At 70.5% G+C, this 112,447-nt stretch carries 106 protein-coding genes and 3 pseudogenes (1 of these 109 cut by a window edge); 59 read left to right on the forward strand and 50 right to left on the reverse strand.

Annotated elements, in window-relative coordinates:
* The first annotated feature begins 941 nt into the window (after positions 1-941).
* The 9 genes from ACIBK6_RS26040 (at position 942) to ACIBK6_RS26080 (ending at position 12,994) form a co-directional block, all read left to right on the forward strand.
* Positions 942-1,277, forward strand: coding sequence for a hypothetical protein (locus tag ACIBK6_RS26040; protein WP_399053763.1), 336 nt, complete (start codon positions 942-944; stop codon positions 1,275-1,277).
* Between the two features lie 21 nt (positions 1,278-1,298).
* Positions 1,299-1,610: a pore-forming ESAT-6 family protein gene (locus tag ACIBK6_RS26045; RefSeq protein ID WP_399053764.1), complete on the forward strand. Its 312-nt coding sequence runs from the start codon at positions 1,299-1,301 to the stop codon at positions 1,608-1,610.
* A gap of 113 nt (positions 1,611-1,723) precedes the next feature.
* Positions 1,724-3,340: a DUF6507 family protein gene (locus ACIBK6_RS26050; protein ID WP_399053765.1), complete on the forward strand. Its 1,617-nt coding sequence runs from the start codon at positions 1,724-1,726 to the stop codon at positions 3,338-3,340.
* The gene (locus tag ACIBK6_RS26055; protein ID WP_399053766.1) at positions 3,315-4,220 is read left to right on the forward strand and encodes a pentapeptide repeat-containing protein; all 906 of its coding nucleotides are present in this window, start codon (positions 3,315-3,317) and stop codon (positions 4,218-4,220) included. The genes ACIBK6_RS26050 and ACIBK6_RS26055 overlap by 26 nt, the downstream gene beginning before the upstream one ends.
* A 64-nt stretch (positions 4,221-4,284) precedes the next feature.
* The gene (locus ACIBK6_RS26060; RefSeq protein ID WP_399053767.1) at positions 4,285-4,593 is read left to right on the forward strand and encodes a hypothetical protein; all 309 of its coding nucleotides are present in this window, start codon (positions 4,285-4,287) and stop codon (positions 4,591-4,593) included.
* Between the two features lie 13 nt (positions 4,594-4,606).
* Positions 4,607-5,971, forward strand: coding sequence for a type VII secretion integral membrane protein EccD (gene eccD / locus ACIBK6_RS26065; protein WP_399053768.1), 1,365 nt, complete (start codon positions 4,607-4,609; stop codon positions 5,969-5,971).
* 20 nt (positions 5,972-5,991) lie between these two features.
* Positions 5,992-7,578: a hypothetical protein gene (locus ACIBK6_RS26070; protein WP_399053769.1), complete on the forward strand. Its 1,587-nt coding sequence runs from the start codon at positions 5,992-5,994 to the stop codon at positions 7,576-7,578.
* The gene (gene eccCa / locus ACIBK6_RS26075) at positions 7,575-11,579 is read left to right on the forward strand and encodes a type VII secretion protein EccCa (protein WP_399053770.1); all 4,005 of its coding nucleotides are present in this window, start codon (positions 7,575-7,577) and stop codon (positions 11,577-11,579) included. The genes ACIBK6_RS26070 and eccCa overlap by 4 nt, the downstream gene beginning before the upstream one ends.
* On the forward strand, positions 11,576-12,994 hold the full coding sequence (locus ACIBK6_RS26080; RefSeq protein WP_399053771.1) for a DUF6177 family protein: 1,419 nt from the start codon (positions 11,576-11,578) through the stop codon (positions 12,992-12,994). The genes eccCa and ACIBK6_RS26080 overlap by 4 nt, the downstream gene beginning before the upstream one ends.
* A gap of 156 nt (positions 12,995-13,150) precedes the next feature.
* Here ACIBK6_RS26080 and ACIBK6_RS26085 read toward each other — a convergent pair whose 3' ends face one another.
* Positions 13,151-14,152 (reverse strand): PP2C family protein-serine/threonine phosphatase, encoded by a 1,002-nt coding sequence (locus tag ACIBK6_RS26085; RefSeq protein WP_399053983.1) that lies wholly within the window; start codon positions 14,150-14,152, stop codon positions 13,151-13,153.
* 187 nt (positions 14,153-14,339) lie between these two features.
* Positions 14,340-15,434, reverse strand: coding sequence for a Ku protein (locus ACIBK6_RS26090; RefSeq protein ID WP_399053772.1), 1,095 nt, complete (start codon positions 15,432-15,434; stop codon positions 14,340-14,342).
* 59 nt (positions 15,435-15,493) lie between these two features.
* Here ACIBK6_RS26090 and ligD point away from each other — a divergent pair, with 59 nt between their 5' ends.
* The gene (ligD, locus tag ACIBK6_RS26095; RefSeq protein WP_399053773.1) at positions 15,494-16,378 is read left to right on the forward strand and encodes a non-homologous end-joining DNA ligase; all 885 of its coding nucleotides are present in this window, start codon (positions 15,494-15,496) and stop codon (positions 16,376-16,378) included.
* Positions 16,375-17,304 (forward strand): ATP-dependent DNA ligase, encoded by a 930-nt coding sequence (locus tag ACIBK6_RS26100; RefSeq protein ID WP_399053774.1) that lies wholly within the window; start codon positions 16,375-16,377, stop codon positions 17,302-17,304. Before ligD ends, ACIBK6_RS26100 begins: the two co-directional genes overlap by 4 nt.
* A gap of 101 nt (positions 17,305-17,405) precedes the next feature.
* On the opposite strand, the gene ACIBK6_RS26105 is transcribed toward ACIBK6_RS26100, so the two are convergent.
* Positions 17,406-18,209 carry a nuclease-related domain-containing protein gene (locus tag ACIBK6_RS26105; protein ID WP_399053775.1) on the reverse strand — a complete coding sequence of 268 codons (804 nt, stop codon included), beginning with the start codon at positions 18,207-18,209 and terminating at the stop codon, positions 17,406-17,408.
* Positions 18,210-18,362: 153 nt separating this feature from the next.
* Between ACIBK6_RS26105 and ACIBK6_RS26110 the strand changes: the two genes are divergently transcribed.
* From ACIBK6_RS26110 to ACIBK6_RS26130, 5 genes are all read left to right on the forward strand, one after another.
* A complete protein-coding gene (locus ACIBK6_RS26110) occupies positions 18,363-18,668 on the forward strand; it encodes a zinc-ribbon domain-containing protein (protein WP_399053776.1) in 306 nt (101 codons plus the stop codon).
* A 105-nt stretch (positions 18,669-18,773) separates the two neighbouring features.
* Complete coding sequence (locus ACIBK6_RS26115) at positions 18,774-19,400, forward strand: class F sortase (RefSeq protein ID WP_399053777.1); 627 nt, start codon at positions 18,774-18,776, stop codon at positions 19,398-19,400.
* 68 nt (positions 19,401-19,468) lie between these two features.
* A complete protein-coding gene (locus tag ACIBK6_RS26120) occupies positions 19,469-20,257 on the forward strand; it encodes a hypothetical protein (protein ID WP_399053778.1) in 789 nt (262 codons plus the stop codon).
* A complete protein-coding gene (locus ACIBK6_RS26125) occupies positions 20,254-21,591 on the forward strand; it encodes an ATP-binding protein (protein ID WP_399053779.1) in 1,338 nt (445 codons plus the stop codon). The genes ACIBK6_RS26120 and ACIBK6_RS26125 overlap by 4 nt, the downstream gene beginning before the upstream one ends.
* 91 nt (positions 21,592-21,682) lie before the next feature.
* On the forward strand, positions 21,683-22,024 hold the full coding sequence (locus ACIBK6_RS26130) for an SH3 domain-containing protein (RefSeq protein WP_399053780.1): 342 nt from the start codon (positions 21,683-21,685) through the stop codon (positions 22,022-22,024).
* A gap of 4 nt (positions 22,025-22,028) precedes the next feature.
* On the opposite strand, the gene ACIBK6_RS26135 is transcribed toward ACIBK6_RS26130, so the two are convergent.
* Positions 22,029-22,292, reverse strand: a complete 264-nt coding sequence (locus ACIBK6_RS26135) for a hypothetical protein (RefSeq protein ID WP_399053781.1) — start codon at positions 22,290-22,292, stop codon at positions 22,029-22,031.
* A 3-nt stretch (positions 22,293-22,295) separates the two neighbouring features.
* Complete coding sequence (locus tag ACIBK6_RS26140; protein ID WP_399053782.1) at positions 22,296-22,739, reverse strand: DUF6325 family protein; 444 nt, start codon at positions 22,737-22,739, stop codon at positions 22,296-22,298.
* A gap of 95 nt (positions 22,740-22,834) precedes the next feature.
* Between ACIBK6_RS26140 and ACIBK6_RS26145 the strand changes: the two genes are divergently transcribed.
* Positions 22,835-24,235 carry an FtsW/RodA/SpoVE family cell cycle protein gene (locus tag ACIBK6_RS26145; protein WP_399053783.1) on the forward strand — a complete coding sequence of 467 codons (1,401 nt, stop codon included), beginning with the start codon at positions 22,835-22,837 and terminating at the stop codon, positions 24,233-24,235.
* Positions 24,232-25,695 carry a penicillin-binding transpeptidase domain-containing protein gene (locus ACIBK6_RS26150; protein ID WP_399053784.1) on the forward strand — a complete coding sequence of 488 codons (1,464 nt, stop codon included), beginning with the start codon at positions 24,232-24,234 and terminating at the stop codon, positions 25,693-25,695. The genes ACIBK6_RS26145 and ACIBK6_RS26150 overlap by 4 nt, the downstream gene beginning before the upstream one ends.
* A 4-nt stretch (positions 25,696-25,699) precedes the next feature.
* Here the strand turns inward: ACIBK6_RS26150 and ACIBK6_RS26155 are convergent, their stop codons facing one another.
* Together ACIBK6_RS26155 and ACIBK6_RS26160 are read right to left on the reverse strand one after the other, a co-directional pair.
* Positions 25,700-26,350, reverse strand: coding sequence for a Uma2 family endonuclease (locus ACIBK6_RS26155; protein WP_399053785.1), 651 nt, complete (start codon positions 26,348-26,350; stop codon positions 25,700-25,702).
* Between the two features lie 131 nt (positions 26,351-26,481).
* Positions 26,482-27,582, reverse strand: coding sequence for a ferritin-like domain-containing protein (locus ACIBK6_RS26160; RefSeq protein WP_399053786.1), 1,101 nt, complete (start codon positions 27,580-27,582; stop codon positions 26,482-26,484).
* Between the two features lie 196 nt (positions 27,583-27,778).
* On the opposite strand from ACIBK6_RS26160, the gene ACIBK6_RS26165 reads away from it, so the two are divergent.
* The 4 genes from ACIBK6_RS26165 (at position 27,779) to ACIBK6_RS26180 (ending at position 31,046) form a co-directional block, all read left to right on the forward strand.
* Positions 27,779-28,708: a diiron oxygenase gene (locus ACIBK6_RS26165; protein ID WP_399053787.1), complete on the forward strand. Its 930-nt coding sequence runs from the start codon at positions 27,779-27,781 to the stop codon at positions 28,706-28,708.
* 29 nt (positions 28,709-28,737) lie between these two features.
* Positions 28,738-29,460, forward strand: coding sequence for a TetR/AcrR family transcriptional regulator (locus ACIBK6_RS26170; RefSeq protein WP_399053788.1), 723 nt, complete (start codon positions 28,738-28,740; stop codon positions 29,458-29,460).
* Positions 29,461-29,470: 10 nt separating this feature from the next.
* Complete coding sequence (locus tag ACIBK6_RS26175) at positions 29,471-29,770, forward strand: hypothetical protein (RefSeq protein ID WP_399053789.1); 300 nt, start codon at positions 29,471-29,473, stop codon at positions 29,768-29,770.
* Between the two features lie 100 nt (positions 29,771-29,870).
* Positions 29,871-31,046 (forward strand): NlpC/P60 family protein, encoded by a 1,176-nt coding sequence (locus tag ACIBK6_RS26180; RefSeq protein WP_399053790.1) that lies wholly within the window; start codon positions 29,871-29,873, stop codon positions 31,044-31,046.
* A 15-nt stretch (positions 31,047-31,061) separates the two neighbouring features.
* Here ACIBK6_RS26180 and ACIBK6_RS26185 read toward each other — a convergent pair whose 3' ends face one another.
* From ACIBK6_RS26185 to ACIBK6_RS26205, 5 genes are read right to left on the reverse strand one after another with little or no spacing between them, the layout of a single operon-like run.
* Positions 31,062-32,297, reverse strand: a complete 1,236-nt coding sequence (locus tag ACIBK6_RS26185; protein WP_399053791.1) for a styrene monooxygenase/indole monooxygenase family protein — start codon at positions 32,295-32,297, stop codon at positions 31,062-31,064.
* Between the two features lie 42 nt (positions 32,298-32,339).
* Positions 32,340-32,960 carry a GTP-binding protein gene (locus tag ACIBK6_RS26190; protein WP_399053792.1) on the reverse strand — a complete coding sequence of 207 codons (621 nt, stop codon included), beginning with the start codon at positions 32,958-32,960 and terminating at the stop codon, positions 32,340-32,342.
* Complete coding sequence (locus ACIBK6_RS26195) at positions 32,938-33,348, reverse strand: DUF742 domain-containing protein (RefSeq protein ID WP_399053793.1); 411 nt, start codon at positions 33,346-33,348, stop codon at positions 32,938-32,940. The genes ACIBK6_RS26190 and ACIBK6_RS26195 overlap by 23 nt, the downstream gene beginning before the upstream one ends.
* A complete protein-coding gene (locus tag ACIBK6_RS26200) occupies positions 33,345-33,860 on the reverse strand; it encodes a roadblock/LC7 domain-containing protein (RefSeq protein ID WP_399053794.1) in 516 nt (171 codons plus the stop codon). Before ACIBK6_RS26200 ends, ACIBK6_RS26195 begins: the two co-directional genes overlap by 4 nt.
* On the reverse strand, positions 33,857-36,394 hold the full coding sequence (locus ACIBK6_RS26205; RefSeq protein ID WP_399053795.1) for a nitrate- and nitrite sensing domain-containing protein: 2,538 nt from the start codon (positions 36,392-36,394) through the stop codon (positions 33,857-33,859). The genes ACIBK6_RS26200 and ACIBK6_RS26205 overlap by 4 nt, the downstream gene beginning before the upstream one ends.
* A 336-nt stretch (positions 36,395-36,730) precedes the next feature.
* On the opposite strand from ACIBK6_RS26205, the gene ACIBK6_RS26210 reads away from it, so the two are divergent.
* On the forward strand, positions 36,731-37,516 hold the full coding sequence (locus ACIBK6_RS26210) for a hypothetical protein (RefSeq protein ID WP_399053796.1): 786 nt from the start codon (positions 36,731-36,733) through the stop codon (positions 37,514-37,516).
* A 33-nt stretch (positions 37,517-37,549) separates the two neighbouring features.
* Here ACIBK6_RS26210 and ACIBK6_RS26215 read toward each other — a convergent pair whose 3' ends face one another.
* Positions 37,550-38,002, reverse strand: a complete 453-nt coding sequence (locus ACIBK6_RS26215; protein ID WP_399053797.1) for a MarR family winged helix-turn-helix transcriptional regulator — start codon at positions 38,000-38,002, stop codon at positions 37,550-37,552.
* 314 nt (positions 38,003-38,316) lie between these two features.
* Between ACIBK6_RS26215 and ACIBK6_RS26220 the strand changes: the two genes are divergently transcribed.
* Positions 38,317-39,171 (forward strand): lysozyme, encoded by an 855-nt coding sequence (locus ACIBK6_RS26220; RefSeq protein WP_399053798.1) that lies wholly within the window; start codon positions 38,317-38,319, stop codon positions 39,169-39,171.
* Between the two features lie 127 nt (positions 39,172-39,298).
* The gene (locus ACIBK6_RS26225; RefSeq protein WP_399053799.1) at positions 39,299-40,102 is read left to right on the forward strand and encodes a trypsin-like serine peptidase; all 804 of its coding nucleotides are present in this window, start codon (positions 39,299-39,301) and stop codon (positions 40,100-40,102) included.
* A 15-nt stretch (positions 40,103-40,117) separates the two neighbouring features.
* Here ACIBK6_RS26225 and lon read toward each other — a convergent pair whose 3' ends face one another.
* Positions 40,118-42,532 carry an endopeptidase La gene (lon, locus tag ACIBK6_RS26230; RefSeq protein WP_399053800.1) on the reverse strand — a complete coding sequence of 805 codons (2,415 nt, stop codon included), beginning with the start codon at positions 42,530-42,532 and terminating at the stop codon, positions 40,118-40,120.
* A gap of 159 nt (positions 42,533-42,691) precedes the next feature.
* Between lon and ACIBK6_RS26235 the strand changes: the two genes are divergently transcribed.
* A complete protein-coding gene (locus tag ACIBK6_RS26235; RefSeq protein WP_399053801.1) occupies positions 42,692-43,360 on the forward strand; it encodes a GNAT family N-acetyltransferase in 669 nt (222 codons plus the stop codon).
* A gap of 67 nt (positions 43,361-43,427) precedes the next feature.
* Here ACIBK6_RS26235 and ACIBK6_RS26240 read toward each other — a convergent pair whose 3' ends face one another.
* Complete coding sequence (locus ACIBK6_RS26240; RefSeq protein WP_399053802.1) at positions 43,428-44,186, reverse strand: rhomboid-like protein; 759 nt, start codon at positions 44,184-44,186, stop codon at positions 43,428-43,430.
* A gap of 296 nt (positions 44,187-44,482) precedes the next feature.
* On the opposite strand from ACIBK6_RS26240, the gene ACIBK6_RS26245 reads away from it, so the two are divergent.
* The 4 genes from ACIBK6_RS26245 to ACIBK6_RS26260 all read left to right on the forward strand — a co-directional run bounded on the left by ACIBK6_RS26245 (position 44,483) and on the right by ACIBK6_RS26260 (position 51,252).
* Positions 44,483-45,151: a spermidine synthase gene (locus ACIBK6_RS26245; protein ID WP_399053803.1), complete on the forward strand. Its 669-nt coding sequence runs from the start codon at positions 44,483-44,485 to the stop codon at positions 45,149-45,151.
* 91 nt (positions 45,152-45,242) lie between these two features.
* Entirely contained in the window at positions 45,243-45,980 is a 738-nt protein-coding gene (locus tag ACIBK6_RS26250) for a response regulator transcription factor (RefSeq protein WP_329463074.1), read from the forward strand.
* An 89-nt stretch (positions 45,981-46,069) separates the two neighbouring features.
* A complete protein-coding gene (locus tag ACIBK6_RS26255) occupies positions 46,070-47,167 on the forward strand; it encodes an ATP-binding protein (RefSeq protein WP_399053984.1) in 1,098 nt (365 codons plus the stop codon).
* A gap of 281 nt (positions 47,168-47,448) precedes the next feature.
* The gene (locus tag ACIBK6_RS26260; RefSeq protein WP_399053804.1) at positions 47,449-51,252 is read left to right on the forward strand and encodes a multifunctional oxoglutarate decarboxylase/oxoglutarate dehydrogenase thiamine pyrophosphate-binding subunit/dihydrolipoyllysine-residue succinyltransferase subunit; all 3,804 of its coding nucleotides are present in this window, start codon (positions 47,449-47,451) and stop codon (positions 51,250-51,252) included.
* A gap of 78 nt (positions 51,253-51,330) precedes the next feature.
* Here ACIBK6_RS26260 and ACIBK6_RS26265 read toward each other — a convergent pair whose 3' ends face one another.
* Entirely contained in the window at positions 51,331-51,510 is a 180-nt protein-coding gene (locus ACIBK6_RS26265; RefSeq protein ID WP_399053805.1) for a DUF6191 domain-containing protein, read from the reverse strand.
* Between the two features lie 101 nt (positions 51,511-51,611).
* Between ACIBK6_RS26265 and ACIBK6_RS26270 the strand changes: the two genes are divergently transcribed.
* Positions 51,612-51,800 (forward strand): DUF6104 family protein, encoded by a 189-nt coding sequence (locus ACIBK6_RS26270; protein ID WP_399053806.1) that lies wholly within the window; start codon positions 51,612-51,614, stop codon positions 51,798-51,800.
* Between the two features lie 29 nt (positions 51,801-51,829).
* Here ACIBK6_RS26270 and ACIBK6_RS26275 read toward each other — a convergent pair whose 3' ends face one another.
* Entirely contained in the window at positions 51,830-52,648 is an 819-nt protein-coding gene (locus ACIBK6_RS26275; protein WP_399053807.1) for a hypothetical protein, read from the reverse strand.
* Between the two features lie 260 nt (positions 52,649-52,908).
* Between ACIBK6_RS26275 and ACIBK6_RS26280 the strand changes: the two genes are divergently transcribed.
* Both ACIBK6_RS26280 and ACIBK6_RS26285 read left to right on the forward strand, forming a co-directional pair.
* Positions 52,909-53,958, forward strand: a complete 1,050-nt coding sequence (locus ACIBK6_RS26280; RefSeq protein ID WP_399053808.1) for a DUF4097 family beta strand repeat-containing protein — start codon at positions 52,909-52,911, stop codon at positions 53,956-53,958.
* Between the two features lies 1 nt (position 53,959).
* Complete coding sequence (locus ACIBK6_RS26285; RefSeq protein WP_399053809.1) at positions 53,960-54,988, forward strand: helix-turn-helix transcriptional regulator; 1,029 nt, start codon at positions 53,960-53,962, stop codon at positions 54,986-54,988.
* Between the two features lie 62 nt (positions 54,989-55,050).
* Here ACIBK6_RS26285 and ACIBK6_RS26290 read toward each other — a convergent pair whose 3' ends face one another.
* The 4 genes from ACIBK6_RS26290 to ACIBK6_RS26305 form a co-directional block, all read right to left on the reverse strand.
* Positions 55,051-55,602, reverse strand: a complete 552-nt coding sequence (locus ACIBK6_RS26290) for a Clp protease N-terminal domain-containing protein (protein ID WP_399053810.1) — start codon at positions 55,600-55,602, stop codon at positions 55,051-55,053.
* Complete coding sequence (locus ACIBK6_RS26295) at positions 55,602-55,811, reverse strand: helix-turn-helix domain-containing protein (RefSeq protein ID WP_399053811.1); 210 nt, start codon at positions 55,809-55,811, stop codon at positions 55,602-55,604. The genes ACIBK6_RS26290 and ACIBK6_RS26295 overlap by 1 nt, the downstream gene beginning before the upstream one ends.
* Before the next feature lie 85 nt (positions 55,812-55,896).
* The gene (locus ACIBK6_RS26300; RefSeq protein ID WP_399053812.1) at positions 55,897-56,859 is read right to left on the reverse strand and encodes a zinc-binding dehydrogenase; all 963 of its coding nucleotides are present in this window, start codon (positions 56,857-56,859) and stop codon (positions 55,897-55,899) included.
* Positions 56,860-56,991: 132 nt separating this feature from the next.
* Positions 56,992-58,209 carry an NADP-dependent malic enzyme gene (locus ACIBK6_RS26305; RefSeq protein ID WP_399053813.1) on the reverse strand — a complete coding sequence of 406 codons (1,218 nt, stop codon included), beginning with the start codon at positions 58,207-58,209 and terminating at the stop codon, positions 56,992-56,994.
* 614 nt (positions 58,210-58,823) lie between these two features.
* Here ACIBK6_RS26305 and ACIBK6_RS26310 point away from each other — a divergent pair.
* From ACIBK6_RS26310 to ACIBK6_RS26320, 3 genes are read left to right on the forward strand one after another with little or no spacing between them, the layout of a single operon-like run.
* Positions 58,824-59,786, forward strand: a complete 963-nt coding sequence (locus ACIBK6_RS26310) for an ABC transporter substrate-binding protein (RefSeq protein ID WP_399053814.1) — start codon at positions 58,824-58,826, stop codon at positions 59,784-59,786.
* A 27-nt stretch (positions 59,787-59,813) separates the two neighbouring features.
* Positions 59,814-60,746: an amino acid ABC transporter permease gene (locus tag ACIBK6_RS26315; protein WP_399053815.1), complete on the forward strand. Its 933-nt coding sequence runs from the start codon at positions 59,814-59,816 to the stop codon at positions 60,744-60,746.
* Between the two features lie 4 nt (positions 60,747-60,750).
* Positions 60,751-61,518, forward strand: coding sequence for an amino acid ABC transporter ATP-binding protein (locus ACIBK6_RS26320; RefSeq protein ID WP_399053816.1), 768 nt, complete (start codon positions 60,751-60,753; stop codon positions 61,516-61,518).
* 527 nt (positions 61,519-62,045) lie between these two features.
* Here ACIBK6_RS26320 and ACIBK6_RS26325 read toward each other — a convergent pair.
* Positions 62,046-62,303 (reverse strand): hypothetical protein, encoded by a 258-nt coding sequence (locus ACIBK6_RS26325; RefSeq protein WP_399053817.1) that lies wholly within the window; start codon positions 62,301-62,303, stop codon positions 62,046-62,048.
* Between the two features lie 233 nt (positions 62,304-62,536).
* Here ACIBK6_RS26325 and ACIBK6_RS26330 point away from each other — a divergent pair.
* Positions 62,537-62,745 (forward strand): annotated as a pseudogene (locus ACIBK6_RS26330) (transcriptional regulator); the annotation flags it as partial.
* A 20-nt stretch (positions 62,746-62,765) separates the two neighbouring features.
* On the opposite strand, the pseudogene ACIBK6_RS26335 reads toward ACIBK6_RS26330, so the two are convergent.
* Positions 62,766-62,981 (reverse strand): annotated as a pseudogene (locus ACIBK6_RS26335) (class I SAM-dependent methyltransferase); the annotation flags it as partial.
* 184 nt (positions 62,982-63,165) lie between these two features.
* On the opposite strand from ACIBK6_RS26335, the gene ACIBK6_RS26340 reads away from it, so the two are divergent.
* Positions 63,166-63,780 (forward strand): CGNR zinc finger domain-containing protein, encoded by a 615-nt coding sequence (locus tag ACIBK6_RS26340; protein ID WP_399053818.1) that lies wholly within the window; start codon positions 63,166-63,168, stop codon positions 63,778-63,780.
* Here ACIBK6_RS26340 and sodX read toward each other — a convergent pair.
* Positions 63,699-64,124 carry a nickel-type superoxide dismutase maturation protease gene (sodX, locus tag ACIBK6_RS26345; RefSeq protein ID WP_399053819.1) on the reverse strand — a complete coding sequence of 142 codons (426 nt, stop codon included), beginning with the start codon at positions 64,122-64,124 and terminating at the stop codon, positions 63,699-63,701. The genes ACIBK6_RS26340 and sodX overlap by 82 nt on opposite strands.
* Positions 64,125-64,299: 175 nt before the next feature.
* On the opposite strand from sodX, the gene sodN reads away from it, so the two are divergent.
* Complete coding sequence (gene sodN, locus ACIBK6_RS26350) at positions 64,300-64,695, forward strand: superoxide dismutase, Ni (protein ID WP_399053820.1); 396 nt, start codon at positions 64,300-64,302, stop codon at positions 64,693-64,695.
* A 7-nt stretch (positions 64,696-64,702) separates the two neighbouring features.
* Here sodN and ACIBK6_RS26355 read toward each other — a convergent pair whose 3' ends face one another.
* Positions 64,703-65,857: a tyrosine-type recombinase/integrase gene (locus ACIBK6_RS26355; RefSeq protein WP_399053821.1), complete on the reverse strand. Its 1,155-nt coding sequence runs from the start codon at positions 65,855-65,857 to the stop codon at positions 64,703-64,705.
* A gap of 24 nt (positions 65,858-65,881) precedes the next feature.
* The gene (locus ACIBK6_RS26360; protein WP_399053822.1) at positions 65,882-66,382 is read right to left on the reverse strand and encodes a helix-turn-helix transcriptional regulator; all 501 of its coding nucleotides are present in this window, start codon (positions 66,380-66,382) and stop codon (positions 65,882-65,884) included.
* A 122-nt stretch (positions 66,383-66,504) separates the two neighbouring features.
* Here ACIBK6_RS26360 and ACIBK6_RS26365 point away from each other — a divergent pair, with 122 nt between their 5' ends.
* From ACIBK6_RS26365 to ACIBK6_RS26385, 5 genes are all read left to right on the forward strand, one after another.
* A complete protein-coding gene (locus tag ACIBK6_RS26365; protein WP_399053823.1) occupies positions 66,505-66,702 on the forward strand; it encodes a helix-turn-helix transcriptional regulator in 198 nt (65 codons plus the stop codon).
* Between the two features lie 226 nt (positions 66,703-66,928).
* The gene (locus ACIBK6_RS26370; RefSeq protein WP_399053824.1) at positions 66,929-68,434 is read left to right on the forward strand and encodes a DUF3631 domain-containing protein; all 1,506 of its coding nucleotides are present in this window, start codon (positions 66,929-66,931) and stop codon (positions 68,432-68,434) included.
* 181 nt (positions 68,435-68,615) lie between these two features.
* Complete coding sequence (locus ACIBK6_RS26375; protein ID WP_399053825.1) at positions 68,616-69,353, forward strand: hypothetical protein; 738 nt, start codon at positions 68,616-68,618, stop codon at positions 69,351-69,353.
* Positions 69,343-71,016 (forward strand): relaxase/mobilization nuclease domain-containing protein, encoded by a 1,674-nt coding sequence (locus tag ACIBK6_RS26380; protein WP_399053826.1) that lies wholly within the window; start codon positions 69,343-69,345, stop codon positions 71,014-71,016. Before ACIBK6_RS26375 ends, ACIBK6_RS26380 begins: the two co-directional genes overlap by 11 nt.
* Positions 71,017-71,090: 74 nt before the next feature.
* A complete protein-coding gene (locus ACIBK6_RS26385) occupies positions 71,091-71,633 on the forward strand; it encodes an NUDIX hydrolase (protein ID WP_399053827.1) in 543 nt (180 codons plus the stop codon).
* A 732-nt stretch (positions 71,634-72,365) separates the two neighbouring features.
* Here ACIBK6_RS26385 and ACIBK6_RS26390 read toward each other — a convergent pair.
* The 3 genes from ACIBK6_RS26390 to ACIBK6_RS26400 form a co-directional block, all read right to left on the reverse strand.
* Positions 72,366-74,459, reverse strand: a complete 2,094-nt coding sequence (locus tag ACIBK6_RS26390) for a hypothetical protein (RefSeq protein ID WP_399053828.1) — start codon at positions 74,457-74,459, stop codon at positions 72,366-72,368.
* 305 nt (positions 74,460-74,764) lie between these two features.
* Positions 74,765-75,043 (reverse strand): hypothetical protein, encoded by a 279-nt coding sequence (locus ACIBK6_RS26395; RefSeq protein WP_399053829.1) that lies wholly within the window; start codon positions 75,041-75,043, stop codon positions 74,765-74,767.
* Entirely contained in the window at positions 75,012-75,656 is a 645-nt protein-coding gene (locus tag ACIBK6_RS26400; protein ID WP_399053985.1) for a class I SAM-dependent DNA methyltransferase, read from the reverse strand. The genes ACIBK6_RS26395 and ACIBK6_RS26400 overlap by 32 nt, the downstream gene beginning before the upstream one ends.
* 353 nt (positions 75,657-76,009) lie before the next feature.
* Between ACIBK6_RS26400 and ACIBK6_RS26405 the strand changes: the two genes are divergently transcribed.
* Positions 76,010-79,837, forward strand: coding sequence for a DUF4365 domain-containing protein (locus ACIBK6_RS26405; RefSeq protein WP_399053830.1), 3,828 nt, complete (start codon positions 76,010-76,012; stop codon positions 79,835-79,837).
* Positions 79,838-79,958: 121 nt separating this feature from the next.
* Here the strand turns inward: ACIBK6_RS26405 and ACIBK6_RS26410 are convergent, their stop codons facing one another.
* Positions 79,959-80,288: a deoxyxylulose-5-phosphate synthase gene (locus tag ACIBK6_RS26410; protein WP_399053831.1), complete on the reverse strand. Its 330-nt coding sequence runs from the start codon at positions 80,286-80,288 to the stop codon at positions 79,959-79,961.
* A 130-nt stretch (positions 80,289-80,418) separates the two neighbouring features.
* Positions 80,419-81,726: a helix-turn-helix domain-containing protein gene (locus ACIBK6_RS26415; protein ID WP_399053832.1), complete on the reverse strand. Its 1,308-nt coding sequence runs from the start codon at positions 81,724-81,726 to the stop codon at positions 80,419-80,421.
* Positions 81,727-81,883: 157 nt separating this feature from the next.
* Here ACIBK6_RS26415 and ACIBK6_RS26420 point away from each other — a divergent pair, with 157 nt between their 5' ends.
* The 4 genes from ACIBK6_RS26420 (at position 81,884) to ACIBK6_RS26435 (ending at position 84,485) form a co-directional block, all read left to right on the forward strand.
* Positions 81,884-82,321 (forward strand): ATP-binding protein, encoded by a 438-nt coding sequence (locus tag ACIBK6_RS26420; RefSeq protein ID WP_399053833.1) that lies wholly within the window; start codon positions 81,884-81,886, stop codon positions 82,319-82,321.
* On the forward strand, positions 82,314-83,429 hold the full coding sequence (locus ACIBK6_RS26425; RefSeq protein ID WP_399053834.1) for a radical SAM protein: 1,116 nt from the start codon (positions 82,314-82,316) through the stop codon (positions 83,427-83,429). Before ACIBK6_RS26420 ends, ACIBK6_RS26425 begins: the two co-directional genes overlap by 8 nt.
* A gap of 2 nt (positions 83,430-83,431) precedes the next feature.
* A complete protein-coding gene (locus ACIBK6_RS26430; RefSeq protein WP_399053835.1) occupies positions 83,432-83,575 on the forward strand; it encodes a hypothetical protein in 144 nt (47 codons plus the stop codon).
* Between the two features lie 79 nt (positions 83,576-83,654).
* Positions 83,655-84,485 (forward strand): aminoglycoside phosphotransferase, encoded by an 831-nt coding sequence (locus ACIBK6_RS26435; protein WP_399053836.1) that lies wholly within the window; start codon positions 83,655-83,657, stop codon positions 84,483-84,485.
* A 403-nt stretch (positions 84,486-84,888) separates the two neighbouring features.
* Here the strand turns inward: ACIBK6_RS26435 and ACIBK6_RS26440 are convergent, their stop codons facing one another.
* Together ACIBK6_RS26440 and ACIBK6_RS26445 are read right to left on the reverse strand one after the other, a co-directional pair.
* Positions 84,889-86,016, reverse strand: coding sequence for a caspase domain-containing protein (locus tag ACIBK6_RS26440; protein WP_399053837.1), 1,128 nt, complete (start codon positions 86,014-86,016; stop codon positions 84,889-84,891).
* Between the two features lie 35 nt (positions 86,017-86,051).
* Positions 86,052-86,408 carry a hypothetical protein gene (locus tag ACIBK6_RS26445; protein ID WP_399053838.1) on the reverse strand — a complete coding sequence of 119 codons (357 nt, stop codon included), beginning with the start codon at positions 86,406-86,408 and terminating at the stop codon, positions 86,052-86,054.
* A gap of 506 nt (positions 86,409-86,914) precedes the next feature.
* Here ACIBK6_RS26445 and ACIBK6_RS26450 point away from each other — a divergent pair.
* Positions 86,915-87,316, forward strand: a complete 402-nt coding sequence (locus tag ACIBK6_RS26450; RefSeq protein ID WP_399053839.1) for a VOC family protein — start codon at positions 86,915-86,917, stop codon at positions 87,314-87,316.
* 87 nt (positions 87,317-87,403) lie between these two features.
* Here ACIBK6_RS26450 and ACIBK6_RS26455 read toward each other — a convergent pair whose 3' ends face one another.
* From ACIBK6_RS26455 to ACIBK6_RS26485, 7 genes are all read right to left on the reverse strand, one after another.
* A complete protein-coding gene (locus tag ACIBK6_RS26455) occupies positions 87,404-87,760 on the reverse strand; it encodes a GntR family transcriptional regulator (RefSeq protein WP_399053840.1) in 357 nt (118 codons plus the stop codon).
* Positions 87,760-88,728 carry a DUF1648 domain-containing protein gene (locus tag ACIBK6_RS26460; protein WP_399053841.1) on the reverse strand — a complete coding sequence of 323 codons (969 nt, stop codon included), beginning with the start codon at positions 88,726-88,728 and terminating at the stop codon, positions 87,760-87,762. The genes ACIBK6_RS26455 and ACIBK6_RS26460 overlap by 1 nt, the downstream gene beginning before the upstream one ends.
* Before the next feature lie 204 nt (positions 88,729-88,932).
* Positions 88,933-89,379, reverse strand: coding sequence for a DUF6304 family protein (locus ACIBK6_RS26465; protein WP_399053842.1), 447 nt, complete (start codon positions 89,377-89,379; stop codon positions 88,933-88,935).
* Positions 89,380-89,572: 193 nt separating this feature from the next.
* Positions 89,573-90,166 carry a GNAT family N-acetyltransferase gene (locus ACIBK6_RS26470; protein WP_399053986.1) on the reverse strand — a complete coding sequence of 198 codons (594 nt, stop codon included), beginning with the start codon at positions 90,164-90,166 and terminating at the stop codon, positions 89,573-89,575.
* A gap of 45 nt (positions 90,167-90,211) precedes the next feature.
* A complete protein-coding gene (locus tag ACIBK6_RS26475) occupies positions 90,212-91,435 on the reverse strand; it encodes an MFS transporter (RefSeq protein ID WP_399053843.1) in 1,224 nt (407 codons plus the stop codon).
* Positions 91,436-91,525: 90 nt separating this feature from the next.
* Positions 91,526-92,557: a family 2 encapsulin nanocompartment cargo protein polyprenyl transferase gene (locus ACIBK6_RS26480; protein ID WP_399053844.1), complete on the reverse strand. Its 1,032-nt coding sequence runs from the start codon at positions 92,555-92,557 to the stop codon at positions 91,526-91,528.
* A 77-nt stretch (positions 92,558-92,634) separates the two neighbouring features.
* Positions 92,635-94,032, reverse strand: a complete 1,398-nt coding sequence (locus tag ACIBK6_RS26485) for a family 2B encapsulin nanocompartment shell protein (protein ID WP_399053845.1) — start codon at positions 94,030-94,032, stop codon at positions 92,635-92,637.
* Positions 94,033-94,372: 340 nt separating this feature from the next.
* On the opposite strand from ACIBK6_RS26485, the gene ACIBK6_RS26490 reads away from it, so the two are divergent.
* Entirely contained in the window at positions 94,373-94,963 is a 591-nt protein-coding gene (locus ACIBK6_RS26490) for an N-acetylmuramoyl-L-alanine amidase (RefSeq protein WP_399053846.1), read from the forward strand.
* A 22-nt stretch (positions 94,964-94,985) separates the two neighbouring features.
* A complete protein-coding gene (locus ACIBK6_RS26495; protein ID WP_399053847.1) occupies positions 94,986-95,867 on the forward strand; it encodes a 1-aminocyclopropane-1-carboxylate deaminase/D-cysteine desulfhydrase in 882 nt (293 codons plus the stop codon).
* A 123-nt stretch (positions 95,868-95,990) separates the two neighbouring features.
* Here ACIBK6_RS26495 and ACIBK6_RS26500 read toward each other — a convergent pair whose 3' ends face one another.
* Positions 95,991-97,589, reverse strand: coding sequence for a Na+/H+ antiporter (locus ACIBK6_RS26500; RefSeq protein WP_399053848.1), 1,599 nt, complete (start codon positions 97,587-97,589; stop codon positions 95,991-95,993).
* 56 nt (positions 97,590-97,645) lie between these two features.
* Between ACIBK6_RS26500 and ACIBK6_RS26505 the strand changes: the two genes are divergently transcribed.
* The 3 genes from ACIBK6_RS26505 (at position 97,646) to ACIBK6_RS26515 (ending at position 99,523) form a co-directional block, all read left to right on the forward strand.
* Positions 97,646-97,906: a UBP-type zinc finger domain-containing protein gene (locus ACIBK6_RS26505; protein ID WP_399053849.1), complete on the forward strand. Its 261-nt coding sequence runs from the start codon at positions 97,646-97,648 to the stop codon at positions 97,904-97,906.
* A gap of 256 nt (positions 97,907-98,162) precedes the next feature.
* Positions 98,163-98,576 carry an anti-sigma regulatory factor gene (locus tag ACIBK6_RS26510; RefSeq protein WP_329463120.1) on the forward strand — a complete coding sequence of 138 codons (414 nt, stop codon included), beginning with the start codon at positions 98,163-98,165 and terminating at the stop codon, positions 98,574-98,576.
* A 14-nt stretch (positions 98,577-98,590) separates the two neighbouring features.
* The gene (locus ACIBK6_RS26515; protein WP_399053850.1) at positions 98,591-99,523 is read left to right on the forward strand and encodes an RNA polymerase sigma factor SigF; all 933 of its coding nucleotides are present in this window, start codon (positions 98,591-98,593) and stop codon (positions 99,521-99,523) included.
* 110 nt (positions 99,524-99,633) lie between these two features.
* On the opposite strand, the gene ACIBK6_RS26520 is transcribed toward ACIBK6_RS26515, so the two are convergent.
* Complete coding sequence (locus ACIBK6_RS26520) at positions 99,634-100,068, reverse strand: hypothetical protein (RefSeq protein ID WP_399053851.1); 435 nt, start codon at positions 100,066-100,068, stop codon at positions 99,634-99,636.
* A gap of 111 nt (positions 100,069-100,179) precedes the next feature.
* On the opposite strand from ACIBK6_RS26520, the gene ACIBK6_RS26525 reads away from it, so the two are divergent.
* Together ACIBK6_RS26525 and ACIBK6_RS26530 are read left to right on the forward strand one after the other, a co-directional pair.
* Entirely contained in the window at positions 100,180-101,145 is a 966-nt protein-coding gene (locus tag ACIBK6_RS26525) for a diacylglycerol/lipid kinase family protein (protein ID WP_399053853.1), read from the forward strand.
* A 319-nt stretch (positions 101,146-101,464) separates the two neighbouring features.
* Complete coding sequence (locus ACIBK6_RS26530) at positions 101,465-101,722, forward strand: WhiB family transcriptional regulator (RefSeq protein ID WP_004937597.1); 258 nt, start codon at positions 101,465-101,467, stop codon at positions 101,720-101,722.
* Between the two features lie 164 nt (positions 101,723-101,886).
* On the opposite strand, the gene ACIBK6_RS26535 is transcribed toward ACIBK6_RS26530, so the two are convergent.
* Entirely contained in the window at positions 101,887-103,353 is a 1,467-nt protein-coding gene (locus ACIBK6_RS26535; protein ID WP_399053987.1) for a sensor histidine kinase, read from the reverse strand.
* A gap of 287 nt (positions 103,354-103,640) precedes the next feature.
* Here ACIBK6_RS26535 and ACIBK6_RS26540 point away from each other — a divergent pair.
* Together ACIBK6_RS26540 and nagB are read left to right on the forward strand one after the other, a co-directional pair.
* Positions 103,641-103,994 (forward strand): annotated as a pseudogene (locus ACIBK6_RS26540) (SDR family oxidoreductase); the annotation flags it as partial.
* Between the two features lie 253 nt (positions 103,995-104,247).
* Entirely contained in the window at positions 104,248-105,033 is a 786-nt protein-coding gene (gene nagB / locus ACIBK6_RS26545; protein ID WP_399053854.1) for a glucosamine-6-phosphate deaminase, read from the forward strand.
* 74 nt (positions 105,034-105,107) lie between these two features.
* Here nagB and ACIBK6_RS26550 read toward each other — a convergent pair whose 3' ends face one another.
* From ACIBK6_RS26550 to ACIBK6_RS26580, 7 genes are all read right to left on the reverse strand, one after another.
* A complete protein-coding gene (locus ACIBK6_RS26550) occupies positions 105,108-106,280 on the reverse strand; it encodes an MFS transporter (RefSeq protein ID WP_399053855.1) in 1,173 nt (390 codons plus the stop codon).
* A 6-nt stretch (positions 106,281-106,286) separates the two neighbouring features.
* Complete coding sequence (locus tag ACIBK6_RS26555; RefSeq protein WP_399053856.1) at positions 106,287-106,787, reverse strand: GNAT family N-acetyltransferase; 501 nt, start codon at positions 106,785-106,787, stop codon at positions 106,287-106,289.
* On the reverse strand, positions 106,788-107,960 hold the full coding sequence (locus ACIBK6_RS26560) for a type III PLP-dependent enzyme (protein WP_399053857.1): 1,173 nt from the start codon (positions 107,958-107,960) through the stop codon (positions 106,788-106,790). It abuts the gene before it with no gap.
* The gene (locus ACIBK6_RS26565) at positions 107,953-109,287 is read right to left on the reverse strand and encodes a DUF6271 family protein (protein WP_399053858.1); all 1,335 of its coding nucleotides are present in this window, start codon (positions 109,285-109,287) and stop codon (positions 107,953-107,955) included. The genes ACIBK6_RS26560 and ACIBK6_RS26565 overlap by 8 nt, the downstream gene beginning before the upstream one ends.
* On the reverse strand, positions 109,269-110,336 hold the full coding sequence (locus ACIBK6_RS26570) for a phytanoyl-CoA dioxygenase family protein (RefSeq protein WP_399053859.1): 1,068 nt from the start codon (positions 110,334-110,336) through the stop codon (positions 109,269-109,271). Before ACIBK6_RS26570 ends, ACIBK6_RS26565 begins: the two co-directional genes overlap by 19 nt.
* Positions 110,337-110,878: 542 nt before the next feature.
* On the reverse strand, positions 110,879-112,396 hold the full coding sequence (locus tag ACIBK6_RS26575; protein ID WP_399053861.1) for a glycoside hydrolase family 3 protein: 1,518 nt from the start codon (positions 112,394-112,396) through the stop codon (positions 110,879-110,881).
* Between the two features lie 9 nt (positions 112,397-112,405).
* A protein-coding gene (locus ACIBK6_RS26580) for a carbohydrate ABC transporter permease (RefSeq protein ID WP_399053862.1) crosses the window boundary here: on the reverse strand, positions 112,406-112,447 show its 3' portion. 828 nt of this gene lie beyond the right edge of the window; the window shows 42 of its 870 coding nt (coding positions 829-870); its start codon lies beyond the right edge, outside the window — the gene reads right to left on this strand; its stop codon occupies positions 112,406-112,408.

Here is a 112,447-nt window from a genome sequence, read left to right on the forward strand (position 1 = left end):
TTCGTACTCACCCTCTCGGGCTTTCCTCCGGGCGCTTCCCTTCGGTATTTCGTGTTCCCGACTCTATCAGACTCTTTCGTGTCCGACTTCCTCGGTGCCTTTCGGGTTCTCCCTCTCGGGTTTCCCTTTCCGGCGGCTCCGACTCTATCAGATCCTTTCGGGCCTGATTCCCGGTCGAAATCGGGGTGTCTTCCCGGCCGTTGGGCCTTTCCGACGTCCCAAACTCTAGCGGATCTTCCCGGCGATTCGTAATCGAGTCGTCCGGCCCGATCGGAATGGAATTCGGCATGCCGAATTCAGCCCCGGTCGAGGGATCGTGCTGAGTTGGGTTGCCGCAGAACCTGCGGCGGACGGCTGCCCCAGAACCGTTCCGGCTCCGCGACAACCCGGAGAACATTACACGAGTCCGGTCGTGCTCCACGCGCCCCCTCATCACCGCCCTTCAGGGCAGACGCCAAGCCCGACCAACAGCACCGGCACGACACTGTCGGCGTCCCCCCTTCCCCCTGACCACCTCCGTGACCACCTCCGTCACGTCGCCTCCGCCACGACGCGCCGTCCCCCACCTCTGCCCCATCCCTTCCCCCTCCCCCATGTCGTCCGATCCGTGCGACGCTCCCTGGCGATGACGGCAACGGCAAAAACGCCCACCGGCAGGCAACAGGTAGCCGACAGGTTCACCCATCAAGGCATTTGCCCGAATTGCCAGACATTGGAATCTATGCCGCGAATACCCTCCGCCCCGCTGTTCCAAGTTCGTAACCGTTCCCAAAGGGACACCGCTCGGACCTGGCCGAACACCTGGGAAATCAGGGATTCCAGCAGCTCCGGAGACCCCTGCGGTGCGTTGCGCGTGCAATCTGCATTGGATAGACATGGGCGGCGCGCCGGGTTGCGCGCATGTGGTTCGGGTTGACTGGGGCTGTTACGGGGGTGTGTGCGTGAAGTTCGACATGGGGTCCACGACTCTGTCCGATCTGGGGAAGAGCACCGAGGGGTCGAGTGGTGATCTCGGGGCGTTGATCCGGCAGTTGATCGCTGCGGCGGATCCGCTGGAGGGGAAGTTCAACGGGGCCGGGAAGGCCGCGTTCGACACGTTCAAGGCGCATGCCGATGAGATCACCAACGATCTGAACGGGTCGTTGCGGGACATTCTGGGTGGCCAGTCCGGGATGGACTCCGCGTTCGGGTCCGGTGACCACGAGCAGGAGTCCAACGCGCACCAGAACATGTCGTCGGCGAACTTCGACGCCGCCCGCTTCGGCGCACGCCACTAACCACACGGGGGACGGATCATCATGGGTCAGAATCAGGACCGGCGCAGTTACGACACCGGCGCCTCCACCGAGGTCCAGGGCGGGCTCGCCGGGATCATCGGACACCTGGAGCGCGTCCTGGGCGAACGCGACCGCGCCGTCAAGGCCGCCATGGCCGAGTTCACCGCCGACGGCGTCTCGGATGAGTACCACGGCAAAGAGCTCCGCTGGAACAAGGCCGCAGGCGAAGTCCGCGACATCATCCGGCTCGTACGCGGCACCCTGGAACTCAACGACGGCACCGCCCAGTCCACACTCTCCAAGGCGAAGTCCGCCGTCGACGCCATCGGCTGAACACGGCACAGCAGAGACACAAGCGGACGTGAGTGAGCGTAAGTGGACGTAAGTAGACGGACGTTCACGGCACAACAGCATGACAACGGGGATGCAGGAACGGGGGCTTCATCATGTCGGCTTGGGATATTTCGCCGGCCGGGGTGTCGGGTGTGCTGCAGAAGACCGGTACGGCGGCTGAGGGCATGTCGAAGGCCGGGACGGCGATGCAGGAGAGCCTGAAGTCGGCGGCGTCCTCGGCGGACACCATCTCCGGCCCCCCGCACGGCGCACCCGGCTCCGGCCCCTCCCATGGCGATCTCGGTACCGGCGGCCACGGCGGCGGTACGCACCCGGGCGAACCGGGGCCGTCCGGTAGCCCGGGTTCGGGTGGCGGCGGCGATGCCGGGGGTCCCTCGATCTCCGGTGGCTCGCACCTGGCAGACGGACCGGCAACCGGTGGCTCGCACCTGGCGGACGGACCGGTCACCGGCGGTTCGCACCTGCCGGACGGGCCCGCCGAGCCGCGCGGCAATCTGCCCGACGGGTCCTGGGAGGGGCCGCGGGGGCTGCATCTCGATCCGCACGCCAACGCGGCCGCCGACCAGTTCATGCACCGGGCCCAGTCGGCGGATCCGGGCATCACCGACGCTGTGAAGTCGGCTGCCGATCGGGTGGACCACGGGAAGCTCACCGGCCTGGAGTACCGGCTGAAGGGCGAGGACTCGCTCAAGCGCAAGATCGCGACGGCGCTGCACGACGATCCGATGCTCCGGCCCGAGGACGCGCTCGGGGGCGTCAAGGACTCGGTGCGGTACACGGTCGAGCTGCCCGCCAAGGGCTATGCGCACGGCGTGCAGCAGGCGGTCGACGACTTCCGTGGCCGGGGGTTCGAGAGCGTCACGTTCAAGAACACCTGGGACAGCGCGGGCTGCAAGGGCATCAACTCGACGTGGCGCGACCCGGTTTCGGGCCAGGTCTTCGAGGTGCACTTCCACACCCCGGAGAGCTTCACGGCCAAGACGGACGGCCATGTCCTCTACGAGAAGGAACGGCTGCCCGGGGTTTCCCGCGACGACCTCGCGGCCATCCGGGCCGAGCAGAGCGAATTGTTCGGCAAGGTGCCGGTTCCGCACGGGGCCGGGGATCTCCACATTGCTCTCGACCACGCGCCGCACGGTTCCGCACTCCCCGTGGCCCCGCAGGTCGGGCACGGTCAGCACGGCGATGCCTCAGTCCATGGAAATGGGTCCCCGCCGGAACTGACTCCCGCCGAGCGTGCGGTGCACGATTCGCATCTTCAGGCGCTGGAGAAGAAGTACGCCGACGATTTCGACGTCTTGAAGCAGGACCCCGATCATCAGGGGAAGGCCAAGCCGTCGGAGATGGACGAGGCGCGGGTCGCTCTCGACATGCGGGACAGCGGCAAGCTGCCCTCCGATATCCAGCGCCCGCCGGGTGCCAATCAGGGTGACTCCTACTCACCGAGCGCCGGGGAGTTCTACGACATCAAGGGCGTACACTCCGACTGGCCTCCCCTCAATATCGTTCGCGACAAGTCCCTGCCGTTCAAGGGTGCGTACGACCCCGCGAACCACGGGGGCTGGGTGCGAAAGCTTGAGGACCAGATCGTGAACAGGAAGCGCATGGTCATTCTCGATATGCGCAATGCCGATCAGGCCGCTGTTGACGATGTCCGGGCGATTGTCGAAGACCATGGGGGGGATGATCGGGTTGTCTGGTATTCGTGACGAGGGCGAACAGCGGATCGTCCGGGTCATGCCGAAGGACCCGGAGGCGGTGGCCGCGCTCCGCGAGTGGGTCGAGCAGCCGGGTTCGCTGCTCGGCGTCGCCGGGCTCGACCTGACCTCCGCCGATCTGTCCGGTGCCGACTTCGGCGGCGGCATGCTGGCCGAGACCGTGCTCAGGGACACCGTGCTCGTGGGCACCGACTTCTACCGGGCCCACCTGGAAGGCGCGGTGCTCGACGGCGCCGATCTGACCGGCGCCGCCCTGGTGAAGGCCGTCCTGGACGAGGCCTCCTTGCGGCGCGCGAAGCTGGACGGCGCGAACCTGGGCAGCGCCGAGCTGTACGAGACCGACGTCCGGGGCGCCTCGCTGCGCGGCGTACGGCTCGACTGCGCCTCGCTGCTCGGCGACACTCTGTTGCAGGGCGCGGACCTCACGGACGCCTCCCTCAAGGAGACGTCGTTCAGGGTCGTGGTCGACGAACACACCGTCGTCGAGGGCCTGTCGGGCACGGTGTACGGGCCGATGGTCGTTCAGAGCGGTGGGCAGCGCCGCGAAGTCGGCGGCCGGGCACTGGAGTTGTGGCTGAACGGCCGGGGCGCGGATGTGCGGGTGATCGACCCCGCGTCCCGGCACATCACGTACTACGCGAAGATCGGCGAGGGCTATCCGCGGAGCAGTCCGCGCGGTATCGTCCGGCGCCGCTTCCTTGACGGGGTGGCGTACGACGAGGCTTTCACCCGGAATCTCAGGTGGGAGCCGACCGAGTATCTCCGGCTCTATGAACTCGGCCACAACGAGGTCGACCACGTGGAGATCACCGAGGAGGCGGCGGACTCCTTCGTCGCAGCGGTGACCGCGAAGCTCCGCGAACGCCCGTAATTCCGGTCCGCACCGGCAGAATTGCCGTGCGGAATGCGCAGGATCCGAAGGAGATTGCCCGGGCATGACTGCCGCGCAGGACTACGACAGCCAATTGCTGGAGTCGGTTTCGGTACGACGCCGGCGGCTTCGCGATGCCCTTCTGTTCGGGGGCCAGCGGGGGCGCCGGTCGGTCGACGAGCGACTCGGCAAGGTATTTGCCGGAATTGTGATTGCGGCGGTGCTGTGCGCGGGGTGCGTCGGCTGGTCGTTCATTTCGCACAAGCTCATCGGCAAGACGCCGTACGGGACTTCGGTTCAGCCGTCTTCGGCACCCTCTTCGCCCGCTTCTCAGCCCGCTTCTTCACCCGCCGTGAAGTCTTCGGCCCGATGATAGGTTCGCACGCGTGATAGCTACGGGATCTCTGAGCCGTACGGCATTGAGCCGGGTCACTCTGGTCGGGGAACAGCGTCGGGTGGATCTCGTTCTGCCGTCCGAAGAGCCAATTGGGTTGCTGCTGCCCGAAATCATGCGGCTGCTCGGCGACGGTCCGGGCGGCCGGCCGATGCTGCGCCATCTGACGACGGCCGACGGTTCGGCCCTCGCCCAGGACTCCACGCTGGCCTCGGCGGGCGTGCCGGACGGGGCGGTGCTGCGTCTGGTGCGGGTCGAGGACGCGCCTTCGGCGCCGGTGGTGCACGACGTCACCGACGAGGCCGCCGACGATCTGGACGTACGGGCTTGGCGCTGGCGGCCCGCCGCGCGGCGGGCGGTCGCCGGGCTCGCGACGGTCGGCTGGGCGCTGGCGGCCGGGGTGCTGGCACGCGAGGAGTTCGCGCTGTCGGCCGTCGGCGGTGTGCTGCTCGCGGTCGCCGCGGTCGCGGCGGTCGTCGGGGCGGTGCTCGGCCGGACCGGTCGGCGCGGGCCCGCGACCACGCTGATCGTCACGGCCGGGGTGCTGGCCGTGCTCGGGGCGTGGACGCTGGCCGATGCGCACGGCTGGCCGGGCGGGGCCCGGCTCGGCGCGGTCGCGGGCGCGCTGGTGGTGACCCTTGCGCTGCTCGGGGTGTTCTCGCCGCTCGGGCGGGGCGGGCTGATCGGCGCCGGGGCGGTCGCCGGGGGCGGGCTCTGCTGGGAGACCGTGATCGCGGTGCAGTCCGGGGCCGGTACGGCGGTCGGGCAGGCGCGGGCCGGGGCGATCGTGGTCATCGTGTCGGCGGTGGTGCTCGGGGTGCTGCCGCGGGTGGCACTGATGGCGTCCGGGCTCTCGGGCCTGGACGACCGGCGCTCCGGCGGCGCTTCGGTGAGCCGCTACCAGGTGTCGACCGCGCTCGCGGCCACGCATCGCGGGCTCGCGCTCGCCACGGTCGTGGTGGCGGCCTGCGCGGCGGTCGCCGGGATCCTGGTGCTGCGTGCGCCGACGGTGTGGACGGTGCCGCTCGCCGCGGTCGTCGCGGTGGTCCTCGCCCTGCGCGCGCGGGCCTATCCGCTGGTCGCCGAGGTCGTGGGTCTGTTCGCGGCCGGGGCCGCGGTGGCCGGGCGGCTGGCCTGGGTCTGGTGGGAGCGCACCGGTGCGGTCGGCCCATTGGCGCTGCTCGTGGTCCTCGCGGTGGTGCCGGTCGCGGTCCTCGTCGTCCAGCCCGCCGACCATGTACGGGTCCGGCTGCGGCGGTTCGGCGACGCGCTGGAATCGATCGGCGTGATCGCGCTGTTCCCGCTGGTGCTCGGGGTGTTCGGGGTGTACGGGCGTCTGCTCGGCACGTTCGCGTAAGTATGCGTAAGGGTCGGGATGTGGCTGTGGGCGAGGACTGGCAGCGCGATGTGCTGCGCGAGCTGAACGCGGGGGGCCCGGCGGTGCCGGACGCGCAGCCGGATGCGCGGCTGGACGCGGGTGGCTCGGCGGGGCCGGCCGGACAGCCGTATGCGGGCCCGGCGGAGGGTACGTTCCGGATACCCCGGGCCGAGCCGCGCGGCGCCTCCGCGTCCCGCGAGCCGGGTACGGGGCTTCCCACGGCGGGCGTTGACGCCCCCGGCACGGCGAGTGCGGCCCCCCGCCAGATCCCGCCCTCCCAACAGCCCGGCAGCGCGGCGCCCGTGGGTGCCGTCGAGTCGGGGCCTGGCCGGGATACACCCGGCCCGACAAGCACGGACCCCCGCCAGGTCCCGCACCCCGGCACCGCGGCTCCCATGGACGCCGGGCCTCGCCACGACGCCCCCGGCACGGCAAGCACAGACTCCCGCCAAACCGCGCACCCCGGCACCGCGGCCCCCCTGGACGCCGGGCCTCGTCAGAGCGCGCCCGCTGAGTCCCACGGCGCCCTCCTCCCCTCCTCCCAGTTCGACGCCATCGCGGCCGCCCGTGCCGTCGCCGCGTACGGGTCCGGTGCCCCGGACGCCCGGCCCGCCACGCTGCCCGAGCTCCGCATGCCCGGTGGGCGGGAGGCGGCGGTGCCCATGGCCACTCCCGAGTCCGTGCCCACCGTCGATCCGCGGCTCGCCGTCGCGCTCGGGAAGCCCGTGCACGGGGATCCGTTGACGAAGCGGGCAGGGCGGTCGGTGCGCAAGCTCACCTCATCCGCCGCGCAGGACGTGGCCGAGGAGACAAGGATCGGGCGGGAGTTGCAGCAGCCCGTGACGACCGGGCGGGTCATCGCGGTCACCTCGATCCGCGGCGGGGTCGGCAAGACGACCGTGGCCGCGCTGCTCGCCCGGAGCTTCAACCACTACCGGCACGATCCGGTGCTCGCCCTGGAGGCGGACGGCGCGCTCGGTACGCTGCCGGTCCGGCTCGGCGCCGAATCGGTACGCTGGTCCTGCGCCGAGCTCGCCCAACTCCTCACCCCCGCGATGCAGTTGACCGACGTGACCGGCTATCTGGTGCCGGTCGCGGACGGCGGCTGGCTGCTGCCCGCGAGCCAGGGCCGCCTCGGCGCGCCGCTGAGCATGCAGACGTACCGCACCGTGACGCTCGCGCTGCGGCGGTACTTCGCGGTGACCGTGGTGGACTGCGAGACGCTGCCCGGCGAGGTGGCGCGTACCGCGATGGACACCGCGCACGCCCGGATCGTGGTCGCGCCGATGACCGCGGAGGGCGTCGGCGCCACCCGGGTCGTCCTGGACTGGCTCGGCCACCTCCCGCACTCGGCGCTGGCCACCACCGTGGTGGCGCTCACCGCCAACTCCCCCGACATGACACTGGACTTGAAGGCCGCCACCGCGCATCTGCGGGAGGCGGGCGTCACCGTGCTTCCGGTCCCCTACGACCGGCATCTGGCCCAGGGAGGCCCCATCCAGACCGCACTGCTCGGCCGGACGACCCGGCAGGCCGCCGTTTCGCTGGCCGCCGAGGCGATGGAGCGGGCGGTGAGGGTGCGATGACGCTGCATCAGGTCCACCGCCCGGCTCGCTCGACCCGGCCGGCCGCCGCCGCGGCGCCGCGCGCCATCGAGCCGCCGCCGAACCTTCCCGAGGGCAAGACGGGCGGGGCCGCCACCGCGCTGCTGCCGATGGCCGGCGTGATGAGCTCGGTCATCATGATGACGGTGATCCGCAACAGCCAGTTCGCGGGGCTCGGCGCCATCGTCCTGGTCGTGGCGCTGCTCGGCGCGGTCGCGCTGTTCCTGTCCCAGCGGGGCAAGGCGCAGCGCACCCGGCGCACCCAGCGCGAGCGCTATCTGGAATACCTGGAGGAGCAGCGCGAGGAACTGGGCGCCGTGGAGCGGGAGTCCAGGCTCCAGGCCCGGCTGCTCAACCCGCCGCCGCAGGCGCTGTACGACCTGCTGCGGGATCCGGCGCGGCTGTGGGAGCGCCGGCGCGGCGACGCCGACTTCCTGCGGGTGCGGGTGGGCACCGGCACCGTACCGACGCAGGATCTGTCGATCGGGCAGAACAGCACCGGGGGCGTGCTGACTCCGCCGGACCCGTTCATGCTGAACGAGGCGCGGGCGCTGGTGGCCCGGTACGCCACGGCCACCGAGTCGCCGCTGACGGTGCCGCTCGACCGGGCCGGGAACGTGAGCGTGGTCGGTGACCGCGAGGGGGTGCTGCGGGTCACGCGGGCACTGCTCGTCCAGGCGGCCGTCACGCACGCCCCGGACGATCTGGCGATCGCGCTCGGTGTGCCGGGCGAGCGGCTTGCGGACTGGGAGTGGGCCAAGTGGCTGCCCCATGTCCTGGACGCGCTGGAGAGCGACGGCCCGGTGGCCGCGCGGCGCATCGCGCCGAGCATGCCGCAGCTGGCCCGCCTGATGCGTACGGATCTGCGCCAGCGGGCGTCGTACGCGGCGGAGGTGCGCCGGGGTCTGTCCGACCGGAACGCGCTGGGGATGATCGACCGGCTGCTCGTGGTGAGCGACGAGTACGGCGCCACCGCCGATGAACTGCCCCGCCCGGACACGGCGGTCGGGCTCACGGACATGGGCGTGACGGTGCTGCACCTGCTTGAGCAGCAGGTGCACGAGCCGGACCACGTGAGCGTTCGGATCAGTGTGGAGGGCGACCGGATCACGGTCGAGGATCTGCGCGATCCCGCCAGTCCGAGGCCGCTGTCCTACGGGCTTTCCGACGAGGTGAGCCAGGCCGGGGCCGAGGGGCTCGCGCGCATGCTGGCGCCGCTGCGGCTGTCCGCCGAGTCGGTGGCCGAGGGCACCCCGGTGACCGGCCCGGTGGACTTCCCGCAGTTGCTCGGCATCGAGGACCCGGCGGATCTGGACATCGACCGGCTGTGGGCGCCGCGCGGCGAGCGGGCGTTCCTGCGGGTGCCGATCGGCCTGGACGACCGGCACCAGCCGGTGCTGCTCGACCTGAAGGAGTCCTCCGAGCTGGGCATGGGCCCGCACGGGCTGTGCGTGGGCGCGACCGGCTCCGGCAAGAGCGAGCTGCTGCGCACCCTGGTGCTCGCGCTGGTCGCCGCGCATCCGCCGGAGGATCTGGCGCTGGTCCTGGTCGACTACAAGGGCGGTGCGACCTTCGCGCCGTTCGCCGAACTGCCGCACGTGGCGGGCGTCATCACCAACCTGGAGAACCAGGCGGGTCTCGTGGAGCGCGTGCACACGAGCCTCGCGGGCGAGGTCAAGCGGCGCCAGCAGGTCCTGAAGGACGCGGGCAACGTCGCCGACATCGGGCACTACGCCGCGCTGCGCGCCGAGCGGCCGGAACTCGAACCGCTCCCCCACCTGTTCGTGGTGATCGACGAGTTCGGCGAACTCCTCACCGCCAAGCCGGACTTCATCGACCTGTTCCTGTCCATCGGCCGGATCGGCCGCTCCATCGGCGTACACCTGCTGCTTTCGAGCCAGCGCATCGAGGGCGGCAAGCTCAAGGGCCTCGACACCTACCTCTCCTACCGGCTCGGTCTGCGGACCTTCTCGGCCGACGAGTCGCGTACGGTCCTGGACACGACGGACGCCTTCAACCTGCCGCCGCTGCCCGGCTTCGGCTATCTGAAGGTCGACACCTCGACGTACGAGCGCTTCAAGGCGGGGTACGTCTCCGGCGCCTACCGGGGTCCCGCCGTCCTGGAACAGCAGGACGACACCCCGCTCGCCTGGCCGTACGAAACATTCAACTCCCTTATGGAAGAGGAGAGTTCGGACGCGGCGGCCGAACCGGCGATGCGGGAACGGGAGACCGGGCCGACCGTCATGTCGGCGATGGTCGACCAGCTGCGCACGGCCGCCGAGCCGGTGCGCCGGATCTGGCTGCCCCCGCTGCCGGCGGCCATCAGCCTCGATTCCGCCGCGGGCCCGCTCCAGGTCTCCGAGCGCGGGATCCAGCTCAGCCACCGCCCCGGCCCGATGCGGGTGCCACTCGGTCTCCTCGACGATCCGGGCCGGCAGTGGCAGGGGCCCTGGACGCTCGATCTGACGGTGGCCGGCGGGCATGTGGCCGTCATCGGCGGCCCCCAGTCCGGCAAGACCACCCTGCTGCGCACCATCGCGCTCTCCCTGGCCCTCACCCACACCCCGGCCCAAGTGGCCCTGTACGGGCTCGACCTGGTGGGCGGCGGCCTCGCCGCGCTGGCCGGTCTTCCGCACGTCGGCGGGATCGCGGGGCGGGCCGACCACGAGCGGGCCGCGCGTACCGTCGCCGAGGTACGGGCCATGCTCGCCGCCCGCGAGGAGCTGTTCCGCGAGCACGGCATCGACTCGGTGGACGAGCTGCGGGGCCTGCGTGCCCAGGGCCGGCTGCCCGAGCTCGGCTCGACCGATGTGGTGCTCCTGATCGACGGGTACGGCGCGCTGCGCGACGAGTTCGCCGACCTGGACGACGCGGTGGCCGATCTGCTCAAGCGCGGCAGCGGCTACGGCATCCACATCGTGGCGGGCATGCTGCGCTGGAACGATGTGCGGATCGCCACCCAGTCGATGTTCGGCACCCAGCTGGAGCTGCGGCTCAACGACCCGTCCGACTCGGCGATCGACCGCAAGCTGTCCGAGACGCTCGCCGTGGACACCCCCGGGCGGGTGCTGACCAACGGCAAGCTGTTCGCGCAGGCCGCGCTGCCGCGCACCGACTCGGTCGCCTCGGTGACCGACCTCGGCCCCGCCCTGGAGGACGCGGCCCGCACGATCAGGGCCACCTGGCACGGCGAACTCGCCTCTCCCGTACGGGTGTTGCCGACCAGGCTGCCCGCGCAGCGGCTGCCGTCGGCGGCCGCCGAGCCGAGGCGGATCCCCATCGGGGTCGACCAGGACGCCCTGAACCCCGTACTCCTGGATCTGTTCGAGCACGACCAGCATCTGCTGATCCTCGGCGACAACGAGTGCGGCAAGACCAATCTGCTCAAGCTCATCGCCCAGCAGTTCACCGCCCGCTACAGCGACGAGGAGCTGGTCTTCGCGGTGTTCGACCCGCGCCGCGGGCTGCGCGGTGTGGTGCCCGAGCCGTACCGCGGGGGCTATGCGCACAACGCGAAGATCAGCGCGGGGCTCGCCGCCGGGATCGCCACCGAGCTGGAGAAACGCCTGCCGGACGAGAACGTCGACCACGACGCGCTGCCGGAGGGGCCCGCGTTCAGCGGTCCGCGCATCGTGGTCCTCGTCGACGACTACGACATCCTCACCACCGCGGGCCAGCAGCCGCTCACGCCGTTCCTGCCGTACATCTCCTCCGCGCAGGACATCGGGCTGCACTTCGTGGTGGCCCGCCGCGTCGCGGGTTCCTCGCGCGCGCTGTACGAACCGTTCCTGACCACCCTGCGCGAGACCGGCACCGCGGCCCTGGTGATGACGGGCGACCGCACCGAAGGCCAGCTGTTCCCCGGTCTGTACGCCTCGGCGCAGCCGCCGGGCCGCGGCCATCTGGTCCGCCGCGGCCGCCGCCACCAGCTCGTCCAGACCGCCCTCGCGCACCAGCCGGAAGAAGCAGAGCACTCGTGACCAAGGACGTCATCGCCCTCACCCCGAAGATGCCCGACACCTGGGCCCTGCTCGCGGGGCTCTACGCCGGCGGCCCCGACCTCGCCGTCGACACCGGGCACGACGGGGCGGTGGTTCAGCTCTGCGCGGCGGACGGGCGGCCGCTCGTCTCGCTCGAAGCGCCGCTCCTGGTGCAGGTGCCCGGCGAGGCAGAGCGCCTCCTGGGCGGTCAAGTCCCCTCTCCCCAGGGCCCGTTCTGGTGGACAGAGGTGCGGGCCTCCACCGCGCTGCCCGAGGCGGAGCGGCTCGCGGGTTCGGTGGCGGGGCGGCTCACCATGCTGCTCGGCGGCACCGCCTGGCCGCCCGGCGCCGCGAGCACGGAGGTCGTTCCGGTCGGCCAGGACGGCGAGGTGAGCGCGCGCCCCGCGACCGGCGGGGCCCATCCGACGGTGGACGTGCTCACCGAGTCGACCGCGGTCGTCATCTGCGACCGGCCGGTCATCGCGCTGAGCGCCTGGCTCTCGCACATCCTGCGCGCCACCGCAGAGAGCCGCCGGGCCCTGCAGATCGTGACCCCGCCGGGCGTCCGGCTCAGCCTTCCGCTGCGTACGGCACTGACCGGGGTCCCCAACCGCTGGGTGGTGAAGGACCCCGACTGCGGCTACTACGACGGGCTTTCCGGGGCGGTGCTGCGCTGGCAGGACGGCACCTTCGCGCCGGCCGCCGCCGAGTCGGGCGAGGGCGTCGTGGCCGAGGCGTTCAGCTCGCCCGCGCTCACCTCCGAGCGGCAGCTGATCGTCGCGTTCCGCACCGTGCACAACGCGGACGAGAACCTGGTGCTCGGCCGCGCCCTGGAGACCGCCTGGCAGTCGCTGACCGGCGCGGCCCCGGCCGGCTGGAGCACCGCCGAACCGGTCAACCTCCCTTGGTCGGCACGGCAGTTGACCGACCTCGCCCGCGAACGGGCCCCCGAGCCCACCCAGTTGCTCGCCGTCGGCGACCCCGCCCGGCCCGCGCTGGCCGGACTCCGGGTCACCCGCGTCGAGCGGGGCGTGGCGGCGGACGCGACCCTCACCCTCGGGTACGGCGCGGACGAGGCGCCCCCGCTGGACGCGGCGGAATCGCTCGCGAAGACGCTGGCCGCGGAGCACGGCCTGACCCACATGCTCGTCTCGCTGCGCCGGGCCCGCCGCGACCTGGCGGTGCCGGCGCACTTCGAGGCGCCGCCGATCCCGGTGTCGTACACGCTGGGCGCGGAGGGGGTACGCGGGGCGGGGCTGGCCCACGCCCAACGGCCCCCGCTGGCCCTGCGCCCGACCCAGCTCGGCCCGGCGGCCGAACCCGCGCTCCACTACGTACTGGGCGACGGTACGGATGCGGGCACGTGGTCGATGCTGGAGAAGCTGACGGCCCACCTGGAGAGTACGAGGGCCTAGAGCGAAGCCTTCCAGGGGCGCGGGGAACTGCGCGATCAGCCATGGGCAGCCTGCAGTCGACCGATCATCCGCGGGAGCGGGCCTGAGCTCGGTTCGGCTGCGAGCCGTGCGTGGCTGGTCGCGCAGTTCCCCGCGCCCCTGTAGGTGGCCCGGTACCTATTCGCGATGGCGGAGCAAAAGCATTGCCGCGTCGTCGTGCAACGGCCCGTCCGTGTGCTGGATCAGGTCGCGGCGCAGGGCCTCCAGCGCCGCTTCCGGGTCTGGGTCCTTCAGCAGGAGCGTGCGGGCGCCCAGGGGGTAGAAGGTGCCCGCTCGGTCGCGGGCCTCGGTGACGCCGTCGGTGTAGAGCAGGAGCTGGTCGCCGGGGTCGAAGGCGACCCTGAAGGGCTGCGGGCCGTCCTCCGGGCCGAGCCCCAGGCCCAGCGGCAGCGCGTACTGGGCGGGTTCGGGGAAGGACACCGAGCCGTCGGCGCGTACCAACAGGGGCGGCGGATGGCCGTAGTTGAGGAACACCGCCCCGTTCGCGGGGTCGAGTTCGGCGATGATGGCGGTGACGAACTTCTCTCCCTGCAGGGCCCGTTCGGCCGCCCGCGCCACGCGTTCGCCGACGCCCGTCAGGTCCGGCTCATCGTGCGCGGCCTCCCGGAACGCGCCGAGCACCACGGCCGCCGTCTCCACCGATTCCAGGCCCTTGCCCTGCACGTCCCCGATGATCACGCGTACCCCCTCGGGCGCGGACACCACCTCGTACAGGTCGCCGCCGATCGCGGCCTCCGCGACCGCCGAGGTGTACGAGACCGCCGCGCGCAGATGGCCCGCGCTGCGTGGCACCGGCCGCAGCAGGACGCGCTGGGCGACCTCGGCGATGGAGCGCACGCCGGCGAGTTCGGCCTCGCGGCGCTGGCGCATCACGGATCCGGCCACGCCCGCCGCGGTCACCCCGACGACCGCGGCGAGCGTGGCGAAGCCCCGCCGCTCCGCGAAGAGTTCGCTGTAGATCCCGAGCCCGACCCCGGCGGCCAGGGCGAGCAGCCCGACGGCGACGGTGCGCCGCCAGCCGCCGACCAGGCCCGCGAAGGCGGGGCCGAGCGAGACCAGCGGCAGCAGTCCGACCGCGGGCCCCGCGATCAGGTTGGCCACGACGACCAGCGCGAGCATGGCGTACGGCAGGACGGACAGCACGACGGGAGCCGGACGGTACTGCTCCTCGGTGAGGGCGTGGCCCGCGCCGGTTCTTCGCACCATGGCCGCATCCCTTTCACACGCCTTGGGCATCCATTTCGCCAGCGCGGGCCCGCCGCAACCCTTCCGTTACCGAATCGACGCCGCGCGCCGGGGGTTGCGGTCAGGCGCTGGCGCGCTTCTTCGGGCTCGCGGTCTTCTTCGCCGCGGCCTTCCGGGCGGTGGTGGCCGTGGACTTCTTCGCGCCGGTGGACTTGGGGCTCGCCGCGGCGGACTTCTTGGCTGCGGTGGACTTCGTGGCAGTGGTCTTCGTGGCAGTGGTCTTCGTGGCGGTGGACTTCGTGGCGGTCTTCTTCGCCGGTGCCGTCTTCTTCGCCGCCGTCTTCTTCGCGGGTGCCGTCTTGCGGGATGCGGACGGGCGCGGGCTCAGCGGGGTGACCTCGGCGACCGCCCCGCCCTCGGCCTCCTCCTCGTCCTCGCCGCGGGAGGCCTTCGCGGCCTTGACGCTCTTCTCCAACGCGGCCATCAGGTCGATGACCTTGCCGCCGCCGGAGGCCGGAGCCGCCTCCGCGGGAATCAGGGCGCCGTCCGCCTTGGCGGCGATGAGTTCCTCGACGGCCGTACGGTAGTCGTCGTGCAGGGTCGACACATCGACCTCACCGAGGGTGTCCATCAGGGCGTCGGCCAGGTCGAGTTCGGCCTCGCGCACGCTGACGTCGGTCTCGGGGGCGACGCCTTCGGGCGCGCGGATCTCGTCCGGCCAGAGCAGCCCGTGCATCGCGATCACGTCGTCGACCACCCGCAGCATGCCGAGCCGCTCCCGCCCGCGCAGGGCGAACTTGGCGATGGCGACCTTCCGGCTCCGCTTGAGGGCCTCGCGCAGCAGGGTGTACGGCTTCGCGGCGGGCACGCCGTTGGCGGAGAGGTAGTAGGCGGCGTCCATCTGGAGCGGGTCGATCGAGTCGCCCGGCACGAAGGCTACGATCTCGATCGTCCTGGCGGTGGGCAGCGGCAGCGAGGCCAGATCGGCGTCGGTGATCGGGATCAGCGAGCCGTCGGCGTCCTCGTACGCCTTGCCGATCTCGGCGGTGTCGAGCTCCTCGCCGTCCAGCTCGCACACCTTGCGGTAGCGGACCCGGCCGCCGTCCGCCGGGTGGATCTGGCGGAACGAGATCGAGTGGTTCTCGGTGGCATTCACGAGCTTGATCGGGATGCTGACCAGGCCGAACGAAATCGCACCGTTCCAGATTGATCGCACGGTTTCTCCTCTTCGCCCCCGAGGAGGGTGGTTCGCGTGGTTCGTGGGACTCTCATCGTATGACGCCGATCACGGAGGTGGAGGGGCGGCGGATCCCCCTCTCGAATCTGGAGAAGGTGCTGTACCCGGCGACCGGCACCACCAAGGGCGAGCTGCTGCACTACTGCGCGTCCGTCGCGGGGGCGCTCCTGGCGCATCTGCACAACCGTCCGGTGTCGTTCCTGCGCTTCCCGGACGGCCCGGCGGGCCAGCACTTCTTCACCAAGAACCCGCCGCCGGGCACCCCCTCCTGGGTGAAGATCGCCGAGGTGCCGCGCTCGGCGGGCCAGGTGGCCCGGCAGGTCGTGGTGGACGACCTGGCGACGCTGATGTGGGCGGCCAACCTGGTGGTGGAGTTCCACACCCCGCAGTGGCAGGCGGACGCCCCCGCCCGGGCCGACCGGCTGGTCCTCGACCTGGACCCGGGCGCGCCCGCGAGCGTCGTGGAGTGCTGCGCGGTGGCCCGGTGGCTGCGCGGGCGCCTCGCGGCGGACGGGCTGCACGCGTACGCCAAGACCTCGGGCTCCAAGGGGCTGCATCTGCTCTCCCCGCTTGAGCCGACCCCGTCCGAGCAGGTGTCGGCGTACGCGAAGACGCTGGCCAGGGAGGCGGAGGCGGCGCTTCCGGAGCTGGTCACCCACAAGATGGCCAAGGCGCTGCGGCCCGGCAAGGTGTTCATCGACTTCAGCCAGAACGCCGCCGCGAAGACCACCGCCACGCCCTACACCGTGCGCGCCAAGGAGCGGCCCACGGTGTCGGCGCCGGTCTCCTGGCAGGAGGTCGAGTCCTGCGCCGCCCCGGCCGACCTGACGTTCCTGATCGGGGACATCGGGCCCCGCCTGGAGCGGGACGGCGACCTGCTGGGCCCGCTGGTCGACCTCGACCGGGCGGGCCGCCTGCCATGAACGCGGCGCCGCTGCGGCCGCCCCTCAGCGTCGCCCTCGCGGAGGCGGTGGGGACGCTGCCGCGCGGGGCGGGGTGGGCGTACGAGCCGAAGTTCGACGGCCACCGGATGGTGGTGTTCCGGCAGGCCGAGCGGGTCGTGCTGCAGGCCCGCTCGGGGCGGATCATCACGGCCGCGTTCCCCGATCTGGCCGACGCGGCAAGGGAGTTGACGCCCGGCACGGTGCTCGACGGGGAGGTCGTGGTGTGGACCGGCGGGCGCACCGACTTCGCCGCCGTCCAGCGCCGGGCCGCCGCCACCGCGGCGCGGGCCCCCCTCCTCGCCCGCCGGCTGCCGGCCTCGTACGCCGCCTTCGACATCTTGGCGGACGGCGGCCGGGACGTGCGGGCGCTACCGTACGAGCGGCGCCGCGCGCGGCTCCTGGAGATCCTGGCCCCGCTGGGCCCGCCGCTCCAGGCGGTGCCGATGACGACCTCGGCCGAGACCGCGCTGACCTGGTACGAGACGCTGCCCGCGAGCGGCATCGAGGGCCTGGTGGCCAAGCGCCTTGACGCCCCGTACCGGGCCGGGCACCGCGCCTGGCGCAAGCTGCGGCACACCGACACCCGCGAGGCGGTGGTGGTCGGCCACACCGGGAGCCCGGCCCGCCCGGCCGCACTCGTCCTGGTGCTGCCCGACGACGACGTGCCGGTGGTGTCGGGTCCGCTGTCCGCCGCCCTGCGCGCGGAGGCCGGGCGGGCGCTGGCCCAGCTGGCGGCGGAGGGCGGCGGGACGGCGGTCGCGGCGGGGCTCGGCGAGGTGGCGTACCGGGCGGTGCGGGCAGGACTGCTCGCGGAGGTCGAGTGGGCGACCACGCGGCACGCGGGGGCGGTGGTGCTGCGGCTGCGGGAGGCGGCGGGGGCCGGGGGCGAGGGGGCCGCCGGTTGAAAGGCCCTGGCGCCGGGCCCGCAGCCTCCCGGGCTCAAAGCCCCACGAGCTGAAAACCCCCTGCGCCAGACCCGCAGCCCCACGAGCTGAAAACCCCTGCCTCAGACCCGCAGCCAGGTCCTGCGGTCCCGTGCCGTCCAGTACAGGGCCTCCACGTCCGCCGGTTTGAGTACGCCGCCCATGCGGGCCAGGTCCGGGAGCTCGGTGTCCTTCAGGACGCTCACATCGCGGACTTCGGGCGGGCCGAGCTCCACCCGGTCCGCGCCGACCAGGACAAGCACCGGGCGCACCGCGGCCGCGAGCGCGAGGGAGGCCCGTTCGGCCTCGTGGCGGGCGCCGCGCAGGAGGGGCACCGGGGCCGCGTGGCCCACGGTCACCAGCGGGTCGGCGATCCGCACCCGGTGGCGCCCGGTGTTCAGGGCGCGGATGGTGAGGACGCCCGCCGGGCCGACGAGCAGGTGGTCGATCCTGGCCTCGCCCGGCAGCGGGACCGAGTGCAGGACCCGCCAGCCCGCGGCTTCGAGCCGTTCGAGGGCGGCCCCGGCGAGCTGCTGTGCGGCCAGCTCGCGGCGGCGGGGGTCAGTCCGGAAGCGGTGCACGGATCCGTACCGCTCCAGCTCGGTCAGGAGCGCCTCGCCGGGCCGGTTCGGGGCGAGGTCGTCGTCCGGGTGGAGGGAGAGCCGCACCAGGTCGGCCGGGGTCGGCACCGGCGGCGGACCGACGACGGGCTCCCCGACGACATAGGGGCGCAGCGCGGCGAGCACCTCGTCCCTGCGGTCGGCGAGCAGCAGGGAGACGTGCCCGGTGTCACGGTCGTACCAGGCGACGCTGCGCCCGTCCGGCAGGCTGACGTACAGTCGCGCCTGTCCGTGCCGGTGCACCGGTGTGACCCGCAGTCCTGCCATGCCCCATCACCCCACCCCGACCATGGGAACAGCCCGATGCCCGTGAGGGCAATAAGCGGGGTGGGCGTCGTCATGACGCGATGGACGCGGGGCGGTCAGGGCCACGACACTGGCGCGCGATATGAACGCAGGAATCCGGGAGGGGAACACTCAATGATCATCTTTGGCACCCGTCGCTATCTCTACCAGCTCGCGATGCTCACGCTGGTGTGCGGCAACTGCGGAAATCCCGCCGCGCACACGCTGCGCAAGTACGTCACGAAGTTCACGCTGTTCTTCGTTCCACTGTTCCCCTTCTCCACGAAGTTCCGCACCCAGTGCACCTTCTGCGGTCTTGAGCAGCAGATCACCAAGGAGCAGGCCGACGCCCTGCTCGCGCAGCCGGTCGCGCCGCAGCAGACGTACGGCCAGCAGCCGCAGCCGGGCCAGATGCACGGCCAGAACCCGTACCAGCAGTAGCGGGAGGCCGGCCCGCCGCGCGGTAACAGCACCGCCTGCTCGTCTACGGCAGGCTGTTACGTATGCGCGGCAAAGCCGCAATGGCGGACATTTAGCGTCGTACGCATGACCACGCCCACCATGCCCCGTACCGCCCGGATCGCGGCCACGTCCGTGCTCGCCCTCAGCGTCGGCGGCGGGCTGCTGGCCTGCGGCCCGGCGACGGCCGCCAAGGCCCCCGACGTCAAGGTGCAGAACGCCGCCGCCCCGCAGGCCGACGCCCACCCCGGCCCGTTGCGCGCCTCCGAACCGACCCGGCTCGTCATCCCCTCCGCGGGGGTCGACGCGGGCCCGGTGCTGCGGCTCGGGGTGGACTCGGCGCAGGAGCTGGAGGTGCCGCCGGTCGACCGGGCCGAGCAGGCCGGCTGGTACACGGGCAGCGTCACACCGGGTGAGCAGGGGGTCTCGGTCCTGGTCGCGCACTACGACACCGCGAACGGCCCGGCGCTGATGCACAAGGTGAAGGACATGAAGGTCGGGGACGCGATCGAGGTCGGCAGGGCGGACGGCTCGACCGCCGTATTCAAGATCAGGGAAACTCAGCAGGTAGACAAAAAGGACTTCCCCACGAATAAGGTTTATGGGACGACCGACCGCCCCGAGCTCCGCCTCATCACCTGCGGCGGCCCCATCAAGGACGGTCACCGCTCGGCCAACATCATCTTCTATGCGGACCTGGTGAAGGCCTCGTAATTCGGGGGCCTCCGGCGAAGATCCGGCGGAAGGTGAAATAGCCTGGGTTCCCGCACGACAGGAGAACCTTGACCCGCCACCACCGCATCGCACTCATGGCACCCCTGCTGACCGCAGTGGGTGTCCTGGTGCTGTCCGGCTGCGGCGGGGCGGGCCATCTGGAGAGTTCGGGTGCGACCCCGACGGCCGTCGGCCCGATACGCCTGTGGCCCGGTCTGCCGCCCGCCACGGCGACCCCCAACGACCTCGGCCCGAACGCGGAGCAGGTGCCCGGGATCAAGGTGCCGGGCGGCGATGTCCGCAAACTGGACCCGCTCGCCGTGGTGCAGGCCGAGGTGAAGGCGCACCCCAACACCTACAGCGGCAGCGACGGCCTGTACGACGAGACCGTCAAGCAGCTCGACGCCTGCAAGCAGAAGCCGGGCAGCTGCCCGCTGCTCCAGCCGTACTACCGGGATCTGACCGGGGACGGCAAGGACGAGCTGATCCTCGGCATCCGGATGCCGGATCACCAGCTCGCCGTGCGCTGCTACACGGCGGCCAAGGACGGCGGGCTGATCCGCATCATGGCCACCTCGGAGCAGGCCACCCGCGTCGACGTGGCCGGCCGCGACGTCATCGTGCGCTCGGTGGCGGACGGCATGCCCGGATACGAGTACCGCACCGCCTGGTCCTGGGACGATCACCAGCAGGCGATGCTGCCCACCCGGGACGAGATCGTGCGCAACAAGCCGGGCAAGGGCACCGGCGGCGGCAAGCATCCCGCTCCGTCCGGCGCCGGGCAGTCGGTGCCGTCGCCGAAGAAGAAGCCGCCGACGGCGAGCCCGTCGGCCACTCCCCCGGCGGGCACACCATGAAATCGCCCCGCATATCGCGGCTGCCGCGTATGCCGCTGCCCGCCTGGACGGCGACGCTCACCTGGAAGGCCGCGGTGTTCATCACCGTGATGTGCTGCGCGCTCGCGTCACTGCTCGGCGTCTTGGTGCATGTCTCGGTGACCCGCCAGACGGTCGGCGAGGCGCGCGGCAAGGCCCTCGACAAGCTGACCGAGGTCACCCGGATGTACGAGGCGGGCGAGCAGCTGCCGCCCGGCGCCGGCGTCGACCCGCCCCAGCTGCCCCCCTCGCTGCACGCGCTCGCCGTCTCCGGCAAGCGCGGCACCCTGGTCGACGACGACGAGGGCCGCCCGACGATGTGGGCGGCGGGCCCGGCCGACGGCAAGGCGATCGCCGCCGAGATCGACTACACCCAGAGCGCCCGCACCATCAACGGCCTCGACAAGGCGATCTTCGGCTCGTCCATCCTCGCCATCGGCGCGACCCTCCTGGTCGGCGTCTTCGGGGTCACCCGGATCACCCGGCGGCTGCACCAGACGGCGACGGTGGCCCGCCGGATCGACGCGGGCGATCTCGACGCCCGGGTCAACGACCCCCGCACCAAGGACCCCTCCCGCCCCCAGGACGAGGTGGCCACGGTGGCCGGCGCCCTGGACACCATGGCCTCCACCCTCCAGGGCAAGCTGCTCAGCGAACAGCGCTTCACCGCCGATGTGGCGCACGAGCTGCGCACCCCGCTGACCGGTCTGCACGCCGCCGCCGAGCTGCTGCCCGAGGGACGCCCGGCCGAGCTGGTGCGCGACCGGGTGCAGGCGATGCGCTCGCTCACCGAGGACCTCCTGGAGATCTCCCGGCTCGACGCGGGCAGCGAGACCGTCGACCTGGACCTCCAGCACCTGGCCCCGGTGGTGGAGCGGGTGGTGCGCGCCTCGGTCGCCTCGGGGACCGCCGAGCAGGACACCACCCTGACGGTGGTGTCGGACGCCTGCGTGGAGACCGACAAGCGCCGGCTGGAGCGGGTGATCGGCAATCTGGTCGCCAACGCCCACAAGCACGGCAAGGCCCCGGTCGAGCTGACGGTGCACGGCCCGGCCATCACCGTCCGCGATCACGGTGCGGGCTATCCGGCGTACCTGCTCGACCACGGACCGCAGCGCTTCCGCACCGACGCCGGGAACAAGGGGCACGGGCTCGGGCTCACCATCGCGGTGGGCCAGGCGGCCGTGATCGGCGCCCGGCTGAGCTTCGCCAACGCCCCGGACGGCGGGGCGGTGGCCCGGCTCGAACTCCCCGAGTACGTCGGCTTCGAGGCATCCGGCGCCGCCGATACCGGGGCGGTTCCGCACCCGGAGTGACGCTTTGCGGTCTCTCCGTAGCGAATTTAATGTGAGGGCAGGCGAATTGAGGGTCGTTCACCCGCGGCCCCGCCCCTTCCAGGAGGCACCCATGTCCCTGCGCCCACCCCTCGCGGCACTCGCCCTCGTGCTGGCCGCCGGCGCCGCCGCCACCCTCACCGCGGCCGCCTCCGCCGCCGCCGAGGGGTCCGTCCGCGACGAGTACAGGGGCCGTGTCACCGCCACGTCCGGCCTGCTCCTGCGCGACCGGCCCACCCGCGGCAGCAGGATCGTCGGCACGGCGCCGTACGGCTCGATCGTGCACATCTTCTGCAAGACCGGCGGCGACGAGGTCAACGGGAACGACCGCTGGTACCTGCTCACCGACGGCACCTGGGCCTGGGGTTCCGCGTTCTACATCGACAACATCGGGCCCTCGCCCCGCTGGTGCTGACCCCTCAGCCGCCGAGCACTCTGGACTTCGCGGCCGCGAACTCCTCGGGCGTGAGCAGCCCTTCCCTGGCCATGTCACCCAGCCGGGTCAGCCGGTCCGCGATGTCCGCGCCGCCCGCGGCCACCGGTGCGGGCGGCGCGGTGGCGGCGGCCCGCGCCTGCCGGTCGGCGGCATAGGCAGGGCTGCTGGACAGCAGACCGCGCAGCAGCGGCACCCCCTCCGGACGCGTCAGGGGGCGCTCCTCGGGGCGGACGGGTCGGACGAACATGGCTCAGGCCTCCGATGCGTCGGTCGAAGGGGCCCCGGCCAGTGCCGCGAGCCCCGCTTTCACCTCGGCGAGCCGCCCCGGCGGGATCCGTACCGAAGCCGCGATGCGGCCGCCCGCCTCGCGTACCGCCTCGGCCGCCTCCGCCGCCCACAGGTGTTCGAGCAGGACGAGCAGGGCGCAGTTGCCCCGGTCGAGCAGCCCGGCCGACTCGGCGACGTCCTCGGGGCCGATGAGCCGGGCCGCGTCCCGGCCGCCGAGGAGGCCCTGGAGCTCCTCGAACTCATCGAGTTCGGCGGCCAGGAGCTCGCCGCCCGCGGTCTTGGTGACGACCAGCGCGTCGATCAGGCAGACCGCGCCGGACCTGCGCAGGTCGCCGAGCGCGGCGACCGCCTGCACTCTCAACTGCTCCTCGGGAAAGGCGAGGACGATGAACTCCACGGGCCCCATGGCGCAGGCTCCTCCTTGACGGACCGTCATGCATTCCGTTCGGCACCCTATGACATACACGGACATAAGGCCGGTGTCTTGCTACGTTGCCTGGCATGACCGCACCGTCGGCGGCGGACGACTCGCCGCCCGAGCTCCGCCGGCCCAAGCAGCGGGGCGTCGAACTCTCCCTGCTCGTCGGTGCCGTACTCCTCGTGGTGTTCGGCTACGTCGACGTGGGCCTCGCCAAGAACGGCGCGGTGCCGCCGGACGCCGCGCGCTACGGCGCCGGGCTCGGCCTGCTCGCACTCCTGGCCCACCTCGTGGTCCGCTTCCGCGCCCCGTACGCCGATCCGCTGCTGCTGCCGATCGCGGTGCTGCTCAACGGGCTCGGACTGGTGCTGATCTACCGGCTCGACCTGGAGACCCCGGGCAGCCGGGCGGCCCCCGCCCAGCTGATCTGGTCGACGCTCGGGGTCGCCCTCTTCCTCGCCGTCGTCCTCGTCCTGCGCGACCACCGCGTCCTGCAGCGCTATGCCTACCTTTCGGTGGCCGCCGCGCTGGGCCTGATGCTGGTCCCGATCTTCTTCCCCCCGGTCAACGGCGCCAAGATCTGGATCCGGGCCGGCGGCTACTCCTTCCAGCCCGCGGAGTTCGCCAAGATCCTGCTCGTCGTCTTCTTCGCCGCCTACCTCGCGGCCAACCGCAACGCCCTCGCGTACACCGGCCGCCGGATCTGGCGGCTCCAACTGCCCACCGGGCGCGTGCTCGGCCCGATCGTGGCGATCTGGCTGCTGAGCGTGGGCGTCCTCGTCCTCGAACGCGACCTCGGCACCTCGCTGCTCTTCTTCGGCGTCTTCGTGATCATGCTGTACGTGGCGACCGGGCGCATCGGGTGGATCGCGGTGGGGCTGCTGCTCGCGTCGGTCGGCGCGGCGGTGGTCGGCATGCTGGAACCCCATGTGCACAGCCGCGTCACCGACTGGCTGAACCCGTACACCACCATCGAGGCGGGCCTGGGCCCCAGCCAGCTCGTCCAGTCGCTGTTCACCTTCGCGGCCGGCGGGATGCTCGGCACGGGGCTCGGCCTCGGCCACTCCATCCTGATCGGCTTCGCCGCGAAGTCCGACTTCATCCTGGCCACGGCCGGCGAGGAGCTAGGCCTGACCGGACTGACCGCGATCTTCCTGCTGTACGCGTTGCTGGTGGCCCGGGGCTACCGGGCCGGGCTCTGGCTGAGCGGCCCGTTCGGCCGGCTGCTCGCGATCGGCCTCGCCTCGATCCTCGCCCTCCAGGTGTTCGTGATCGCGGGCGGCGTGATGGGGCTCATCCCGCTCACCGGCATGGCGATGCCGTTCCTCGCGCAGGGCGGCTCCTCCGTGGTCACCAACTGGATCATCGTGGCGCTGCTCATCCGGATCAGCGACTGGGCCCGGCGGCCGCTGCCCGCGGTCGAGCCGGGCGTCATCGCGCGGGAGCGGACCCCGGTGAACCCGGCGAAGGGGAGCGGCAAGTGATCCGGTACATCCGGCGGGCGGCCGGCTTCTGCCTGGTGCTGCTCGTCGCGCTGCTCGTCAACGCGGCCCGCGTCCAGGTCTTCCAGGCCGACGCGCTCGACGACAATCCGGCCAACCGCCGGGTGGCCATTGCCCGTTACCACAAGCCGCGCGGCGCCATCGTGGTCGGCGAGGAGAGCGTCACCGGCTCGAAGGACACCGGCCAGCCGCTGCGGTACGAGCGGACGTACCGGAACGGCCCGCTGTACGCGCCGGTCACCGGGTACTCATCGCAGACGTACGGCACGACGCTGGTCGAGAACGCCGAGGACGCCGTCCTGTCGGGCACCTCCTCGCTCCTGTCGCCGGTCCCGCTGTGGAACGACGTCACGCGCGGCCGGCACTCGGGCGGGCGGGCCGTCACCACCATCAAGGCGTCGATGCAGAAGGCCGGGTACGACGGTCTGGCCGGCAAGAAGGGCGCGGTGGCGGCGGTCGAGCCGGCGACCGGCCGGATCCTGGCGCTGGTCAGCAGCCCTTCCTACGATCCCGGGGTGCTGTCGGGGACGGGCCGGGCGGTGACCGGCACCTGGTCGCGGCTGACCGCGGACCCCGGCCAGCCCATGCTGAACCGGGCGATCCGGCAGACCTATCCGCCCGGCTCCGCCTTCAAGATCGTGACGGCGGCGGCCGCGCTCGACGCGGGGGCGGTGACGGACATCAACGCGCCCACCGACACACCCGATCCGTATGTGCTGCCGAACACGAACACCACGCTCCCCAACGAGGTGAGCGGCTGCGAGAACGCCTCCCTCGCCTACGCGGTCACCTACTCCTGCAACACGGTGATGGCGGGGCTCGGGGTGAAGGTGGGACTTGCCGGAATGCTGGACGCGGTGGGGAAGTTCGGCTTCAACGACACCAGGATCAGGATTCCGTCCGGTGTCTCCAAGTCGAACTTCGACACCCGGATGAGCCCGGACCAGCTGGCGCTCTCCTCCATCGGCCAGTTCGACACGACGGCCACACCGCTCCAGATGGCGATGGTCTCGGCGGCGGTCGCCAACGGCGGGGAACTCAAGTACCCCTATCTGGTGGACCGTACGACGACCTCGCGGGGCAGGACGGTCGCCACCACCGGTCAGCGGACCTACCGTCGGGCGATGAATCCGGCGACCGCGCTCCAGCTGCAGCAGCTGATGGTGGACGTGGTGAAGAACGGCACCGGCATGAGCGCGGCGATCCCCGGGGCGACGGTCGGCGGCAAGACCGGCACCGCGCAGAACGGCATCGGCAACATCGGCACCCCGTACGCCTGGTTCATCTCCTGGGCCCGGGCCGACGACGCGGGGCAGCCGGCGGTCGCGGTGGCGGTCGTGGTCGAGGACGCGGCGGTGAAGCGGGGCGACGTCAGCGGCGGCGGCGACGCGGCGCCGATCGCGAAGGCGGTGATGGAGGCGGCGCTGGCGAGCGCGCCTTAGCGCACTAGTTGGGCCTGTACGGAGGACGGCGGTTGATCGCGGTGAGGTCGATGGTGATGGGGAACGGGACCGTCACCTTGAGCTCGTCGTGGTGGATGCCGGTCAGGGTGTACGTATCGGTTGCCGGGTCGAGCTCGTACACGTACACCACGGGAAAGCCGTCGTTCTCCTCGACCCGCCAGAAGTGCGGGATCCCCGCCTTCGCGTACTTCAGAGGCTTGACCTCGCGGTCACGCGCCTCGGAGTCTGCCGATACCACCTCGATAGCGACGATCACGTCTTCGGGGTGATACCAGGTCTGCCGCGGCCCTCTGTGCGCGTCAGCACGAAACACCAAGACGTCGGGCTCGGGTCGGTTGCGCTTGTCGAGCTTGATGCTCATCTCTCGGATGACGTTCAAGTGCTCCGGCGCCAGAGACAGCAGCGTGTACTCCAACAGCCGCATGGCCAGCGAATGGAAATTGGTCTGCGGACTCACGAGGACAAGGCTCCCGTCGATCAGCTCCGTGTGCGGAGGAAGATTCGGAAGCCGGTCCAGGTCGTCCGCCGTCCAGCCGCCCACCGGCGGGCGGGCCCACTCGTACTGGTCGTCCAGCCCGTACTGGTCGTACTGGGCGTACTGGTCGTCAAGCCCGTACTCGCGTGCGGCGCTCATGATTGCTCCCATGCGACGGAGTCTGTCTCACACGATCAGCCTACCCAGCGGGAATCCGAGATCGCCGCACGAAAGGGTGGAGCCAGGTCGCGCCGTTGACGCGGGGGCGGCGCGACCAGCACCGGAGCCGCTCAGACCGTCCCCTCCGCGATCGCTCCCTCCACCTCCGACACCCGCGCCGCCTCCTCCGCCGCGAAGCGTTCCCGGTCCAGTCGGTCGGCGATCTCCTCGTCCTGGGCCATCAGGAGGTCCAGGCTGGAGTCGCCCAGGTCGAAGACGCCCATGTCGACGTACGCCTTCTGAAGGCGTTCGCCCCACAGGCCGATGTCCTTGACGCAGGGCACGATGCGGCTGAAGAGCAGCTTCCTGAACAGGTGCAGGAATTCGCTCTCCTCGCTCAACTGCTCGGCCTCCTTCTTCGGGATGCCGAAGTTCTCCAGGACCTCCACCCCGCGCAGCCGGTCGCGCATCAGGTAGCAGCCCTCGATGACGAATTCCTCGCGTTCGCGCAGCTCCGCGTCCGAGAGCTGCTTGTAGTAGTCGCGCAGCGCCATCCGGCCGAAGGCCACGTGGCGCGCCTCGTCCTGCATGACGTAGGCGAGGATCTGCTGGGGCAGCGGCTTGTCCGTGGTGTCCCTGATCATGCCGAAGGCCGCGAGCGCGAGGCCCTCGATCAGGACCTGCATGCCCAGGTACGGCATGTCCCAGCGCGAGTCGCGCAGGGTGTCGCCGAGCAGCCCCTGGAGGTTGTCGTTGACCGGGTAGAGCATGCCGATCTTCTCGTGCAGGAAGCGGGCGTAGATCTCGGCGTGCCGGGCCTCGTCCATGGTCTGGGTCGCGGAGTAGAACTTGGCGTCCAGGTCGGGGACGGACTCCACGATGCGGGCCGCGCAGATCATCGCGCCCTGCTCACCGTGCAGGAACTGGCTGAACTGCCAGGAGGCGTAGTGCCGGCGCAGATCGCCCTTGTTCTGCTCGGTCATGCTGTCCCAGTACCGGCTGCCGTACAGGGTCATCGCCTCGTCCGGGGTGCCGAGCGCGTCGTACGGGTCGACCTCCAGGTCCCAGTCGATGCGTTTGGCGCCGTCCCACTGCTTGTCCTTGCCCTTCTGGTACAGGGCGAGCAGCCGGTCGCGCCCGTCGTCGTAGTCCCAGTTGAAGCGGGCGGCGCCGGAGGCCGGCACCTGCCAGGGTTCTTGCGGGCCCTTCACATAGAGGTCGTGCGTCGACACGTGCGGCTCCTTCACGTCGCGGACCGCCGGCGGCTCGACGGGCGGCCCAACTTCTGCACAACGTTGTGCAGTTGGCAGGTTCACATGGTGGTAGACGCCGGGTCAACAAGTCGCGCGCAAGGGATTGACGAGCTTACTGACACGCAGTCTCATAAGAGGCGACCCCCGGTAACCCAGCCACGAGGTGCCCCTCGCCATGACGACCGTGACCGAACGCGATGCGCTCCGCGACGCACTCGGCCTGCTCAGGGACCGCGAGCAGGTCGCCGAGCGTCTGCTGGAATCGTCCGCCAAGCACTCCTTCGACCCGGACAGGGAACTGGACTGGGACGCCCCCGTCGAGGACGGGAAGTGGTTCTGGCCGCCCGAGCTCGTCTCGCTGTACGACACCCCGCTGTGGCGCAGGATGTCCGAGGAACAGCGCATGGACCTGGCCCGGCACGAGGCCGCCTCGCTCGCCTCGCTCGGCATCTGGTTCGAGATCATCCTGATGCAGCTGCTCGTGCGGCACATCTACGACAAGTCGCTCACCAGCAGCCACGTCCGGTACGCGCTCACCGAGATCGCCGACGAGTGCCGCCACTCGATGATGTTCGCCCGCATGATCAAGAAGGGCGGGGCGCCGTCGTACCCGGTACCGCGCGTCTACCACAACCTCGCCCGGGTCCTGAAGACCGTCTCCACCACCCCGGGCTCCTTCGCGGCCACCCTGCTCGGCGAGGAGATCCTCGACTGGATGCAGCGCCTGACCTTCCCGGACGAGCGCGTCCAGACCCTCGTGCGCGGCGTGACCCGCATCCACGTGGTCGAGGAGGCGCGCCATGTCCGGTACGCCCGCGAGGAGTTGCGGCGCCAGATGGTCACCGCGCCGCGCTGGGAACGGGAGTTGACCCGGGTCAGCTGCGGCGAGGCGGCCCGCGTCTTCGCCACCTGCTTCGTCAACCCGAAGGTGTACGAGAACGTCGGCCTGGACCGCAGGGAGGCCGTCGCCCAGGTGAAGGCGAGCGGCCACCGCCGCGAGGTCATGCAGAGCGGCGCGGCCCGCCTGACCGAATTCCTGGACGACATAGGCGTACTGAACGGGGTGAGCCGGCGGCTCTGGAAGAGGTCCGGACTGCTGGCATAAAGCGCCGTCACGGGGATTACGCTGCACCCATGACCTCCCCCGCCACCCCCGCGTACCGCAGGCTCAGCGTCGCGGAGCGCCGCACCCAGCTCCTCGGCGCGGCGCTCTCGCTCTTCGCGCACCGGGCGCCGGAGGACGTCTGTCTGGACGACGTGGCCGAGGCGGCCGGGGTGTCGCGGCCGCTGGTCTACCGCTACTTCCCGGGCGGCAAGCAGCAGTTGTACGAGGCGGCGCTCCGCTCGGCCGCCGACGAGCTGGAGTTGTGCTTCGCGGAGGTGCAGAGCGGCCCGCTGACCCGCCGCCTGGCCCGCGCGCTCGACCGCTATCTCGCCTTCGTCGACCAGCACGACGCGGGGTTCTCGGCGCTGCTCCAGGGCGGCAGCGTGGCCGAGACGTCCCGTACGACGGCGATCGTGGACGAGGTGCGGCGGGCCGCGGCCGAGCAGATCCTGGTCCACCTCCAGGTGACGGCGCCGGGCCCGCGGCTGCGGATGATGGTGCGCACCTGGATCGCGGCGGTCGAGGCGGCCTCCCTCATCTGGCTGGACGAGGACAAACAGCCCCCGCTGCCGGAGCTGCGCGACTGGCTGGTGGACCATCTGGTGGCGCTGCTCACCGCGACGGCCGCCACCGACGAGCAGGCCGCGGCGGTGGTGCGGGCCGCGCTGGCCCTGGAGTCCGCCGAGGGCGCGGCCGGTGTCCTGGCCCGCCGCGTGATACCCGTCGTGAGCGGGGCCGCGCACCTGCTGTGAGACTTGGGGCGTGCGAAGCGAGAACACCCTCTTTGTGGGCGGCCCCCTGGACGGGCGCGTCCTGCCGGTACTGACCGGCCCGACCGGCAGGCCGCCGCAGTGGTACGAGGTGCCCGTGCCGGATCCGGACGGCGGCCCCGCGACGGTGTACGCCTACCGGCTCGAACCGGCCTCCCACAGCAAGCGGCTCGGGCTGCCGCGCGGCTGGAAGTACACCTATGCGCCCGGGGGCCGCGAGCCGCGCCGCTGGCCGTGGACGCGGAAGGGCCCCGGCGCAAGCCACCACACCGGGCTACCGCCGCACGAGTGAGCCGAATACCCCGTTCACCCTTCTCGCGGAGCCGGTCGCGATCGCCCGTGCCACGATCCGGTGGGGCCGGACCGACCGGCCCCTGACCGGAGGTGAGCACATGTCAGGTCGCGTGCGCTCGGTGTGCACGGCGGCGGCCGTCGCCACGGCGCTGGTGACGGCGGCGGTGGCCCCCCGGGCGACGGCCGCGCCGCAGCCGCCCGGCGAGTCCTCCGCCGCGCTGCCCGCGCAGCCGCCCGAGACCTCGGCGGCCTCGCTCCTGGTCCGGCTCCAGACGCTGTACCAGCAGACGGAGGAGGCGACCGAGACGTACAAGACCACCGATGTCGAGCTGAAGCGGCGCGCGGCCGAGGAGAAGAAACTGGCGGGTTCGCTGGCCGACGCCCGGACCGCCCTGGCCCGCAGCCGCGGCGCCGCCGGCCAACTGGCCCGGGCGCAGTACCAGGGTCGCAGCGAACTCTCCACGTACGTACGGGTGTTGCTGTCCCGCGATCCGCAGAGCGCGCTCGACCAGGGCCGGCTGCTCGACCGCGCGGCCCGCGAACGCCAGGCCGCGGTGGCCCGGCTCGCCAGCGGCGAGCGGCAGGCGGCCGAGCTCGCCGAGGCCTCGCGCAGGGCACTGGAGAAGCAGCAGGCGCTGGCGAAGCGGCAGCAGCAGGCGAAGGACGACGTCGAGCTCCGCCTCAAGGAGGTGGAGCAGCTCCTCGCCGGCCTCACCGCCGACCAGCTGGCCGAGCTCGCCCGCCTGGAACAGCGGGGCACCGCCAAGGCGCAGCAGAGCCTGCTGGCCTCGGGCGCGCTGGGCGGCACGCGGGCGCCGTCGTCCGAGGGCGACCGGGCGCTCACGTACGCCGTCGACCAGATCGGCAAGCCGTACGTGTGGGGCGCGGAGGGACCGGAGTCCTACGACTGCTCGGGGCTCACCTCGCAGGCGTGGGCGCACGCGGGCCGCTCGATCCCGCGCACCAGCCAGGAGCAGTGGGCCGAACTGCCGCGCGTCCCGCTGACCTCGCTGCGCCCCGGCGACCTGGTGATCTACTTCCCCAAGGCCACCCATGTGGCGATGTACCTGGGCGACGGCCTGGTGGTGCAGGCCCCCCGCCCCGGCACCCGGGTCAAGGTCTCCCCGATCGCCGCGAACCCCCTGCTCGGCGCGGTCCGCCCGGACCCGGCGGCGGCCCCGCTGTCCTCGTACCACCCCCCGCGGCTCCCGGAGCGCGCGGCGGCGGGAGCGGACGCGGGGTACTCGGCGGAGTCCGGGCCCAGGGAGGACTAGGGGACCAGGGGACCCCTAGCCTCCGGCGACCTCGGCCAGGTAGGCGCCTGCCTTCTCCGGGTCGAAGAAGAAGTTCTCGAAGTCGGCCGGGTCGTCGAAGCCGTTGGCGAAGCGGTCGGCCACCGGCTGGAGCTGGCCGGCGGCGCCGATCAGGTTCAGGACGTGCTCCGGGGGGACGCCGAGCATCGCGTTGGTCCACTTCACCACGTGCTGGGCGGTGTCCCAGTAGCGGTCGAAGGCGGCCCGCATCCACGTCTCGTCGAACTCCGCGTCGCCGTGCTCCACGATCGAGGAGAGGTACGAAGCGGCGCACTTGGCGGCCGAGTTGGAGCCCTGGCCGGTGATCGGGTCGTTGGCGACGACCACGTCGGCGACGCCGAGCACCAGTCCGCCGCCGGGCAGCCGGCCGATCGGGTTGCGGACCGTCGGGGCGTAACGGCCCGCCAACGTGCCGCCCGCGTCGGTCAGTTCGACCTTGGTGGCCCGCGCGTACTCCCAGGGCGTGAACTTCTCCATCAGCTCCAGCGTGAGCGCCAGGTGCTCTCCGGGGTCCTTCACGCCGTTGAACGCGTCGAGCGGGCCGCCGGGGACGCCCTCCCAGAACAGGATGTCCGCGCGGCCCGAGGTGGTCAGGGTCGGCATGACGAAGAGCTCGCCCACTCCCGGGACCAGGTTGCAGCGGACCGCGTCCAGGTCGGGGTGCTCGGGGCGCGGGCCGAGCCCGTGGACGTAGGAGACGGCGAGCGCGCGCTGCGGCTCGGCGTACGGGGAACGGGACGCGTCGCGGCCGAACATCGAGACGAGCTCGCCCTTGCCCGCGGAGACCATGACCAGGTCGTAGGTGCGCGCGAAGAAGTCGAGGTCGGAGACGGCCGCGCCGTGGATGACCAGCTGGCCGCCGCGCTGGGCGAAGGTCTCCATCCAGCCGGCCATCTTGACCCGCTGGTCGACGGACTGCGCGATGCCGTCGAGCCTGCCGAGCCAGTCGACGGCGCGGGACGAGTCCGGGGCGGCGACCGAGACGCCCAGGCCCTCGATGCGCGGGGCCTGGGACTCCCAGAAGTTCAGCGCCAGGTCGCGCTCGTGCTGGAGCGCGGTGTGGAACATGCACTGCGTGGACATGACACGGCCGGACCGGATCTCGTCCGCCGTGCGGTTGGACATCAGGGTGACCTCGTACCCCTGCGCCTGCAGGCCGAGGGCCAGCTGAAGACCGGACTGGCCGGCGCCGACTATGAGTATTCTCCGCATGCGGGTCCGTTCTCCGTTGGTGCGTAGCGAGCGTGGGGGGGGCTATTCGGGGCAGGCTTCCAGGGCGTGGCCCACCAGGCTGAGCAGGGACTCGATCACCGTGGTCCGGTTGCGCGCGTCCATGATCAGCACCGGGATGCGCGGCGGCACGGTGAGCGCCTCGCGCACGTCCGCGGGCTCGAAGGACTCGGTGCCCTCGAAGTGGTTGACGGCCACGATGTACGGAAGTCCGCAGCTCTCGAAGTAGTCGAGCGCGGGGAAGCAGTCCGAAAGGCGCCGGGTGTCGGCCAGCACGACCGCGCCGATCGCGCCCCGCACGATGTCGTCCCACATGAACCAGAACCGCTGCTGCCCGGGCGTGCCGAACACGTACAGGACGAGGTCGTCGTCCAGGGTGATGCGGCCGAAGTCCATGGCGACCGTGGTGGTCAGCTTGTCCGGGGTCGGCGTCAGGTCGTCGGTGGCCTCACTGGCCCGGGTCATCACCGCCTCGGTCTGGAGCGGGGTGATCTCGGACACCGAGGAGACGAAGGTGGTCTTGCCCACGCCGAAGCCGCCCGCGACCACGACCTTCGTCGCGATGGGAGCCCGGCTGCGGTCCTGCTGCCAGGGGAGCAACTCCTCGGTGGAAGCGGGGAGTTCAGAGGCGGCGGCGGAGTCCACTCAGCACCCTTTCGAGCAGTGCGCGGTCGGGCTGTCCCGAGCCGTGCCCGGTCCCGTACACGCGGATCCTTCCCTGGTCGGCCAGGTCGCTGAGCAGCACCCGCACGACGCCGAGCGGCATCTTCAGGAGCGCGGAGATCTCGGCGACCGTGCGCATGGCGCGGCAGATCTCCACGATGGCCAGCATCTCCGGCATGACCCGCGCCTGGCTGCCGCCGAGCTCCTTGCGCTCGGGGGGCGCCTCGATCGCCGCGACGAACGTCTCCACCAGGAGGACGTGGCCGAAGCGGGTGCGGCCGCCGGTGAGCGAGTACGGGCGGACCCGGGCGGGCTTGCGGTCCGCCCCGCGCACCGGGAGTTTCGAGGGTTTCGCGGCGGGCGGGGTCACTGGGCGGCCTCCATCGACTGGCGCAGCTCGCTGCGGACTTCGGGGGTCAGAACGTGTCCGGCGCGGCCCACGAAGAGCGCCATGTGGTAGGCGACCACGCTCATGTCGCAGTCCGGGGTGGCGTGCACGCCGAGCAGCGAGCCGTCGCTGATGGACATGACGAAGACGCTGCCCTCCTCCATCGCGACCATCGTCTGCTTGACGTTGCCGCCGTCCATGAGCCGCGCGGCCCCGACGGTCAGGCTGCCGATGCCGGAGACGATGGTGGCGAGGTCGGCACTGGAGCCGCGCGGTCCCTGGCTGCTGACGGTGACCTGCCGCTGCTCCGGGTCGGAGGAGAGCAGCAGCAGCCCGTCCGACGAGACGACCGCTACGGAGATGAGCCCTGGCACCTCCTCGACCAGGTTCCCGAGCAGCCACTGCAGATTGCGGGCCTCGGTACTCGCTCCGATCGCGCCGGTGCCGGACGCGCCGCTACCGGGTGTGCCGGTACTGGTGCCGGTCGCACTCATCTGCGTACCTCCTCGACTGTCTCCCCCGTGTCTGCCTGCTGTTGCGTCTCTTCGAGTTCCGCCGCCACGTCGCGGCGGCCTTCCTTGGCGCCCTGCTGGAAGCCGCCGAGCCTGCGCCGCAGCGCCTCGGCGGCATCGGTGCCGCCCTTGCGCTCCTGCGACGCGGCGGGTCCTGCCTGCACCACCTTGGGGGTCCGCTTGGGCAGCCCCTTGTCCGTGACCCGCTGCTCGGGCTGCTCCGGCTGAACCGATTGCCCCGCCTGCTCCGGCGCGGGCTCGGCCGGGCGGGGGTCGGGGAGCCGCATCTCGAAGGTCGGCTCGTCGACGGGCACCACGTCGGGCTCGGCGGGCTCGGCGGGCGCGGGCCTCGCCACCTCCCCCGACCGCTCCGTACGCTCCGGCAGCACATTGGAGTTGGCCTCGGCGAGCGCGCCCGGCAGCGTGAAGCGCGGGGCGCCGCCCGGCACGGTCATCGCGTGCGGCGCGGCCGCCGACGGGACGGCCGGCAGGATCGACTCGGGCAGCACCACGACCGCCGCGACACCGCCCTGCTTCTGCTCGCGCAGCTCGATGCGCACGCCGTGCCTGCGCGCGAGCAGCGCCGAGACGTGCAGACCGAGGCCGCCCGTCTCGGTGCCGGGCTCACCGGGTTCGTACGAGGCCGGGTCGATGAGCCGCCGGTTCAGCTCGGCGCGCCGCTCCGGGGGCACCCCGATGCCCTCGTCCTCGACCGAGAGCATGATCTCGCCGCCCTCCAACTGCCAGCCGGAGAGCCTCACTTGGGCCTCCGGCGGTGAGAAGGAAGTGGCGTTCTCAAGGAGCTCGGCTATCAGGTGGCTCAGATCGTCGGCGGCGAAACCGGCCACCTGGGCGTGCGGCGGCAGGGCCTGGATGGCGACCCGCTCGTACCGCTCGATCTCGCTGACCGCGGCCCGCATGACGTCGACCAGCGGCACCGGGCCCGGGTGGTTGTGGTGGTGCTCGGTGCCGGCCAGGACCAGGAGGTTCTCGCCGTGGCGGCGGATGACCGTGGCCATGTGGTCGAGTTTGAAGAGGACGGCGAGCTGGTCCGGGTCCTGCTCGCGCTCCTCCAGGTTCTCGATGACGGCGAGCTGGCGCTCGATCAGGCCGAGGCTGCGCAGCGCGAGATTGACGAAGGCGTGCTTGACGGTGCCCTGGGACCGCTCCAGCTGAGCGGCCAACTCCCGTACCTGGCCGAGCAGTTCACCCTTCTCGGCGGCGAGGCGGGACTGGCGGCCGCGCTGCTTGGCGAGGTCCTGGTCCAGCTCGGCGGCCCGCGCGTGCCGGCCGAGGAGCTTGCCATGCAGCTCGTTGAGGGACCGTACGACCTGGGCGAACTCGTCGTTGCGGCCGGTGAAGCGCACCGGCTCCGCCGTCTCGGGCGCCTCGGCGAGCCGGGCCGAGCCGCGCCGCAGCACGGCGAGCGGGCGGGTCAGGCTGCGGGCGGTGGCCGAGGAGACCCCGATGGCGAGCAGCAGCAGCGCGCCGACCAGACCGATCCGGATCTCCAGGGCGGTCACGTCGTCGTCCCGCAGCTGCTCGAACCGCTTGACCTCGGAGGTGGCGAGGGCCGCCTGGGCGCCGCGCATCCGGTCGATCCGCGCGGAGAGCGCGGCGCCGACCGCACCCGGGTCGGACTTCCGCTCGGCGGGGGTGAGCTGGGGCTGGTCGGTGAGGCGGGTGAGGAAGCCGTCGGCGGCGTCCACCTCGGGCCCGGTGACGGTGGTGGCGACCTTGTCCCGGGCGGCGGCGCCGGCCGCCTGGTCGAAATCGGCCAGCGCGGACTGCTCGCGCACGTGCGCCTGCTGGGCGGCGGCGGTCAGCTCGTCCCGCCCCCGGCCCGCGTCGCCGCCCTCCTTCTCCTTCTGTACGTACTTGCCGGTGACCGGGTCGTACACCCTGGCGGTCGGCGCGGCCGGCACGGAGAGCGCGCCGAGCAGCAGCCCCCGGGTGGCGGAGGCCTGCTCGACGGCCCGGCCGAGCGCGCCCGGCGCCCGGACGTCCTGAGCGGCCCGCGGAGGCGTGCGGTCGGCGAGCTCGTCGGCGATGGAGAGCAGCTTGGCGATGACGTCGGAGTACGCCTGCTGCGCCTCCAGGGCCGAGCCCTTGCCGGTCAGCGCGGTGCGGCGGACGGCCGGCACGGTGGCGAGGTCGCGCGCGAGGCCGGCGGGCGCGGTGGCGCGGAGTTCGTCGATCTGGCGGTCGACGCGGGCGGCGGGTTCCTTGAGCGCCCCGTCCTTGCCGCTCGCCCGGCCGCCCGCGACGTACTGCGTGACGCCGTCCCGCTCGTCACCGAGCGCGTGGGCGAGGCTGACCGCCTGCTGGTCGAGCTGGGCGAGGGTGACCAGGTGCTGGGAGTCCGTGAGGTCCCCGGAGGCCGCGACGAGGGTGGGCGCACCGGCTCCGAGCACGGTGAGGGAGACAACGGCGACGGAGACGACCAGGCGACTGCGCACCCGTACGGTGCGTTCTGCGCGTGTGCCGTCGTTGCCCCGAGGCCGCTTGTTCTGCACCGGTGCTCTCAATCTTCACTCGTGTTCGCCAGTCCACCAAGGAAGCCAAGGTGACGACTGGTCATGACGAGTAGTCACTGCTCGGCCACCTGAACGAGTCAACATCAATCGGGAGTTGACCATCAACTCCCGCGGAATGCGCCGCACCGCTCGTGCGCGGCGCCGGTTGGAACTTCCGCCCGGCCTTTGGCAGGATGCCCGCCCACAGCTCGGCGGAGCGGTGGATTCCCCCCGGAATCCCGCAGTTCGCCCACTGGTACAGGCCAATTGATGGGACGTCCGCTTCACCGCGGCGCGCATGAAGGCGGCGTGAAGGCGTCGTGCAGACTGGCCCGCATGCGCATTCAGCTGGCCACCGTCCCCGGAGACCCCGCCCGCCCCAATGAGGACTGGGCCGCCACCGCACTGCCCGCGTCCGGCCTGGGCGGTCTGCTCGTCGTCCTCGACGGCGTGACGCCGCTGCCCGGCAATGGCGACTGTGTGCACGACGTGCCCTGGTTCACCGCCCGGCTCGGCGGCGCTTTGACCGAACTGTCGGCTTCACGGCGGGATATGGCGCTGGCCGAGATCCTGGCCGAGTCCATTCGACGCACCGCCGAGGCGCACAGCGACACCTGTGACCTTTCTCACCCGCGCACCCCTCAGGCAACGGTGGTGCTCGCGCGTTGGGACGCGGCGGAGCTGGAGTACCTCGTCCTGTCGGACTCGGCGCTGCTCCTCGAATCCCCCGACGGCACGGTGCGGGCCGTCCTCGACGACCGCATCGACCGGCTGCCCCGGGCGTCCCTGGCCAGTGACGCGGTGGCGGACGCGCTGGTCCGCAACAAGGAGGGCGGCTTCTTCACGGCGGCCGCGGATCCGTCGGTGGCCGCCCGCGCCGTGACCGGCCGCGAGCCGCTCGCCTCGGTCCGAGCAGTGCTCGCCCTCACGGACGGGGCGACCCGCTGGGTCGAGAAGTTCCGCGAGGGCACGTGGGCGGACTGCGTGGCGCTGGTTCGCAAGGCGGGGGCGGAGGGGCTGATCGAGCGGGTGCGGGAGCTGGAGTCGGCGGATGTGGAGCGGGCGTTCGTGCGGCGCGGGAAGCGGCATGACGACGCGACGGTGGTGGTGGCGGAGCCGTAGGGGGGTGCCGGGGGGCGAGCCCCCCCCTGGCGGCTAGCCCTCCGCCGCCGCGTTCAGCTGGCGGAGCAGGCGGGCCAGTTCGGAGATCTCGGCCCGGTCCCAGCCCGCCAGCTTCCGGACGTACCGCTCACGCCGCGCGTCCCGCACCCGCCCGAACCGCGCCTCGCCCTCCTGCGTGATGCGGACCAGGGACGCCCGCCCGTCCGCCGGATCGGGCTCGCGGGCGACGAGTCCGAGGTCCTCCAGGGCATGGAGCTGCCGGCTCATCGTCGCCTTGCCCACACCGAAGTACCCGGCGAGCTCGGTCGCCCGCTGCGGCCCCGCCTCGTCGAGGCGTACGAGCAGGCCGTACGCCGCCGGCTCCAGCTCGGGGTGAACCTCGCGGGCCATCTCGCCGGACGAGGCCCTGGCCCGCCGCAGAAAGACCGCCAGCTCGCGTTCGAGCGCGAGGAACTCCTGGTCCGGACCGTGCACATCGGCTCCCATCCCGTGGTGTGTCGTGACGGCACAGTATTTCCCAGCCTGCCGCGCACCGGGCACGCCGCCGGTCCCCCGGGGCGCGGCCGGGCATGGCGCCCGGGCCAACGCCGGATGAAAGTTTCTTCCAGGCCACGCCGTCGCCGCAGCGTGTCGCCGCCGTCACAGGTCTGAACCAACGGCATAACCTGAAGCCTCTTTCGCGCCGGCGGTCTCCGTGCGTAGCGTCTTTTCTGACATGTCCACAGCGATACGCGTGACGTCGGCATGTCGACCCAGGCCGGTCAAGTCCCCAGCTCCACCGAGCCTTTCGGAGGCACGCAATGCCCGTGCGCAGATCCGGAACGGCCCGCCGCGGACCCATCGCCGCGGCCGGGATCCTCCTCTCCTCCCTCGCCCTCGTCCTCGGATTCACCGGCACGTCCGGCGCCGCCGACACTCCGCTACCGGCCGCCGACACCCCGGCGCGCGGCTCCGCGACCCTGGGCATGGGCGTCGCCGCGCACGACGGCGTGGGCGGTCTGCCACGCGACCTCCGCGACCTCGGCGCCGTGCAGACCGAGGGCGTCGACACCAGCAGCCACAACGGCAACGTCGACTGGTCCACCCTGTGGACCAGCGGCGTGAAGTGGGCCTACGTCAAGGCCACCGAGGGCACGTACTACAACAACCCCTACTTCACCCAGCAGTACAACGGCTCGTACGACGTCGGCATGATCCGCGGCGCCTACCACTTCGCGACCCCGGACACGACGAGCGGCGCCACCCAGGCCGACTACTTCGCGGACCACGGCGGCGGCTGGTCCCGCGACGGCCGGACCCTGCCGGGCGCGCTCGACATCGAGTGGAACCCGTACGGCGAGGCCTGCTACGGCATGTCGGCCGCCGAGATGGTCAGCTGGATCAGCGACTTCCTGGGCCAGTACCGGGCCCGCACCGGCCGCGACGCGGTGATCTACACCGCGGCCAGCTGGTGGAGCGAGTGCACCGGCGACTCGGGCGCCTTCGGCTCCACCAACCCGCTCTGGATCGCCCGCTACAACACCGACCCGGGCACGCTGCCGGCCGGCTGGGGCTTCTACACGATGTGGCAGTACACCTCGTCCGGCCCGACGGTCGGCGACCACTCCAGGTTCAACGGGGCGTACGACCGGCTGCAGGCGCTGGCCAACGGCTGACCAGCACGTTTCGCGGCGAACACGGCCCCCGGCGCTCCGGCGCCGGGGGCTTCGCGCCGCCCCCGAAAGAACCATCGCCCGCACACCTGACCCCATCCCGCGCGCGGCATGAGTAAGGATGGGGGGCATGCTCAGGTTGGGAGTGGTGTGGCGGGCGGTGGCCCTGGTCGCGGTTGTCGCGGTCGGCGGCGCGGGATGCGGCGGGCCGGCGGCCTCGTCGCCGCAGCCGGACACCTCGCCGAGCAGCACTCCCGGGTCCTCGCCGCTCGCCACCCAGACCACCGCCGTCGCGGCGCCCCGGATGCCGTCGGTCGGCGTGCTGCTCAACGGCGACGACCACTACTGCACCGCGAGCGTGGTGGACAGCCCGCGGGGCAACGTCATCGCCACCGCCGCACACTGCGCGGCCGGCCCGCTCGACGGGCTGGAGTTCGCGCCGGGCTTCTCCGGCTCCGCCAAGGGCACGTACCCCTACGGGAAGTGGAAGGTGCGGGCCGTCCAGATCGACGACAAGTGGTCCGAGAACCACGAGGACTCGGTGGACTACGCCTTCCTCACGGTCGACCCGGACGCCAAGGGCCGGAGCGTGCAGAGCGTGGTCGGCGCCTCGACGCCCGAGTGGGGCGCGGACCCCGACCAGCGGGTGACCGTGATCGGTTACCCGGAGGAGGACCACAACCCCGACAACCGGCCGGTCATGTGCACCACCGACACCCACCGCGACCCCGACGCCGCCGCGATGATGCGCATGACGTGCGGCGGTTTCTGGGTCGGCACGAGCGGCAGCCCCTGGCTGCTCGACTACCGGGACCCGGACCGGACGGGGCGGATCATCGGCGTACTGAGCGGCGGCGACACGGATTCCGAGTCGACGGCCGCCCAGTTCGACACGAAGGCCCGCTCCCTGTACGAGCGGGCCACGCACGCGTAGTACGGCCCCGGCCTGCTAGGCAGCCGCGGCGACCGGCACCTCTGCCGGGGAGAGCGCGATATCGAGGACCTGACGGACATCCGTCACCGGGTGGACCTCCAGCTTCTCCAGGACCTCCGCCGGCACATCGTCCAGGTCCGCCTCGTTCCGCTTGGGGATGACCACCGTAGTGATCCCGGCCCGATGCGCGGCGAGCAGCTTCTGCTTGAGGCCGCCGATCGGCAGCACCCGTCCGGTCAGCGACACCTCGCCGGTCATCGCCACATCCGTACGGACCAGCCGCCCGGACAGCAGCGAGGACAGCGCGGTGACCAGGGTGATGCCCGCGCTCGGCCCGTCCTTGGGAACCGCGCCCGCCGGGAAGTGGACGTGCACGCCGCGGTCCTTCAAGTCGCCCACGGGAAGCTCCAGTTCGGCTCCGTGCGAGCGCAGGAAGTTCAGCGCGATCTGCGCGGACTCCTTCATCACGTCGCCGAGCTGACCGGTGAGGGTCAGGCCCGCCGCGCCCGTCTCCGGGTCGGCGAGGGAGGCCTCCACGAACAGGACGTCGCCGCCCGCCCCGGTGACGGCGAGGCCGGTCGCCACGCCGGGTACGGCGGTGCGCCGCTCGGCCGGGTCCTGGGCGGACTCGGGCACGTGGTGCGGGCGGCCGATCAGCTTGCGCAGATCGTCGGGGGCGATGGTGAACGGCAGTTCCTGGTCGCCCAGTTCGTGCTGGGCGGCGACCTTGCGGAGCAGCCGGGCGATCGAGCGCTCCAGGTTCCGGACGCCCGCCTCCCTCGTGTACTCCCCCGCGAGCTTGCGCAGCGAGGCGTCTTCGAGCACGACCTCACCGGGTTCCAGACCGGCCCGCTCCAGCTGGCGCGGCAGCAGGTGGTCCCGGGCGATGACGACCTTCTCGTCCTCGGTGTAGCCGTCGAGCCTGACCAGTTCCATCCGGTCGAGCAGCGCCTCGGGGATGGCTTCGAGGACGTTGGCGGTGGCGAGGAAGACCACGTCGCTCAGGTCGAGCTCGACCTCCAGGTAGTGGTCGCGGAAGGTGTGGTTCTGCGCCGGGTCGAGCACTTCGAGCAGCGCGGCCGCCGGGTCGCCCCGGAAGTCGGAGCCCACCTTGTCGATCTCGTCGAGCAGCACGACCGGGTTCATGGACCCGGCCTCCTTGACGGCCCGCACGATCCGGCCGGGCAGGGCGCCGACGTACGTACGGCGGTGTCCGCGGATCTCGGCCTCGTCCCGTACGCCGCCGAGCGCGACGCGGACGAACTTGCGGCCCATCGCGTGGGCCACGGATTCGCCGAGCGAGGTCTTGCCGACACCGGGCGGGCCGACGAGCGCGAGCACGGCGCCGCCGCGGCGGCCGCCCACGACCCCGAGCCCCCGGTCGGCGCGCCGCTTGCGCACCGCCAGGTATTCGGTGATCCGCTCCTTCACGTCGTGCAGACCCGCGTGCTCGGCGTCCAGGATCGCCCGGGCGCCCCGGATGTCGTACACGTCCTCGGTGGTCTCGTTCCACGGCAGTTCGAGGACGGTGTCCAGCCAGGTCCTGATCCAGGAGCCCTCCGGCGACTGGTCGCTGGAGCGCTCCAGCTTGTCGACCTCCTTGAGGGCGGCCTCGCGGACCTTCTCGGGGAGGTCGGCGGCCTCGACGCGGGCGCGGTAGTCGTCGCTCTCGTCCTCCTCGCCGCCCTCGCCGTTGAGCTCGCGCAGCTCCTTGCGCACCGCGTCGAGCTGGCGGCGCAGCAGGAACTCGCGCTGCTGCTTGTCCACGCCTTCCTGTACGTCCTTGGCGATGGACTCGGCGACGTCCTGCTCGGCGAGGTGGTCGCGCAGGTGCTCGGTGGCGAGCTTGAGGCGGGCCACCGGGTCGGCGGTCTCCAGGAGCTCGACCTTCTGGGCGGTCGTCAGGAACGGCGAGTAGCCGGAGTTGTCGGCGAGCGCGGACACGCCCTCGATCTGCTGCACCCGGTCGACGACCTGCCAAGCACCGCGCTTCTTCAGCCAGTTGGTGGCGAGCGCCTTGTACTCCTTGACGAGTTCGGTGACGTGTCCGGGCACGGGGTCTGCGAGGGTCTCCTCGACCTGGGTGCCCTCCACCCAGAGCGCGGCGCCGGGTCCGGTGGTGCCGGCTCCGATCCGCACCCGGTGGCGGCCCCGGATGAGGGCGCCCGGGTCACCGTCGGAAAGCCGTCCGACCTGCTCGACCGTGCCGAGCACGCCGGTCGCCGCGTACGTTCCGTCGATCCGCGGCACCAGGAGCACCTGCGGCTTTCCCTGGCCTTCGCGCGCACCGGCCTGGGCGGCCTCGACGGCGGCCCGGACATCGGCGTCGGACAGGTCGAGCGGCACCACCATGCCGGGCAGCACGACCTCGTCGTCGAGCGGCAGCACGGGCAGGCTGATCGGTGTGTACGCCGTGGACTCGGTAGCCATGATCTCCCCTTCGGCAGTCAAGTTGAGCTATGCCGACTCAATGCAGCTGAGTCGAGGAATGTTCCCCAAGGGCTGTTCGCTCTGAGCGATCACACATCCGAGCTGCGTTATGTAAGACTTGATCTCGCCATTCAGCCATTACGCAACAGGGGGTTGCCCGTGCCGGCGACGGTGACATCGACGGACGAAGCCGCGGTCGGCACGCTCGTGCGGGCGTGGGTCGACGGCTGGATCGTGTCGCGCGGGGCCTCGGATCCCATCGACCGGCCCTGGGGCTGGACGATCGACGCCGGACACGTCAACCACGTGTCGCGCCATGTGCTTCCCGCCCCCGCCGAGGCCGATGTCCGCTCGCTCGTCGCCGCCACCAGCGCGCCCGGGACCTGGCTGAAGCTGTTCGCCACCGAGGACACGGTGCGGCCCTGGCTGGGCGAGGGCTGGCACTTCGACGCGCCCGGCTATCTGATGACGGTCCCGCTCGCCGCCGAGCGGCCCGCGGTGCCGGCCGGGTACACGCTCACGACGTGGACCCGGAGCGGCGTCACGCGGGTCCTCGTCCGCACGGCCGAGGGCCACTTCGCGGCGCGCGGCCAGATCGCCCCGGCCGGCCCGGCGGCCGTCGCCGACCAGATCGAGACGGCCCCCGAACACCAGCGCCGGGGCCTGGGCAGCCTGGTGATGCGGACGCTCCAGAACGCCGCGTACGAGGCGGGCGCCACCACCGGCATCCTGGTCGGCACCCCGGAGGGCCGCTCCCTGTACGCGTCCCTGGGCTGGCAGACCCACGCACCGATGGCGAGCCTGTACTTCAAGCCGACAGCGGCCTGACCCGTACAAGGATCGAGCCGACACCGGCCTGACCCGTATAAGAGTCGAGCCGGCACCGGCCTGACCCTTATGCGCCGGGGCCGGTGCCAGACATCGCGGGGCGGGTGCCGGCCCTGCGCACCGCCGGCCAGCACGCCACGCCCGCGAGCAGGGCCACCGGGTGGCCCCATGCGGCGAGCGGCTCCACCATCTCCGTCAGGTCCAGCGCCAGCAGCACGCCCACCGTGCCCAGCACACACCAGCGCAGGCCCGGTGCGAGCAGGCCCGCCAGGGCGCCCACGGTCGCCATCAGGCCGAAGCTGATGCCGTAGTCCAGCCGGTGCAGCGAACTCTGCGGGAGGTATCCGGCCAGCACCGACAGCGCGACCGGGACCTCGGTGGCCAGCGTCGCCACCACATGGCCGAGCAGGAAGACGCCCGCCGTGCGCCAGCCGCCGATGCGGCGCTCCAGCGCGGCGAGCACGAAGACGAAGACCAGCGCGTACGGCGACGCGATGCCCCCGGCGATCCACAGCGCGCTCGCGAACAGGGCGAGGACCGGCGCCGTCGACAGATGGGCCACATCGGTGCTCGACCCCTGGAGCAGGGCGTACACGGTGTGCGGATCGCCGTACTCGGTGTAGAGCGAGGTCGCCAGGAGCAGCAGGGCGTAGCCGAAGGTGAACGGTGTCGACGCCGGCGAGGGCAGCAGGTCCCTGACCCGGGCGAGCCCGGTCCGTACACCGGAGAGGGGCACGTCGGCGGGCTCGATCCTGAGCCGCTGAGGCGGTACCGCCTCAAGGAGGCCGGCCGTGGCGGCGGGCTCGGCGGATTCGAGCGGGTGCACCGGGGTGGGGCCCCTTCCCCGGGGTGCGACGCGTGCGCGCCCCGAATCGTCAAGCCACGCCCGCGTCCCCGGCCGTGTTCCGTACTGGTCCTACGTCCTACAACGCTTACTCTCCGCGAACGGCTCCGGGCCCGTCTATGGCGTGCGCCACACCGGACAACCTTTAACGCTTCCTGTGCGTCGACGGCCGGTCTCCCGGCCCGGGGTGAGCCACCCGTGTGGTCCGCCGGGGCGATCCGGGCCAGTGCCGTGGAATCCGGGTGCACCGGCACCGCCGGACGGGCATCCTCGCGGCCATGGACGACATCGCCACACTCGACCGGCGCCAGGGACCCCACGGGGAAGTCGTGCTGCGGCAGCGCGGAGCGCATTTCGAGATCATCGCCAACGGGTGCTTCCTGATGGACACTTCGGACGGCCGCTCGGAACGCCTTCTCATCGATGCGGCGTACGACACACTTGCGGCGGCCACCACGAAACCCTCCCTCCTCATCGGCGGACTCGGCGTCGGCTTCTCGCTCGCCCACGCCCTGCGGGACGCGCGCTGGGGCCAAGTCGCCGTGCTGGAGAGGGAACAGGCCATCATCGACTGGCACCGCGCGGGCCCGCTCGGCGCCATTTCGGGCCCGGCTCTGTCCGATTCCCGTACCCGGATCATCCACGCCGATCTGGTCGATTACGTACGTACGGCACAGGACACCTACGACGCGCTCTGCCTCGACATCGACAACGGGCCCGACTGGACCGTCACGGAGGGCAACGGCGGGCTCTACGCACCGGCCGGACTCGCCCACTGCGCACGGCGGTTGAAGCCCGGCGGGGTGCTCGCCGTCTGGTCCGCGCAGCCGTCCGCCGCCTTTGAACAGGCTCTCCGGAATGCCGGGTTCACCGGGGTAAATACCGAAGAGGTGCGAGTTGCCCGGGGCGTCCCTGACGTGGTCCATCTCGGCGTTCGCCCTGCGTAGCCGAGAGGCGGAATGTGCCTCTAGTCTCTGACCGACAACAGGGGATCACCCCACGGATCCCCGGGCGAGCACAGTCAGGGCGGGGCAACCGATGGAGCAGACACACACCGGGCACAACGGCGTCGCGGCGACCCCGGGCGCCCAGCGCAGGGTGCTGGTCGTCGAGGACGACACGACGATCGTCGACGCCATCGCGGCCCGGCTGCGGGCCGAGGGCTTCCAGGTGCAGACGGCCGTCGACGGCCCCGCCGCCGTCGACACGGCCGAGGCCTGGCAGCCGGACCTGATGGTCCTCGACATCATGCTGCCGGGCTTCGACGGCCTGGAGGTCTGCCGCCGGGTCCAGGCCCGCCGGCCGGTCCCGGTCCTGATGCTGACGGCCCGCGACGACGAGACCGACATGCTGGTCGGGCTCGGCGTCGGCGCCGACGACTACATGACCAAGCCGTTCTCGATGCGCGAGCTCGCGGCCCGGGTGCACGTCCTGCTGCGTCGGGTCGAGCGGGCCGCGCTGGCCGCCGCCACCCCGCGCACCGGCATACTGCGCCTGGGCGAGCTGGAGATCGACCACGCCCAGCGCCGGGTGCGGGTGCGCGGCGAGGACGTCCACCTGACGCCGACCGAGTTCGACCTGCTGAGCTGTCTGGCGAACACCCCGCGCGCCGTGCTCTCCCGCGAGCAGCTGCTCGCCGAGGTGTGGGACTGGGCCGACGCGTCCGGCACCCGCACCGTGGACAGCCACATCAAGGCGCTGCGCCGGAAGATCGGGGCCGAGCGCATCCGTACCGTCCACGGCGTCGGGTACGCCCTGGAGACCCCGGCGCCATGAGCCGGGCCGGAGACCGGGCCCGGCAGCTGCGGGGCAGCGGCGAACGGCCCGGCTGGGACGAGCCGGCCAGACGCGGCGCCTTCGCCCGGATGCCGCGCGGGCTCGGCGGCCGGATCAGGGCCGGTCTGCGGTCGGTCTCCATATCGATCAAGACCAAGCTGGGCACGCTGGTCGTGGTCTCCGTCTTCATCACCACCGGGCTGCTCATGGTGGCCCTGCAGACCCGCACCGAGGTGCGCTTCATCACCGTCTTCTCGGTGATAGCGACCCTGCTGATCACCCAGTTCGTCGCCCACGGGCTCACCGCCCCGCTGGACGAGATGAACACCGTCGCCCGCGCCATCTCGCACGGGGACTACACCCGCCGGGTGCGCGGCACCGGCCGCCGCGACGAACTCGGCGACCTCGCGGGCACCATCAACCGCATGGCCGACGATCTGGAGGCCGTGGACCGGCACCGCAAGGAGCTCGTGGCGAATGTCTCGCACGAGCTGCGCACGCCCATCGCGGCGCTGCGCGCGGTCCTGGAGAACGTCGTGGACGGCGTCTCCGCCGCCGACCCGGAGACGATGCGCACGGCCCTCAAGCAGACCGAGCGCCTGGGCCGCCTGGTCGAGACCCTGCTCGACCTGTCCCGCCTGGACAACGGCGTCGTGACGCTGCGCGCCCACCGCTTCGAGGTGTGGCCGTATCTGTCGGGTGTCCTCAAGGAGGCCAATCTGGCGGCCGCCCAGCGCCGGCTGTCCTCCGGCTCGGGCAACCACCAGCGCGCCGACGTCCACCTCCACCTGGACGTGTCGCCGCCCGAGCTGACCGCGCACGCGGACGCCGAGCGGCTGCACCAGGTGGTCGCCAACCTCATCGACAACGCCGTCAAGCACTCCCCGCCGCACGGCCGCGTGACCGTACGGGCCCGGCGCGGTCCGCAGCCCGAATCGCTCGACCTGGAGGTCCTCGACGAGGGTCCCGGCATTCCGCAGTCGGAGTGGCACAGAGTCTTCGAGCGGTTCAACCGGGGCACCGCGCCCTCGCCGCACGGTCCGGGCAGCGACGGCGGTACGGGACTCGGCCTCGCGATCGCGCGCTGGGCGGTGGATCTGCACGGTGGCCGGATCGGCGTGGCCGAATCCACCCGGGGCTGCCGGATCCAGGTCACCCTCCCGGGCGTCCCCCGGCAGCAAAGTTGACGTAAAGTTCGAACCGGAAGCAGCCGTTCTGCGTGGTGTTCAGCGGAAGCGGTCGATCAGGGGTGCGGGCCAGGGGGCCGCAGCCACGCTGTTGCGTACCCGAAGCGGCGCGCGGAGAAGCGGAACCACGCTTGTTTCCCGCCATTTCAAGCGCCGAAACCAGGTCTTCGGTGTGACTTACGCGACTGTGGCATGCCCGGCCTGCACGTCCAGGCCAGGGAGGCGTAGCCTTTATTTCCGCTGTCCATCACCTTGTGAAGCGGAAGAGGGCGGTTACCGCCGTGTCGTCTCAGTCCCCCAGTAATTCGAGCGTCTCGACCGACCAAGACGGGCAGGGCAAGAACCCTGCGGCCGGCTTCGGTGCCAATGAGTGGCTTGTCGACGAGATCTATCAGCAGTACCTCCAGGACCCCAATTCGGTCGACCGTGCCTGGTGGGACTTCTTCGCCGACTACAAGCCGGGTACCACCGGCACGGCGGACAAGCCCTTGGCTGGTGCCCCGGCCGCAGCCGCGGGGGCTGCGGCAGCCGCGCCCGCGGCTCCGGCCCCAGCCGCACCCGCCGCCCCGGTTCAGGCCGCTCCGGCCGCCGCTCCGGCACCGGCCGCCGCACCCGCTCCGGCACCGGCTCCGGCGAAGCCCGCGGCTGCTGCCGCGCCCGCCAAGCCCGCCGCCGCCAAGCCCGCCCCCCAGGCGGCCGAGGTGACCGAGGCCCCGGCCGGTCCCGAGTACGTGACGCTGCGCGGCCCCGCCGCCGCGGTCGCCAAGAACATGAACGCCTCGCTGGAGATGCCGACGGCCACGTCCGTCCGCGCCGTCCCGGTGAAGCTGCTGTTCGACAACCGCATCGTCATCAACAACCACCTCAAGCGCGCCCGGGGCGGGAAGGTCTCCTTCACCCACCTCATCGGCTACGCCATGGTGCAGGCCATCAAGGCCATGCCGTCGATGAACCACTCCTTCGCGGAGAAGGACGGCAAGCCGACCCTGGTCAAGCCGGAGCACGTGAACTTCGGTCTGGCCATCGACCTGGTGAAGCCGAACGGCGACCGCCAGCTCGTCGTCGCCGGCATCAAGAAGGCCGAGACGCTCAACTTCTTCGAGTTCTGGCAGGCGTACGAGGACATCGTCCGCCGCGCCCGCAACAACAAGCTGACGATGGACGACTTCACGGGCGTCACCGTGTCGTTGACCAACCCGGGCGGCCTCGGCACCGTCCACTCGGTCCCCCGCCTGATGCCCGGCCAGTCGGTCATCATGGGCGTCGGCTCGATGGACTACCCGGCCGAGTTCCAGGGCACCTCCCAGGACACCCTGAACAAGCTGGGCATCTCGAAGGTGATGACCCTCACCTCGACGTACGACCACCGGGTCATCCAGGGCGCCGCCTCCGGCGAGTTCCTGCGCATCGTCGCCAACCTGCTGCTCGGCGACAGCGGCTTCTACGACGACATCTTCGAGGCGCTGCGCATCCCCTACGAGCCGGTCCGCTGGCTCAAGGACATCGACGCCTCGCACGACGACGACGTCACCAAGGCCGCCCGCGTCTTCGAGCTGATCCACTCCTACCGGGTCCGCGGCCACGTCATGGCCGACACCGACCCGCTGGAGTACCGCCAGCGCAAGCACCCCGACCTGGACATCACCGAGCACGGCCTCACCCTGTGGGACCTGGAGCGGGAGTTCGCGGTCGGCGGGTTCGCCGGCAAGGGCCTGATGAAGCTGCGCGACGTGCTCGGCGTACTGCGCGACTCGTACTGCCGCACCACCGGCATCGAGTTCATGCACATCCAGGACCCCAAGCAGCGCAAGTGGATCCAGGACCGCGTCGAGCGCTCGCACTCCAAGCCGGAGCGCGAGGAGCAGCTGCGCATCCTGCGCCGCCTGAACGCGGCCGAGGCGTTCGAGACCTTCCTGCAGACGAAGTACGTCGGCCAGAAGCGGTTCTCCCTCGAGGGCGGGGAGTCCGTGATCCCGCTGCTCGACGCGGTGATCGACTCCGCCGCCGAGGCGCGTCTGGACGAGGTCGTCATCGGCATGGCCCACCGCGGCCGGCTGAACGTCCTTGCCAACATCGTCGGCAAGTCGTACGCACAGATCTTCCGCGAGTTCGAGGGCAACCTCGACCCGAAGTCGATGCACGGCTCCGGCGACGTGAAGTACCACCTGGGCGCGTCGGGCACCTTCACGGGCCTGGACGGCGAGCAGATCAAGGTCTCCCTCGTCGCGAACCCCTCGCACCTGGAGGCGGTCGACCCGGTCCTCGAAGGTGTCGCCCGCGCCAAGCAGGACGTCATCAACAAGGGCGGCACGGACTTCACGGTCCTGCCGGTCGCCCTGCACGGTGACGCGGCATTCGCCGGCCAGGGTGTCGTCGCCGAGACGCTGAACATGTCGCAGCTGCGCGGCTACCGCACCGGCGGCACGGTCCACATCGTGATCAACAACCAGGTCGGTTTCACCGCCGCCCCGGAGTCGTCGCGCTCGTCCATGTACGCCACCGACGTGGCCCGCATGATCGAGGCGCCGATCATCCACGTGAACGGCGACGACCCGGAGGCCGTGGTCCGCGTCGCGCGGCTCGCCTTCGAGTTCCGCCAGACGTTCAACAAGGACGTCGTGATCGACCTCATCTGCTACCGCCGCCGCGGTCACAACGAGGGCGACAACCCGCAGTTCACCAACCCGCAGATGTACAACCTGATCGACAAGAAGCGCTCGGTGCGCAAGCTGTACACCGAATCGCTCATCGGTCGCGGCGACATCACCCTGGAAGAGGCCGAGCAGGCCCTGCAGGACTTCCAGGGCCAGCTGGAGAAGGTGTTCGCGGAGGTCCGCGAGGCCACCTCGGCGCCGGGCGAGATCCACTCCTCCGACGCACAGGCGCAGTTCCCGGTCACGGTCTCCACGGCGGTCTCCCAGGAGGTCGTCAAGCGCATCGCCGAGTCGCAGGTGAACATCCCGGAGCGGATCACCGTCCACCCGCGTCTGATGCCGCAGATGCAGCGCCGCGCGGCTTCGGTCGAGGACGGCACGATCGACTGGGGCATGGGCGAGACCCTCGCCCTCGGCTCGCTGCTCATGGAGGGCGTCCCGGTCCGGCTGTCCGGCCAGGACACCCGCCGCGGCACGTTCGGCCAGCGCCACGCGGTCCTGGTCGACCAGGTCACCGGCGAGGACTACACGCCGCTCCTGTACCTCTCCGAGGACCAGGCGCGCTACAACGTCTACGACTCGCTGCTCTCCGAGTACGCGGCGATGGGCTTCGAGTACGGCTACTCGCTGGCCCGTCCCGAGTCCCTGGTGATGTGGGAGGCGCAGTTCGGCGACTTCGTCAACGGCGCCCAGACGGTCGTGGACGAGTTCATCTCGTCGGCCGAGCAGAAGTGGGGCCAGACCTCCGGCGTCACGCTGCTGCTGCCGCACGGCTACGAGGGCCAGGGCCCGGACCACTCGTCCGCCCGCCCGGAGCGCTTCCTCCAGATGTGCGCGCAGAACAACATGACCGTCGCGATGCCGACGCTCCCGTCGAACTACTTCCACCTGCTGCGCTGGCAGGTCCACAACCCGCACCACAAGCCGCTGATCGTCTTCACCCCGAAGTCGATGCTGCGTCTGAAGGCGGCGGCGTCGAAGGCGGAGGAGTTCACCAACGGCGGCTTCCGCCCGGTGATCGGCGACGAGCACGTGGACCCGAAGGCGGTCCGCAAGGTCGTCTTCTGCGCGGGCAAGGTCTACTACGACCTGGCCGCGGAGCGCGAGAAGCGCGGCGCCACGGACACTGCGATCATCCGAATCGAGCGCCTGTACCCGCTGCCGGGTGCCGAACTCCAGGCGGAGATCGCCAAGTTCCCGAACGCCGAGAAGTACCTGTGGGCCCAGGAGGAGCCGGCGAACCAGGGTGCCTGGCCGTTCATCGCGCTCAACCTGATCGACCACCTGGACCTGGCCGTCGGCGCCGACGTGCCGCACGGCGAGCGCCTGCGCCGCATCTCGCGCCCGCACGGCTCGTCCCCGGCGGTGGGTTCGAAGAAGCGCCACGAGCAGGAGCAGGAGCAGCTGGTGAACGAGGTCTTCGAGGCCTAGTCCGCCCCTGCCGTACGCAGCCGGAGGGCCCGGCATCCCGAGTCGATCGGGATGCCGGGCCCTCGGGCGTTCCGGGTGTTACCGGCCGCTGTCGCGGGCCGGCGGCACCCGTATCACCACGCTTCCACTGGCCAGGTCTATCGGCCCGCGCCCCGGATCGGCGTCGCCGACCTCGTCGAGCGTGAGCTCCAGCCGCCGGCGCTCCTCCTCCGTGTGCCGTCGACCGGGGTTGAAAACCTCGTCGAGCCCTCCGAACATCCGAAGCCCACCTCCGTCAGCCGTCCCGGGCATCAAACGTAACTCGCCCGGCCGCCCGGATACCCTGGGGCCGAACATCCGGTACGTCCCAGGAGCAAGTTGTGTACTTCACCGACCGCGGCATCGAGGAGCTGGCGAAGCGGCGCGGCGAGGAGGAGGTCACCTTCGAGTGGCTCGCCGAGCAGTTGCGTACCTTTGTCGACCTGAACCCGGACTTCGAGGTTCCGGTCGAGCGTCTCGCCACCTGGCTGGCGCGGCTCGACGACGAGGACGAGGACGAGGACGAGTGAACCCGCTGGGCCAGGACGCGTAATACGCGTCAGGCGCAGGGGTGGGCGCGCATCCGGTCGTACGCCAGGCTCAGCGCCCCGTGGGCGATCAGGATCACGCCCGCCGCCGTCCAGCCCGCGCTGCGGCGGCGCAGGCCCCAGACGGTGAGCGGAATGCCCGCAACGAGCTGGGCGGCACCCAGGACGCGGGCCTTGGGGCCGCGCACCCAGGGGCCCAGCGGGCCTTCCTCGACCGCGTCGAGTTCGGCGCGTACGGCATCGCGCCAGCCGGACCACTCGATCGTTTCGGCGCCCTGCGCGGCGGCCACCGACCGCAGCCGGTCGGTCGGTTCGCCCGGGGTGAGACCGACGGGCAGGGCGACGCCCGTGCGGGCCAGGATCGCGATCAGGCCGAGCAGCCGGGCCCGGGCGTCGGCGGCCGAATCGGGGCGGGTCAGCCCGCCGAGGGCCTCCACGTCGAATACCGGGTCGAGGCCGAGCCGCGCCGCGAACGTACGCATCGCCTCGTCCTCGCCGACCGGTGTGCCGTCGGAGAGCCAGACGTAGCCGACCGTACGGCGAAAACCCGAGGCCAGGGTGTAGCCCGCCCGGGACTCGTCCCACCACAGGGCGAGCGCGGGCCAGCCCGCACCGACCGTGAGCGCGCCCGCCCAGCCCGCGAGCACCTGGTCCACCGGCTCGGCCCCGGTCAGCCAGGGCTTGGTCGCGGGGACGAGCACGCTCCAGCCGTCGCCCGCCGGGGCGAGCAGCATCTTTTCGCGCAGCAGATGGGCGACCGGCCGGACCGCCGGGGGCTCGGCTCGGCAGAGGAGGAGTGCTCCGGGGGCGGCGGCAGAGGCGTCGGGCATGATCCATACGCTAGGCCATCTTTGCGGCGATTTCCCCCCATTGGGGCGCACATGGGCGCCCAGAGAGCCCCGGACGGCCCCCCTCGGCTTCCCCTCCAGGCCCGCACCTTGACTTTCCAGAAGCGCGATATATCGTGTCTATTGAGAGACGCGATATGTTGCGTCTTGGGTGAGCGCCTTGGATCAGCGTCTTGGACTACCCACCCGCAGTCCGCAGTACCACTCGCCGCACCACTCGCAGTGCCCAGGAGGTCAGCACCATGCCCGAGTCCACGTGGGCCGTCCCGGAGCCGCGGAAGTTCACTTTCGACGCACCGGTGACCACGCTCAAAGTGCGCATCTTCAACGGAACGGTCAACGTCGTGGGCAGCGAGGAAAGTTCCGCGCGCCTGGAGGTCTCGGCCGTCCACGGGCCACCACTGATCGTGACCCGCGAGGGGTCGACGCTCACCGTCGCGTACGAGGACCTGCCCTGGCGGGGCTTCCTCAAGATGCTGGACCGCAGGGGCTGGGACCGCAGCGCGGAGGTCTCGCTCGCGGTCCCGGCCGGTACGGACGTCGAGATCGGCACGGTCGGCGCGGGCACGGTGGTCTCGGGCATCCGGGGCCGCACGGAGGTGCGCGGCGTCAGCGGCGACACCACGCTGGTCGGCCTCTCCGGCCCGGTCCTTGCCGAGTCCGTCACCGGCGCGCTGGAAGCCCACGGGGTCACCGGGGAGCTGCGCTTCAAGTCGGTGTCCGGGGGCCTGACCGTGATCGAGGGGGCGGGGCCCCGCGTCCAGGCCGAGACGGTCAACGGCGACATGGTCCTCGACCTCACCCCCGACGGGCGGCCGACCGACATCCGGCTGACCACCGTCACGGGCGAGGTCGCGGTCCGGCTGCCGCACCCGGCCGACGCCCGGGTCGAGGCCAGCACCACGAGCGGCGCCGTCTCCAACGGCTTCGACGACCTGCGGGTCAGCGGGCAGTGGGGCACCAAGAGGATCATCGGGACACTGGGGGCGGGCAACGGCACGCTCAGGGCGACGACGGTGTCCGGGTCCATCGCGCTGCTGCGGCGGCCGGCGGGCGAGGAGGACGACATACCGGTGGACGGTCCCGTGCAGGACGACGTACCGGTGGACGGTCCCGTGCAGGACGACGTACCGGTGGACGGTCCCGTGCAGGACGACGTACCGGTGGACGGTCCCGTGCAGGACGGTCCGCGTGACGCCGCCCCGAACGACCGCGCCCCGAGCGACCGCGCTCCTCAAGACCCCGGTGACCGGTCCGGGTCCGACCGCCCGACGAACAAGAAGGTGCTCTGACATGCCTCCCGTCTTCGCCCACGGCCGCCTCCGCCTCTACCTCCTCAAGCTCCTGGACGAGGCGCCGCGCCACGGGTACGAAGTGATCCGCCTGCTCGAAGAGCGCTTCCAGGGGCTGTACGCACCCAGCGCGGGCACCGTCTACCCGCGGCTGGCCAAGCTGGAGGCCGAGGGGCTGGTCACCCACACCACCGAGGGCGGCCGCAAGGTGTACTCGATCACCGACGCGGGCCGCGCGGAGTTGGCGGGCCGGGGCGGTGAACTCGCCGATCTGGAGCTGGAGATCCGCGAATCCGTCTCCGAACTCGCCGCCGAGATCCGTGACGACGTACGCGGCGCGGCGGGCAGCCTCCGCGACGACATGCGCCGCGCGGCGCGCGAGGCCCGTACCGGACCCGGCTCCACGGGCGGCCGGGGGGCCCGGAAGGGGTTCCCCGAGGCCTCCGACTTCTTCGACAGCACCTGGGGCGACAGCGAGGCCTGGCAGCAGGCCAAGGACGAGTTCAAGCGCGCCAAGCAGGAGTGGAAGGAGCAGGCGCGCCGGGCGAAGGACGAGTCCCGGCGGGCCCGCGACGAGGCCCAGCAGGCCCGCCGCCAGGCCAAGGAGGCCCAGGAGAAGGCGCGCGAGGAGATGCGGCGGGTCGCCAAGGACGTGCAGCATCAGATGCAGGAGCACTTCGCGCGGGGCGACTGGCCGACGGGTGTACGGGAGGGGCTCGCGGAGATCACCAAGGAACTGGGGCGGTTCGGGTGGGGCGGCCCGGATGCCCCCGCCGAGCCTGTCGACCTCGGCAAGCCGGCCGCGCCGGAGCCGTCCGACGAGCCCGCGCCGGAGCCGGAGTGGGCCCGGGAGGAGCCGTCCGACAACCCCGCGCGCGATCTCGACCGGCTGCTCGACCGGTTCCGGGACGACATCCGGGACGCGGCGCGGGACCACGGGGTGACGGAGGCCCAACTCCGGGAAGCCCGCCGCCACTTGTCGGCGGCGGCGGCCCACATCGGCGCGGCGCTGCGGCCGCCGGGGGCTTAGGGCGGGGGCGTTTCCCGCCCGCCCGCCACGAAAGGGCGGGCGGGTGGGACAGCGCCGGGCTCTCAGGCCGCCGCCCCGAACAGCACCCGCTCCACACCCCCGTACGTCCCCCCGTACTCCGCCAGCACCTCCGCCACCACCCCCGGCATCGCCGTCAGCGCGAGCAGCATGTGCTCGTCGCCGATCTGCTTGTGCTTGCGGGCCGCCGCCATCCTCAGGGACTTCTCCAGGACCTTCTTCGACTCCCTCGTGAAGGACGGCCGGCCCGACGGCCATGCCTTGCGCGGGGTGGCTTCGGACAGGGCGCCGGGGCCGTGTGCCTCCTCCGCCTTCGCGACGATCTCCTCGACGGAGATGCCGAGCCCGGCCAGGGCGTTCACGTCCGCCTTGGACATGCCGCCCCGGCGTCGCGCGTCCGCCAGCGCGGCGGTGACCTCGGCGCGCCGGTCGGTGACGCCGAGGGAGGTGAGGGCGAAGGCCGCCTTGCTGCCGTCACGGTCGAGGAGGGCGAGGAGCAGGTGCTCCTCGGTCACCACCGCCGACCCCGCACGGGCGGCGTGGCCGACCGCGCCCTCCACCACTCCACGGGCATTCGTCGTGAATCGCTCGAACATCAATGCCTCCCGTGCTTCTTGTGTACGGCCTGCCGGCTGACCCCCAGCTCGGCGGCGATTTCCTGCCAGGACCAGCCCTGGTTGCGGGCGCTGCGTACTTGTACGGATTCGAGCTGTTCCAGGAGCCGGCGCAGTGCGGCGACGGCTCGCAGTCCGACCCTCGGGTCGCGGTCGCCGGCTCGTGCGGCGAGATCGGTGGCCTCGGTCATGCTTGTCAATGTACGTTGACAAGAGCGGCCCGTCAACCCTGGTTGACATCACCGCCACGTACTCCGTGCCGCCCCCACCCCGCCGTCAGACCGTCAGAACCACCTTCCCGAACACGTCCCCCGACGCCACCTTCTGGAAGCCCTCGCGAGCCCGGTCCAGCGGGAGCACCTCGTCGATGACGGGGCGTACACCCGTCGCCGAGCAGAACGCGAGGAGGTCCTCCAGCTCGTCCTTCGTGCCCATGGTCGAGCCGACGACCTTCAGCTCCAGGAAGAAGATGCGGGTGAGTTCGGCGTGCGCGGGGCGGTCGCCGCTGGTGGCGCCCGAGATGACCAGAGTGCCACCGGGGCGCAGCGACTTGACCGAGTGGGACCAGGTCGCCGCGCCCACCGTCTCGATCACCGCGTCGACGCGCTGCGGCAGCCGCGCCCCCGGCTCGAAGGCGTCGACGGCGCCCAGTTCCACCGCCCGCTGGCGCTTGGCCTCGTCGCGGCTGGTGGCGAAGACGCGGAGGCCGGCCGCCTTTCCCAGGACGATCGCGGCGGTGGCGACCCCGCCCCCGGCACCTTGCACCAGGACCGAATCGCCGGGCCGGACACCGGCGTTGGTGAAGAGCATCCGGTACGCCGTCAGCCACGCGGTCGGCAGGCACGCCGCCTCCGCGAAGCTGAGCTCCTTCGGCTTCGGCAGTACGTTCCAGGTGGGCACGGCGACCTGCTCGGCGAAGGTGCCCTGGTACTTCTCGGTGAGGATCGAGCGGCCCTCGGTGGGGCCGACGCCGTGTCCGGTCTGGCCGATCACCGAGTGGAGGACGACCTCGTTGCCGTCCTGGTCGACTCCGGCCGCGTCGCAGCCGAGGATCATCGGCAGCTTGTCCTCGCTGAGGCCGACGCCGCGCAGCGACCAGACGTCGTGGTGGTTGAGGGAGGCGGCCCGTACGTCGACGAGGGTCCAGCCGGGGCGTACCTCGGGGGCCGGCCGCTCCCCCAACTCAAGGCCGCTGAGCGGCTGGTCACGGTCGATGCGGGCGGCGTAGGCGGCGAACATGGCCCTGACCATAGGGCGCGCGGCCCGGCCGCCGGAACCTCCCACGGCTGTGACTCCCCGCACGCCGAAAAAGCCGTGCCGGACACCCCCGAAGGGGAGCCCGGCACGGCTCGTACACAACGACCCGGCTTCCTACCGGCGCGCCACACCCTCGGCACGCGCGGCCGCTGCCACCGCCGCCGTGACGGCCGGGGCGACCCGCTCGTCGAACGGGGACGGGATGACGTAGTCCGCGGCGAGCTGGTCGCCCACGACGTCGGCCAGCGCGTTCGCCGCGGCGATCTTCATGCCCTCGGTGATCCGGGAGGCCCGGACCTGGAGGGCGCCCGCGAAGATGCCGGGGAAGGCGAGGACGTTGTTGATCTGGTTCGGGTAGTCCGAGCGGCCGGTGGCCACCACCGAGGCGTACTTGTGCGCGATGTCGGGGTGCACCTCGGGGTTCGGGTTGGCCATCGCGAAGACGAAGGCACCCGGCGCCATGGAGGCGACCGCGGGCTCGGGGACCGTACCGCCGGAGACGCCGATGAAGACGTCGGCGCCCGCGAGTGCGGTCTCCAGGGGGCCGGTCAGGCCCGCCTTGTTGGTGAGCTCGGCGAGCTCGCGCTTGACGTCGGTCAGGTCGGTGCGGTCGCTGCTGACGATGCCCTTGCGGTCGGCGACCGCCACATCGCCGAGGCCCGCCTCCAGGAGGAACTTGGCGATGGCCACGCCGGCGGCGCCGGCCCCGGAGATCACCGCGCGCAGGTCGCCGAGGGTACGCCCGGTGAGCTTCGCGGCGTTGCGCAGGGCGGCCAGGGTGACGACGGCCGTGCCGTGCTGGTCGTCGTGGAAGACCGGGATGTCCAGGGCCTCCTGCAGCCGGCGCTCGATCTCGAAGCAGCGCGGGGCGGAGATGTCCTCCAGATTCACCCCACCGAAGGACGGCGCGAGGCGGACGACGGTCTCGATGATCTCGTCGGTGTCGGTGGTGGCCAGCGCGATGGGCACCGCGTCGACCCCGCCGAACTGCTTGAAGAGGATGGCCTTCCCCTCCATCACTGGAAGGGACGCCTCCGGGCCGATGTCACCGAGTCCGAGCACCGCGGTGCCGTCCGTCACGACGGCGACGACCTGCGACTTCCAGGTGTAGTCGTACACCAGCTCCGGGTTCTCCGCGATCGCGCTGCACACCTTGGCCACGCCCGGCGTGTACGCGAGGGACAGGTCGTCCTTGTCACGGATGGGCACGGTGGCCTGAACGGCCATCTTGCCGCCCCGGTGGAGCGCGAAGGCCGGGTCGAAGGAATCGACGGAATCTCCGTAACCCTCCGTGCTGCTGTCGCTGCGAGGATTGACGATCTCCGCTGCCATTGTGTTGACCCCTTAAGTCTTCATCAGTTGAGGGTGGCCACTCCTTGTTGAGGAGGGGTGGGCGGACCCGCGTACGTTCCCCGCTGAGGGCGGTTGGCCCGCCCCGCGGGGTGGAGGTACTTACGCGCGGGCGCGCCGCACACGCGCCCTGAGCCCCGGATGAGGGGTGTAAGGATCCTTCTTACCGGACAGAAGCGTCCGCCGACGAGTCCATATTGGCTCAGCGCCGGAGCTCCGCCGCAAGCGGTCCCAGTACGCTGCCACGACTCTTGGCGTGATGTCGCGACAAGTCGGCCATGCGGCATGAAACATGTCCACAACGCGAGATGAACCGGAGAATCTCCGGCTCACGCGAGTGTTCTCCGCACGTGCTCCGGCCCGCAGGGCCCTGGTGTACCGGGCTGTCCGGATTCGGAGGTGACCCGTTATCCGATTTTGACATCGCTGCGACCCTGATTTCCGGGGTCCGAATGGCAAGATGCGACTTCACACGCGGTTCACACCGCGGTCGCGACACCCGAGGATGCGTGCACGACCACCGCCCAGGACCTGTGCGTACAACGTGTACGCACTCCATGGCCACTCCACTTCACAACTGCCGGAGGAACCCGACCATGACCGCAAGCACCACCCGTCGTACGACCGCCGCCAAGTCCCGGATTGCCGCGGTCGGCGCGATCGCGGTCGCGGGCGCCCTGCTGGTCACCGGCTGCGGTGACCAGACCAAGAAGGGCTCGTCCAGCGCGTCCCCGGGCGGGGCCTCGAAGTCCGCGCCGCTCTTCTCGAAGCTGCCCTCGAACATCCAGCAGGCCGGCGTCATCAAGGTCGGTACGGATGCCACGTACGCCCCGATGGAGTTCAAGCAGGGCGACACCATCGTCGGCATCGACCCCGACATCGCCGCCGCCCTCGGCAAGCAGCTCGGGGTGAAGTTCGAGTTCACCAGCGGCACCTTCGACACCCTGCTCGGCGCGCTGCCGACCGGCCGCTACGACGCGGTCATGTCCTCGGTGAGCGACACCAAGGCCCGCCAGGAGGGTCTTGACAAGAGCGGCAAGAAGACCGGTACGGGTGTCGACTTCGTCGACTACTACACGGCGAGCACCGGCATCCTGGTCAAGAAGGGCAACCCGGACGGCATCAAGTCCACCGACGACCTGTGCGGCAAGAAGATCGCCGTGCAGCGCGGCACGACGTACGAGCAGGCCGCCAAGGACCTCGCCGCCAAGTGCAAGACGGACGGCAAGGGCGAGCTGGCCTTCGAGCCCTTCTCGACCGACGCCGAGGCGCAGACCCGGGTCAAGGCCGGCGGCGCCGTCGCCGACCTGAACGACTCCCCCGTCGCCGCGTACATCGCGAAGACCGCGGGCGGCGGCGCCGACTTCGAGTCGGTCGCCAACAAGTCGGACGCGGGCCCCTTCGGCATCGCGGTGGACAAGAAGAACACGCAGCTGCGTGACGCCCTCTCGGCGGCGCTGGACGCGATCATCGCCGACGGCACCTACAAGGCGGCCGTCGACAAGTGGGGCGGCGCACAGGGCGCCGTCACCAAGGCAGCCATCAACGGCGGCTCCTGACCCGCGCACCACTGAAGGGCAGTCGCTGTGACTGACAAGCTCGACAAGACTCCGGGACCGGCGGACGCCGTCCCGGAGCAGCTCCCACCGGACGTCATCCGGGCCATCCCGGTACGTCACTACGGGCGCTGGATAAGCGCCGTACTCGTCGTCGCCGTGCTCGGCGCGCTCGGGTACGCGTTCGCCCAGGGCAATGTGCGCTGGGCGACCGTCACGGACAAGCTGTTCGACCCCAGCATCCTGACCGGCCTGTGGCACACCATCCTCATCAGCGTGGTCTCCATGGCCGTGGGCCTGGTGCTGGGTGTGCTGTTCGCCGTGATGCGGCTCTCGAAGAACCCGGTGACCAGCTCGGTCGCCTGGCTGTACATCTGGTTCTTCCGCGGCACGCCGGTCTATGTGCAGCTGCTGATCTGGTTCAACCTGGCGCTGATCTTCCCGATCCTGAACCTCGGGTTCTACAAGGACTACATGACCGCGGTCATGACTCCGTTCCTCGCCGCCCTGCTCGGCCTCGGCCTGAACGAGGGCGCGTACATGGCGGAGATCGTCCGGGCCGGCATCCAGTCGGTCGACGAGGGCCAGACCGAGGCCTCGCACGCGCTCGGCATGACCCAGACGCAGACCATGCGCCGGGTGGTGCTCCCCCAGTCGATGCGGGTGATCATCCCGCCGACGGGCAACGAGTTCATCAACATGCTGAAGACGTCGTCGCTGGTCGTCGCCGTCCAGTACCAGGATCTGCTGCGCAGCGCCCAGGACGTCGCCGCGACCTCGTTCGCGGTGATGGAGATGCTCTTCCTGGCCTCTCTCTGGTACCTGGCCCTGACCAGTGTGTTCAGCGTCGGCCAGTACTACCTGGAGCGCCGTTTCGCACGAGGTTCGCTGCGCGCCCTGCCGCCCACTCCGCTGGAGCGCATCAAACGGAACCTGCTCTCCCTTACCAACTGGCGGCGGTGACCCCATGACTGCACAACCGATGGTCAAGGCGGAGGGCGTCCACAAGTCGTTCGGCCCCGCCCACATTCTCAAGGGCATCGATCTGGAGGTGGCCGAGGGCGAGGTGTTCTGCCTGATCGGCCCGTCCGGCTCGGGCAAGTCGACCTTCCTGCGGTGCATCAACCACCTGGAGCAGATCAACGCCGGACGCCTTTACGTCGACGGCGAGCTGGTCGGGTACCGCCAGAAGGGGGACAAGCTGTACGAGTTGAAGGACAGCGAAGTCGCCCGCAAGCGGCGGGACATCGGCATGGTCTTCCAGCGCTTCAACCTGTTCCCGCACATGACGGCCGCCGAGAACGTCATGGAGGCGCCGGTCCAGGTCAAGCGGGAGTCGAAGGCGGTGGCCCGCGAGCGGGCCCTCAAGCTGCTCGACCGGGTGGGCCTCGCCGACAAGGCGGGCAACTACCCCTCGCAGCTCTCCGGCGGCCAGCAGCAGCGCGTGGCGATCGCCCGGGCGCTTGCCATGCAGCCGAAGCTGATGCTCTTCGACGAGCCGACCTCGGCGCTCGACCCCGAGCTGGTGGGCGATGTCCTGGACGTCATGCGCGGCCTCGCCGAGGACGGCATGACGATGATCGTGGTCACCCACGAGATGGGCTTCGCGCGCGAGGTCGGCGACTCGCTGGTCTTCATGGACGACGGCGTGGTGGTCGAATCCGGCCACCCGCGCGACGTCCTGACGAACCCCCAGCACGACCGGACGAAGTCGTTCCTGTCGAAGGTGCTGTAGCGCCCCGGCGGAACAGCACCACCGCATGGCCCCACGAAGAAGGGTGGTTACGGGATCGCTCCCGTAACCACCCTTCTTTTTGCCGTAGCTCTCGTACCGCCGGGCGGCCGGTCCGGCCAGTACGGGGTCCTGGGCGGCCGGCGCCCGCCAGTCGGCCCGGTCGAGCGCGCCGCCCACCGTGCCCGCGCAGCGGACTTACCGATCGCCGAGTCCCAAAGTTGGTCCATCTCGTCGAACTCCCGGCCTGCGCATACGACTTCAGGCCCCACCGCACCCGAGTGGCGCGCTTGCGTCGTGCCATCCTCCCCGGTCGGACGCTCACGAGAAACACCGAACTCCAGGAACTGCGCGCCTACTTCACGGAGTTGGCCAACGAGCTGCGCCGGTGGACCATGCCCGACGAAACCTCATTGAGGCCTCGCCGCACACGCTGAAAAGCCCACCGGCGGAGAAAAGGCCCGGCGCCGGGCTGGTGGCCCGGCGCCGAGACCCATTTCGGTGAGTCGCGTTACGCGATTCCCTGTTGCTCAGCGGCCGCCGCATTCGGAACCGACGCCGTCGAACTGTGCGCCTGGATTGCCCTCACCGTTCAGCGCATTGCCCAGCAGGCCGTTGAGCAGCCCGACCTGGCCGAGGATGTCGACGTTCAGGTCATGGGACCTGCAATAGCCGCCATGCCCCTCATGCCTGCCGTCCGCGCTTTGGGCGGTGGCCGTGCCGGTGGCTATGAAGCTCATGCTTCCGAGGATGGCGGCCGCAACAGCGGCCTTGTGAAGCTTGCGCATTTCTTCTCCTCCTTGGGTTGAGTAGAGCGCACCAGCAAAAGATCCACTTAGCGCTCATTTCGGAGGCTAATCCGATATCTCCCACGGCGCTCACCGGAGCTGCCATCCGGGTGCCCCGAGCTGACGGCCCGTTGTGGCCGCTGCGCCGGGCATGAGCGAGAGGCGAACAACGACCGCGCCTCACGCGGTGGCGCTGCCTGCACGACTCGGTGGCAGCGCATCCGACGCGCGTACTTGAGCGCGTACGTCTCGCCGTTCAGCACGAACGCCCTGAGGGAGCCCGGGACTTGACCAAAAGGATGCGGCTCAGCAAGGACATCCCACCGTCATGGCACACATGGCTCCTGCTGGACGTAGCGCGCACACAGGGATGTTGGAGACGCGGCAGGAGCCGTTCGCGCACTCGAAATCGCTGCGGCGGGTAGCTCCGGCATGGATGCGGGCCGTGCGTCCAGATGATGGAGTGAGCCGGTCGTCGCCGGAGACGGCGCCCTCGGAGATGGCGAGAAGCGCGGGGTCCAGATCGACCCCCGTGCCGACCGCGTCCGGGAACCTCTTGAGGAGCCCGTCCGTAATACTCCCCGTACCGCACGCGAGGTCGAGCACGCGCGGCGCGGGACCGACGCAGGCCCCGACCCCATCGAGCATGACCCCGAAGCGCTCCTCGCGGCCGGGCATGTACCACTCCCGCTACCGGTCCCAGCCGTCCTGCCGACCCCGCCGGTCGGTGCCCGTACCGGCCCCGGCGACAGTCCCCGACACCGTAACCCCTCCTTGGAAGCCACTCTGTAATACCCTCAAAGGGTACCCAGCCGTTACCTGGAACACCCCGGACCCTAGACCGCCGCCGTAAGGACTACAAGTGGAACTGGCCTATTACTCGGACTATGCCGTGCGCTTGGTCAACACCGAGGAGCCGGCCCGCAACAAGGACGTGCTGACCTCGGTCGACGCGGTGCGCGAACTGTTCGGCGGGAACCAGTCGGCGGCCCGCCGGGCGACGGACGCGGATGTGACGCGCTTCCGCTCGGTACGGGCCCGGCTGCGGGCGGTCTTCGAAGCGGCCGACCGGGGCGAGGAGGTCCAGGCGGTGGACCTGCTCAACTCGCTGCTGCTCGAATTCCCGGTCAGCCCCCAGGTGTCCGGCCACGACCACCGGGACGAGGACGACCGCCCGCTGTGGCACATGCACCTGGCCGACCACCCCTCGAACGCGACGGCGGGCTACGCGGCGATCGCCTCGATGGGCCTGGCCTTCCACCTCACGGAGTACGGGGTCGACCGGCTCGGCCTGTGCCAGGCGGCACCCTGCCGCAACGCCTACCTGGACACCTCGACCAACCGTTCGCGCCGCTACTGCTCGGACCGCTGCGCGACCCGGGCCAATGTGGCCGCCTACCGGGCCCGCAAGCGCCTGGAGACCGAGCGGTCGGAGAACACCGGCCGCACGGAGGAGACGGCCCAGAACGCCAAGTAGCCGACGGTGCGCCGGCGCCCGGCCGTCATCGGCCGGTACCGTCCGCGCACCCGGCCGAGCACGAGCTCGACCGGCACGGCGCCGAAGGCCCGGCTGTCGACGACCTCGTCGCCGGTGTTGTCGCCGAGCACCCACCAGCCGCTCTCGCGCAACTCCATCAACCGCTTGACGATGAGCAGGTCCTGCTGCAACGGGTGGCGCAGCACCGCCACGTCGCCGACCCGCAGCTCGGCCCCGTAGTGCACCAGCAGCTGGTCCCCGTGCAGCAGCGTGGGCACCATCGAGGTCCCCAGGACCTCGGCGATCCCCAGCGGCACCCTCGGCTCCCGCCCCTCATCCGTCATACGTCACCCACCTCCCGGCCGTCGGCACCCCGCCACCGGTCCCACGGTACGTTCCGCCACGAGTCCCATGGTGACCCTGGACTTTTGACCTAAGCCCACGGGGGCAGCCGCGAAAACCCGTCTCTCACCGAGTAATGTCCCACCTGAGAAGACGATCACGAGGAAGGACAGCTCAATGCTTTCCCGCCTGTTTGCCCCCAAGGTGAAGGTCAGCGCGCACTGCGACCTGCCCTGCGGTGTGTACGACCCGGCCCAGGCCCGCATCGAGGCGGAGTCGGTCAAGGCCGTACAGGAGAAGTACCAGGCCAACGAGGACGAGCACTTCCGTGCGCGTGCCGTGGTCATCAAGGAGCAGCGTGCGGAGCTCGCGAAGCACCACGTCTCCGTGCTGTGGAGCGACTACTTCAAGCCGCCGCACTTCGAGAAGTACCCCCAGCTCCACCAGCTGGTCAACGACACCCTGAAGGCCCTCTCGGCCGCCAAGGCGTCGACCGACCCGAAGACCGGCGAGAAGGCGCTCGAACTCATCGCCGAGATCGACCGCATCTTCTGGGAGACCAAGAAGGCCTGATCTCTGGTCAGGCCGTCTGACCTGCGGTTTCGCGGGTCACGTCGGCCGTCTGTCCGCACCCGGTCCGCAGGCCGCCGAGCACGGCGTCCATGACGGTCCGGGTGCGGTCTTCTTCCCCCGGCCAGAGGTGCGCGTAGGTCCGCAGAGTGATGACCGCGGACGCATGGCCGAGAACGAGCTGAACCTGCTTGACACTTGCCCCGCCGGCGATCAGCGCGGAGGCGAAGAAGTGCCGCAGGTCATGGGTCACCATGTGCGGCAGCTCGACGGGCTTTCGGCCCTCACGCTCGGCCGCCTCGCTCTCCGCCACTTGGAGCGCCTTACGGGCGCAGTTCCATTCGGTCTTCCAGCGGCGGTAGTTGAGGGGTTCGTACTCCTCCATGGTGAACAGCCACTCCTTGGAGGGGCGTGCGGCGAGATGCGCGAGGAGTGCGTCGGTGACGACCTCCCCGACCGGAACCGTGCGCCGGGATTTGCCGGTCTTCGGCGGGCCGATCAGACCGGACTGGAGACGCTGCCGCTCAACGCGGAGAGTGCCGTTCTTGAAGTCGATGTCCGAGACCTTCAGCCCGAGCAACTCGCCTATGCGCAACCCCGATCCGGCGAGGACGACGATCGCCGCCCGGATATAGGGCGGCGTGAGGCCGACCATCTCCTCGACCTGCGCGACGGTGGGCGGCGTGATCTCGTCGTCCGGGATGGGCGGAAGGGTGATCCGCTTGCACGGCGTCACGGGGATGACCTTGTCCTCGACGGCGGCCGTCATGACGCGAACGAGGACGTCGTAGACGTTGCGGACGCTGCCGGGCCCCAGCTGCTCGGAGAGCTTCTTGAACAGGGCTTGGATGTGGCTGCGGCGCAGGGACGCCATCGCGTATGAGCCGAGCGCGGGTATGAGGTGAACTCGCAGCGCGTTGTCGGTGATACGCGTCCCCGCCTCACCGGCGATCAGCTCCCCCTCCCACTTGGCCGCGTACTTCTCGAACGAGATCTTCCCCGCACGCGGGTCGACGTACAGGCCGGTGACCATGCTGGTCGTGACCTCGTCGAGCCAGCGCTGGGCGTCTAGCTTCCGGTCGAAGTGGCGGGCGTGCTCCTTGCCGTCAAGGTCGCGGTAGCGGGCGCGCCACTTGCCATTGGGGCGCTTCTGGATGTTGGCCAAGTCGGTTCTCCCTTGGGTTGGTTATCAGTAGTAGCCGCCGCTCTCGATGTACTCGGTGAGGGCGCGGGCGTCGCGCTCGTCGCCCATGAGACGAAGGCACTGCTGGTGGATGGCGCGCGAGCTGTCGGGGTGGGCCTGGATGTGCTCGACCGTCGCGACGACGGCGTGATGGAGACGGTCCTGCGCGTCGCGGGACTCGTAGAACGCTTCGACGGCTTCCTGGACGAGGCGCCGCCCGTCCATGTCGATGCCTTCGAGCGGCGGGGACATCAACTCTTCGAGGGGGAGCTCGAAGACTCTGGCGAAGGCAAGGGCCTCGTCGAGGTTGATGCGACGGCGCGGCTCGCCGTTCTCGATGCGCCAGACCGCGGTCTGGTTCATCTTCACGCCAGCCTTGGTCACCCGCTCCGCCAGTTCGGTGGTGCTCCAGCCCCGCACTTCCCGCTCCAGCGCCACACGCGCGGCGGCGTTCCCCTCGCTGTACAGCAGGGGCACCTCCGCGCCACCTGCCTTGTCGTCTGCCATTGCTCTCCCATCCTCACCATCACTACCCCAATTGAAACATGAGCTTCCCGATTTGGTTAATCACCGATCGCCTGGTAGAGATTATGCAGATCGATTCACTGCCTAGTCAGATGGGAAACTGCATGGCGCGATACCTGACCACTGCCGAGGTTGCCGAGCGCTACCGCACGGCCGAGAGCACGGTTCGCTATTGGCGGCAGATCGGGAAAGGCCCGCGCGGCGTCAAGATCGGGAAGCGGGTGCTGTACCCGGAAGCGGAGTTGCTCCGCTACGAGGCGGCGCTGGCCGAGGGCCGGGACGAGTGGGGCCTCGCCGCATGAGGCACCGACAGTGCCGGACATGGCAGCGGCCCCCGGCGAGCCAACGCCGAGGGCCGGAGATTCCCCATCTGATCGCCCATCCCTGAACGAACGAGCCGGTGAGAGGCGGGACCTTGCCCGTCCTGCCCATCACCAGAGAGGAACGTCTATGGAGGACGCTACGTCCCCCACTGCTTCGAGCACATTCCCCAAAGCTGTCTGGCCACCGGTGGCGATCCCCGGCCAGATGAGTATTCCCGACAGCGGTCTCAGCAGCGTGGACCAGCACGGTCCCGAGCCGGAGACCGACCGGCACCGTCCCACCCGCGTGGGGACCGAAGACCGACCCCGAGAAGAGGCCGGTCCCCAAGTACCGGAAGTCGGAGACCGGATATCGGCAACAGCCGAGAACGCGCAGGCCAGCGGCTTGGGGACCGGTCCCCAACTCGTTGGGACCGCGCTCGGGGACCGTGATGGGGACGGTCCCCGCCGGTCACCGGGGACCGACGGCGGGTCGGGGACCGGAGACCGGCAAGGCGCCATAGATCCGGTCGCTGGTGACGGTGCCGCGCTGCTGGACGAACTGCGCGCGGCGATCGGCCGGTACACGGTGCTGCCGAGTGAGGAGGCTCTGACGGCGGTCACCTTGTGGGTGGCCGCCACCCACATCCAGCCCGCGCTGCAGCACGCGCCACGCCTCGCGGTCGTGTCAGCCACCAAGGGGAGCGGCAAATCCCGGGTTCTGGACGTGCTCCACGAGACCGTCCACCAGCCGATGATGACGGTGAACACCTCACCGGCAGTGATCTTCCGGGTCATCGGCAAGAACCCGCCGACGCTACTGGTGGACGAGGCCGACACCATCTTCGGCCCCAAGGCGGGCGAGAAGGAGGACCTGCGCGGCCTGCTGAACGCCGGCCACCAGCGCAACCGGCCCGCCTGGCGCATCTCCGGCCCGGAGCACAAGCCGACCGCGTTCCCCACCTTCGCCATGGCCGCGCTGGCCGGGATCGGCGATCTACCGGACACGATCATGGACCGGGCGGTCGTGATCCGCATACAGAAGCGCAAACCGGGCGAACGGCTTACCCCATTCCGCTCCCGGTACGCCGTGCCCGAACTGAACGCGCTGCGCGACCAGCTGGCCGCGTGGCTGATCCCGCTGCGTGACGCCGCATCCTGTCTGGTGCCAGCGATGCCGGTTGAGGACCGGGCCGCGGATACCTGGGAGCCGCTGGTCATCGTCGCCGAGCTGGCCGGCGGCCACTGGCCCGCGAGCGCGCGGGCGGCCTGCCTGGCGATGACCGGGAACGAGGCCGTCCAGGACGAGGAACGCGACCTGAAGAAGCGGCTGCTGCGCGACATCCACCGCGTCTTCGAGCGGGCGGGCAGCCCCGATGTGCTGAGCACTCAGAGTCTGCTCGCCGCCCTCCATGAGGATGCCGAGTCCCCGTGGCCGGAGTACGGCACCAAGGGTCTGACCGCCTACCATCTGTCCACTCTGCTGCGGGAGTTCGGCATCAGTCCGGCCAACCATCGCTTCGACAAGGGCAAGCAGGCCAAGGCGTACGCCCGTAACAGGTTCCTCGACGCCTGGGAGCGGCACATCCCCGCCCCCGCCCAGCAACCGGCGCCCCTGCCCGAGCGGCCCTCGCCCGCGTCTGCGGCCCAGCGCAAGCCGCCCGCTCCCCCGGCGGGATCCTTGCCCGTCGGCCAGCCCGGCGGTATCGCCGGTCCCGGCCGCGCCCGCTGACCCACTGGGTCCGTCTCGCTCCGTCCCGTCCGTCCCCGCGCAGGTCAGCGCGGGGACGGACTCCCTTGCCGGGACGGACGTCCCCGTACCTGCGCCCACATCCGTACCTGCCCTGACCAGCCCTGCGACGAACGGGACGGATGTGACACAGCCCTGCCCACACACCACCGGAGCACCATCCATGCACGACAACGGCAACAACCGCACCTCCACCCGTCGCCGCAGGGGGCTGTTCCGCCTGGCCCACCGAACAGCAGCAAGCTGGAGCGAACGAGCCCCTAACGGGGCTTCGTTCGCGCTTGCCCCCGCCCCAGGGGTGGCGGAGGACGAGAGGGCCGGGCGCCAGCGGGCGCCCGAGCCCGGGGAGGGGTGGGCCGAGCCCAACACCGTGCCTGCCGCCGACAGTACCGAGCAGCCCGCTGCCGACTCCGCGACCCCGCACACCGAGCCGCCCGCCGATACCCGACCGCCCGTCGAACAGCCCTCGTGGCGTGAGCCCGACGCCCCCGATCTGCCCGCGCGGATGAACCGCAAGCGCACCACCGAGAAACGCGATCAGGAGAAGAAGATCCGCTTCACCCCGTCCGCTGTCCGCATCATCGACGAGGCAGCCAGGCGGCGCGGTCAGAAGTTCGCCAGCTTCGTCGGCGACGCCGCCCTCGCGGTCGCGCTCGGCAAGGCGAACATGCTGGGCAGCCCGGAGGACGATCCCCGCCGCCCGCAGGTGGAAGCCGTAGAAGCACACACCAAGGCGTTGAACCGAATCGGTACGAACCTCAACCAGATCATGGGCGCCATCCACTCCGGCGCGATACCCGAAGGCGCCGAGGCAGCCCTCGACCGCATCGAGCAGGCAGCCGAGGCCAGTTACCGGCTGATGGACCAGCTCCTGGCAGAAGGCGGCAGCCATGGTGCCTGATGTATCCACCGGCTCCGACACCCTCGGCCTGATCAACTACCTCTTCGGCAAGGGTCGGCGTGACGAGCACACCGACCCTCACATCGTTGCTGCCTGGGACATGGCCGGTGCCCCCGACCCCGGCCGCGACCCCACCGCCACCTACACAGGGCTCGCCCGGCGCCTGGACCACCACGTCGACCTGCGCACCCGCGAACTCGGCACCAAGCCCCCGCAGCACGTGTGGCACTGCCCGGTCCGCACCGCCCCCGGCGACCGTTACCTCACCGACGCCGACTGGGCCGAGGTCGCCCGCCGCATCGTGGCCGCCACCGGCATCGCCCCCGAGGGAGACGAAAAGGCATGCCGGTGGATCGCGGTGCGGCACGCAGACGACCACATCCACATCCTCGCCACCACCATCCGCGCCGACGGCCGACGCCCACGCACGAACCGCGACGGCTGGCGGGCTCAGAAGGAATGCCGAAGGATCGAGGCCGAGTTCGGGCTCCGCCGGCTCAAGTCCGGTGACCTCACCGCACCCAAGACGCCCACCGGCGCCGAGCGCGCCAAGGCCGAACGCCAAGGGCAGGAGGTGACCGCGCGGGAGTGGCTGCGCGAGCAGGCGTACGCGGTCGCCGCCGCCGTACGCAGCATCGACGACTACTTCACCGTCCTCACCTCGCTCGGCATCCAGGTCAAGACCCGCATCGGCCCCGAGACCGGCGAGGTGACCGGCTACAGCCTGGCTGCCCCCGGCGACACCATCTGGTTCGGCGGCTCCAAACTCGCGCCCGACCTATCTTTCAACCGCCTGTGCGAACGCCTACCCGCCCAGGACGTGGCCGACCGACCACAGCCGGTGGCGGATCCAGCCGACTCGTGGCGCCGTACTGAATCCGCCGTGTACACCGCCACTACCGTTCTCGATTCGGGTGACGACGCCGTGGCCCAGGGCCACCTGGAAGCCTTCGGTGAGACCCTGCATAACCTGGCCCGCGTCACACCAGGCCCGCACCAGGCCGAACTGCAGGCGGCAGCAAGGGCGTTCAGCCGGGCACGCCGCTCGGTGATCCGCGCGGACCATCAGGCCGCCAGCGAACTGCGCCAGGCCGCCAAGGAACTCGCCTACGCCCCCAACATTCCGGGCGGACTCGCCATCGCCCTGCTCTTCACCGCCGTGCACCTGGCTCGCGCCGCGGCCAAGTGGCACGAGCAGCGCGGTCACGAGCAGCAGGCCGCCGCAGCCGAGCAAGCGTTCCGCCACCTGCAGGCGACCTACCGCGAAGTCGCCGAACCGGCCCTGGCGGATCTCGCCCGCCGAGCGCCCCGCCCCCAGACCGTCCAACGCTTTGAGGCCACCGTGCGCCAAGCCGTCCCCGACCACGCCGACCGCATCCTCGCCGACCCTGCCTGGCCTGCCCTGACCACCACCCTCGCCCGCGCCGAAACCGCCGGCCATCGCCCCCGCCGCCTCCTGGCCGAGGCCGCCGCCGAACGCGAACTCGACACCGCCGACAACCCCGCCCAGGTGCTGATCTGGCGTATCACCGCGCAACCCAGCCAGCGCCGGGAAGCTGCCACGGCACAAACCGCCACAACACCCCGATCTCCTCGGCGCCGAGAGGCTACTTCCACGAACGCCCTTGTCGAAGGAGGCAAGGTGCACCAGCCGCGACGCTGATGACGCGACGAGGCACCCGCTCTCTCGTCGAAATGACATCCTGGAAGCTGCACTGGCGAAAGGGAGTTCGGCTCATGCAATGGACCGTCCACGGCGAACGGCAGATCTACAGCAACCCCTGGGTCAACCTGTGGCTCGTGGATGTCCAGCAGCCCGACGGCCGTCGCTGGGAACACCACGTCGTACGCATGCGGCACCTGGCGGTGGCCGCCGTGGTCGACGACCAGAAGCGGGTGCTGATGATGTGGCGCCACCGCTTCATCACCGACACCTGGGGCTGGGAACTCCCCATGGGTCTGATCGAGGCGGACGAGACACCGGAGCAGGCCGCCGCCCGAGAGGTCGAGGAGGAGACCGGCTGGCGGGTGGAGGCGGTCAAACCCCTGGTGTACGCCCAGCCGGCGAACGGCATCACCGACTCCGAGCACCACGTCTTCCGCGCGGACACCGCCACGTACATCGGCCCGCCGACCGAGAAGAACGAGGCGGACCGCATCGAATGGATCCCCCTCTCGGAGATCCGCGGAATGATCGACCGCCGCGAGATCGTCAGCAGCGGCAGCCTGGTCGGCCTGCTCTACCTCCTACTCGACGAGGCCACCAGGACCGACAGATAGGGACCCGCCTATCGGATCAGGTCCTACCTGGCGTCGGGTGTGACTGGTCGAGATAGATGTCACCAGAGTGGTGTCCCGTCGCAAATGATCTGGTCCGTGGCCAGGGCTGTGACCTGCGGCGACCAGATGGATTGGGACGCCGGGATGGCGGTTTTCTCAGGTGATCTGGTCCCGCAGGCGGGAATGCTGGTCGTCGTCTCAGCCGATCTGGTCCTGCGGAGACGGGGCTGAGTGATACCAGCTTGGGTGCAGATCTTTTGAGGATGTCTGGCACGAGCGTGACCTGCGGGTTCTTGACGTCCCACGGCTACACCACGTCGGTGGCGCCGGGCCATACGGTGCCGACACAGGCGAATGAGTGCCGGGGAGACAGGCGGGCCGGTCGGCCGCGAGGGCTCCGGCGCAGCGATGGACTCAATCCGTACAAAATCGCAGATGAATCAAACCCTCAAAGGATCTGCACCCGATCGCGTTGAGCAACGGGCGTCGGCTCGCAGTGGGCTTCAGCGGGTGCTTAGGGGTGAAGCCGTGGATGCCGAGGTAGGCATACAGCGGGGTGCCACGGGCGGTGCCACAGGCGCGAGGCCAGCCAGGGCCTGAGGCCGCCAGGGAGCCGCACTGGGTGCCGTGACTGCAATGCTTCGTTCGCGTATCTGCCGCGGGCTCCGGCCGCATCTCGATCACCGGTTGATGTACAGCCGACCGGGGCGGTCACTGTGCTGAGCTACTGTGTCATTCCCTATGAACGAGACCGGTGTAACCGATGACGATGAGGGTTGTCAACATGTAGCCCAGACCGGTGGCAATCCACACGCCGCTGACGTACAGCCAGCCCCACGAGGTGGCTCCGTTGGGACGCCAGTTCTCCACCTGACGCACATTTATGACAGGAACGAGCAGGTCGGCGGCGTACGCCGCCGGGTAGAAGCATGCATAGTCCTTCGTGCACTTCGACGCGGTAGGTGCAGGCGACAGCCTCGCGGTGTCCTTTGCGGGGACGATTGCGGTGTCGTAGTGCTGGGCCACCAACGAACCCAGAAGCACGAGAACGTAGACAGCAGCAAGCCCGGCAACCGCGCGCCATGTCTCGTAGCCGTACTTGATGGTTTTGTCCATCAGCCAGTTGAAGACCCGGCGGAGTAGGGTGAGGTCGCCGTACTTCCGCAAGTCTTGGCGACGGGCGATGGCGATATTACGGGCATCATTGTCCTGGCCGGCTTGCCGGTAAACACGGGAAAGCTGCTCGTAGGGCTGGGAGGCGAAGCTCGCTGGCTTCAGTTGGCTGGCCGTCTCGTGGTTGCAGCGAATCCATTCCAGGCGCTGTTTCCCGCTTGCCGCAGAGGGGCCACCGAAGGTCTCATATGTGAAAGCAACCAGGCGCAGTTTTCCACGCGGTGGCCAGTGGGCGTTTGGGTGATCACCGTCCCAACAGTCCACAAGTCGGTGCACCGAGGCCCGTTCCAGATCGACCAGACCGGTCACCTGCGTTGCTGGCTTCCACCGAAATTCGTGGCCGACGTGCATCCCGGGGGCCACCAACGCATTCGCAGCGTTTAGTTCAGCGGGCTCCAGTAGGATGTGGCCATTAATTCTTGCCCCAGCGAGTTTCACGGTGCCCAAGGCTTTGAAGCCGTCATTGAATAGCGCATGCCCACCGACAGTGATTCCGTCGGCAACGAGAGAATAGCTCTCAGCGTCCATGCCCGTGATCTCGGCACGGGAACAGACTAGTTGGCCGGTGATGTCAGCATCCTGAAGCCGCACCGCACCGGCAGCTTTGAACCCTCCGTGGAGGAAGACGTCGCCCCCGACCTTGATCCCGTCGGCTTCCAGAGCGTTGCCTTTGGTAGTGGATCCCGTGAGCTGGGCGCCGGAGAGGCTCAACTGCCCATCGATCACCGCGCCGTTCAAATGGACGGCGCCGCTGGCCTTGAAGTTCTCGTTGAACAGTAGGTGACCGCGCACGTGGACGAGTTCGGCGACAAGTGCACAATGCTCGGCATCCATACCGGTGAGCTGGGCGCTAGAGCAGTTTAATTGGCCGGCGATGTTCGCGCCAGTAAACCGGACTGCGCCTGCCGCCGTGAAGTTTTTGTGGAGGAAGACGTCGCTGCCAACCTTCACCCCCTCGGCGACGAGAGTGTTCCGGTTGATGTCTACACCCATCTGGGCACCAGAGCAGTTTAACTGCCCCCCGATAACTGCACCACGCAGATTCACAGCGCCGGTCGATGTGATGTCATCGAGGAGGAAATCGCCACCTACCGTCATCAGTTCGGCAAACAGCGCGTTCCCGCGGTCGTCAGTAGCCCGGAAATCAGCCGCAGAGCAGGCCAGTCGACCGATAATGTGCGCACCGCAAAGCCGCACAACGCCGGTGAGAAACCATGATCCAGAAAGATCGAATGATGCCGTGACGACGAGCATGTCGCCGGTAAGCCCCGCCAGGTTGCACCGGACAAGGCTCAGTTGAGAAGCAGTGGCGAACTTAAGATTGAGTGGTTCGGAGCAGCCCAGATAGCAGTCTTCCAGGACCAGGGGACAGCGAAGGATGGCGGACTCGAGGTCGAGAGAGCCGTCGATGCGTGCCCCACGCAGCCGCACACCCTTAGCGTGTACAGGCTCTTGCTGTACGTTGACCAACAGGTCCCGCAGCACCGCTGTAGACACGGTTCGCTCAGGCCCCCAGGTATGCATGTCTCGCCTGTCCACCACCTTCCCCGGCTCGAGGTCGAACATCTCCCCGGACACCGCGTGCCTACGCAGTTCTTCTTCCAGCGACGACCCTGAGACCCCATCTTGGCCGCCGGGTGGGTTTTGCGTCATGAGCTGACGGTATGTCCAAGATGCCTGAGTCGCGAGTGGGATCCCGCATCGCCCATGTACCGCCCTCTGAGTGCACCAAGGCCACGGCTGTCGGACAGGCGCCCTCTGCGTCCACCTGCGATTTTGTACGGATTGAGTCCATCGCTGCGCCGGAGCCCTCGCGGCCGACCGGCCCGCCTGTCTCCCCGGCACTCATTCGCCTGTGTCGGCACCGTATGGCCCGGCGCCACCGACGTGGTGTAGCCGTGGGACGTCAAGAACCCGCAGGTCACGCTCGCGCCAGACACCCTCAAAAGATCTGCAACCTACCAGCTTTGGGCGTTCAACCATGTCTGGTAGGCACCGTAGATCTTGAGCGGGCCATCGCGTCTGTCACGTACTTCCAGGAACTCGTCAAGCAGTTGGAAGAGGGTGGCGACGGCGGCAGCGTCGGCTTCTGGGGTCAGGGGATGCACGAAGCCGCCGGAAGCGAGATGCCGGATGAGAGCGGTCCAGACGAGGTTGTTGCCGTGGTTGAGGCGGACGATCAGCCATTCCCGGAAGCCGGCGTGGCTAGGACTGACGGCGTGCGAAGAGGACCGCACCTGGAACGCTCTCGTCGGGGTCGATCAGCATTTGGGCCTCGACGGTGAACCCGGCATCGCGTAGCCAGGCCGCCACTTGGTCAGGCTGGCGGCGGTGAACGTGGACGTTCATCGGGTGACCGCCGTAGCCCTGCGTCTTCAGCCTCGACTCGTCGCCGACGTGAAAGCCGAGCAGCAGTGGTCCGCCGGGACGCAACACACGCCGGAAGTGGCCGAAGACCGTGGGCACTGCTTCGCCGGGGACGTGAATCAACGACCAAAATGCGAGCAGGCCGACCACTGAAGCATCGGCGAGGTCGAGGTCCGTCATCGAGCCCACCTCGAACCGCAGGCGAGGGTGGTCACGCCGAGCCACATCGATCATCACGGATGAAAGGTCGATGCCGAAAGCGTCCACACCCAGCTCGTGCAGGTGAGCGGTGACGTGTCCAGGTCCGCAGCCCACGTCCGCCACCGGCCCACCGCCAGCGGCGTACACCAAGTCGGCGAACAGCGCCAGAGCCGCCCGAAGATACGGCGCCCCGGCCAGAGCCTCGCGTATTTGGTCGGCATAGCTGACCGCGACCGTGTCGTAGGAGGTCCGGGTGTCTACCAACCAGCGGTCCGCGTTTATGGCTCGACAGAGTAGTGCAGTGATCAGGGTGACGAACCAGATCAACTGAGATCAACAACGAATCAGACCAGGTCACTTGAGACGGAGGCCAGATCCTTCGAGACGGAACAAGTGGGGTTGCGCCCTGGGCCTTCCTCATTGGTTTGACTCGGTAGTTGTCACCACCTGAGCGACATACCTGTCACTTGGCTCGACCTGTTGCGGTTGTTGTCACCCTTGTCGACCTCCGTAGCGGCATGGGCAAACAAACGCAGTGACAGCTGGTGTGACCAGGCGACTACCCCGACCAGTCACAGCGACCGATCCGCGCATGGAAGCCATCCGTAAATATCAGACCAGGATGGGAAACTGGCGTGGTGAAGGTCGCAAACACCGAGTTCACCGGTCGCCTGGGCGCGACGGTCATCCAAGAGCTGTTCCTCGACGAGTTCGGCTGGATCCCCCGCGAGATCCTCGTCAGCGACATCGGGGCGGACTTTTACGTCGAGGTCCTCACCGAAGGACACACAACCGGCCGTCACCTCGGCGTTCAGGCCAAGAGCGGCCCGAGTATGTTCACCGAGTCTTCCGACGACGGCTGGTGGTTCCGGTTCGACGACAACCACTACCAGTACTGGCTCCACCACGACTTCCCGGTCATCGTGGTGCTCGTCAACCTGCAGATACGGCGGGCGTACTGGCAGGCGGTAACCACTGACACCGTGACATCCACCGGCGAGGGCTGGAAGATTGAGGTGCCGGCTTCCCAGGTCCTCGACAGTGGCGCCCAGGACTCGCTCGCGGCGCTCGCCGACGTCCCACGGGCGCACGGTGATTCCGCACTCGCCGCCTTCTACGACAGCCTTCACCGGCTTCCCCCCGAGGCGGTCGCCCCTCTTGCGCGCCTACACACCCAAACCGCCCGCGAGAACCTCGATGCGCGTCGGCCGGTCGAGCGGCTCGCCGCGGCGCTCGCCGACGGCCGCCACGCGCCGGACGCCTGCTGCGCGGCACTGTTGGAGCGCACCCCCCGCTGGCTCACAGGCCGTACGAAGGATGATCCCCGCTGGCAGGGCCCCGTTGAGCACGAAGTCTGGTGCGCGATCGGCGGATACGCCAACGACCACGACCGGCCCGCGCGGGCCGGCGCCGCGTTCCGCTTCGCCGCTGACGCAGGCGCCGTCCCTGAGGGACACTGGCGGGCCATCGGCGGGATCTTCGAGATGACCGCAGGCCAGCCCCAGGCCGAGCAGACCCTCCGCGCAGCCCGGGAGATGGACGGTGGGCAGGTCCTAGCCGACATCGCTCTCGCAGTGCTGGCCCATCAGGACAAGAGCGGACCGGTTCCGATTCCGGCGAGCCTGGCTCCGCAGAACATCCAGGCATGGGGTAACTCGCCGACGGCGCACCTGTTCCTCGGCGACCAGTGTGCCGTGCGACGCGATCATGACCAAGCGCTGGTTCACTACGAGGCGGCGCTGTCACGCTCTCCCGGTAGCTCAACCGCGCAGGTCCTCATGGCCAAGATGCTCCTTGCCCGCCTGAGCACGCACAAGTCACCGGGACGGGATCGCGATCTTCGCCGCGCATCGCGCCTGGCCGAGGCGGCCAGAGCAGACCGCCGCCGCTGGGACGGGCCGAGCGAGGTCGCCGCCGAAGTGCTCCTTCAGGCCCGGATCCTGCAGTCCGACGTAGATGCGGCATTGGCGGTCGCGTGCCCTGGCCCCGAGGGCGAGGCCACCGACCGGGAGGCCGCATCTGCCCGTCTGACCGCCGTCGGGGCCCGCATCGCCTACCAAGCCGGGCAGCTTGAGGCCGGAGCCAACCTCGCCGCCGCATCAACCGCCGCCACCCCGCTCTACGCTGCGGAGCTGGCTGCCGCCCGGGCGGACGCGACCGGTGCCACGGACGACGAGCGCCGCCGTCTGTGGACGGAGGCGTTGACCGCAGCAGAGACCGACGAGCAGCGTTTCGTCGCCGTGCAGCGCCTTACTCAGCTCGGCGAGTGGCCGATCCCTGCACTGGAGGACTTCCGCGCAGCCGACCTCATCGCACCGGACGTCCACGCCGTTATGGCGGCCAAGGCCCACGAGCGGCGGGGCGACCTGGCCGAGGCCGCGCGTCAGCTACGTCCGCACCAACACTCCAGCGTGTTCGCCGTCACCGCGCTGGCCGACATCCTGGAAGGCGACGGAAAGCCGCACGAGGCCGCTGCCGTGCTGAAGCAGGCAGCGGGACGCCTTTCCGACCTGAACCTCGACCTGAAGTCACTGGACATCCTGCACCGGGCCGGGGACACCGAAGCGGCCGAGCGACAGGCGCTGCTGCTCCTGGCTCGCCCCGGGCTGCCCCGAGCGATGCGCCTGCGGCTCCACTACAACCTGATGCGGCACGCGAACCAGGCCAAGGACTGGGCCACAGCCGGCGAACACGCCGAGAACGGGCTCGACGAGATCCTCCAGGCCGAACCCGACACCGACGCCGCAGCACTGGTCCACCACGATACGATGGCCTTGGAATTCGCCTGGGGCAAGGTGGGCTTTCTGTACAACATGCGCCTGTGGGACAAGGCGTGGGCAGCCTGGGACCGCTACCAGCCAGAGCCGACCAACATGCAAGAGGCGCTCATCTGGATCCACCTGTTGCGACGCCAACCCTGGACGGAGCGGAACATCGGCGCGCTGCTGGACCTGCGCGCGAAGTTCGCGGACGACGACGAGGTCAGCACCCAGGCGCTGGACTCCGTCAACCGCGCACTGGCCGTCGCCAACGACCCGGAAAGCGCCCAGTGGGGAGCGCTCTGGTCCGAGGAACTGCCGCCCGAGACTCTCACGGATTTGCGCTCGCTGGCCGCTCGGGCCATGGACGATTACCAGGCACGCCACCCCAACGGCGGCCTCACCACCGTGGCCGGCATCCCGGACGCCGAGACACTGCGCGCCCTTCTCACGGCCGCGGAGGTCCGGACGCAGGCACATCATCAGATCTGCCAGGCCATCCGCGATGGTGACGCGGTCCTCGGCCTGGCCGCCAGCAGCATCGAGGGCCTCTACACCCAGTCCCTCATCCAGCGAGCCGCCGGGATGCTTCCCGCCTGCAGCACTGACCCCGCCGTCAACGAGGCCGAGTGCCTCGCCGCCGACCAGGCCCTTGACGGCACCGTCGTCCTCGACCCCAGCGTCCTGGTTATCACAGCGCTGCTCCCCGGTCGCTGGGACGCACTGCGCGCCCACTTCACCACCGTGCAACTGCCTGATGTATGCATGGACGACATCCTTCGCACCGAGGAGAACATCGGCCGGCTCCTCGCCTCCAGCTTCACCGCTGGCCTCGCCGCGAACGACTCCACCGTCGAGACCACCACGCTCACCACCGCCGCCAAGCAGCACCTATCCGCCCAGATCGGCGCCGTCGTCAGCGCTGCCTCGGCCGTCACTCTGGTCCCGGTCACGGAACTCACCGCAGTGGAAGCCGCGTTCAGCGGCGGCGACCTCCCCGGCCCCGACGTAGCGACGCTCCGCCTGCAGGTCGAGGGGCCCTGGGCCGCCCCGCTCGAGCTGGCTCTCAGCAAGCGCCTGCCGTTGTGGTCCGACGACGGGTTCATGCGTGAGACCGCCCGCACCGCCGGCATCCCCGCCTTCGGCACGGTCGCCCTCACCCACACGCTCGTCAAGCAGGACCGTCTCCCCGACGCCCGCGAGGACGACAACGTCCGTCTTCTGAGAGCGTTCGTCGTCGACATCCCACTCGAACCCGACTTCGCACTCAGCCAGGCCGAGGCCGAGGGCTGGCGCACCGGGAGCGTTGCGGCAGCACTCAGCCGCCCCGCGCCATGGCATCGCTCGGACACCCTCGCGACATGGGCTCAGATTGCCTCCGCTGTCGCCAGCCACGCGCCTGAGCAGCTTGCCCCGTGGCTCTTCCTGGCCTCGCAAGGGGCAGGCGCCACCGGAGCAGATGCCTACAAAACGCTGGCACAGATCCTCACAGCCGGGGTAACCGCTTCCGGAACCGCTACGAAGTCCACCGCGCCGCTGACAGCGGCGAGTGCCGAAGCCGCCCGCGTGTGCGGGCTCAACGCCGGCCTATGGGCAGCAGCCGTCCGCGACGAGCTAGCTAGCGTTGTCGCCGACAGCCAGTCCAAGCACCTGAGCGCAGCAGACATCGAACAGATCATCTCCCAACTCATCCAGGGAGCCTGATCCGGCAGCCGTCCTTCGCTGATCCCGAGGGCACCTTCCGGTCCTTCTAGGACCTCTTCACTGCTGGCGTCGATGGGTGTGGTCGGCGGAGCCACGAGCCTTGTCAGGCTGTGGTGCCTAGTCACGGCAGCTCGCGGAGCACGAGTGCGTCGGGGAATGGCCTGCCGGTTCGCTGCGCGTACGTCATCCGCTCGCGGACCTCGTGCAGGGAGCGGGGGTGGTAACCGGGTCCGCCACAGCAGCTCTTGTGGAAGCGCACGCCTGCGTGCAGCAGCACCGAGAGCGTTCGCCAGGCTGCGGTGTCCCGCCGTCGCGGTGCAGCGAAGGCCGAACCGACATGGACCATCGGCTCCGCACACCGCGGACAGATCCGCTGCCGATCCCGGTCATAGGGCTGCTTGTACGAAGCCCGGCAGGGCAGGCAGACGTACGAGGTCTCCGCATGAGCCATGCAGGCAGAGTAGGCACCACACAGTGGCGGGATCGACCGATTTCGCTCTGGGGGCGGTCTTCTCTCCGGCCGGGCAGCAGCGTCGCCCACTGGGCATGCCGCATCTGCGGTAACCCCTACGACGCTGGCCCTACCCGAGCACCTCCCGCATCCTCTGCTCGAACGCGATCACCGGGCGCTCCCCCGCGTGGGGCGTGAGGCGTCTCTGGAACTCGTGGACATGTCCTGCGACGCGAGGCGAGTCGATCGAGGCGCTCAGATCGAGGGCGAGGCCGGCGCTGGTGCAGGCGGCGTCGATCTTGCCCTGTTGGAGCTGGGTGGTGGCGAGCCAGAAGGCGTGGAAGGCCCGGCCTCGCTGCTGGTCGGTCTTCTCGCGGCGGAGCCCCTCAGCGATGAGGGGCTCGGCACGGGTGGCTTCGCCGAGGCGGGCCAAGGCGATGCCAGTGTCGACGATCAGCTTCGTCTCGTCGAAGTAACGGACCCATGTGGGAGCTTCGTCTTCCTGTCCTCGAGCGCGTTCGTAGGCATCACGGGAGCGACCGATGGCGGCGTGGCAGGCCACGGCATCACGAAGAGCGGCATGGGCGAAGGCTTCGCGCATGTTGAGCATCGACATCACCAGGGGCTGGTCACCGACGGTTCGCGCGGTGTCTTGAGCCTTGCAGGCGAGAGCGACAGCGTCGGCTGGATGGCCGTCGTAGGTGGCCTGAAGGCTCATACAGGACAAGACATTGGCCATGAACAGGCGGTCGCCATAGCTGCGGGAGAGGCTGAGGGCCTGGGTGAAATACGCGCGGGCGGTGCTGTATTGCCGGGCATCGAAGTAAGCCCAGCCCGCAAGACGGGCCAGCTCGGCGGCGAGGGAGTGGAGGTCTCGACGCAGGGTGTCGTCGGTGGTGCGCATCAGCTGGGTCACGTACCGGAGATGGCCGACGACGGCGGGTCGCAAGGCCGCGCCGCCGTGCTGATCGTCGCGGCGCCAATAGTCCTCGACCGAGGAGCGGAGAGCGGTCAGGGTGGAGCGGGTGACTTGGCCGTCTGCAAGAGCCAGGAGATCATCCAGGCTGCCGCTCGATCCGGCCTCGGAGCCAACCTCCGACTCGGACTGAAGCTGAGGAGCTGGTTCCTGCACGCCGACAGGCGAGGGGATTTCCCAAGGGCGATGGGCGAGGCCGAGCATCGCCCCTGGGATGCGGAGCCCATCGGCGACACGCTCGATGACGTCGATGTGGGCGAGGCTCCGGCGGCCGGACATGATCTCGCCGACCCGGCTGGGGGTCATGCCGCACAGCGCGGCGATCCGCGACGGATAGATCCCCGCCTTCACCTTGGCCAGTCGGAAGACCCGGGTGAAGTCACGTCGACGACAGGCTTCCCGCCATTCCGGGCTGGCCAGTAACTCCGGCGGAAGCGCGCGGTGGGGCTGCGGTCCGGACACTCGCGTCCCTCTTCCTCACCTCATGGGGCAGCGGTCGGGAAGTCAACCGCCAAGGATTTTACCCACGTTGGGTAATCACCATGACCTGATCCTGTGATCCGCGCTGCGGTGAGCTGGTCCCCCGATCCACCCGCGACGAGGGGACGCGATGCTCCCGATGACAGCGCACGACCAGCCGATGACCGCCGAGCGGTGGCAGATGCAGTTCACCTCCAGCGCCAAGTGCGTCGCCCTCGTCCGCAAGCAGGTCGGCAGGGCACTGGGAAGCTGGGGCTACGACACGGACGCCATCGACCGGACACTCCTGGTCTGCAGCGAACTGGCCACCAACGCCGTCCAGCACGGCCACCGGCCCGGCTATCTCTTCGAAGTCCGCATGACCGCCACCGGAACCACCTGCCTCGTCGAGGTCTCCGACGCCAGCCCTGTTCCGCCCAGACCGCTCGCAGCCGGGATGGACGACGAACACGGCCGCGGCCTCCAACTCGTCGCCGCCCTGGCCGAGGAGACCGGCCACCACTCCCGCCGCCCGCTCGGCAAGACCGTGTGGGCCCGCCTGCTGCTCGACGCTCCGAAGGAGGAGGCCGATGCATGAGCTGATCGCCGCCCCGTACCTGGACAACTTCCTCCTGGTACGCCCCGGCAGCCCCAAGGCAGCCCGGCTCCCGTTCGCCGAGTACTCCTGGCTCATGCGGGCCGCCGACACCAACGCCGAGTGCCCCACCTGGCTGGCCAATGTCGCACGGCGCACGTGGGCCTTGAACCTCGACGGGCGGCGCCTCCGGGAGGCGGTCGCGGTCCGCCTGCCGTCGCCCTTTGGCTACGGACGCGCGTCGTACGAACTGAACCTCGGCTGCAACTACGACTGCGAACACTGCTACCTCGGCCGCAAGCAGTTCTCCGGCCTGGAGTGGCCCGGCCGCGAGCGCCTGCTGTACGTCATCCAGGACGCCGGAGTCCTGTGGCTCCAGCTCACCGGCGGCGAGCCGATGATCGACAAGCTGTTCCCGGAGACGTATCAGATGGCCCACGAGTTGGGGATGCTGGTCGAGATCCTCACCAACGGCTCGCGCCTCGCCGCGCCCAAGAACCTGGCCCTGCTCACCCGGCGCCGCCCCAACAAGATCACCGTGAGCGTGTACGGAGCCACCGCCGAGGCGTACGACGAACTCACCCGCCGCAAAGGCTCGTACCGGATGTTCCTCAACGGCCTGAACGCCGCCCACGAAGCCGGACTGCCCCTCGACCTCGCACTGATCATCACCCGGCACAACACCCACGAGGCCGACCAGATGCGGGCCTTTGCCGACGGCTACGGACTGCCGTACCGCGAGTACACCCACATGTCGCCGACGATCTACGGCGGCGCCGAGACCCTCGCCTCCCAGGCGCCCGAGCACCTCAGCGATCGCGAGCCCTTCCAGGGCTGCAACGCCGGCCACACCTTCTTCCACGTCGACCCGCACGGCATGGCCTCCATCTGCAAGGTCGGCCGCGACAGCGCCATCCCCCTCATGACCGAAGGAGTCGAGGGCCTCGCCCGCCTCGGCGGCGTCGCCGACTCCCTGATGCTTCGCACCGGTGGCTGCTCCGGCTGCCAGCTCTCCGGCACCTGCCGGGTCTGCCGGCCGCTGGCCAAGGTCTACCAGGAGGCGAAGGCACCACTGAACAGGTACTGCCAACACGCAGAGACAAGGAGCTGACCATGGCACCCGTGCCCGTCACGATCGCACCGTTCCGCCCGGCCGAGGCCGATGAGGAGCCCGTCCTCATCGAACTCATCGAAGACCTGGACTCCTTCGCCCAGGCCGCCCTGCCCGGCTGCGGCGACGACAACCCGTACAACTGACCAATCCACGAAGAGGACTTCCGGCACCTCCCCGTGCCGGAAGTCCCCTTCGGCCGTCCCGTCTGGGAGCCTGTCCGCCATGGCCGTGACCACCGTCGACTTCGACGACCTGCCCGCTGCAATCCGCACCGCTATCGAGGCCAAGACCGGTCCGATCCTCAAGGCGGAGACGATCTCGGCGGGCCTGAACAGCTCCCTGTCCGCCCGCATCCGCACAGTCACGGGCGCCGTCTTCCTCAAGGGCCTGCGCACCGGCCACCGCTGGGTCTGGACCCAGCAGCGCGAGGCGGACATCAACCCGTACGTCACCCTGCTCGCCCCACGCCTGCTCTTCCACGTCACCGCCGACGGGTGGGACATCCTTGGCTTCGAGGCAATCGCCGGCCACCACGCCGACTACTCCCCCGGCTCCCCCGACCTCCCCAAGGTCATCGACGCCATGCGCCAGCTCGGCGAGATCCCCTGCCCCGACATCGAACTCCGCCAGGCCGATCAGCGCCTAGCCGGCTACGTCGACAACCCAGCCGACGCCGAGTTGTTCAAGGGCGACGCCCTGCTCCACACCGACTGGAACAACCACAACGTCCTCATCACCGACGCCCGCGCCCACCTCGTCGACTGGGGCTGGGCCACCCGCGGGGCCGCCTGGCTCGATCCCGCCCACTGGATCATCTGGCTCATCGCTGCCGGCCATACGCCGGCCAATGCCGAATCCCAGGCTGCGGCACTTCCCACTTGGGACGCCGCACCGTCACCAGCTGTAGATGCCTTCGCTCAGGCCAGCAGCAACCTGTGGATGGAGATCGCGGGAAGCGCGCCTGATCGTTGGACCGGTCGCATGATGAGCGCCAGCGCTCAGTGGCTACAGCACCGGATGGGTGAATCCGGCTCGCGTAGGCAAAACCCGTAACAGTGCACAAGGAGCCATTCTCGCCAAAAGGCGTGCAGCACCGTTGAGATCCAGCCGAGCTCTTCGGTTCGTCGGGCCATGTTCAGGGTGTCACTGCAAGGCTATCTCGGCAGAGATGCGGGGCCTGCCCGTATCGCCACCGGGGGTGTCAACATGGCTCAGAATCGTAGGGGCTACTACCGTGCGGCGCACTATGTAAGGCCAACCACCATTTCCAGCCGTGCGAAGAAGCCAGCAACCTGGATGATCATTGTTGGCCTCTTGCTGGTCGTTGCAGCCTGGAACACCTTCTTCGGGAACCATTCCGAGACACCAGCACAACAGCAGCAGCCCCCTGCCACCTCAGCCCCTGCCTCCCGATAGGCCCGCTCTAGGCAGCCATTGAGGCACAGTCAGGCGAGACTCATTCACTCTTGGCGCGAATGCCTCGCCTGACGAACCGCTTCCAAGTTGCACTCCGAGGCTTCTTCGCACAGCCCTGGACTTCTGCATCAATAATCGCGTTGGCAGCGCCGACTCGGTCTTCTTCGTCTCGAAGGCGCTTCCAGGCTTGCTCCCACTGCGCCACCTGCTCCTCTGGCACACCGCATGTCGAAAGATAGACACCGACCGTGCTCCAGCGCCTCGGCATCGAATCCCTGCTGGTAAGACTGCTTACGGTCCCCTTCCCGATCTTTCCGCCTGAGTAGCGGCTGATATCCAGCTGCGACATGCAGCTTATTTCCCGAACCTGCGCAAGCGATAAAATGAAGCCCTGCACGGTCCGGAGACCAGTCGGGTCTGGCCAGGGCCGAAGGGATGCGCTACGCCCTTGCTCTGCTTCATGCGCAACGGGAGGCTGCCGATAGGCAGGGTTACGACCGAGGGCAAGCAACCCGGCAGTGTTACGATCCCGCTTCTGAGGCAGAGGACGCCCCTTAGCCTTCAGCTGTTTCCGAATCTGCCTGAAAACATCATCAAGGTCCAGAAGCGCAGGTCCTCCCAGGATTCCGGAGTCCAACACCTGGATCAATTCCCCCGTGAACGCGGTGAATGGTTCGTCAGGTGGGGCCAGCGCGGTCTTGTCTCTCGGCGCAGAGGCCATGACATAGCTGCCCTCAATCTCCGCGTAGTCCATCAGGTCGGAGGGGCCACTCATTGCGCCAAGCGCCTTGCCGCTGAAGCAGCAATCAAGCACCACCACGTGCCGTCCCGCTCGGCCGTCCAAGACCATGTCTCGCAAGTTCATGTACCGAAGGCCAGTGTCCTCACGCTTCTGCACAGAGCCCGCTACAGCCAGGTACAACTCCCCACTCGGGCTCAGAAGGCCGTGCCCCGCGTAGTACACCAGCAGCGTGTCGGTGGCCTCCTCGGCAGCGGCGTGTACGGCATCAAGGATCTGAGTTGCACTGGTCGGTTCGCTGACAACGCTGCAACTGTCTTGACTCAGGCTCCAGCCCAGCGGCCCGGACAAAGCCCGTGCCAGCGCTCCCAGATTGTTGGCGACCGCCGGCAAGGCATCCAGATGGCTGTACTGGCTGGCTCCGATCAACACAGCACGAGAAGCACCAGGATCTGGCAGGCGAGTCACAGACTCTGGCTTTGCTCGTCGCCCTCTTCCTCAAGCATCGCGATCGCTCGGCGGATCTCCGTCTCATCACCGCTCGATATGGCGACGACCACCTCGCCGCGCCTCACCGTGACCGAGGGCTCCCGGCGGCGCGTCTGTCGCCACGTCACAAGCGCAAGGACGAAGTTGGCGGCGCTCCAGCCGTTTTCTGTGATCAGCTGGAGGGCGTCCGCTGCAGAACCCATCTCCCCAGGGCCCGGGGGCCGCTCCAACAGGTCATAGCTGGCGGTCCGGCGGAGATCAGGTTCGTCTCGCAACCAGGCATGCAGGGAACGCAGATCATCATCGTCCCCAGCCGCTACCTCAATACGCACAGTGCCCCTCCCTAGCCCCACTCGCACACGAAAACGCTCGTGCGCGAAGCCCGTGTCCATCCTCGTGCACGTCCCGTCCGAGGACCACACGTTTCGCCTCATCGGCTCAGGGCGCAGTGCCCAGCAGTCCGCACACAGTCCGCAAGACACCCGATCAAGACCGTCGCACCCCATCGCCAGCAATCAAGAAAAGGCCAGGTCAGCGACGCACAGGGAAGATCCCCGCAGGTCGCCGACCTGGCCCATTACTTGGAGACCAAGAAGGCCTGACCCCAGGCCCAGTCGGCACCGCCCTGCCGCGTCCACGGACGCGCGGGCCGGAGCGGGCGCTGAAGAGGCTCGGCCGGACACCGGCCGGGCCTCTTCGCGCATGGGGGCGCGCATGGCTCGGCACCCGCTTCGCGGCGCGGGCTCCGGGGTGTCTGCTCGGGTAGGCTCGCGCGCGGGCTTGGCGCGTGACGGGCGGCACACCGCGGAAGGTAATCCTCCGGGTTAGGTTCGGCGGCATGGAACCTCCGTACCCGCGGCTTCTCGTCGACCGTTACGAACGGGCCTTCCGCTTCTACGATGCGGTCCTCCCCGAGCTCACCGGCTGCACGCTCGCGCGGGGCAACTCGTCGTCCGGCTATGCCAGTTGGGATGCCGCGGATGGACGGACCGCGCTTGCCCTGTTCACCCGGGCCGCGATGGTCTCCGCGCTCGGGGAGCCCAACGTGCCCGGCGGGGGCGGCTCGCTGGTTCTCCACGTGGCCACTCCGCAGGCGCTCGACTCGGCGGTCGCGCTGTGTGCCGGGGCGGGCGGCGTGGTGGTGGCCGCGGCTCGGGATCTGCCGGAGTGGGGGGCGGGGCTGCGGGCAGCGCATGTCCTCGATCCGGACGGGAATCTGGTGGAGTTGCAGACGTATTAGGGGAGTTGCTGACGTACTAGCGGACGTACGCACCCCCCTCAGCCCAGCCCCCTAGCCCAGAGCCCCCCCCTCGCCTCAGCCTCCCCCTCACCCCAGCCCCCTCCTCACCATCCCCACAACCTCCTCCTCCGAAAGTCCCAACTCCCGGGCCAGCTCCACCAGTTCGCGCACCCTCAGCTGCAACGTCGCCCGCCCCCGGGCCGCCGTGTCGTCCACGACCACCGCACCCCGCCCCCGGCGGAGTTCGATCAGGCCCTCCTCCCTCAGGCGCTGGTAACCCCTCAGCACCGTATGGACGTTGACGCCCAGGGAGTCCGCCAGGGTGCGGGCCGCGGGGAGGCGGTCGCCCGGGGATACCGTGCCCTCCGCGATCGCGCGGCGTACCGAGGCCGCGATCTGGTCGCCCAGCGGCTGGGGCGATGCGAAGTCTACGCGGAACAGCATCAGCGCCCCGAGGCCTCTCGGTCGGCCAGGGTGTTGAGCAGGGCGGCACCCGTCGCCGAGTCGTCCACCGTCACCGCGAACTCCCGCCCGCTGCGGCGCCGCACCACGATCGCCTCACCCGAACGCAGGACGAGTCCCGACTTGCCCGGGCGGACCCGATAGCCCCAACCCCCGTACTCCGACGGGACCTTGACCTCACGGCTGACCGCCCGGTCGACATCGGAGAGCGGCACCCGGATCCGCGGCCACGGCAGCACCGTCGGCCGCGCGGTCAGCCCGTGCCGGTCGACGGTGACGTACGGGCAGGAGAGCGCGAGGCAGGGCAGGGCGATCATCAGCGGGAGGAGGGCGCGGGACCAGCCCGCCATGTACAGCACACCGATGGTCGCGGCGACCAGCGCCACCCCGGCCCACAGCAGCACCCGCGAGGGCGCCCGGCGCATCCAGCCCGCCACTTCGCCCTCGGCCAGGTCGATCCGCTCGGGCTCGCCGGGGTCTCGGGACGGCACCGGTGCCGGCAGGGGCAGCGTCCGCGCGAGCAGCCGGCCGAGCACGGCCGCCAGCACCGCGACGCACGCCGCGACGGCGGGCTGCCACGGCGGCATGCTCACTCCCGCCGGATCGACCGCGTCGGCGTTGTCGATCAGTACCGCGACCGAGAGACAGCCGACGAGGCCGGCCACCGCGTACCCGGCCCCGATCATCCACTGACCCCCGCGCACGGCCAGGTCCGCGGTCATAGCGACCACGCTGCACAGTACGGCGAGCCCGGCGTTCAGCACGATGACGAACACCAGGTACGAGGCGCGGCTCTCCGTGGAGTCGGAGCTGCCCCCCGCCGTGAAGTGGCTGGCGAGCCGGGAGGGCAGTCGGTCTCGAAGGAGCGCGAAGACCGTCAGGTCGACGGCCAGTGCGAGCAGGAACGGCAGTACGGAGACGGCCACCAGGCGGTACCGGACACGATTCATCGAAAACCTCCTTGTTCGCATAGTAGTAGAACAATGCAGATTCAAGGAAGGAGGGCCGAGGAAGAAGGTCCGAGGAGGGGGGCCGCCCCCTGACGCAGAGCGGCCGCCGCGTGCCCGGGAGTCATGGGGACTCCCCGGTCCGCGGCGGCCGCGATGAGCAGGTGGGGGTTAGGGGGGTGTCCGGCGGGTCATGGCCGGACACCCCTAGATCGGGTCCAGGGCAGACCGCTGGAGGCGTGCGCCGGACGGGAGTTGGCGGCGGATGTCGTTCAGCACCGAGCCGAAGTCCAGCTCGGCCCGGCCGCTCGCGTACACCGCTCCCCCGAAGTGCAGCGCGACCCCGAGGTCGGGCTCCGGCGGTTTGAGGGAGAGCAGGCAGCTGAGGGTGGCCTGCTGAACCGCGCCGTCGTCGGAGGCGACGGGCACGGGCATGTCCCATTCCAGTACGAAATCGCGGAGGTTCCCGCCGTCGAGCGCGAAGGTGCCGCTCTCCGTCGGTATCCCCGGTACCGGGCCGAGCGAGTCGAAGCTCGCTCCGGCGAAGTCGACCCCCCTGATCCGGGTCCGCAATTGCGTCCCGTCAGTGGTGATCGTCAGCGCTTCGGATCCTAGGCGGTCCCGGTACCAACCCGCCCATGACTGTGGTGTCATGGGCGGAGATTAGCGGCGTACCCTGCTGTTCGTCACAGGGGGTGACCGAAATGAGTGTTACCACTTCCTTGCGTACTTCGACACAACCGCACCGTTGTCGAACGATCGGGACCAGGTCAGCCCGAACTGACAGGGTGTGAACTCGCCTTCCAGCAGCCGGATTCCGGCGCCCGCGAGCACCGGATTCTCGCCGTCAGGCCTGCGGCTCGCGCCACATCGGGTACATCAGGGGGCCGTCCGGCAGCCGCAGCGGCTCGCCCAGCGGGGCGAAGCCCAGGCGCTCGTACAGCCGGGGGCTGCGCTCGCTGCTCGCCTCCAGGTAGGCAGGGCGGCCCGCCCGGTCGCACTCCTTCAGTACGGGGGCGATCAGCGCGGCGCCCAGGCCCCCGCCCTGACGGTCCGGGGTCACCGCGATCAGCATGAGGTACGCGTGGGCGCGGCCGTGCGGATGGGCCGCGGCGGTCAAGTGGGCTATCTGCTCGACCCGTTCGTTGTCCGGGTCGACCAGGGCCCGCAGCTGCGCGGGGCCGTCGTCGTCGCCGTCCTCCGGATCGGCGGGGACGTCGAGCCACAGGGCGGCCGCCGAACCGTCCTCCATGATGTCCACATGGCCTTCGGTGAGGGCGAGTTCGAGGAACGCGGCCATCAGGAGGTGGTGCACCTCGCGCCGTCGCGCCTCGTCGGGCAGGACCCAGCTGCTCACCGGGTCGTGCTGGAACGCCTCGTCCAGAAGCCGTACCACCGCCGCCCGGTCGTCCGGACCCGCCCGCCGTATCCCCGCGCCCATCTCCGGCCCGCCCATCTCCACCGCTCCCGCCGCCCGTGTCGTACGTCAACTGACGGCAACCATCCCAGAGTTGGCCCGCTCCGCCCAGCGGACCGCGGGGCCAAGGGCGTACCCGGCGGCCAGGAAGACCGCCCCGAGCAGCAGCCAGCCCGGCACTCCCCAGTCGACGATCAGCGCGGTGAGCAGCAGCGGGCCGAGCATCCTGGCCAGCGGCACGCCCATGCCGAAGAAGCCCTGGTACTGGCCCTGTTGGCCGACCGGTGCCAGGTCGAAGCCGATCTGCCAGGCGCCTGCGGACTGCATCATCTCGCCCGCCACCTGGAGCCCGCCCGCCACGAGCAGCACCGCCACCGCGGCCCAGGCGGGCGCGTCGGCGGCGCTGAGGGCGAACACCGCGCAGGAGGCGAGCATCAGGGCGCCGCCGCGCGCCACACTGCGTACGGCGCTCGGCAGATCGCGTACGGCGGACGCGGTACGGACCTGGAAGAGCATCACCGCTCCGGTGTTGAGCACGAGCAGCGCGGAGACCAGCCAGCCCGGCGCGTCGGTGCGGGTGACCGTCCACAGCGGGATGGCGAGGCTGATCAGCGGCATCCGCAGCAGGAGCAGCATGTTGAGGAAGGTGACGACGGCGTAGGGGCGGTCGCGCAGCACCTCGAACCGCTGGCCCCGGCCGGGCGCGGCCGCCATCGGCGCCACCGCGGGCAGCCGCAGCAGGACCAGCGCGCAGAGCAGGAAGGCGGCCGCGTCCAGGGCGAACACCGCGAGGTAGGCGGTTCGGGTGCCGTAGTGCAGCGCGACCCCGCCGCCCGCCGCGCCGACGGCGAGCCCGGCGTTCAGCGTGGACTGGAGGTGCGCGAGGACGTGCGTACGGTCCGTGCGGGCGACCAGCGCGGCAAGCAGGGCCTGGCGGGCGGCGGCGAGGCCGGTCTGGGCGGTCGCGTAGCAGCAGGCGGCCAGCACGAAGGGGAGGAAGCCGCGGACGAACAGGAAGGCGGCGACCGAGACGCCGGTGGCCGCGGCGAGCAGTACGGCGACGGTGCGCGGTCCGCGCCGGTCGGCGAACCGGCCGAGCGGGACTCCGGCCAGCGCGCCGACGGCCCAGGCGAGCGTGAGGCCGAGGCCGATGCGGGTGGGCGAGAGGCCTACGACCCGGCTGAAGTACAGCGCCGAGGTGACGTAATAGGCGCCGTCGCCAAGGGAGTTGATGAGCTGGGCGGCGGCGAGGCCGCGGGCGGGTCCGGCGGGCGGCAGGAAGCGGGAGGGCATGAACCCATCAAACCAAGCGGAATGGCCCAGCACGGGGGCCACTTGGGTCCTGGTTCACTGGGCCATTGCGAAAGGCCGGGCCTCCCCGCGTCAGCGGTTCCGGCGGGTCACGAACTCGGCCAGGGCGAGGAGTTCGCCCGCGGCCGTCAGATCGGGGACGGCGCGCGAGAGGTGGTGGACCGCCCGGGCCATCCGGTCGGCGGCATGGATCTGGGCCCAGTCGCGGCCGCCCGCCCGGTCGACCGCCTCGGCGGCTCTGCGGACCGCGGTGGCCCCCATCGGCCCCTGGTACAGCTCGGTGAGTTCGGCCGCCGCGGGGGTGCCCGAGCCGAGCGCGGCGACGACCGGCAGGGACTTCTTGTGGGCGGCGAGGTCGGCGCCGACCGGTTTCCCGGTGCGCCCCGGGTCGCCCCAGATGCCGATCAGGTCGTCGATGAGCTGGAAGGCGAGCCCGGCCTCGCGGCCGAACGCGTCCATGGCGGCCACCTCCTCCTCGCCCGCCCCCGCGTACAGCGCGCCCAGCGCGCAGGCGCAGCCGAGCAGCGCCCCGGTCTTGGCCATCGCCATGCCGAGGCATTCGTCCAGGGACACGTCCTGCGGGCCCCGCTGCTCGAAGGCGCAGTCGGCCTGCTGGCCGGCGCAGAGTTCGATGACGCAGGCCGCGAGCCGGGCGGAGGCGGCGGGCGCCGCGGGGTGGTCGTCGGCGGCGACCAGGCGCAGCGCGAGGGCGTGCAGCGCGTCCCCCACGATGATGGCGTCCGGCGTGCCGAACACGGTCCAGGCGGTGGGGCGGTGCCGGCGGGTGGCGTCCTCGTCGATGACGTCGTCGTGCAGCAGCGTGAAGTTGTGGACGAGTTCGACGGCGGCCGCGGCCCGTACCGCGGCTTCGGGGTCGCCGCCGAGCGCCCGGGAGCCGGCGAGGACGAGGGCCGGGCGGATCGCCTTGCCCGCCTGTCCGCCGGCCGGGGTGCCGTCGGCGTGCTCCCAGCCGAAGTGGTACATCGCGACCCGCCGCACCGAGCGGGGCAACGACTCGACGGCTGAGCGCAGTTGAGGGTTGACGACGGTGCGGGTCCGTTCCAGCAGATCAACGGCCTCGCGGCCCTCAATGGCTTCCGACATTGCCAACTAGGGTGCCCTTTCTTGGAGTTGACGGCCGTCGCCGGGCGCGCCGCGGCCGGCACGCCCGGACCGGAGGCTCACCGCCAGCGGCTGACCTCGACGTTCTCCAGGACACCGAGCGCGTCGGGCACCAGGATCGCGGCCGAGTAGTACGCGGTGACCAGGTAGTTGATGATCGCCTGCTCGTCGATGCCCATGAAGCGGACCGACAGGCTCGGCTCGATCTCGTCCGGGATGCCGGACTGCTGGAGCCCGATGACGCCCTGCTCGGCCTCGCCGGTACGCATGCAGATGATCGAGGTCGTACGGGCCTCGCTCACCGGGATCTTGTTGCACGGGAAGATCGGCACCCCGCGCCAGGCCGGCACGTGGTTGCCCGCGACCTCCACCGACTCCGGCACCAGACCCCGCTTGTTGCACTCGCGCCCGAACGCGGCGATGGCGCGCGGGTGGGCGAGGAACAGCTTCGAGCCGCGTCGGCGCGAGAGCAGCTCGTCCATGTCGTCGGGGCTGGGCACCCCGTCGTGCGGCTGGAGGCGCTGGCCGTAGTCGCAGTTGGTCAGGAGGCCGAACTCCCGGTTGTTGACCAGCTCGTGCTCCTGGCGCTCGCGCAGCGCCTCGACCGTGAGCCGCAACTGCTGCTCGGTCTGGTTCATCGGCTGGTTGTAGAGGTCGGCGACCCGGCTGTGGACCTTCAGCACGGTCTGCGCGACGGAGAGTTCGTACTCGCGGGGCGAGCCCTCGTAGTCGACGTAGGTGTGCGGGATGACGGTTTCGCCGACATGGCCCGCGGAGAGGTCGATCGCCGCTTCGCCGAGGTGGTTGGTGCGCTGTTCCGGAAGCTGCGAGAACGAGGTGAGGTGCGCCTGGAGGGACTCGGCGCGCTCCGCGAGGTTGAGCACGTCGGTCCGGCTCAGCACCAGGACCGTGCACGCGGTGGTGGCCCGGACCGTCCACTGCCAGGTGGCGTCCCCGGAGACCAGCGCCTGGTCGCCGAAGTACGCCCCGTCCGCGAGGAAGCCGAGCTCCGTCTCGTCGCCGTAGTGGCCGGTGCCGATCTTCTCGACCCGGCCGTGCGCGAGCAGGAACACCCGGTCGGCGGCGTCGCCCGCGACGGCGATGATCTCGCCCGCCGCGTACTGGCGCTGCTCGCAGCGGCTGGCCAGCTCACCGAGCGCGGCCTCGTCCTCGAAGTCCCGCAGCGCGGGCAGCTCGCCCAGCTCGGCGGGGATGACGTCGACCCGCTCGCCGGTCTGGACGAACGTGATCCGCCCGTCCCCCACCGAGTAGCTCAGCCGTCGGTTCACCCGGTACGTACCGCCTTGCACCTGGACCCATGGCAGCATGCGCAGCAGCCAGCGGGAGGTGATCTCCTGCATCTGCGGGGCGGACTTGGTGGTGGTCGCCAAGTTCCGCGCGGCGGCTGTGCCGAGACTCTGCTGGGCGCGGTTCTCGGGACCTGCCTCGACCGACATGTGACTCCTTCTGAACTCTCACGATCATGAAGCTGAACTGCGTGAAGAAGCCTTCCATCACGATGAGTCGCCACGCCATTACTCAAATGAGTGGGATTGGAATACCAATCGAGCGGGCATCCGTCGCCATCGTGCTCGAACAGTCCGCTTCCGCCCGTTGCGTCCCGCACCCGGAATCCACCGGCCCGCCATCCGTCCGTCATTCGCACCCAAGACGCGACGGGCCGACGCGACGGGTGTCCGGATCGGCTCGCACGGCGAACCGAACAGATCGCCCCATAGCGGGAGTCGGGGTACAAGCGGTACGAGATATTCCGCACCGCTCTGGAAGGAGGCGGCCATGGCCCCTCCCCTGTCCGCTGACCAATTCCTCGCCGCACTGCGAGCCGAGGGCCTCACCGTGGTCGAGGTCGGCCAGTGGCGCGGCCACAACCGGGCCGGTCACGGTGGGTGGGGCCCGGTCAACGGCGTCGTCATCCACCACACCGCCACCAGCGGCGCCGACGCCACGGTCCGCCTCTGCTACGACGGCTACGACTCCCTGCCGGGCCCGCTCTGCCACGGCGTGATCACCAAGGACGGCACGGTCCACCTGGTCGGCAACGGCCGCGCCAACCACGCGGGCGCGGGCGACGGCGACGTACTGCGCGCCGTGATCGCCGAGAGGCGGCTGCCGCCGCCGGTGAAGAACGACACCGACGGAAACACGCACTTCTACGGTTTCGAATGCGAAAACCTGGGAGATGGGCAGGACCCCTGGCCGCAGGCCCAGCTCGACGCCGTCGAGAAGGCGGCCGCCGCGATCTGCCGCCACTACGGCTGGACCGAGCACTCCGTCATCGGGCACAAGGAATGGCAGGTCGGCAAGGTGGACCCGCGCGGCTTCACCATGGACTGGCTGCGCGAACGCGTCCACGAGCGCCTCAAGTGACACCTGAAGCGACAATGGTTCCATGACCCCCGAAGCGCTCGCCCCCCGCCTCCCCTCCCCCTTGGAGGAAGCGCCGGACGAGCGCTTCGCGCGGCACGGCGTACGCCTGCTCCTCAAGCGGGACGACCTGATCCACCCTGATCTGGTCGGCAACAAGTGGCGCAAACTGGTGCTGAACCTGCGGGCCGCCGCCGGCCGCCCCGTCCTCACCTTCGGCGGCGCCTACTCCAACCACCTCCGCGCGACCGCCGCCGCCGGGCGCCTCCTCGGCTTCCCCACCATCGGCGTCGTACGCGGCGACGAACTGGCCGGCCGGACGCTCAACCCGTCCCTCGCGCAGTGCGCGGCGGACGGCATGCGGCTGCACTTCGTGGACCGGTCGGCCTACCGCCGCAAGTCCGCGCCGGACGTGCTCGCGGGCCTCCTCGATCTGCTCGGCCGGGACGCGTACGTCGTCCCCGAGGGCGGCAGCAACTCCCTTGCGGTGCGGGGCTGTACGGCACTCGGCGAAGAGCTGCGCGGCCTCGCGGACGTCGTTGCGGTGGCCTGCGGCACCGGCGGCACCCTGGCCGGCCTGGCCGGCGGCCTCGGGCCCGGGCAGCGGGCGATCGGGGTGCCGGTCCTGAAGGGGGGCTTTCTGGGCGAGGCCATACGCACGCTCCAGTACGAGGCCTTCGGCTCGGCCACGGCGAACTGGACGCTGGACGAGCGCTTCCACTGCGGGGGCTATGCCCGCACAAGTCCCGAACTCGAAGCGTTCGCCGCCGACTTCGAGGGGCGGCACGGAGTGGGGGTGGAGCGGGTGTACGTGGCCAAGCTGCTGTTCGGGCTGCTGACGCTGGCGGAGCAGGGGGCGTTCCCTCCGGGGACGAGGGTGGCAGCGGTGATCACGGGCAAGCCCTGAAATTTCCCCACCCCGCCCCTTCCCGAAACCCTCCGGGGGTGGGTGATTCGGCTGCGGATCGCGCGTGGGCGCTCGCGCAGTTCCCCGCGCCCCCAACACCCCCGGGGCGGGTGGGAAAACCCCCTACCCCTCGCCCTCCCGGTATGCCGCCGCCTCCTCCAGGTCCAGTCTGCGCAGCAGCGTCCGCAGGAGTTCGTCGTCGATGCGGCGGCCGTCGCGCAGTTCCACGAAGACCTGGCGTTCCGCTTCGATCATGGCGCGGGACAGCCGCCGGTAGGTGTCGTCCGCCGACTCCCCCGTCGCCTCGTTGACCGCCCCCAGCCGCTCCCACACCGCGTTCCGGCGCCGCTCCAGAACCGTCCGCAGCCGGTCGGCGAGCGGCGGCGGGAGGGCGTTGCGTTCGTCGGCGAGGAGTTCGTCGAGGCGGGCCTCCGCGGCCCGGGAGGCCTCGCTCTGGGCCTGTGCCTCGGCCAGCGTCTCGGCCTGGGTGTCCCGCCCGGGGAGCTTGAGCAGCCGGATCAGCGGGGGCAGCGTGAGCCCCTGCACGACCAGCGTGCCGATCACCGTGCTGAAGGTCAGGAACAGGACGAGGTTGCGGGCCGGGAAGGCCGTTCCGTCCGCCGTCGTCAGCGGGATCGAGAAGGCGATGGCGAGCGAGACCACGCCGCGCATCCCGGCCCAGCCGACGATCACCGGCGCCGTCCAGTCGGTGTCCGGCTCCCGTCGCCTGAGCTTCTCGGACAGCGCGCGCGGCAGGAACGTGGCGGGGAAGACCCAGACGAACCGGGCGACCACCACGAGGAGGAACACCCCCACCGCGTACCAGACCGCCTCGCCGACCCCGTACTCCCCAAGTCCCTTGAGGACCACCGGCATTTGCAGCCCGATCAGCGCGAACACCGCCGATTCGAGGACGAAGGCGACCATCTTCCACACCGCCTCCTCCTGGAGCCGGGTCGCGAAGTCGACCTGCCAGGAGCGGTGGCCCAGGTAGAGCGCGACGACCACGACCGCGAGCACCCCGGACGCCCCGATCATCTCGGCCGCCGCGTACGCGACGAACGGGATGAGCAGCGACAGCGTGTTCTGGAGCAGCGCCTCGCCGAGGTGGCGGCGCAGCCAGTGGATCGGCAGCATGAGGACGAGCCCCACCCCGATGCCGCCGACCGACGCGAGCGCGAACTCCGCGAGCCCGCCCGCCCAGGTGGCCCCCGCGCCGACGGCCGCCGCGAGCGCCACCTTGTACGCGGTGATCGCGGTCGCGTCGTTCACCAGGGACTCGCCCTGGAGGATCGTGGTGATGCGGCCGGGCAGCCGCAGCCGGCGCGCGATGGCGGTCGCCGCGACCGCGTCCGGCGGCGCGATCACGGCGCCCAGGACGAGCGCCGCGGTCAGCGGCAGATCGGGCACGAGGAGGTACGCCAGGTAGCCGACCACGACCGTCGCGAACAGCGTGTAGCCGACGGAGAGCAGCGCCACCGGCCGGATGTTCGCGCGCAGATCGAGGTACGAGCTGTCCAGCGCGGCCGTGTGCAGCAGCGGGGGCAGCAGCAGCGGCAGCACGATGTGCGGGTCGAGGGTGTACTCCGGGACGCCGGGCACGTACGCCCCGATCAGGCCGACCGCGACCAGGAGCAGGGGAGCCGGCACGGGGGTGCGGCGGGCCGCGCCCGCCACCGCCGCGCTCGCCGCGATCAGCGCCACCAGCGGCAATGCGTCCATCACAACCGTCCGTCCCCGCTCACCCGCGCCGCGCGCTCCGTCGTAACCTGGCCATCATGAGCGAGTGCCCGCACGTTGCAGAACTGCCGCGCCCCGAGCCGGCCCCGCTGGGCGATGGCTGCCCGGAGTGCCTGAAGGAGGGCACCCATCCCGTGCAGCTGCGGCTGTGCCTGGTCTGCGGGCACGTGGGATGCTGCGACTCCTCGCCCCGCCAGCACGCGACCGGGCACTTCAAGGAGACCGGGCACGCGGTGATGCGGACCTTCGAGCCCGGCGAGAGCTGGCGCTGGTGCTTCGTGGACGGCGTACTGGTGTGACCGGGGAGGTTCGACCCCGCGGCGGCTGGGTACGTCAACCCGGCGTCGGTTCACAGCAATTGGGCGCCGCAAACCCCTAGCCACTGTCCGTACTCATAGGCTTACCATGAGTGACAGCCGCCGGGAGGGCTTCCGGCGACAGGGCACTATGGATCGCGATAGCGTCGCCAGTCCAGGTACGGACCCCGTACCCACGGCCCCGGGACCTCCCCTCTCCCCGGGCCTCGACAGAGCTTGTGCCACCTTGGAGGTGAGGGTGTCCCAGATCGCAGGCGAGCCCGGGAATCAGGACTTCGTGGAAGTCCGGCTGCCGGCCGCGGGTGCCTACCTGTCGGTGCTGCGTACGGCCACGGCCGGACTCGCGGCACGTTTGGACTTCACCCTCGACGAGATCGAGGACCTGCGCATCGCGGTCGACGAGGCCTGCGCGATCCTGCTCCAGCAAGCGGTCCCCGGCTCGGTACTGAGCTGTGTGTTCCGCCTCGTCGACGACTCACTGGAAGTCACCGTCTCGGCCCCGACCACGGACGGCCGGGCTCCCGAGCGCGACACCTTCGCCTGGACGGTGCTCTCCGCGCTGGCCGGCAAGGTCGACTCCTCCGTCGCCGAGGACCGTACGGTCTGCATCAGCCTGTACAAACAGCGCGGCGCGGGCCCCGGACCGGCGTGAGCGGGGAGGGTCCGGTGCGGGACGACAAGCGCATCCCCGAGGCGGTGCGCTCCGCGGGCATCCCGGAGCAGCAGGCCCGGCCGCACCCGGTGGACAGCGCTGTGGATGGCCCAAATGGCGTTTTGGACGCGGCGGAGCAGGCAGAGCGGGCGGCCCTTATGAGCGAGCACACCGAGCACAGGCACCACGATCCACACGATCGCAGCGGGGCGCGGGCGATGTTCATCGAGCTGCGCAAGCTGCCCGACGGATCGCCGGAGAAGGCCGAGCTGCGCAATCAGCTGGTCCGGATGCACCTGCCCCTGGTCGAGCACCTGGCGCGGCGCTTCCGCAACCGGGGCGAGCCGCTGGACGACCTCACCCAGGTCGCCACGATCGGTCTGATCAAGTCGGTGGACCGGTTCGACCCCGAGCGGGGCGTGGAGTTCTCGACGTACGCGACGCCCACCGTCGTCGGCGAGATCAAGCGGCACTTCCGCGACAAGGGCTGGGCGGTGCGGGTGCCGCGCAGGCTCCAGGAGCTGCGGCTGGCGCTCACCACGGCGACGGCCGAACTGTCCCAGCAGCACGGTCGCTCCCCGACGGTGCACGAACTGGCCGAGCGGCTCGGCATCTCGGAGGAAGAGGTCCTGGAGGGTCTGGAGTCGGCCAACGCCTATTCCACCCTGTCCCTCGACGTTCCGGACACGGACGACGAGTCACCGGCGGTGGCGGACACCCTGGGCGCGGAGGACGAGGCGCTCGAAGGAGTCGAGTACCGCGAGTCCCTCAAGCCGCTCCTTGAGGATCTCCCGCCGCGCGAGAAGCGGATCCTGCTGCTGCGCTTCTTCGGGAACATGACCCAGTCGCAGATCGCCCAGGAGGTCGGCATCTCCCAGATGCACGTCTCCCGTCTACTGGCCCGCACCCTGGCCCAACTCCGGGAGAAGCTGCTGGTGGAGGAGTAGGCGCTGCCGCCGAGGTACCGGGGGCGCCGCCCCCGGACCCCTGCTCCTCAATCTCCCCAAGGCCTGAAGGGCCAGGGGGGACCCCCATGAGGGGCTGATAATTGCCAGCGCTAGGCGTCCCGCATGGGCCCGCGAATACCCAGCGCTTTGGTGGTGGCCGGGTTCACCAGCAGCACGAGCCCGGCGATGGCCACCCCCGCGAGAGCGATACCCGCCGGGATCCAGGGCGCACCGTCGGAGTTGAGGAACGTCCAGGCGACCGGCAGGGCCATGATCTGGGTGATCATCGCGGGGCCGCGGCTCCAGCGGCGGCGGAGCAGCAGCCCGCGGGCGGCGATCAGCGGGATCAGGCCGAGGACCACCAGCGTCACGCCGCCCATTTCGGCCTGGGTGGGCCGGTCGGGCTTGCCGGTCAGGCCCATCACGAGCAAGCAGAGGCCACCGGCGACCAGGGCGAGGCCTTCCAGCGCGGACAGTGCCGCAGCGGCGGTCAGCCGGCCGGGGCGCGGTCCGGCGGGGGCTTCGGGGGTCTGCTCAGTACTCACCCGGCCAGGGTAGCCCGCCGCATTCGCCCCGCCCCCGGCCCCGCCCGGCCCCGCCCTGAGCCGTCTGGCCCAAGTGCACCCCGATACCACCCGGTAGGTAGTCTGGCGCCCATGCGTGCACTTCTCGTGGTCAACCCGGCGGCTACCTCCACCAGTGCGCGCACGCGTGACGTCCTCCTGCACGCCTTGGCCAGCGAGATGAAGCTGGAGGCGGTGACCACGGAGTACCGCGGGCACGCCAGGGACCTCGGGCGGCGGGCGGCCGAGAGCAGCGACATCGATCTTGTGGTGGCGCTCGGCGGCGACGGCACGGTCAACGAGGTCGTCAACGGACTGCTGCACAACGGCCCGAGCCCCGAGCTCCCCGAATTCGCGGTGGTTCCCGGCGGCTCGACGAATGTGTTCGCGCGGGCGCTGGGCCTGCCCAATGACGCTGTGGAGTCGACCGGTGTCATTCTCGACGCGCTGCGCGAGAACCGGCACCGCACGGTGAGCCTGGGTCTCGCCGCCGGGGTCCCGGGAAGCGTGGACGAGGGGGTTCCGCCGCGCTGGTTCACGTTCTGTGCCGGGTTCGGATTCGACGCGGGTGTGGTCGGCCGGGTCGAACAGCAGCGGGAGCGCGGGAAGCGGTCGACGCATGCGCTCTATTTGCGCCAGGTGGCCCGGCAGTTCTTCGGCGAGCCGCACCGCAGACACGGCCAGATCACGCTGGAGCGGCCGGACGGCGAGTCCGTCGAGGGCCTCGTCCTGTCGATAGTCTGCAACACCTCCCCCTACACCTACCTGGGCAATCGTCCGCTGTACTCGTCCCCCGACGCCTCCTTCGACGGGGGCCTCGACGTGCTCGCGCTGACGAAGATGACGACGCCGACGGCGACCCGTTACGCGACCCAGCTGCTCACTTCGACCCCCGACAAGGGTCCGCACGGCAAGCACGCCGTATCACTGCACGACCTGACGGACTTCACCTTGCATTCCAAGGCTCCCCTCCCCTTCCAGATGGACGGCGACCACCTGGGCCTGCGTAGCAGCGTCGCGTTCACAGGCGTACGCCGTGCACTGCGTGTGATTGTGTGAGTGGAAGGGCCCAAAGTCCTTTCACTCGAACGTTTAGGCTGCCATCCACCCCATGGAAGTACGACTGTGACCCAGTCGACACCGAGGAATCCAAAAAAACTTTCCGGAAGGGGTTGTATCCGCCGCCGAGGTTTGCGAATCTCTACATGGCGATCGGGACGGCCCGCAACACCAGCCTCCACTGAAAGCCAGAACCCCTCCTCGAACCAGGACCACCACCAGTTCCAACTGGAAGATGGCCCTTCCCTTGTCGAGGGATTCGTGAAAGCGTTCACATTCACAAGCCCCCCTGCACGTAACACCAAGAGAGGTAGCAGCCATGGACTGGCGTCACAACGCCGTTTGTCGTGAGGAAGACCCCGAGCTGTTCTTCCCCATCGGCAACACCGGTCCTGCGCTGCTGCAGATCGAGGAAGCCAAGGCCGTCTGCCGCCGCTGCCCCGTCATGGAGCAGTGCCTGCAGTGGGCGCTCGAGTCCGGCCAGGACTCCGGCGTCTGGGGTGGCCTCAGCGAGGACGAGCGCCGCGCGATGAAGCGTCGTGCCGCTCGCAACCGGGCGCGCAACGCGACCGCCTGAGCCCCCACTTCCTGCCTTAGCCCCGCGCGGCGCGTACAGAGCGTACGCACTCACCGCCCCCCGAGCCGCAGCGCGCAGCAGTAACCCACAGCATTCGAGCCCCGAACCGTTCCTCGGTTCGGGGCTCGCTGCCATGTGGCGCCCCCGGCGCCGGCTACGGGCTGCTACTTCTCGGCCCCCACGGGAATGTCGAGTACGACCTTGGTGCCGCGGTCCGGTGCCGGCACCATGTCGAAGCTGCCGCCCAACTCGCCCTCCACCAGCGTCCGTACGATCTGCAGGCCCAGGTTTCCGGTGCGCTGCGCGTCGAAGCCCGGGGGCAGTCCGCAACCGTCGTCCCGCACGGTGATCAGCAGCCGGGAGTCCTCGCGGGTGCCGCCGCGCAGCGCCGCGACCTCCACCGAGCCCTGCTCCCCCGGCGCGAAGGCGTGCTCAAGGGCGTTCTGCAGCACCTCGGTCAGGACCATGGACAGCGGGGTGGCGACCTCGGCGTCCAGTATTCCGAAGCGGCCGGTGCGGCGGCAGTTGACCTTGCCGGGCGAGATCTCGGCGACCATGGCGAGCACCCGGTCGGCGATCTCGTCGAACTCGACGCGCTCGTCCAGGTTCTGGGACAGCGTCTCGTGCACGATGGCGATCGAACCGACCCGCCGGACCGCCTCGTTGAGCGCCTCCCGGCCCTGGTCGGAGTCCATCCGCCGGGCTTGGAGCCGCAGCAGCGCCGCGACCGTCTGGAGGTTGTTCTTCACCCGGTGGTGGATCTCCCGGATGGTGGCGTCCTTGGTGATCAACTCCCGCTCGCGGCGGCGCAGTTCGGTCACGTCGCGCAGTAGCACGAGCGAGCCGATCCGCGTCCCCTTCGGCTTGAGCGGAATGGCGCGCAGCTGGATCACCCCGCCGTTGCCCTCGACCTCGGCCTCCCTCGGGGCATAGCCGCTGGCCAGCTTGGCGATGGCCTCGTCCACCGGGCCGCGGGACGGCGCGAGTTGGGCGGTGAGCTCGCCGAGGTGCTGCCCGACGAGGTCGGAGGCGAGGCCGAGCCGGTGGTAGGCGGAGAGTGCGTTGGGCGATGCGTACTGGACGATGCCGTCCGCGTCGAGCCTGATCAGACCGTCACCGGCACGCGGCGAGGCGTCCATGTCGACCTGCTGGCCGGGGAAGGGGAAGGACCCGGCGGCGATCATCTGGGCGAGGTCGGAGGCGGACTGGAGGTAGGTCAGTTCGAGCCGCGAGGGGGTGCGGACGGTGAGCAGGTTGGTGTTCCTGGCGATGACGCCCAGGACGCGCCCCTCACGCCGTACCGGAATGGACTCGACGCGGACCGGAACCTCCTCGCGCCATTCCGGATCGCCCTCGCGCACGATGCGGCCCTCGTCGAGCGCGGCGTCGAGCAGCGGGCGCCGGCCGCGCGGGACGAGGTGGCCGACCATGTCGTCCTGGTAGGAGGTGGGGCCGGTGTTCGGGCGCATCTGCGCGACCGACACGTAGCGCGTGCCGTCCAGGGTGGGGACCCACAGCACCAGGTCGGCGAAGGAGAGGTCGGAGAGCAGCTGCCACTCCGAGACCAGCAGATGCAGCCACTCGAGGTCGGACTCACTCAGAGCGGTGTGCTGGCGTACGAGGTCGTTCATGGAGGGCACGCTGCGAGCGTACCTGCGAAAACCGGCAGATATGACTGCGGGCCGCGGCGCCGGGGCGGGACCCTCGGCCCGTCCGGCACCGCAGCCCGAGCTGCCGGCCGACGGGTGTGCGGTCCCCTCGGCCTCGTTGAGGTCCGGACGCGGTCAGGGCAGAGAGCGCCGGGCCTCGGTTCCGCCCGCCTGTGCGGGGTGGGCGGAAGTCAATGTGTACATTGTGGACTAGACCATTCTGCCCTGTCCATCCGTATGCACCGCGCAATGTACGGCGTTTGCCGCCGGGCCGCGACCTCTACATCTCGTCGGGGCTCTCGCGCGCCGCGGTGATGCCCCACCTGATCGCGTACGCCATGACCAAGGGCGCGCTCGACGTGTTCACCAGCAACCTCTCCAAGGTCCTCGGCCCGCGCGGGATCACGGTCAACGCGGTGGCCCCCGGGATCGTCGACACCGACATCAACGCCGACTGGCTGCGGACCAGCGACGAAGCCCGGGCGGGGGCGGCCGCGACCTCGGCGCTCGGCCGGGTCGGCGAGCCGTCGGACATCGCGGACGCGGTGGCGTTCCTGGCGTCCGAGGACGGCCGCTGGGTCACCGGGCAGTGGCTGGACGCCACGGGCGGCTCGCTCGCCTGAGCGCGGGACGGGCGAACCGGGCGGGGAGGGAATGGCAGGCGAACCGGGCGGGGGAAATGACGGGCCGACCGGTCGGGGGAACGCGGCTACGACATCGTCCATGCCTCCGAATGGCCGTCTCCGTATGCGTTCCGGCAACCCGTTCCGTCGACCATGGGTGCAGGCGCGACCGCCGCCGGAGGCCCCACCGCTCTGCTAGATTGGTCTATACCACGCCCGTTGCAGTTTCACGTCTCCAGATCGGCAGGCCCACGTGGAAGTTGTCATCGTCCCGGACGCCAAGGCAGGCGGCGAGCTCATCGCGGAGTCGATCGCCGCCCTGTGGCGCCGCAAGCCCGACGCGCTGCTCGGGGTGGCCACCGGTTCGACCCCGATCCCGATCTACGACGCGCTGACCGCCAAGGTCACCGCCGGTGATGTGGACGTGACGCGGGCCCGCGTCTGCCAGCTGGACGAGTACGTCGGGCTGCCCGCCGGGCACCCCGAGTCCTACCGCGCCACCGTCATCCGCCAGGTCGTGGAGCCGCTCGGCCTCGGCCCCGACTCCTTCATCGGCCCGGACGGCTCCGCCGAGGACGTCCAGGCCGCGTGCGAGGCGTACGACCTGGCGCTGGCCTCGGCCGGCGGCGTGGACCTCCAGATTCTGGGCATCGGCACCGACGGGCACATCGGCTTCAACGAGCCCTGCTCCTCGCTCGCCTCGCGCACCCGGATCAAGACGCTGACCGAGCAGACCCGCATCGACAACGCGCGGTTCTTCGGCAACGACATCGACCAGGTGCCGCACCACGTGATCACCCAGGGTATCGGCACCATCCTGGAGGCCCGCCACCTGGTGCTGCTCGCCACCGGCGAGGGCAAGGCCGAGGCGGTCGCGCAGACCGTCGAGGGTCCGGTCGCGGCCGTGGTGCCCGCCTCCGCGCTCCAGCTGCACCAGCACGCGACGGTCGTCGTGGACGAGGCCGCCGCCTCCAAGCTGAAGCTGGCCCCCTACTTCCGGCACACCTTCGCCAACAAGCCGGTGTGGCAGGGTCTTTAGGGCTCCTTACGCGTACGACAGTGCCGGGCACCCGCAGTTGAGGGGCGCCCGGCACTGTCGCATGCGGACCGGGGTCAGGCGTCGGCGAGGGCCGGGAAGCGGATCCGGGTCGTGCACAGGGACACCACGAGCGCGGACGCGGCGACGGCGCCCATGCCCCACACCAGGCTGGTGCCGCTCGCGATGAAGCCGATCATCGCGGGTCCGGCCAGCAGGCCCGTCGTGCCCATGGCCGCGACGAGCGCCAGGGCGTCCGAGCCCTGCCGGGCCGCGGCGACGTACACGCACGGGGTCACGGCCGCGATGCCGAGCCCGACGCAGGCGAAGCCGAGCAGGGTCGGCACCACCCCGCCCACCAGCAGGGCCAGGGCGAGGCCCGCGCCGGCCAGCGCGCTCCCGGCCCGGACGATGCGCGCGTCGCCCCAGCGGGTGCGCCAGCCGTCGGCGAAGACCCGGGCCAGCACCATCATGACCGAGACGACGGCGATGCCCATGGGCGCCAGTTCCGCCGCCGCGTTGACGACGTCCTTCAGATAGAGCGCCGACCAGTCGTTCATCGCGCCCTCGGTCACGGTGCCGAACGCCATGGCCAGGCCCATCCAGATCGTCACGCGGGTCGGCAGGGTCAGCCCGCCCCGGCGCTTCCTCTCGCTGGACTCGGTTTCCGTAGCCGGTTTCTGATCCTCCGTCAGCAGTCCGTTACGGGTCACCAGTACCAGCAGCGCCAGCAGGGCCGTCGCCGTGCCGAAGTGGGCGATCAGGGCCGAGGAGACCGTGGTGACGCCGGAGGCGAGGAGTGCGGCGAAGAGCGAACCGGCGCTGAAGGTCGCGTGCATCCTCGCCATGGTGGTGCGCCGGTACTTGACCTCAAGTGCGGCCGCCTGCGCGTTCATCGCGACGTTCAGGCAGCCGACGGCGATACCGTCGCAGCAGACGATGAGCAGGGTGACCGGATAGTTCGGCGTGATGGCGAGGGCGAGCAGCACCAGGCCGAGGCAGAGTGCCGAGACGAGGGCGAGCCGGCGCGAGCCGAGCCGCTTCGTCAGGACCGCCACCAGCGGGAAGGAGACGGCCGCGCCCGCCCCGCAGACCATCAGGAGCAGGCCGAGCTCCGCCTCGGACAGGTCGAGCCTCGTCTTGAGCGCGGGGATCCGGGAGACCCACGTGGCGTACTGGAATCCGAGGAAGCAGAACAGTGCCGCGATCGCCACTTGCGATCGACGGTATTCATCGCGAACGCGAAACATGTGAATTCAGCCTACTTCCATGGACATGTACACCGCGTTCGTGCCGTAGCCCGCCGGGAGCTCGACCTCGGGGTGGGCGCGGTAGCCCAGCGGGGCCCACAGGACGGCGGCGCCGCGGACGGCCACCAGGGAGATCCGCTCGAACCCCAACTCCCGTGCGAGTTCGCCGAGATGGGTGAGGAGGCGCGGGCCGAGACCCCGGCCGCGCAGCTCCTCGGCGATCACCAGGTCGTGCGCGTGCAGGTTGCGGGAGCGGAAGCCGGAGTCCTCCGCCCGGCTGAGGTCCGGGCAGGAGAACGCCGGGTAGGGCAGCGCGAGGAGGTAGCCGCCGACCCGCCCCTCGTACTCCATCACGAAGCAAGTGGCGGGAGCATGCCGGGACTTGAGGGCCTCGCGCCCCTCAGACAGTCCGTCCTGGGCATAGGCGCCGGCTTCCAGGGCCACGACGGTGTCCCAGTCGTGCTCGGCCAGCGGGCGGATACGGATGTCGGTGTCCAGCAGGGGCATCTACCTCGAACCTCCGATGCAGGTGTAGGGCAGCGGGTCGAAGCCGTTGAAACCCTGGGTGGTGTAGCCGACGGCGTACGCGCCGCAGGAGTGGATCCAGACCGGATCCCCGGAAGCCGCAGCCGCGGGGACCCGGACGGGACCGCCCTCGTGGGCGTAGGCGTCGTCGCTGTCGCAGGTGGGTCCGGCGACCCAGGCGTCGACCCGCTCGCCGCCCTCGTGGCCGGGGAACTCCAGGCGGTACTGCAACTGGTCCATTTCGTACAGGCCGTTGAACTTTCCGCAGCTCAGGTACAGCCAGTTCTGGCGCTCGCCGTCCAGCTGCCGCCGGGACGAGAGCCGGGACACATGGGCCCGGATGGCGCCGTGGTCGGCGACCAGATGGCGCCCCGGCTCCATGAGGAACTCCAGCGGCGACGCCGACTCCTCGCTCAGCCGCTGCATGCCTTCGCGGAGCACCGCGAACATCTTGTCCAGCGGGGGGTCGAGCGGCCGGCCCCGCTTGTCGAGGCAGCCCAGGGCGGGCAGGCCGCCGCCGAGGTTGATCCGGTCGAGCGGGATCCCCCGCCGGTTCAGCGCCGCCAGTACGTCGGCCAGCAGGTCAAGGGCGGCGCGCCAGGCCTCGGAGGTCATCTGCTGCGAGCCGACGTGCACGGACAGGCCCGAGGGTGTGAGGCCCGCCGCCCGCGCCGCCTCCAGGACGAGCACGGCGTCACCGGCCGAGCAGCCGAACTTCCGGCTCAGGCCCCACAGCGCGCCCTCCCCGCTGGTGGCGAGCCGGCAGAACACCCGGGAGCCGGGGGCGTGCGCGGCGATCGCCGCCACGTCCGCGACGCTGTCGGTGGCGAAGTCCCGTACGCCCATGCGGTAGGCGGCGGCGATGTTCTCGTCCGACTTGACGGTGTTGCCGTAGTGGATCCGGTCCAGGGGTACGCCGGTTCTGACGGCCTGCTCGATCTCCTGCGGGCTCGCCGCGTCGAAGCCCGCGCCCTGCGCCGCGAGGCGGGCCAGCACCTCGTCCACCGGGCAGACCTTCATGGCGAAGCGGACCGAGATGCCGGGCAGTTCGCGCAGCAGCGCCGTGTACTGGCCCTCGATCCCGGCGAGGTCGAAGATGATCCGGTCGTCGGTGGCATCCGCCAGGGCGGCCCGGACTGCGGTGCTTTCACGCATCGTCGGCACTCCGGGTCCCACCGACTGCGGTCAGGGGCTCGGCCCGGCCCGCCGCGATCAGCGGCCCCCACGCCTCGACCAGGAGCGCGAAGTCCTCGATGTCGGCCTGGGCCTCGTCCAGGAGGCGCTCGCGCAACGGCACCAGATGGTCGGCGAACTCGGCGTATCTGCCGCCCAGTTGGCGATAGCAGCGGTCGATGACGTCAAGGCGCCGGACGTTCTCGGCCCGGTCCTCGGCGGCGCTTCGCCCGGCGAGCTCGGCGATCACGTCGGCGCGCACGTGGTGCCGCTCGTCGAGCAGCGCCGCGCCCGCCGCCTCCATCGCGGTGTAGACCGGGTAGAGGTAGAGCATCGAGAGCAGGAACTTCGTGAACCTGAGCTGGTAGGCGGTGAATCCGGGGCCGGTCCGCCGCTCGGGGGTGTAGTAGTTCACGATGTTGCGGTTGTGCACGACGCCGGGCAGCGTCGCGTCGCGGACCAGGTGCAGCAGGAAGTAGTCGCTGCCGATGGTGCTGGTCGCGGGCAGCAGCGGCACCCGCTCGTACACCTCGTGGTCGAGCGCGATGTTGCACATGTCCACCCGCCAGATGTCGGGGGCGCCCAGGGTCGACTCGTCCCGGCTGAACGGCTCGGTGCCGGCGCCGGTGAACGACTCCTCGACCAGTTCGCGCCGCTCCCGCTCCGACGCCCCGGCCTCGGCCCACAGGCCGACCACCTCGTAGTAGACCTCGGGGTCGAGCTCCCGGATCTCGCCGATGTCCACCGACAGCTCGCCCACGAAGGAACTGCCCACCATGGCCACGGGCTTGTGGGCGTCCGCCGCGTCGAGCAGGCTGCGCGTGACACCGGGTACGGCGTCCGCCGCCCGCTTCCCGAGCGAGCGCAGCTCGTGGTGGATGGGGAACACGGGCCGGCCGTCGTGGACCTGGTAGCTGCTGTCGGAGTCCCTGCGGTGTACGGAGGCGCAGCCGAGCGCCGCCGCGATCAGGAACGCGCGGTTGGTGCAGGCGCCGTACGAGACGTCGGCGGGCAGCATCAGGTCGAGCAGCAGATCCGGTTTGGGGAGCGCGGCTCGCTGGATCACCCGGTGCAGGAAGTCCCGCTGCGCCGCCTCGCCGAGGTGGTGCACGACCACGTTCGCCGCGCCGCGCGGTGCGGCCGCCGCCCGGGCGTGTTCGGCGAAGGCGTGCTCGTCACAGGAGTCCAGGATCAGCAGGTGCACCTCGACACCGAAGTGCTCGGCCGCGTACGCGGCTTCCGCGCCGATCGCCGAAATCGTGCCGGCGCAGGGCCTGTTCGTGGGCAGGGTCAGGCAGATTTTGCGCATGACAGCTCTCCGGTCGACCGCTCCTCGTGCTGCCCGCGCCAGGATTCGAGCCCGAGCAGCTTGGCGCCGAGCTCGTTCAGCGAGGCGGGCCCGTACCTGACGGACTCGTGCCGCCGCGCGTCACCGACCAGCGTCTTGTTCCAGTCCGGGGTGCTTAGGTGGCGCCAGGACTCGACGCGGGAGCGCCGCAGCTCCTCGCTCGACTCAAGGGCCGGCATCATCGAGAGGTACTGGACCGAGCGGACACCGTTGTCAGAGGTGTTGCGGGCCACGCCGTGCGCCAGCATCCCGTTCCAGATCAGCAGGTCACCGGCTGCGAGCTCGGGCCGGATCACCGGGAACTCGGCGCGGTCGACGGCGGGCCGGACGGGGTCGCGGTCGGCGGGCTGCTCGGTCTTCCACTGGTCGAACCGCCTAAACAGCTCGGGCGAGCACTGGAATCCGCCGTGGTCGGGGCGGGTGTCGTTCAGCGCGATGATGCCCTGGACCCGCTGCGGCAGCACGCTGAGCGTGGTGTCGACGTCCCAGTGCAGCTCGATGTCGAAACCCTTGTCGGTGGGTTCGATGAGCGCCCGGTCGCGGTTCTTGACGTTCGGCGGGTTCAGGTTGAGCCGGTCCAGGGTCACCCACAGCTCCTCGCAGTCCCACACGTCGACGAAGGCGTCGTACACGCGCTGGGTCTGCCGGCTGTCCCAGATGAGCTGGTGGTGGTAGGCCTCCACGAATCCGTAGACGTGCAGATGCCGCTCCAGGTCCGTGCTGAACTCCCGGTCCTCATACCAGGTTTCGGGCCGTTCCGGGTCGAGCCCCTGGAATTCCCAGGCGAAGTCGAGCAGGCTCCGCGCCGCCGCGGCGGGTATCGCCTCTTTCACGACTATGTAGCCGTAGGCCTGCCAGAACGCGAAGTCCTCCTCGGAAAGCACCCGCAGCGGGCGGGATTTCCTGATGTCCTTCAGCGGTGTCCGGGCCAGATAGGTCTCACCCCCGTCCGAGCTGAAGTAGGGGGTGTCCGATGAGGCTCGATACAGATAGGGGTCGGGCGTCGGCATGCAGGGGCTCCAAAGCTCGAAATGGGGTGTGGACAAGGGGATTTCGTACGAGGCACAGGGGGTCACAGCCGACCGGCAACCAGTGACTGACCTGGGAGGATTCAGGTGTCCGGCCGCTTTCCCTTTCGTGCGCGCACATCCCAATTCCCCCGAGGAAAAGGGATGTTACGAACGCGTACGGTCACTCACACCGCGAAAGCGCGGTGCGGGGGAAAGGCGTGCGGGTTTCGCAGTCCGACCGAACTTGCTTTCTTCCAAGCTGGACTAGACCAACTTGCGGTGTCAACCCCCGTATGCCAGAGATCGATTGACATACTGTCAAACGCGCGGAGACCACCAGGCCACACCCCCCTCGGCGCCCGGCGCGGCCGGACCGGACCATGCGGATCTGCCCTCGCGGACATCCGGGCCCGTCCTTCCGTACCTCCCGGAACGGAGCAAAATGCCCGGAGTCCGGACATGCCGAAGGGCGGAGCGACAGCCCGCCGGCTGTCACTCCGCCTCTTCGGCCCTTGCGGTAAGGGTGCTCCCCCAGATCCCCGCTAGACCCCCGCGATGGCCTCCGCCGCCGCGCGGCCGCACACCCGGGCCGCACCGTGCGTGGCGATGTGCAGCGCGCCGCGCGGGGTGGCGCGGGGCACGCCCATCTCGACCACGATCGTGTCCGGACGGGCCGCGAGGAGGCCGTCCAGGGCCGCCGCCATCCAGGGGTGGCGGTGTTCATCGCGTACGACCGCGACGATCCGGCGCTCCCCCGCCGCCGCGAGCACATCGGCGGCGGCGCTGTCCGGGCCGTAGGTGCCGCTCGCGGTGCCGGGCAGCAGGGCGGCGAGCTCGCCGCCGATGCTCCAGGGGGTCTCGCTGCTCACCGCGATGTTCATGACGGGCGTGAAGGTCGCCACGTACGGCGCCGACCCGACCGGGCGCCACGTCGGCGAGGCGGTGATGCGGGCGGCCCGGCGCGCGGCCACCAGGCCGATGCCGCTGCCGGTGCCGGGCGCGGTCCCCTCCTGCACCGCCGCGCCCGGCGCCGTCACATCCCCCCTGGCGCGCTGGGTCCACGCCGCCAGCGCACGCACCCGTGCGGCGGCGTCGGCCAGGCGTTCCTCGGCCAGTTCGCCGTCCCGTACCGCCGTGACCAGCGCGTCGCGCAGCCGCAGCACGGTGTCCTCGTCGGCCAGGCCGCCGCCGACGCACAGGGCGTCGGCGCCCGCCGCGATCGCGAGCACGGAGCCTCGCTCGATGCCGACCGTCCCGGCGATGGCCCGCATCTCCACCGCGTCCGAGACGATCAGCCCGTCGTAGCCGAGCTCCTCGCGCAGCAGTCCGGTGAGGATGCGCGGGCTGAGCGTGGCGGGACGGGCGGGGTCGAGCGCGGGAAGAAGGATATGCGCACTCATGACCGACTTGGAACCCGCCGCGATCGCGGCGCGGAAGGGCACCAGCTCACGGGCGTGCAGCGTGTCGAGGTCCACATCGATGCGGGGCATCGCGTGGTGCGAGTCGACATTGGTGTCGCCGTGGCCGGGGAAGTGCTTGGTGCAGGCGGCGACCCCGGCGGCCTGGAGGCCCTCGATGTAGGCCGCCGTGTGCCGGGCCACCAGAGCGGGCTCGGCCCCGAAGGCCCGGACGCCGATGATCGGGTTGTCCGGGTTGGAGTTCACGTCGGCGGACGGCGCCCAGTTGAGGTTGACGCCGCACTCGGCGAGCCGGCGGCCGAGCTCCCGGGCGACCTCGCGGGTCAGGTCCACGTCGTCGACCGCGCCGAGCGCGAGGTTGCCGGGGAAGGACGAGCCGGAGCGGACCTCGATGCGGGTGACGTCACCGCCCTCCTCGTCGATGGCCACCAGGAGGTCGTCCCGCTCGGCCCTCAACTGGGCGGTGAGCACGGCCACTTGGGGCCCGGTCGCGATGTTGCGGCCGAACAGGCCGACGGAGGCGAGCCCTTCGCCGATGCGGCGCAGCAGCCAGTCGGGCGCGCTGGTACCGACGAACCCGGGCTGGAGGACGGCGAGGGCATCGCGGGTCAGCGTGTCGGAACCCGTGGTCATTGTCGTCATGGGGCGGGGTTATCCCTTCACTGCGCCGGCCGTCAGACCCGCGGCCATCTT

Origin of the sequence: Streptomyces sp. NPDC050485 (genome assembly GCF_044458185.1) — a bacterium.
Classification (GTDB): domain Bacteria; phylum Actinomycetota; class Actinomycetes; order Streptomycetales; family Streptomycetaceae; genus Streptomyces.

Coding starts and splice junctions, on each gene's coding strand:
- ACIBK6_RS26045 (WP_399053764.1), top strand. CDS start 1,299: ATGGGTCAGAATCAGGACCGGCGCAGTTACGACACCGGCGCCTCCACC.
- ACIBK6_RS26050 (WP_399053765.1), top strand. CDS start 1,724: ATGTCGGCTTGGGATATTTCGCCGGCCGGGGTGTCGGGTGTGCTGCAG.
- ACIBK6_RS26055 (WP_399053766.1), top strand. CDS start 3,315: ATGATCGGGTTGTCTGGTATTCGTGACGAGGGCGAACAGCGGATCGTC.
- ACIBK6_RS26060 (WP_399053767.1), top strand. CDS start 4,285: ATGACTGCCGCGCAGGACTACGACAGCCAATTGCTGGAGTCGGTTTCG.
- eccCa (WP_399053770.1), top strand. CDS start 7,575: ATGACGCTGCATCAGGTCCACCGCCCGGCTCGCTCGACCCGGCCGGCC.
- ACIBK6_RS26085 (WP_399053983.1), bottom strand. CDS start 14,152: ATGCTCGCGCTGGTCGTCGTGGCCAACCTGATCGCGGGGCCCGCGGTC.
- ligD (WP_399053773.1), top strand. CDS start 15,494: ATGACGCCGATCACGGAGGTGGAGGGGCGGCGGATCCCCCTCTCGAAT.
- ACIBK6_RS26100 (WP_399053774.1), top strand. CDS start 16,375: ATGAACGCGGCGCCGCTGCGGCCGCCCCTCAGCGTCGCCCTCGCGGAG.
- ACIBK6_RS26105 (WP_399053775.1), bottom strand. CDS start 18,209: ATGGCAGGACTGCGGGTCACACCGGTGCACCGGCACGGACAGGCGCGA.
- ACIBK6_RS26110 (WP_399053776.1), top strand. CDS start 18,363: ATGATCATCTTTGGCACCCGTCGCTATCTCTACCAGCTCGCGATGCTC.
- ACIBK6_RS26115 (WP_399053777.1), top strand. CDS start 18,774: ATGACCACGCCCACCATGCCCCGTACCGCCCGGATCGCGGCCACGTCC.
- ACIBK6_RS26125 (WP_399053779.1), top strand. CDS start 20,254: ATGAAATCGCCCCGCATATCGCGGCTGCCGCGTATGCCGCTGCCCGCC.
- ACIBK6_RS26130 (WP_399053780.1), top strand. CDS start 21,683: ATGTCCCTGCGCCCACCCCTCGCGGCACTCGCCCTCGTGCTGGCCGCC.
- ACIBK6_RS26135 (WP_399053781.1), bottom strand. CDS start 22,292: ATGTTCGTCCGACCCGTCCGCCCCGAGGAGCGCCCCCTGACGCGTCCG.
- ACIBK6_RS26140 (WP_399053782.1), bottom strand. CDS start 22,739: ATGGGGCCCGTGGAGTTCATCGTCCTCGCCTTTCCCGAGGAGCAGTTG.
- ACIBK6_RS26145 (WP_399053783.1), top strand. CDS start 22,835: ATGACCGCACCGTCGGCGGCGGACGACTCGCCGCCCGAGCTCCGCCGG.
- ACIBK6_RS26155 (WP_399053785.1), bottom strand. CDS start 26,350: ATGAGCGCCGCACGCGAGTACGGGCTTGACGACCAGTACGCCCAGTAC.
- ACIBK6_RS26165 (WP_399053787.1), top strand. CDS start 27,779: ATGACGACCGTGACCGAACGCGATGCGCTCCGCGACGCACTCGGCCTG.
- ACIBK6_RS26170 (WP_399053788.1), top strand. CDS start 28,738: ATGACCTCCCCCGCCACCCCCGCGTACCGCAGGCTCAGCGTCGCGGAG.
- ACIBK6_RS26180 (WP_399053790.1), top strand. CDS start 29,871: ATGTCAGGTCGCGTGCGCTCGGTGTGCACGGCGGCGGCCGTCGCCACG.
- ACIBK6_RS26185 (WP_399053791.1), bottom strand. CDS start 32,297: ATGCGGAGAATACTCATAGTCGGCGCCGGCCAGTCCGGTCTTCAGCTG.
- ACIBK6_RS26200 (WP_399053794.1), bottom strand. CDS start 33,860: ATGAGTGCGACCGGCACCAGTACCGGCACACCCGGTAGCGGCGCGTCC.
- ACIBK6_RS26210 (WP_399053796.1), top strand. CDS start 36,731: ATGCGCATTCAGCTGGCCACCGTCCCCGGAGACCCCGCCCGCCCCAAT.
- ACIBK6_RS26215 (WP_399053797.1), bottom strand. CDS start 38,002: ATGGGAGCCGATGTGCACGGTCCGGACCAGGAGTTCCTCGCGCTCGAA.
- ACIBK6_RS26220 (WP_399053798.1), top strand. CDS start 38,317: ATGCCCGTGCGCAGATCCGGAACGGCCCGCCGCGGACCCATCGCCGCG.
- ACIBK6_RS26225 (WP_399053799.1), top strand. CDS start 39,299: ATGCTCAGGTTGGGAGTGGTGTGGCGGGCGGTGGCCCTGGTCGCGGTT.
- lon (WP_399053800.1), bottom strand. CDS start 42,532: ATGGCTACCGAGTCCACGGCGTACACACCGATCAGCCTGCCCGTGCTG.
- ACIBK6_RS26245 (WP_399053803.1), top strand. CDS start 44,483: ATGGACGACATCGCCACACTCGACCGGCGCCAGGGACCCCACGGGGAA.
- ACIBK6_RS26250 (WP_329463074.1), top strand. CDS start 45,243: ATGGAGCAGACACACACCGGGCACAACGGCGTCGCGGCGACCCCGGGC.
- ACIBK6_RS26255 (WP_399053984.1), top strand. CDS start 46,070: ATGCCGCGCGGGCTCGGCGGCCGGATCAGGGCCGGTCTGCGGTCGGTC.
- ACIBK6_RS26265 (WP_399053805.1), bottom strand. CDS start 51,510: ATGTTCGGAGGGCTCGACGAGGTTTTCAACCCCGGTCGACGGCACACG.
- ACIBK6_RS26275 (WP_399053807.1), bottom strand. CDS start 52,648: ATGCCCGACGCCTCTGCCGCCGCCCCCGGAGCACTCCTCCTCTGCCGA.
- ACIBK6_RS26280 (WP_399053808.1), top strand. CDS start 52,909: ATGCCCGAGTCCACGTGGGCCGTCCCGGAGCCGCGGAAGTTCACTTTC.
- ACIBK6_RS26285 (WP_399053809.1), top strand. CDS start 53,960: ATGCCTCCCGTCTTCGCCCACGGCCGCCTCCGCCTCTACCTCCTCAAG.
- ACIBK6_RS26290 (WP_399053810.1), bottom strand. CDS start 55,602: ATGTTCGAGCGATTCACGACGAATGCCCGTGGAGTGGTGGAGGGCGCG.
- ACIBK6_RS26295 (WP_399053811.1), bottom strand. CDS start 55,811: ATGACCGAGGCCACCGATCTCGCCGCACGAGCCGGCGACCGCGACCCG.
- ACIBK6_RS26300 (WP_399053812.1), bottom strand. CDS start 56,859: ATGTTCGCCGCCTACGCCGCCCGCATCGACCGTGACCAGCCGCTCAGC.
- ACIBK6_RS26305 (WP_399053813.1), bottom strand. CDS start 58,209: ATGGCAGCGGAGATCGTCAATCCTCGCAGCGACAGCAGCACGGAGGGT.
- ACIBK6_RS26310 (WP_399053814.1), top strand. CDS start 58,824: ATGACCGCAAGCACCACCCGTCGTACGACCGCCGCCAAGTCCCGGATT.
- ACIBK6_RS26320 (WP_399053816.1), top strand. CDS start 60,751: ATGACTGCACAACCGATGGTCAAGGCGGAGGGCGTCCACAAGTCGTTC.
- ACIBK6_RS26325 (WP_399053817.1), bottom strand. CDS start 62,303: ATGCGCAAGCTTCACAAGGCCGCTGTTGCGGCCGCCATCCTCGGAAGC.
- sodX (WP_399053819.1), bottom strand. CDS start 64,124: ATGACGGATGAGGGGCGGGAGCCGAGGGTGCCGCTGGGGATCGCCGAG.
- sodN (WP_399053820.1), top strand. CDS start 64,300: ATGCTTTCCCGCCTGTTTGCCCCCAAGGTGAAGGTCAGCGCGCACTGC.
- ACIBK6_RS26360 (WP_399053822.1), bottom strand. CDS start 66,382: ATGGCAGACGACAAGGCAGGTGGCGCGGAGGTGCCCCTGCTGTACAGC.
- ACIBK6_RS26365 (WP_399053823.1), top strand. CDS start 66,505: ATGGCGCGATACCTGACCACTGCCGAGGTTGCCGAGCGCTACCGCACG.
- ACIBK6_RS26370 (WP_399053824.1), top strand. CDS start 66,929: ATGAGTATTCCCGACAGCGGTCTCAGCAGCGTGGACCAGCACGGTCCC.
- ACIBK6_RS26375 (WP_399053825.1), top strand. CDS start 68,616: ATGCACGACAACGGCAACAACCGCACCTCCACCCGTCGCCGCAGGGGG.
- ACIBK6_RS26380 (WP_399053826.1), top strand. CDS start 69,343: ATGGTGCCTGATGTATCCACCGGCTCCGACACCCTCGGCCTGATCAAC.
- ACIBK6_RS26385 (WP_399053827.1), top strand. CDS start 71,091: ATGCAATGGACCGTCCACGGCGAACGGCAGATCTACAGCAACCCCTGG.
- ACIBK6_RS26390 (WP_399053828.1), bottom strand. CDS start 74,459: ATGACGCAAAACCCACCCGGCGGCCAAGATGGGGTCTCAGGGTCGTCG.
- ACIBK6_RS26410 (WP_399053831.1), bottom strand. CDS start 80,288: ATGGCTCATGCGGAGACCTCGTACGTCTGCCTGCCCTGCCGGGCTTCG.
- ACIBK6_RS26420 (WP_399053833.1), top strand. CDS start 81,884: ATGACAGCGCACGACCAGCCGATGACCGCCGAGCGGTGGCAGATGCAG.
- ACIBK6_RS26425 (WP_399053834.1), top strand. CDS start 82,314: ATGCATGAGCTGATCGCCGCCCCGTACCTGGACAACTTCCTCCTGGTA.
- ACIBK6_RS26430 (WP_399053835.1), top strand. CDS start 83,432: ATGGCACCCGTGCCCGTCACGATCGCACCGTTCCGCCCGGCCGAGGCC.
- ACIBK6_RS26435 (WP_399053836.1), top strand. CDS start 83,655: ATGGCCGTGACCACCGTCGACTTCGACGACCTGCCCGCTGCAATCCGC.
- ACIBK6_RS26450 (WP_399053839.1), top strand. CDS start 86,915: ATGGAACCTCCGTACCCGCGGCTTCTCGTCGACCGTTACGAACGGGCC.
- ACIBK6_RS26455 (WP_399053840.1), bottom strand. CDS start 87,760: ATGCTGTTCCGCGTAGACTTCGCATCGCCCCAGCCGCTGGGCGACCAG.
- ACIBK6_RS26460 (WP_399053841.1), bottom strand. CDS start 88,728: ATGAATCGTGTCCGGTACCGCCTGGTGGCCGTCTCCGTACTGCCGTTC.
- ACIBK6_RS26465 (WP_399053842.1), bottom strand. CDS start 89,379: ATGACACCACAGTCATGGGCGGGTTGGTACCGGGACCGCCTAGGATCC.
- ACIBK6_RS26470 (WP_399053986.1), bottom strand. CDS start 90,166: ATGGGCGCGGGGATACGGCGGGCGGGTCCGGACGACCGGGCGGCGGTG.
- ACIBK6_RS26475 (WP_399053843.1), bottom strand. CDS start 91,435: ATGCCCTCCCGCTTCCTGCCGCCCGCCGGACCCGCCCGCGGCCTCGCC.
- ACIBK6_RS26480 (WP_399053844.1), bottom strand. CDS start 92,557: ATGTCGGAAGCCATTGAGGGCCGCGAGGCCGTTGATCTGCTGGAACGG.
- ACIBK6_RS26485 (WP_399053845.1), bottom strand. CDS start 94,032: ATGTCGGTCGAGGCAGGTCCCGAGAACCGCGCCCAGCAGAGTCTCGGC.
- ACIBK6_RS26490 (WP_399053846.1), top strand. CDS start 94,373: ATGGCCCCTCCCCTGTCCGCTGACCAATTCCTCGCCGCACTGCGAGCC.
- ACIBK6_RS26495 (WP_399053847.1), top strand. CDS start 94,986: ATGACCCCCGAAGCGCTCGCCCCCCGCCTCCCCTCCCCCTTGGAGGAA.
- ACIBK6_RS26500 (WP_399053848.1), bottom strand. CDS start 97,589: ATGGACGCATTGCCGCTGGTGGCGCTGATCGCGGCGAGCGCGGCGGTG.
- ACIBK6_RS26505 (WP_399053849.1), top strand. CDS start 97,646: ATGAGCGAGTGCCCGCACGTTGCAGAACTGCCGCGCCCCGAGCCGGCC.
- ACIBK6_RS26525 (WP_399053853.1), top strand. CDS start 100,180: ATGCGTGCACTTCTCGTGGTCAACCCGGCGGCTACCTCCACCAGTGCG.
- ACIBK6_RS26530 (WP_004937597.1), top strand. CDS start 101,465: ATGGACTGGCGTCACAACGCCGTTTGTCGTGAGGAAGACCCCGAGCTG.
- ACIBK6_RS26535 (WP_399053987.1), bottom strand. CDS start 103,353: ATGAACGACCTCGTACGCCAGCACACCGCTCTGAGTGAGTCCGACCTC.
- ACIBK6_RS26550 (WP_399053855.1), bottom strand. CDS start 106,280: ATGTTTCGCGTTCGCGATGAATACCGTCGATCGCAAGTGGCGATCGCG.
- ACIBK6_RS26555 (WP_399053856.1), bottom strand. CDS start 106,787: ATGCCCCTGCTGGACACCGACATCCGTATCCGCCCGCTGGCCGAGCAC.
- ACIBK6_RS26560 (WP_399053857.1), bottom strand. CDS start 107,960: ATGCGTGAAAGCACCGCAGTCCGGGCCGCCCTGGCGGATGCCACCGAC.
- ACIBK6_RS26565 (WP_399053858.1), bottom strand. CDS start 109,287: ATGCGCAAAATCTGCCTGACCCTGCCCACGAACAGGCCCTGCGCCGGC.
- ACIBK6_RS26570 (WP_399053859.1), bottom strand. CDS start 110,336: ATGCCGACGCCCGACCCCTATCTGTATCGAGCCTCATCGGACACCCCC.
- ACIBK6_RS26575 (WP_399053861.1), bottom strand. CDS start 112,396: ATGACGACAATGACCACGGGTTCCGACACGCTGACCCGCGATGCCCTC.